General features: G+C 58.2%; 93 protein-coding genes and 1 pseudogene (1 of these 94 running past the window's edge). 47 read left to right on the top strand and 47 right to left on the bottom strand.

Features of this window, described 5'->3' with window-relative positions; all coding sequences use genetic code 11:
* From WJU23_RS11460 to WJU23_RS11435, 6 genes are all read left to right on the top strand, one after another.
* A protein-coding gene (locus WJU23_RS11460; protein WP_346332705.1) for a hypothetical protein crosses the window boundary here: on the top strand, positions 1 to 1307 show its 3' portion. The gene continues 343 nt to the left of window position 1, outside the view; only the last 1307 of its 1650 coding nucleotides appear in the window; its start codon lies beyond the left edge, outside the window; its stop codon occupies positions 1305 to 1307.
* Between the two features lie 264 nt (positions 1308 to 1571).
* The gene (locus WJU23_RS11455) at positions 1572 to 2036 is read left to right on the top strand and encodes a hypothetical protein (protein ID WP_346332704.1); all 465 of its coding nucleotides are present in this window, start codon (positions 1572 to 1574) and stop codon (positions 2034 to 2036) included.
* The gene (locus WJU23_RS11450; RefSeq protein WP_346332703.1) at positions 2026 to 2400 is read left to right on the top strand and encodes a hypothetical protein; all 375 of its coding nucleotides are present in this window, start codon (positions 2026 to 2028) and stop codon (positions 2398 to 2400) included. Before WJU23_RS11455 ends, WJU23_RS11450 begins: the two co-directional genes overlap by 11 nt.
* Before the next feature lie 627 nt (positions 2401 to 3027).
* The gene (locus WJU23_RS11445; RefSeq protein ID WP_346332702.1) at positions 3028 to 3570 is read left to right on the top strand and encodes a DUF2726 domain-containing protein; all 543 of its coding nucleotides are present in this window, start codon (positions 3028 to 3030) and stop codon (positions 3568 to 3570) included.
* 1195 nt (positions 3571 to 4765) lie between these two features.
* Entirely contained in the window at positions 4766 to 4999 is a 234-nt protein-coding gene (locus tag WJU23_RS11440) for a hypothetical protein (RefSeq protein ID WP_346332701.1), read from the top strand.
* A 333-nt stretch (positions 5000 to 5332) separates the two neighbouring features.
* Complete coding sequence (locus WJU23_RS11435; RefSeq protein ID WP_346332700.1) at positions 5333 to 5791, top strand: tRNA (cytidine(34)-2'-O)-methyltransferase; 459 nt, start codon at positions 5333 to 5335, stop codon at positions 5789 to 5791.
* 363 nt (positions 5792 to 6154) lie between these two features.
* Here the strand turns inward: WJU23_RS11435 and WJU23_RS11430 are convergent, their stop codons facing one another.
* Positions 6155 to 8446, bottom strand: a complete 2292-nt coding sequence (locus WJU23_RS11430; protein WP_346332699.1) for a hypothetical protein — start codon at positions 8444 to 8446, stop codon at positions 6155 to 6157.
* Positions 8447 to 8831: 385 nt separating this feature from the next.
* On the opposite strand from WJU23_RS11430, the gene WJU23_RS11425 reads away from it, so the two are divergent.
* From WJU23_RS11425 to WJU23_RS11400, 6 genes are all read left to right on the top strand, one after another.
* Entirely contained in the window at positions 8832 to 9437 is a 606-nt protein-coding gene (locus WJU23_RS11425; RefSeq protein ID WP_346332698.1) for a riboflavin synthase, read from the top strand.
* Positions 9438 to 9514: 77 nt separating this feature from the next.
* Complete coding sequence (locus WJU23_RS11420; protein WP_346332697.1) at positions 9515 to 11563, top strand: penicillin-binding transpeptidase domain-containing protein; 2049 nt, start codon at positions 9515 to 9517, stop codon at positions 11561 to 11563.
* Between the two features lie 20 nt (positions 11564 to 11583).
* Positions 11584 to 12009, top strand: coding sequence for a hypothetical protein (locus WJU23_RS11415; protein ID WP_346332696.1), 426 nt, complete (start codon positions 11584 to 11586; stop codon positions 12007 to 12009).
* A 29-nt stretch (positions 12010 to 12038) separates the two neighbouring features.
* Positions 12039 to 12515, top strand: coding sequence for a hypothetical protein (locus WJU23_RS11410; protein WP_346332695.1), 477 nt, complete (start codon positions 12039 to 12041; stop codon positions 12513 to 12515).
* 87 nt (positions 12516 to 12602) lie between these two features.
* On the top strand, positions 12603 to 13496 hold the full coding sequence (ilvE, locus tag WJU23_RS11405) for a branched-chain-amino-acid transaminase (RefSeq protein ID WP_346332694.1): 894 nt from the start codon (positions 12603 to 12605) through the stop codon (positions 13494 to 13496).
* A 53-nt stretch (positions 13497 to 13549) separates the two neighbouring features.
* Positions 13550 to 14347 carry a thymidylate synthase gene (locus WJU23_RS11400; RefSeq protein ID WP_346332693.1) on the top strand — a complete coding sequence of 266 codons (798 nt, stop codon included), beginning with the start codon at positions 13550 to 13552 and terminating at the stop codon, positions 14345 to 14347.
* On the opposite strand, the gene WJU23_RS11395 is transcribed toward WJU23_RS11400, so the two are convergent.
* The 5 genes from WJU23_RS11395 to WJU23_RS11375 all read right to left on the bottom strand — a co-directional run bounded on the left by WJU23_RS11395 (position 14348) and on the right by WJU23_RS11375 (position 19646).
* Positions 14348 to 15268: a dihydrodipicolinate synthase family protein gene (locus tag WJU23_RS11395; protein ID WP_346332692.1), complete on the bottom strand. Its 921-nt coding sequence runs from the start codon at positions 15266 to 15268 to the stop codon at positions 14348 to 14350.
* Between the two features lie 82 nt (positions 15269 to 15350).
* On the bottom strand, positions 15351 to 15992 hold the full coding sequence (locus tag WJU23_RS11390) for a TetR/AcrR family transcriptional regulator (protein ID WP_346332691.1): 642 nt from the start codon (positions 15990 to 15992) through the stop codon (positions 15351 to 15353).
* Between the two features lie 132 nt (positions 15993 to 16124).
* Complete coding sequence (locus WJU23_RS11385; protein WP_346332690.1) at positions 16125 to 17336, bottom strand: AGE family epimerase/isomerase; 1212 nt, start codon at positions 17334 to 17336, stop codon at positions 16125 to 16127.
* Positions 17337 to 17414: 78 nt separating this feature from the next.
* A complete protein-coding gene (locus WJU23_RS11380) occupies positions 17415 to 18794 on the bottom strand; it encodes an SLC13 family permease (RefSeq protein ID WP_346332689.1) in 1380 nt (459 codons plus the stop codon).
* 111 nt (positions 18795 to 18905) lie between these two features.
* Positions 18906 to 19646, bottom strand: a complete 741-nt coding sequence (locus WJU23_RS11375) for a DUF1080 domain-containing protein (protein ID WP_346332688.1) — start codon at positions 19644 to 19646, stop codon at positions 18906 to 18908.
* Between the two features lie 140 nt (positions 19647 to 19786).
* Between WJU23_RS11375 and trpA the strand changes: the two genes are divergently transcribed.
* The 3 genes from trpA to dapA are packed head-to-tail and all read left to right on the top strand — an operon-like array spanning position 19787 to position 22337.
* A complete protein-coding gene (gene trpA, locus WJU23_RS11370; RefSeq protein WP_346332687.1) occupies positions 19787 to 20602 on the top strand; it encodes a tryptophan synthase subunit alpha in 816 nt (271 codons plus the stop codon).
* A 22-nt stretch (positions 20603 to 20624) separates the two neighbouring features.
* The gene (gene dapF, locus WJU23_RS11365; RefSeq protein ID WP_346332686.1) at positions 20625 to 21437 is read left to right on the top strand and encodes a diaminopimelate epimerase; all 813 of its coding nucleotides are present in this window, start codon (positions 20625 to 20627) and stop codon (positions 21435 to 21437) included.
* A gap of 21 nt (positions 21438 to 21458) precedes the next feature.
* The gene (gene dapA / locus WJU23_RS11360) at positions 21459 to 22337 is read left to right on the top strand and encodes a 4-hydroxy-tetrahydrodipicolinate synthase (RefSeq protein WP_346332685.1); all 879 of its coding nucleotides are present in this window, start codon (positions 21459 to 21461) and stop codon (positions 22335 to 22337) included.
* A gap of 46 nt (positions 22338 to 22383) precedes the next feature.
* On the opposite strand, the gene WJU23_RS11355 is transcribed toward dapA, so the two are convergent.
* The gene (locus tag WJU23_RS11355; RefSeq protein ID WP_346332684.1) at positions 22384 to 23043 is read right to left on the bottom strand and encodes a DUF1080 domain-containing protein; all 660 of its coding nucleotides are present in this window, start codon (positions 23041 to 23043) and stop codon (positions 22384 to 22386) included.
* Between the two features lie 114 nt (positions 23044 to 23157).
* Here WJU23_RS11355 and WJU23_RS11350 point away from each other — a divergent pair, with 114 nt between their 5' ends.
* From WJU23_RS11350 to WJU23_RS11340, 3 genes are read left to right on the top strand one after another with little or no spacing between them, the layout of a single operon-like run.
* Positions 23158 to 23784 carry a L,D-transpeptidase gene (locus WJU23_RS11350; RefSeq protein WP_346332683.1) on the top strand — a complete coding sequence of 209 codons (627 nt, stop codon included), beginning with the start codon at positions 23158 to 23160 and terminating at the stop codon, positions 23782 to 23784.
* 52 nt (positions 23785 to 23836) lie between these two features.
* A complete protein-coding gene (locus WJU23_RS11345) occupies positions 23837 to 25087 on the top strand; it encodes a 4-hydroxy-3-methylbut-2-enyl diphosphate reductase (protein WP_346332682.1) in 1251 nt (416 codons plus the stop codon).
* Positions 25088 to 25140: 53 nt separating this feature from the next.
* On the top strand, positions 25141 to 25578 hold the full coding sequence (locus WJU23_RS11340) for a hypothetical protein (RefSeq protein ID WP_346332681.1): 438 nt from the start codon (positions 25141 to 25143) through the stop codon (positions 25576 to 25578).
* Positions 25579 to 25621: 43 nt separating this feature from the next.
* On the opposite strand, the gene WJU23_RS11335 is transcribed toward WJU23_RS11340, so the two are convergent.
* From WJU23_RS11335 to WJU23_RS11310, 6 genes are all read right to left on the bottom strand, one after another.
* Positions 25622 to 26689, bottom strand: a complete 1068-nt coding sequence (locus WJU23_RS11335; RefSeq protein WP_346332680.1) for a nucleoid-associated protein — start codon at positions 26687 to 26689, stop codon at positions 25622 to 25624.
* Positions 26690 to 26835: 146 nt separating this feature from the next.
* On the bottom strand, positions 26836 to 27279 hold the full coding sequence (locus WJU23_RS11330; protein WP_346332679.1) for a LysM peptidoglycan-binding domain-containing protein: 444 nt from the start codon (positions 27277 to 27279) through the stop codon (positions 26836 to 26838).
* A gap of 98 nt (positions 27280 to 27377) precedes the next feature.
* Positions 27378 to 27770 carry a hypothetical protein gene (locus WJU23_RS11325; RefSeq protein ID WP_346332678.1) on the bottom strand — a complete coding sequence of 131 codons (393 nt, stop codon included), beginning with the start codon at positions 27768 to 27770 and terminating at the stop codon, positions 27378 to 27380.
* Positions 27771 to 27840: 70 nt separating this feature from the next.
* Positions 27841 to 29262 (bottom strand): sulfatase, encoded by a 1422-nt coding sequence (locus WJU23_RS11320; RefSeq protein WP_346332677.1) that lies wholly within the window; start codon positions 29260 to 29262, stop codon positions 27841 to 27843.
* Positions 29263 to 29265: 3 nt separating this feature from the next.
* Complete coding sequence (locus WJU23_RS11315) at positions 29266 to 30780, bottom strand: sulfatase (protein WP_346332676.1); 1515 nt, start codon at positions 30778 to 30780, stop codon at positions 29266 to 29268.
* Between the two features lie 2 nt (positions 30781 to 30782).
* Complete coding sequence (locus WJU23_RS11310) at positions 30783 to 32525, bottom strand: arylsulfatase (RefSeq protein ID WP_346332675.1); 1743 nt, start codon at positions 32523 to 32525, stop codon at positions 30783 to 30785.
* Between the two features lie 161 nt (positions 32526 to 32686).
* On the opposite strand from WJU23_RS11310, the gene WJU23_RS11305 reads away from it, so the two are divergent.
* Positions 32687 to 34774 (top strand): CocE/NonD family hydrolase, encoded by a 2088-nt coding sequence (locus tag WJU23_RS11305; protein WP_346332674.1) that lies wholly within the window; start codon positions 32687 to 32689, stop codon positions 34772 to 34774.
* A 97-nt stretch (positions 34775 to 34871) separates the two neighbouring features.
* Here WJU23_RS11305 and WJU23_RS11300 read toward each other — a convergent pair whose 3' ends face one another.
* Positions 34872 to 37907: a DEAD/DEAH box helicase gene (locus tag WJU23_RS11300; protein WP_346332673.1), complete on the bottom strand. Its 3036-nt coding sequence runs from the start codon at positions 37905 to 37907 to the stop codon at positions 34872 to 34874.
* 102 nt (positions 37908 to 38009) lie between these two features.
* Between WJU23_RS11300 and WJU23_RS11295 the strand changes: the two genes are divergently transcribed.
* Positions 38010 to 38783 (top strand): ParA family protein, encoded by a 774-nt coding sequence (locus WJU23_RS11295; protein WP_346332672.1) that lies wholly within the window; start codon positions 38010 to 38012, stop codon positions 38781 to 38783.
* Between the two features lie 80 nt (positions 38784 to 38863).
* Positions 38864 to 38986 (top strand): hypothetical protein, encoded by a 123-nt coding sequence (locus WJU23_RS11290; RefSeq protein WP_346332671.1) that lies wholly within the window; start codon positions 38864 to 38866, stop codon positions 38984 to 38986.
* A gap of 258 nt (positions 38987 to 39244) precedes the next feature.
* Here WJU23_RS11290 and WJU23_RS11285 read toward each other — a convergent pair whose 3' ends face one another.
* Entirely contained in the window at positions 39245 to 40612 is a 1368-nt protein-coding gene (locus WJU23_RS11285; RefSeq protein WP_346332670.1) for a DUF1552 domain-containing protein, read from the bottom strand.
* A 141-nt stretch (positions 40613 to 40753) separates the two neighbouring features.
* On the opposite strand from WJU23_RS11285, the gene WJU23_RS11280 reads away from it, so the two are divergent.
* Positions 40754 to 41218, top strand: coding sequence for a plastocyanin/azurin family copper-binding protein (locus WJU23_RS11280; protein WP_346332669.1), 465 nt, complete (start codon positions 40754 to 40756; stop codon positions 41216 to 41218).
* An 82-nt stretch (positions 41219 to 41300) separates the two neighbouring features.
* Positions 41301 to 41825 (top strand): hypothetical protein, encoded by a 525-nt coding sequence (locus tag WJU23_RS11275; RefSeq protein WP_346332668.1) that lies wholly within the window; start codon positions 41301 to 41303, stop codon positions 41823 to 41825.
* A 168-nt stretch (positions 41826 to 41993) separates the two neighbouring features.
* Here the strand turns inward: WJU23_RS11275 and sucD are convergent, their stop codons facing one another.
* Positions 41994 to 42899, bottom strand: a complete 906-nt coding sequence (sucD, locus tag WJU23_RS11270; RefSeq protein ID WP_346332667.1) for a succinate--CoA ligase subunit alpha — start codon at positions 42897 to 42899, stop codon at positions 41994 to 41996.
* A gap of 141 nt (positions 42900 to 43040) precedes the next feature.
* Positions 43041 to 43313: a transposase gene (locus tag WJU23_RS11265; RefSeq protein ID WP_346332666.1), complete on the bottom strand. Its 273-nt coding sequence runs from the start codon at positions 43311 to 43313 to the stop codon at positions 43041 to 43043.
* Between the two features lie 378 nt (positions 43314 to 43691).
* Here WJU23_RS11265 and WJU23_RS11260 point away from each other — a divergent pair, with 378 nt between their 5' ends.
* Complete coding sequence (locus WJU23_RS11260; protein ID WP_346332665.1) at positions 43692 to 44120, top strand: hypothetical protein; 429 nt, start codon at positions 43692 to 43694, stop codon at positions 44118 to 44120.
* A gap of 13 nt (positions 44121 to 44133) precedes the next feature.
* On the opposite strand, the gene queD is transcribed toward WJU23_RS11260, so the two are convergent.
* Positions 44134 to 44505, bottom strand: a complete 372-nt coding sequence (queD, locus tag WJU23_RS11255; protein ID WP_346332962.1) for a 6-carboxytetrahydropterin synthase QueD — start codon at positions 44503 to 44505, stop codon at positions 44134 to 44136.
* A 38-nt stretch (positions 44506 to 44543) separates the two neighbouring features.
* Positions 44544 to 46544, bottom strand: a complete 2001-nt coding sequence (locus WJU23_RS11250; RefSeq protein ID WP_346332664.1) for a sulfatase — start codon at positions 46542 to 46544, stop codon at positions 44544 to 44546.
* Positions 46545 to 46620: 76 nt separating this feature from the next.
* Between WJU23_RS11250 and WJU23_RS11245 the strand changes: the two genes are divergently transcribed.
* Positions 46621 to 47823: a right-handed parallel beta-helix repeat-containing protein gene (locus tag WJU23_RS11245; protein ID WP_346332663.1), complete on the top strand. Its 1203-nt coding sequence runs from the start codon at positions 46621 to 46623 to the stop codon at positions 47821 to 47823.
* A 20-nt stretch (positions 47824 to 47843) separates the two neighbouring features.
* Here WJU23_RS11245 and WJU23_RS11240 read toward each other — a convergent pair whose 3' ends face one another.
* From WJU23_RS11240 to WJU23_RS11230, 3 genes are all read right to left on the bottom strand, one after another.
* Positions 47844 to 48404: a hypothetical protein gene (locus WJU23_RS11240; protein WP_346332662.1), complete on the bottom strand. Its 561-nt coding sequence runs from the start codon at positions 48402 to 48404 to the stop codon at positions 47844 to 47846.
* Positions 48405 to 48604: 200 nt separating this feature from the next.
* Positions 48605 to 49852 carry an ATP-binding protein gene (locus tag WJU23_RS11235; RefSeq protein ID WP_346332661.1) on the bottom strand — a complete coding sequence of 416 codons (1248 nt, stop codon included), beginning with the start codon at positions 49850 to 49852 and terminating at the stop codon, positions 48605 to 48607.
* A 132-nt stretch (positions 49853 to 49984) separates the two neighbouring features.
* Positions 49985 to 50695 (bottom strand): response regulator transcription factor, encoded by a 711-nt coding sequence (locus WJU23_RS11230; RefSeq protein ID WP_346332660.1) that lies wholly within the window; start codon positions 50693 to 50695, stop codon positions 49985 to 49987.
* Between the two features lie 183 nt (positions 50696 to 50878).
* Here WJU23_RS11230 and WJU23_RS11225 point away from each other — a divergent pair, with 183 nt between their 5' ends.
* The 3 genes from WJU23_RS11225 to phoU are packed head-to-tail and all read left to right on the top strand — an operon-like array spanning position 50879 to position 53657.
* Positions 50879 to 52021 carry a glycosyltransferase family 1 protein gene (locus WJU23_RS11225; protein ID WP_346332659.1) on the top strand — a complete coding sequence of 381 codons (1143 nt, stop codon included), beginning with the start codon at positions 50879 to 50881 and terminating at the stop codon, positions 52019 to 52021.
* Positions 52022 to 52052: 31 nt separating this feature from the next.
* Positions 52053 to 52943, top strand: coding sequence for a UDP-2,3-diacylglucosamine diphosphatase (locus WJU23_RS11220; protein ID WP_346332658.1), 891 nt, complete (start codon positions 52053 to 52055; stop codon positions 52941 to 52943).
* Between the two features lie 39 nt (positions 52944 to 52982).
* Complete coding sequence (gene phoU / locus WJU23_RS11215; protein WP_346332657.1) at positions 52983 to 53657, top strand: phosphate signaling complex protein PhoU; 675 nt, start codon at positions 52983 to 52985, stop codon at positions 53655 to 53657.
* Position 53658: 1 nt separating this feature from the next.
* Here the strand turns inward: phoU and WJU23_RS11210 are convergent, their stop codons facing one another.
* Positions 53659 to 55488 (bottom strand): hypothetical protein, encoded by a 1830-nt coding sequence (locus tag WJU23_RS11210; RefSeq protein WP_346332656.1) that lies wholly within the window; start codon positions 55486 to 55488, stop codon positions 53659 to 53661.
* Between the two features lie 141 nt (positions 55489 to 55629).
* On the opposite strand from WJU23_RS11210, the gene WJU23_RS11205 reads away from it, so the two are divergent.
* A complete protein-coding gene (locus WJU23_RS11205) occupies positions 55630 to 58503 on the top strand; it encodes a DUF1553 domain-containing protein (RefSeq protein WP_346332655.1) in 2874 nt (957 codons plus the stop codon).
* A gap of 15 nt (positions 58504 to 58518) precedes the next feature.
* Here WJU23_RS11205 and WJU23_RS11200 read toward each other — a convergent pair whose 3' ends face one another.
* The gene (locus WJU23_RS11200) at positions 58519 to 60918 is read right to left on the bottom strand and encodes a serine/threonine-protein kinase (RefSeq protein ID WP_346332654.1); all 2400 of its coding nucleotides are present in this window, start codon (positions 60916 to 60918) and stop codon (positions 58519 to 58521) included.
* A 95-nt stretch (positions 60919 to 61013) separates the two neighbouring features.
* On the opposite strand from WJU23_RS11200, the gene WJU23_RS11195 reads away from it, so the two are divergent.
* Positions 61014 to 61919 carry an RluA family pseudouridine synthase gene (locus WJU23_RS11195; protein ID WP_346332653.1) on the top strand — a complete coding sequence of 302 codons (906 nt, stop codon included), beginning with the start codon at positions 61014 to 61016 and terminating at the stop codon, positions 61917 to 61919.
* A gap of 22 nt (positions 61920 to 61941) precedes the next feature.
* Here the strand turns inward: WJU23_RS11195 and WJU23_RS11190 are convergent, their stop codons facing one another.
* Positions 61942 to 62832 carry a hypothetical protein gene (locus tag WJU23_RS11190; RefSeq protein WP_346332652.1) on the bottom strand — a complete coding sequence of 297 codons (891 nt, stop codon included), beginning with the start codon at positions 62830 to 62832 and terminating at the stop codon, positions 61942 to 61944.
* A 130-nt stretch (positions 62833 to 62962) separates the two neighbouring features.
* Between WJU23_RS11190 and WJU23_RS11185 the strand changes: the two genes are divergently transcribed.
* From WJU23_RS11185 to WJU23_RS11175, 3 genes are all read left to right on the top strand, one after another.
* Positions 62963 to 63832: an alpha/beta hydrolase gene (locus tag WJU23_RS11185; protein WP_346332651.1), complete on the top strand. Its 870-nt coding sequence runs from the start codon at positions 62963 to 62965 to the stop codon at positions 63830 to 63832.
* Between the two features lie 93 nt (positions 63833 to 63925).
* A complete protein-coding gene (locus tag WJU23_RS11180) occupies positions 63926 to 64918 on the top strand; it encodes a permease (RefSeq protein WP_346332650.1) in 993 nt (330 codons plus the stop codon).
* On the top strand, positions 64915 to 66150 hold the full coding sequence (locus WJU23_RS11175; protein WP_346332649.1) for a hypothetical protein: 1236 nt from the start codon (positions 64915 to 64917) through the stop codon (positions 66148 to 66150). Before WJU23_RS11180 ends, WJU23_RS11175 begins: the two co-directional genes overlap by 4 nt.
* A gap of 82 nt (positions 66151 to 66232) precedes the next feature.
* Here the strand turns inward: WJU23_RS11175 and fabV are convergent, their stop codons facing one another.
* Positions 66233 to 67435 (bottom strand): enoyl-ACP reductase FabV, encoded by a 1203-nt coding sequence (gene fabV, locus WJU23_RS11170; protein WP_346332648.1) that lies wholly within the window; start codon positions 67433 to 67435, stop codon positions 66233 to 66235.
* Positions 67436 to 67587: 152 nt separating this feature from the next.
* Here fabV and WJU23_RS11165 point away from each other — a divergent pair, with 152 nt between their 5' ends.
* Entirely contained in the window at positions 67588 to 68343 is a 756-nt protein-coding gene (locus WJU23_RS11165; RefSeq protein ID WP_346332647.1) for an ABC transporter ATP-binding protein, read from the top strand.
* 61 nt (positions 68344 to 68404) lie between these two features.
* Positions 68405 to 69202 (top strand): ABC transporter permease, encoded by a 798-nt coding sequence (locus tag WJU23_RS11160; protein ID WP_346332646.1) that lies wholly within the window; start codon positions 68405 to 68407, stop codon positions 69200 to 69202.
* A gap of 6 nt (positions 69203 to 69208) precedes the next feature.
* On the opposite strand, the gene tadA is transcribed toward WJU23_RS11160, so the two are convergent.
* Together tadA and ftsY are read right to left on the bottom strand one after the other, a co-directional pair.
* Positions 69209 to 69772 (bottom strand): tRNA adenosine(34) deaminase TadA, encoded by a 564-nt coding sequence (gene tadA, locus WJU23_RS11155; protein WP_346332645.1) that lies wholly within the window; start codon positions 69770 to 69772, stop codon positions 69209 to 69211.
* Positions 69769 to 70614, bottom strand: a complete 846-nt coding sequence (gene ftsY, locus WJU23_RS11150) for a signal recognition particle-docking protein FtsY (RefSeq protein ID WP_346332644.1) — start codon at positions 70612 to 70614, stop codon at positions 69769 to 69771. Before ftsY ends, tadA begins: the two co-directional genes overlap by 4 nt.
* A gap of 133 nt (positions 70615 to 70747) precedes the next feature.
* Between ftsY and WJU23_RS11145 the strand changes: the two genes are divergently transcribed.
* A complete protein-coding gene (locus WJU23_RS11145; protein ID WP_346332643.1) occupies positions 70748 to 71740 on the top strand; it encodes a PmoA family protein in 993 nt (330 codons plus the stop codon).
* A gap of 98 nt (positions 71741 to 71838) precedes the next feature.
* Here WJU23_RS11145 and WJU23_RS11140 read toward each other — a convergent pair whose 3' ends face one another.
* Entirely contained in the window at positions 71839 to 73548 is a 1710-nt protein-coding gene (locus WJU23_RS11140) for a hypothetical protein (RefSeq protein ID WP_346332642.1), read from the bottom strand.
* Between the two features lie 198 nt (positions 73549 to 73746).
* On the opposite strand from WJU23_RS11140, the gene WJU23_RS11135 reads away from it, so the two are divergent.
* The gene (locus WJU23_RS11135; protein WP_346332641.1) at positions 73747 to 76851 is read left to right on the top strand and encodes a PSD1 and planctomycete cytochrome C domain-containing protein; all 3105 of its coding nucleotides are present in this window, start codon (positions 73747 to 73749) and stop codon (positions 76849 to 76851) included.
* 20 nt (positions 76852 to 76871) lie between these two features.
* On the opposite strand, the gene WJU23_RS11130 is transcribed toward WJU23_RS11135, so the two are convergent.
* From WJU23_RS11130 to WJU23_RS11120, 3 genes are all read right to left on the bottom strand, one after another.
* The gene (locus WJU23_RS11130; protein ID WP_346332640.1) at positions 76872 to 83168 is read right to left on the bottom strand and encodes an autotransporter-associated beta strand repeat-containing protein; all 6297 of its coding nucleotides are present in this window, start codon (positions 83166 to 83168) and stop codon (positions 76872 to 76874) included.
* Positions 83169 to 83387: 219 nt separating this feature from the next.
* Entirely contained in the window at positions 83388 to 84125 is a 738-nt protein-coding gene (locus WJU23_RS11125) for a TlyA family RNA methyltransferase (RefSeq protein WP_346332639.1), read from the bottom strand.
* The gene (locus WJU23_RS11120; RefSeq protein ID WP_346332638.1) at positions 84125 to 84763 is read right to left on the bottom strand and encodes a hypothetical protein; all 639 of its coding nucleotides are present in this window, start codon (positions 84761 to 84763) and stop codon (positions 84125 to 84127) included. Before WJU23_RS11120 ends, WJU23_RS11125 begins: the two co-directional genes overlap by 1 nt.
* Positions 84764 to 84851: 88 nt before the next feature.
* On the opposite strand from WJU23_RS11120, the gene WJU23_RS11115 reads away from it, so the two are divergent.
* The gene (locus WJU23_RS11115) at positions 84852 to 85871 is read left to right on the top strand and encodes a chorismate-binding protein (protein WP_346332637.1); all 1020 of its coding nucleotides are present in this window, start codon (positions 84852 to 84854) and stop codon (positions 85869 to 85871) included.
* 12 nt (positions 85872 to 85883) lie between these two features.
* On the top strand, positions 85884 to 87425 hold the full coding sequence (gene menD / locus WJU23_RS11110; RefSeq protein WP_346332636.1) for a 2-succinyl-5-enolpyruvyl-6-hydroxy-3-cyclohexene-1-carboxylic-acid synthase: 1542 nt from the start codon (positions 85884 to 85886) through the stop codon (positions 87423 to 87425).
* A gap of 42 nt (positions 87426 to 87467) precedes the next feature.
* Here menD and WJU23_RS11105 read toward each other — a convergent pair whose 3' ends face one another.
* The 3 genes from WJU23_RS11105 to aat form a co-directional block, all read right to left on the bottom strand.
* On the bottom strand, positions 87468 to 88235 hold the full coding sequence (locus tag WJU23_RS11105) for a hypothetical protein (RefSeq protein WP_346332635.1): 768 nt from the start codon (positions 88233 to 88235) through the stop codon (positions 87468 to 87470).
* A gap of 77 nt (positions 88236 to 88312) precedes the next feature.
* A complete protein-coding gene (locus WJU23_RS11100; protein ID WP_346332634.1) occupies positions 88313 to 91039 on the bottom strand; it encodes a DUF1592 domain-containing protein in 2727 nt (908 codons plus the stop codon).
* A gap of 128 nt (positions 91040 to 91167) precedes the next feature.
* Complete coding sequence (aat, locus tag WJU23_RS11095) at positions 91168 to 91770, bottom strand: leucyl/phenylalanyl-tRNA--protein transferase (protein ID WP_346332633.1); 603 nt, start codon at positions 91768 to 91770, stop codon at positions 91168 to 91170.
* 131 nt (positions 91771 to 91901) lie between these two features.
* Between aat and WJU23_RS11090 the strand changes: the two genes are divergently transcribed.
* Both WJU23_RS11090 and WJU23_RS11085 read left to right on the top strand, forming a co-directional pair.
* A complete protein-coding gene (locus WJU23_RS11090; RefSeq protein WP_346332632.1) occupies positions 91902 to 92504 on the top strand; it encodes a flavin reductase family protein in 603 nt (200 codons plus the stop codon).
* Between the two features lie 17 nt (positions 92505 to 92521).
* A complete protein-coding gene (locus WJU23_RS11085) occupies positions 92522 to 92773 on the top strand; it encodes a DUF3253 domain-containing protein (RefSeq protein ID WP_346332631.1) in 252 nt (83 codons plus the stop codon).
* A 4-nt stretch (positions 92774 to 92777) separates the two neighbouring features.
* Here WJU23_RS11085 and WJU23_RS11080 read toward each other — a convergent pair whose 3' ends face one another.
* Positions 92778 to 96779, bottom strand: coding sequence for an autotransporter-associated beta strand repeat-containing protein (locus WJU23_RS11080; protein ID WP_346332630.1), 4002 nt, complete (start codon positions 96777 to 96779; stop codon positions 92778 to 92780).
* A gap of 238 nt (positions 96780 to 97017) precedes the next feature.
* A complete protein-coding gene (locus WJU23_RS11075; RefSeq protein WP_346332629.1) occupies positions 97018 to 97803 on the bottom strand; it encodes an amidohydrolase family protein in 786 nt (261 codons plus the stop codon).
* A gap of 146 nt (positions 97804 to 97949) precedes the next feature.
* On the opposite strand from WJU23_RS11075, the gene WJU23_RS11070 reads away from it, so the two are divergent.
* On the top strand, positions 97950 to 99152 hold the full coding sequence (locus tag WJU23_RS11070) for a magnesium transporter (RefSeq protein WP_346332628.1): 1203 nt from the start codon (positions 97950 to 97952) through the stop codon (positions 99150 to 99152).
* A gap of 49 nt (positions 99153 to 99201) precedes the next feature.
* On the opposite strand, the gene WJU23_RS11065 is transcribed toward WJU23_RS11070, so the two are convergent.
* From WJU23_RS11065 to WJU23_RS11055, 3 genes are all read right to left on the bottom strand, one after another.
* Complete coding sequence (locus WJU23_RS11065; protein WP_346332627.1) at positions 99202 to 99735, bottom strand: hypothetical protein; 534 nt, start codon at positions 99733 to 99735, stop codon at positions 99202 to 99204.
* Between the two features lie 90 nt (positions 99736 to 99825).
* Positions 99826 to 100758, bottom strand: a complete 933-nt coding sequence (gene fabD / locus WJU23_RS11060) for an ACP S-malonyltransferase (RefSeq protein WP_346332626.1) — start codon at positions 100756 to 100758, stop codon at positions 99826 to 99828.
* 91 nt (positions 100759 to 100849) lie between these two features.
* Positions 100850 to 102046 carry a glycerate kinase gene (locus tag WJU23_RS11055; protein WP_346332625.1) on the bottom strand — a complete coding sequence of 399 codons (1197 nt, stop codon included), beginning with the start codon at positions 102044 to 102046 and terminating at the stop codon, positions 100850 to 100852.
* A 164-nt stretch (positions 102047 to 102210) separates the two neighbouring features.
* Here WJU23_RS11055 and WJU23_RS11050 point away from each other — a divergent pair, with 164 nt between their 5' ends.
* The gene (locus tag WJU23_RS11050) at positions 102211 to 103614 is read left to right on the top strand and encodes an AI-2E family transporter (protein WP_346332624.1); all 1404 of its coding nucleotides are present in this window, start codon (positions 102211 to 102213) and stop codon (positions 103612 to 103614) included.
* A gap of 13 nt (positions 103615 to 103627) precedes the next feature.
* Here the strand turns inward: WJU23_RS11050 and WJU23_RS11045 are convergent, their stop codons facing one another.
* On the bottom strand, positions 103628 to 104890 hold the full coding sequence (locus WJU23_RS11045) for a polysaccharide pyruvyl transferase family protein (protein ID WP_346332623.1): 1263 nt from the start codon (positions 104888 to 104890) through the stop codon (positions 103628 to 103630).
* Positions 104891 to 105021: 131 nt separating this feature from the next.
* On the opposite strand from WJU23_RS11045, the gene folD reads away from it, so the two are divergent.
* Positions 105022 to 105897, top strand: a complete 876-nt coding sequence (gene folD / locus WJU23_RS11040; protein ID WP_346332622.1) for a bifunctional methylenetetrahydrofolate dehydrogenase/methenyltetrahydrofolate cyclohydrolase FolD — start codon at positions 105022 to 105024, stop codon at positions 105895 to 105897.
* Positions 105898 to 106105: 208 nt separating this feature from the next.
* Here the strand turns inward: folD and WJU23_RS11035 are convergent.
* From WJU23_RS11035 to WJU23_RS11025, 3 genes and pseudogenes are all read right to left on the bottom strand, one after another.
* Positions 106106 to 106318: pseudogene (locus tag WJU23_RS11035) on the bottom strand (VF530 family protein); the annotation flags it as partial.
* A 63-nt stretch (positions 106319 to 106381) separates the two neighbouring features.
* Positions 106382 to 106900, bottom strand: coding sequence for a YkgJ family cysteine cluster protein (locus WJU23_RS11030; RefSeq protein ID WP_346332621.1), 519 nt, complete (start codon positions 106898 to 106900; stop codon positions 106382 to 106384).
* 48 nt (positions 106901 to 106948) lie between these two features.
* On the bottom strand, positions 106949 to 107638 hold the full coding sequence (locus WJU23_RS11025; protein ID WP_346332620.1) for an SGNH/GDSL hydrolase family protein: 690 nt from the start codon (positions 107636 to 107638) through the stop codon (positions 106949 to 106951).
* Between the two features lie 125 nt (positions 107639 to 107763).
* On the opposite strand from WJU23_RS11025, the gene WJU23_RS11020 reads away from it, so the two are divergent.
* Positions 107764 to 109221, top strand: a complete 1458-nt coding sequence (locus tag WJU23_RS11020; protein ID WP_346332619.1) for a hypothetical protein — start codon at positions 107764 to 107766, stop codon at positions 109219 to 109221.
* Between the two features lie 18 nt (positions 109222 to 109239).
* Here WJU23_RS11020 and WJU23_RS11015 read toward each other — a convergent pair whose 3' ends face one another.
* On the bottom strand, positions 109240 to 110919 hold the full coding sequence (locus WJU23_RS11015; RefSeq protein WP_346332618.1) for a glycoside hydrolase family 75 protein: 1680 nt from the start codon (positions 110917 to 110919) through the stop codon (positions 109240 to 109242).
* Positions 110920 to 110945: 26 nt separating this feature from the next.
* Complete coding sequence (locus WJU23_RS11010; RefSeq protein ID WP_346332617.1) at positions 110946 to 111755, bottom strand: SDR family NAD(P)-dependent oxidoreductase; 810 nt, start codon at positions 111753 to 111755, stop codon at positions 110946 to 110948.
* 48 nt (positions 111756 to 111803) lie between these two features.
* Here WJU23_RS11010 and WJU23_RS11005 point away from each other — a divergent pair, with 48 nt between their 5' ends.
* Entirely contained in the window at positions 111804 to 112163 is a 360-nt protein-coding gene (locus WJU23_RS11005) for a cupin domain-containing protein (RefSeq protein ID WP_346332616.1), read from the top strand.
* A gap of 317 nt (positions 112164 to 112480) precedes the next feature.
* Here the strand turns inward: WJU23_RS11005 and WJU23_RS11000 are convergent, their stop codons facing one another.
* The gene (locus tag WJU23_RS11000; protein ID WP_346332615.1) at positions 112481 to 113221 is read right to left on the bottom strand and encodes an AAA family ATPase; all 741 of its coding nucleotides are present in this window, start codon (positions 113219 to 113221) and stop codon (positions 112481 to 112483) included.
* 830 nt (positions 113222 to 114051) lie between these two features.
* On the opposite strand from WJU23_RS11000, the gene WJU23_RS10995 reads away from it, so the two are divergent.
* Positions 114052 to 114498, top strand: coding sequence for a hypothetical protein (locus WJU23_RS10995; RefSeq protein ID WP_346332614.1), 447 nt, complete (start codon positions 114052 to 114054; stop codon positions 114496 to 114498).
* The last annotated feature ends 845 nt before the right edge of the window (positions 114499 to 115343 follow it).

Here is a 115343-nt window from a genome sequence, read left to right as displayed (position 1 = left end):
GCCCGGATTCCTTCGGCAATTTTGTCATGCGCGGCGGCGACCTCGTCCAGACCTTCGTGGACCGCTGCCGCGCCACCCGGCAGGCCCCCTTCATCTCCTTCCGGCTCAATGACGCCCACCACAAGGAGTTCACCCACCCCCAGCCCGGGCACAAACCCGGCGGCAGCATGGGCATGAGCGTCACCCGCCATTACGTGGACCACCCCCAGTTCATCCTGAAACCCGACTCCAAACGCGGCGCCGACCTCGTCCAAAACTGGGTCCACGACGAAGTCCGCGCCCAAAAGCTCGCCCTCATCACCGAGCTCTGTGAAAACTACGACCTCGACGGCCTCGAGCTCGACTACATGCGCTTCTACTATTTCTTCGACCAGGAAAAAACCACCCTGGACCAGCGCCGCCGCATCATGACCGGCTTTCTCACAGAAGTCCGCACCGTCCTGGACCGCACCGCTCGCGGCGGCAAAAAACGCTGGCTCTGCGCCCGCGTACCCTGCCTGGTCAGCGGGCTGGACGCCCTCGGCCTGGACCTCCCCGCCCTCACCGCCCACGGCCTGGACATGGTCAATCTCTCCGCCAGCTACTTCACCACCCAGCAGATGGACCTCGCCGCCATCCGCGCCCAGGTCCCGCCCACCACCGCCCTCTATGTGGAGATGTGCCACTCCATCGCCAATGGCAGCAAGCTCGTCCCCGGCTACGATACCTTCACTTTCCGTCGTGCCACCCGGGAGCAGTATGAAACCACCGCCCATCTCGCCTACGCACGCGGCGCGGATGGCGTCAGCCTCTTTAATTTTGCCTACTACCGCGAGCACGGCGGACCGGGCAGGGGACCCTTCTCCGAGCCCCCCTTCGCCGCCCTCCAGGACCTCGACCAGCCGGAAACTCTCGCCACCCGGCCCCAGCACTGGTTCCTCGCCACCGGCTGGAACAATCCCTACGTCCGCCCACCCATCCTCCCGCGCGGCCTCCGGGAAAAAGCCAGCACCCGTTTCGATCTCCAAATGGCCCCGCCCACCGGCGGCTGGCCACCCCACAGCCACGGCCGCCTCCGCCTCCAGGCCGATGCCCCCCTGGAAGGCCGCCTCCTCACCGCCCGCTGCAACGGCACCGCCCTGGAGCCCACCACCGACCTCAGCGAGCCCTTCGAAAATCCGTACCCATCCTCGCTCGGCCCGCCCGAAACCCTCCGCGCCTGGACCCTCCCAGCCAACCTCCTGCACGACGGCCCCAACACCTTCGAATTCACCCACCAAAGCGGCAAACCCATCACCATCGAATACCTCGACGTCCGCCTGGGCTGAATCCCGCCCACCGGATTCCACCACCGGGCCAAAACCCATCAGATGAAGGAATATGGGGCCTCAAAAGCTGGTTTCAATAACTACATACAATGTATGTAATGTGAAATGTCATACCGAGAAAGTAGGAATTAATTCTTGATTGACTCTGTGTGATCATTTATTCTGGAGGCGCTGATTCTTTGAACCTTTCAGCTCCGCTTCGGGTTGCAGCCCGTTAGCGATAACCCGCCAGAGGAAACTCTGGCGGGTTCTTCATATCCACCCATGTTCGTTTACCTTTCAAATCTGATATCACCAGAATTTCTGCGTGTAGCTCAATTTGTTGGGGTTCTTGTGACCTGCGGAAATTTTTTTTGGGCTTGGTGCATCAATTCAAAAATCAATAAATTGAAAAACGATCACAGAATGGGTGCAGGGATCGATGATTTTATTGCAGCCACTGGTAAGGCCCGAGATGAATGGAAGGCACTGCTTAATCCAAGAAAGTTTGATTGCCAAGCTGCCCTTATTTCCATTTGTGAGCTTGTCCCCCATCTGAATATTTTAAATGAGATAGGTTCTGACCAAATCAAAGGTCACTGTAAACCTCTCTTAAAGCTGATAGATTCAAAAAAATCAGGAGATCTCGAAAAAAATGATCTGCAGAAATGCAATCGCCATTTAGTTTCCTTGAATGTTTGCCTCATAACAGAAAAGAAGGAAAGAAAAGTAAGACTGTATGAACATTAAAGAAAAGTCCGAGGCCGCAATTAGTTCAATTCTTGCTGCTACCCGAAACGGTGACATAAACTGGGTGAGGGTTGATGACCCACCTGAATTAAATGATAACACTGAAGATATCGTCAAAACGGCGTACTATGGTAAACACAAATCTCAATCGCTTGCGGTTTACACTCTTCTTGCCAAGCGCTGGCTCGATGAAGATTATTATGTTTGGGATTCGACAGCTACAGTGGCTATTTGCGCAGGTAGGAAACCCGTATGGGAATTCCCATATACTATTTTTACCGAAGACTTGCACGAGGCTGTTGTTCTGAAAGGGTGTGATATTGAAGGCAAGTTGGAAGAATTGATAGATGAGGATTTTTGCTGAAATCGTTTGACAGGACCCTGCTGACCTTCTTAAAATGATTCCGCTCCTGCAAGAGCTAGGCCTGCAAGCCTAATCAGCAAACAATGAAAGGTTCAGAAGCACAGCGACGCGTGCCCAATGGGATTACGCGTATCCGGCCCCTCTTTTTTGAGTGGGTCCCCTGCCCTGGTCGGCATGATTCGACCCGTGGGCCGCTTAAAGAGGACATCCAGCTCTTGCTTCCACTTCTGAACCCTTCGCAACCGAAGGTTCAACATGGGAAAGCACAGAAGCACGGCTGAAATCCTCCTTTCCCGCCCGGTTGCCCGTCCTCAGGTGAAGCACCAGGACGTCCCTCATACCCCTGCCCCTCAGCGTTCCCCTCAAACCTCAAATCCGATGACTCGACCCACTTTCGAAGCTTCGTGGACAGAGCTTGAGTCGCGAAGCGTCCCGGAGTGCGGGTGAAAGCGCAGAGCGCATCACCGCTCTTTCTTTGAAGCCACCTACCACCCCTCCCTGCCGATCCCAACCCCCAAAGATCTCCAGTCCCACGCCCCATTTCTCTCAAAAGTCTCCCACAGACCAACGCGCCAAGTCATTCATTGACCTCTCCAATCTCACCCTTTAAACCCAGCCCCCCGCCCAATGCCTCCCTCCTTTCCCCCTGAATCCGCCCTCACCCTGTTAGTTTCCCAAGCCTGGCCCCTGCTCGTCATCGTCGCCGTCCTCATCCTCGTGAAACGGCTCCTCAGCCGCCGTCGGCCGGAGGTGGCGTATCGGCAGCAGAAAGCGCTCTTAACCCCTGCCGAGAGATCCTTTTTCGGCGTGCTCCAGCCCCTCCTTCCCCCCCATCATTACCTGGTCTTCAAAGTGCGCCTGGCCGACATCATCACCCCTGCCGGCAGACTGAGCCGTCCCGACTGGCAGCGCGCCTTCAATGGTGTCAGCGCCAAGCACATAGACTTCCTGCTCTGCCGGTCAGACGACCTCAGTCCCGTCATGGCCATCGAGCTGGACGACCGCAGCCATCAGAAAAAAGACCGGGCCGACAGAGACGGATTCGTCGAGGCCGCCTTAAAATCCGCCCATTTACCCCTCCTGAGAGTGGATGCCCAAAAAAGCTACACCCCCTCCGAATTACGTGAAAAACTAATCTCCACCATTCATAACCAACCGGTTAACAGATAACGAATGCCACCCAAGCCCCCCAAACTCGCGAAGCGTCCCGGAGTGCGGGTGAAAGCGCAAAGCGCATCACCGCTCTTTCCCTGAAGGTTCCCTCCCCCCCCTCCACCGCCGACGGACCCCACCGTCTCCTCCCCGTAAGCCTTGCACCCCAAACGCCCGTGTTCGGAGTTCGGAGTACCTTCCCGCAGGCGGGACGGAATCATAAAACTCTCGCACCGCCAAACGCCCCGCTTCATCAAGCGCCGCCGCTCCGTCCCATCCGCCCCTCCTCCTCCCCCAGCCCGTCAGGGCTACCCGTGAATAGCCGGAGCGTCAGGCGAGCCTCAGCGAGCCAGACCTCCGGTAAAGCACCCCGGTATTCCCACCTACCCCCTACTCCGAACGAGTAGCCCCATCGCCCCGACTCACCCCTGAAACGATCCATCTCAATTACTTAATAAATGTTAAATATAAAGCCAACTTGCTCATTCACAACCTTTTCCAAAAACCAAACCCCTCACATGCACCGACCATCCGTCGGCATAGCCCTCTCAAACCCCTGACTCCCCACCCCACGTCCATGGAGCGCCGACGATCCGTCGGCATAGCCCCCCGCCCCTCTATCAAACACCGCCGATCCCATCCGCCCCTCCCCCCAGCCCGTCAGGGCTGCCCATGAATAGCCGGAGCGTCAAGCGAGCCTCAGCGAGCCAGACCTCCGGTAACGCACCCCGGTATTCCCACCCACCCCCTACTCCGGAGGAGTAGCCCCATCAGCCCGACTCCCCCTCATCTCCCCCTCACCCTCCTCGCCCCTCGACTTCAATCGCCGCCACTCCTCCCCTTCCTCCGCACCCCCTGAAACAATCCACCTCAATTACTTAATAGATGTTAAATATACACCTAACTTGCTCAACCTCAACCGCTTCAAAAAAACAAACCTCACCACCCAAATTTTTAAAACGGAAGAACCCAAAACGGACAAAAGTTAAATCTCTGTGAGATCCCAACCAAAAGTTAAGCTCTCTAAAAGATCAAGCAGTAGGGCCTCCATTCAATACAAAAACGACGATTCCACCCTCCCATCAACCAAAAAACACCATTAAAAAGACCAGATTTTCCACTCTCCGGCATAGGTTAAAACACGTAAATTTCTAGTTATTCTAGTAAAAAAATTAATTGTCTAACGCCGCTTTTTCCAGTTAAATCAGCTTTCATGAGCACCACAGCCGAACTCATTGATAAACAGGTCGTACTGGAAGGATTGCGGATGCGATTTCCTGAGGCGGACCCGTATGCACTGGGCCTGGCAGGGATACGGGCACTGCGTGAGCAGCGGGAGGATGAAGGTCCGGACGAACTCCTGGAACGCGTGCAGCAGCATCTGCACCTCCTGGAAGCTCACCCGAACACGAAAGTTTTCAGGTCCCCGCAACCGGCCATGGCTTGAGCTCAAGGAGTAGGGGCGTCTCGCCCCTGCCTGAGGGCATAATGCCCTCACTCCATGAATGTCGGCGGAACCCAAATCAACGCCCCACGGCTGCCATTCCACCAGGCGATCATACCAAATCCTGGCAGTTGCAGATGGGTAAGCTTGAGAGAACCTGGATTCATGTTTCTCAATAGTTAATACATGCTTATTATCAATCTATTGTTACCATTTTTAACGTGTGGAACGTGGATGACCTCAAAGGGTTGTTGAAGTCTATTTCAGGCGCTTGGCACACTCGTGAAAGTGCGGTCGCAGTTGCTTTTGGGGTGAGGCCACGGCAAACATGAGGCTATGCTGCATGTGGTGCTTTATGAGCCGGAGATCCCGCACAACACTGGGGCCGTGGGCCGCCTCTGCCTGGCCACCGGCGCGCGGCTGCACCTGATTCAGCCCCTCGGATTCAGCCTTGAGGACAAATACCTGAAACGCAGCGGCCTCGACTACTGGGCCGAGGTGGATGTACGCGTCTGGCCCGACTGGGCCGCCATGCGCTCCGAGGTCGCCTCCGACGCCCGCTTTTACTACGTCGAAGTCCAGGGCACCCGCCCCCACTGGGAAGCCGATCTCGCCACCGAGGCCGAGATCTACCTCGTCTTCGGCCCCGAGACCCGCGGCATCCCCCCTGCCCTGATGGCCGAAAAACCGGACTCCGTCCTCAAAATCCCCATGCTCGGAACCCGCAGCCTCAACCTCGCCACCGCCGTCGCCATCACCCTCTACGAAGCCGTCCGCCAGCGCGGCGGCGTGTGACGACGAAGTCGTTGAGCTGAGTGAGCAACGCAGGCCGGGCCAGCCCATGGAGCGCCGACGACCCGTCGGCTTCCCATTCTTAAAAAGCCTGGATCTCCACTCCACCCACCTGCTGGGAGCGCCAAAAACACCCACCCGCAATTCTCCGCCTTACAACGTAGCTTGTGTGCCGGAATCTTCCCCCCCCGCCCCCCCTCCAGGGCTTACGCATGAAAAAACAGGGCACCCAATTCTACAGGATTAACAAGATGAACATGATTGACAGGATCTGAAAAAAATCCTGTTCATCCTGTTAATCATGTAAATCCTGTAACTTAAGGCACTGCTAAAAATGGTGATCTCATTTCACGCGTAAGCCCCCCCTCACTTCTTCGGCACCCACTCCGCAATCGGCTTCACCGGCACCGCAGGCGCAGGCTCCCCGAGTGAAAACGCGATCGTAATCGTCTGCGGACCCTTCACAGGGCCGAGGTTGACCTTCAGCACCTTGATGCCCGTGAGCTTCTTGCTCGTCTCGCTCGGCGGCTCCGGCGGGTCTTCGGTAATGAACGTGGCCCCGGCAGGAGACAGGATCGTGGCGTGCAGCGTCTCCTTCTTATCCGTCAGGGTGGCTTTGCCTCCATCCACGGCGACCTCCGCCCGGGTGTGCATGGCCCAGCCCAGGGGCGTGGTGTTTTTGATGGTCATTTCATCCTGGAGGACGAGGTACGGCTTGGCCCCACGGACCATCATGGCCCCGCGAAAAACATCCTTGGCGGATTTGGAATACCCTTTGGTCAGATCCACCGCCGTGATGCCCAGCTCAGGACTGGAGTGGCTGATCATGACAGCCGCTTTGCCGTCAAGCTCCTGGTTGCCGCCCATCTGCACGGTGTTCTGGCCGGGCGTGCCTTCGATGTAAAGGGCGTAGCGTTTGCTGCGGTCGGCGGCGGGTTTAAAACCGGGGGCACGATCGCTTTCCGCCCCGAGTTCAATGCCCCAGCGGGTGCCGCCCGCCTCCAGGACGAAGCTGCCCAGGTCGAGCTGGGCCGTGGGGATGGCATTGTCACCGCCTTTGACGGCCAGATAAAAGGCGCTCTTGTCCCAGGCGCTGCGCAGCGTGGCCACGGAGCCGCCGGGAACGCCATAATCCAGACGGTCGGCCATGCCGTCGCCTGCGGCGTGGGCATTGTAATACATGAAGTGACCGGCCGTGCCGAGCAGGGCGGCGTCGGCGGAGGGAACCGCCCCGGCGGCAAGGGCCGGAGTGCCCATATTACCGTGCGCTCCGGCCAGCCACGTGGCCACCCACGGACGGGTGAGCGTGGTGCCGAGGGAATCCCCATAATTAAAGAGCTGGTTGCTGGGACCGATGAGGTGCAGCCGGGCCAGCCCGGCCTGCGGCAGGCCCTCGACAAGACTGAAACCGAAATCGCTGCCGCCATTGGCCCGCAGCGTCTGCATGACCATGATCGCGTAATCCAGCACGTGCTCCCCGGCTTCCATGCCCTCCGGCCAGATGCCGGCGGGGGCAAAATGCAGCATGCCTTTGCCAAAGACCTTGGCCGCCGCATCCACCGCCTGTTTCGCGGCGCTGGGGTCTTCATCGTGCAGGCAGATGGCGGCGAGGATCAGCGCGGCGGCGGCGGACATATGCTCGGCATCAGGCTCTTCCTCGGTGTCTTTGCCGCCTTTGGGGGCGGCCTTGGCGGGCGCTTTGCCCTTGTCACTGGTGCCGGCAGCCTTGCCCTTGGCGGATTCAGGCACGGGCTCTCCCTTCAGAAAGGCCGCCAGGGCGCCGATGCCTTTCTCGATCATGTAGGTGCGGGCGTCCGTGGCCTGCTTGTCATTCAGGCCGTCGCGGAAGTAATCATAACCCAGGGAGGCGGCGATGAGGAAATCGGCGGTCACCGCAGGCTCATCCACATACCAGTTTTGGAAGGTCGCCGGATCCGTGATGGCAATGAGCTCCCGGACCCCGCGTTCCTTCCAGCGCGGGTCGCCATCCACAAAGTTCAGCACGCCCAGCGAGGCCATCCGGAACATGGCCTTGGAGGCCGGAGTGACGGGCCCGTCCTGCTCGCCAAAAATGCGCACCAGTTCCGGAGCCTCCAGGAGCTTTTCACCCCCGGCTTTGAGATTCTCAATCATTTTGGCCGCCACAGGATCGGCAGCCGGAAGCGCTTTAAGCTGGGCCCAGCCTGGAGCCGCGTGAATGAGCCGGGGCCGGGTGCGCAGAGCTCCTTTAAGATAGTCGGCCGTGGCGGGAACCTTGAATTTATTGGCGGGTGTGATGGTCAGGACCGGGCGCGGCGGTGCTGGCCGGGCGGAGGCCTTGGCGGCGGCGGCCGGTTTCGCCGGAGCCGGAGTGCCCGTGGGAGCTGGAGCGGTTGCGCCAGGCGCGGGGGCTGCGGCGGGTGCCCCCTGCATTTTTTTCCACTGCTCCGCCGCAAAGGCTTTGTCCTCGTCGCTCAGCGTTTCAATCGGGATGGTGAAAGTCTGGCCGTCAGCGCGCTTGATCGTGATGGTCCGCGCCGTGACATCCACGGCGATCATCTCGGCCTCGATGGAGGCTCCCGCCTTGTTTTTCCAGGCGCGCATCTCGGCGGTGGCCGGCAAGGAGAGGCTCAGGGAGAGCACAAGTGCAGCAAGGGGACGGTGGACAGCAGCGTTCATGGGGCGTCAGAGGAAAAAGAGTACGGTGAGTTTGGGGATTCCCGGTCAGGGCGACAAGCAAAAATGGGAAAAAGCTCCAGAAATTCAGGGCTTGCGCATGAAATGTCCTCTGTGAGTCAATCACCATCATAACCCACTCCCGGCATACGCATCACCCTCCATAGCAGGCATTTCTTAAACCACTAATGGCAACTAATCCCGCCCTGCGGAACTAATCCTCAGAAACTGTTTGGATCATTAGTGTTTATTAGTGACCATTAGTGGTTTTCAAAACTTGAATTTTGATGAATCAAGCCCTGCCAGAAACTCAACACGGCGGAGGCTAAAAAACTCAGCCCGGTGATTTGAAATTTGAGCTTCTCCTTTTCCTGCGTAGCAAACGGGGATGTTTACCGGACTTATCGAATGTATAGGCTCTGTCCTGGCCCTGGAACCCAGGGGAGACAGCGCGCGGCTGATCCTCCGCGTGGGTCCGCTGGCCGCTGAACTGACGGAAGGCGAAAGCGTGGCCGTGAACGGTTGCTGCCTGACAGTCACCGAATGGGATGTGGCGGCGGAGACAGCCAGCTTCGACCTGCTCATGCAGACCCTCAAGGTCACCTCCCTCGGGGATCTCCAACCCGGCAGCCTGGTCAACCTGGAGCGGGCCATGAGCATGAACGCTCGTTTCGGCGGGCACTTTGTCCAAGGGCATGTGGATGCCACCGTGAAAATCCTCGACTGGAGCCAGCATGGCCAGGACCACCGGCTGGAGGTAGAACTGCCTGCCGAGCACGCGGGCCTGGTGATCCCCAAAGGCTCCATCTGCCTGGATGGCATCTCCCTCACCGCCGCCGAGGTGTCCGGCAGCAGCGTGGTCTGCTGGATCATTCCGCACACTCTGGCAGTCACCAGCCTCCGGGACAAAGCGGCAGGACAGCGGATGAATGTGGAGTTTGACCTGCTGGGCAAATACGTGCGAAATCTGATGCAGGCCCATACGGGAAAATGACGTGTACCTTGACGAAAGAGGGGGACCCGGCATCTTGGGGGGCGTCCCGCCTGTGTGCCAGACGTAAGCCCCTTATCATGCAGACTGTGATTCATCGTCCCTGGCCGTTGCTGGCAATCAGCTTCTGCCTGCTTTCATCTGGCGCCGCTGTCCTGGCCCAGGATGCCTTCATCCCCAGGGCGCTGCCTGTGGAAAACATGGCTGCAAAGTCCGCTCCCGAAGACAAAAACAAGGGTGACCTCTCCGCGACGCTGCTCACGCAAAAAGAGGCGCGCACCATGCGCCTGAGCATTCCCGCTCCGCGCGGACAGATCGTGGACCGCAACGGCATCGCCTTTGCCAGCAACCGGGTCGTCAGCTACCTCGCTCTCAACTACCCCTTCATGGAAAACGCAACGCCGGAGAAAATCCTCGCGTTTGCCAAAGGCAAGATCGAAGCGGCCAACCGCCTGCTTGGGAAAAACTGGTCCCTGCCCGATGACCGGCTGCTCAGCCACTATGAACACCGCCGCTGGCTGCCCCTCGTCTTTTCCATCGAGGAAGGCTTGAATGTGGAGATCACCAGCGACCAGCAAAAGCTGCTGGGACCGCTGCTGGATGACGGGCTGCTGCTCCAGCCGGCCTACATCCGCGAGTATCCGAAGGACGACAGCGCCTGCCACATCATTGGTTATACCGGCAAGACCCGCCCCCTGCCCCTCGGACCCATTGCAGACGGTGACCAGCTTTTCGAAGAGCTGGAAGGGCGTGAGGGCCTGGAAGTGACTTTTGACAGCTGGCTGAAAGGCATCCCCGGTGAGATCAACCTCCTCTTTGATCCCGATGGCAAGCTTCTCGCCGATGAGGTCCTTCGCCGTCCTTCACCCGGACGCACCGTGGTGACCACACTGGATTACAATCTTCAAAAGTATGCCGAGAATGCGCTGAAGAAATCTGCCCGCAACGGCGGTGCCATGGTCATCATGGACATCCGCAATGGCGACATCCTGGCCATGGCTTCCAACCCCGGGTTTGATCTCAATGACTTTGTCCCCGGAGTCCGCCAGGCTCGCTGGGAGGAACTCACCAGTGATCCCAGACAGCCGACTCTGGCTCGGGCCTTCCGTGGAGAGTATCCTCCCGCCTCGACCTTTAAAATCGTCACCGCCCTCGGTGCCCTGGAGAGTGGCCGGGTGACCGCGGCCACCGCCTTCCATTGTGGCATTTCCTACCTCGTGGGGGACCGGTATTTCCATAACTGGAACACGAAGACGAGCGAGGGGAACATGAACGTCATCACGGCCATCAAGCGGTCCTGCAACACCTGGTTTTACCAGGCGGCGCTGGCGGCGGGAGCCGATCCGGTGACCAACATGGCGCTGCGAATGGGTTTTGGAGAGCGCACCGGGATCCCCATCAAGGCCGAATCCAAAGGCAACGTGCCGACCAATGCCGACCACCGGATTCTCGGCGGAGAACTGGCCAACATCGCCATCGGCCAGGGTGCCGTCCTGGTGACTCCCCTCCAGGCATGCCAGGCCATGGCAGCCCTCGGCGACGGAGTGAACATGCCCCAGCCCCGGCTCGTAAAGCAGGTGCAGACCATCGGCGGCATCGTGGTGGATGCAGCCGAAGCCCGGCCCCGCAGAGCGGTCAATCTTGACCCCCTTCACCGCGATACCGTGATCAAAGGCATGGTGGCGGTCGTCTCTGGCAGCGGCGGCACCGGCCGGGCCGCAGGAATCAAGAAAGCCCAGATCGCCGGCAAGACTGGGACCGCCCAGTGGCGCATCGCCAAGGACCAGAACCTCGCCTGGTTCACCGGTTTCCTGCCTGCCAGCCAGCCCGTGCTTGCCTTTGCCGTCGTGTATGAAGGCCGTCCCGGAGAAACCGTCAGCGGCGGTGCCGTCGCCGCCCCGATCGTGAACGAAGTTTTCACCAAGTACTTTGAAGGCGCCCCCACCGATGACCCCCTGGTCGCTGCGATGAAGGATGTCCCCCAGGCTCTCGCTGTGGATGAAGGCGAGATGGAAGGCGGGGCAAGCGCCCCCCAGTCCCGGAGAGCCGTCTCCGAGGAGCCTCCGCCAGTTCAGGAACAACGGACTCTGGGCGGTTTCTTCCGCAAACTGTTCAAGCGCGGAAACTGAGTCTTTTCGATATAATCCTGATGACGGTCCAACTCGCCACTCTTTGTGATTCAGCGTCGGATTACTCCGGCAAACTCTGCATTTTAGGAGCCTTTGACACGCTCTGCGCCCGGGAGTTTCCCGTCGTCCACCCGCATTGCTCCCTGGTCATCCGCCTCCTTTTTGAACCCATGGATGCCGGCCGCCACCAGTTCATGATCCGCTGCCTGGATCCCGGTGGCCAGGAGTGCCTCCCCCCCTTTGACCCCGCCGTGGATGTCTCCTTCCCCTCCAATTTTGTCCCCTTCGTCACCCGCAACATCGTCCTCAATCTCCAGCGCCTCCGCATTGAAAAACAGGGCGTTTACCGCTGGGTCCTGGAACTGGCCGGAAACGTGCTCTTCACCATTCCCCTAAGAGTAACCCTCTTTGATGAGACCCGCTCCGCCATCGGCCCTGCCGGCTAATTCCCCTCCCTCAACATTTCCTCAACATTATGGAGTCAAACACGCTTCAAGAAATCCCCCCCGCCACCGCCAAAAGCGCTCCCATCCGGCAGATTTCTGTCTTTTTGCAGAACCGTGTCGGTTCTCTGATGGCGCTCATCAAGCTGGTGCAGGAGCACTCCATTGAGGTGCTGGGCATCTCCATGCAGGACACAACCGAAATGACGCTCGTACGGCTGATCTTGAGCGATCCGGACGGCGCGGCGATGCTGTTCATCGAGAAAGGGATTCCGCATGCCGACTGCTTCATCATCGTGGTGGAGCTGAGCGAATCCGACCGTCGGCTGACGGAGTGCCTGTCCGCTCTTTTGGCGGCAGAGCTGAACATCGAATTTTGCTATCCTTTGCTGGTGCGCCCAGGGTTGTTTCCGCTGTTCGCGTTGCATTGTGATGATGTGGACATGGGGGCGGACGTGCTGAGCCGGTCCGGCTTTAAAGTGCTGTGCCAGGGAGACCTGAGCCGCTGAACCAGGTTCTGATGCCAGGAAGCTGCAAGCAGGGACTTGCAAATGGCCGGGCGACTGGCATTCTCACGGCCCTCCCATCCACTCATCATGGCATCCAATCCCCTGCTTATTTATCTCGACGGCAAACTCGTACCTGAATCCGAGGCCAAGGTTTCAGTCTTCGACCATGGTCTGCTTTATGGGGATGGCTGCTTTGAAGGCATCCGCATTTACAGCGGGCGTGTTTTCCGTCTGACGGAGCATCTGGTGCGCCTGTATGAAAGCGCGCGGTCCATCTGCCTGACGATCCCGATCACCATCGAGGAGATGGAAAAGGCGACAGTGGAAACAGTGGCGGCTAACAATCTGCAGGATGGCTACATCCGCCTGGTCATCACACGCGGTGTGGGCTCTCTGGGACTGAACCCTTATCAATGCCCGAAGCCTGGCATTATCATCATTGCCAGTGGCATCACGCTTTATCCAAAGGAGAAGTATGAGACCGGTTTGAACCTGATCACCTGTGCGACACGGCGGCCGCCGCCGGCAGCGCTGAGCCCGCAGGTGAAGAGCCTGAACTACCTGAACAACATCATGGCCAAGATCGAATGCATCCAGGCCGGATGTGAGGAAGGCATCATGCTGAATGAGCAGGGTTATGTGGCCGAGTGTACCGGCGACAACGTGTTCGTGATTAAAAACGGCCAGGTCTATACCCCGACCATCGCCAGCGGCGCCCTCAACGGCATCACCCGCCAGGCGGTGATGGAAGTCATGCGCGACATGGGTCTGACGGTGCATGAAGTGACCATGAGCCGGCACGAAATCTACACGGCGGACGAATGCTTCCTGACAGGCACGGCCGCCGAAGTGATCCCGGCGGTGCAGTATGACCGCCGCCTCATCGGGGATGGCAAGCCGGGCAAAGTGACTGCGGAGGTCATCAAGAACTTCAAGGTGCTGGCCAACTCCACCGGCACGCCGGTTCCCTACAACTCGTAATAATGAATGCAGGAGCGTGGCTCTTTGCGTCCGGCAGTCTGTTTCGACATCCCATGAACGAGTATCACCGTCTTCTTCAGAAAGTCCTCGACCACGGTTCCTACCGTGAAGACCGGACAGGCACGGGGGCGTATTCGGTTTTTGGGGAGCAGAGCCGGTATGACTTGAGCACCGGATTTCCGGTGGTGACGACCAAGAAGCTGCACCTGCGCAGCATCATCCATGAGCTTTTGTGGTTCCTGAAGGGTGATACCAATGTTGGTTATCTGCGGGATAACAAGGTGACCATCTGGGATGAGTGGGCGGATGAAAACGGTGACCTGGGGCCGGTGTATGGAGCCCAGTGGCGCCGCTGGCAGGGAGCGCCAGGGGCGGAGCCGGTGGACCAGATTGTGAAGCTGGTGGAAGGCATCCGGAAGAATCCGTACAGCCGTCGGCACATCGTCAGCGCATGGAACGTGGCGGTGGTGGACCAGATGGCCCTGCCGCCCTGCCACTGCCTGTTCCAGTTCTTTGTGGACCGGGGCAAGCTAAGCTGCCAGCTCTACCAGAGGAGCGCGGATTTGTTTTTGGGCGTGCCGTTTAACATCGCCAGCTATGCCCTGCTGCTGATGATGGTGGCTCAGGTCTGCGATCTGGAACCGGGGGAGTTTGTCCACACGTTTGGTGACCTGCATCTTTATTCCAATCATCTTGAGCAAGCCAGGCTGCAGCTCACCCGCGAGCCGCGACCACTGCCGGTGATGAAGCTGAATCCAGAAGTGAAGGACCTTTTCGCGTTTCGCTACGAGGATTTCACTCTGGAAGGTTATGATCCGCATCCGGCCATCAAGGCGGAGATTGCGGTGTAGTTAGAGACGGAACTCGGAGCTCAGCAGGCCCATGGACTCCAGATCAGCAGCCAGGGCTTTTTCCTGAGCGGCATCCAGGTTGGTGTGAGGAAGGCGGGCCGGGCCGACATCCACGCCGAGAATCTTCATCACGCATTTGGCGGCGCCCATGTAACCGACGGAGGCGAGGCGGGCGACGAGTTCCACGGAGCGTTTCTGTTCGGCACGGGCGGTGGTGAAATCATTTTTGGCAAAGGCGCGGAGGATGCGCTGATAGATGGGGGCGGCAAAGTTGTAAGTGCTGCCGACGGCACCCGTGGCACCGAGGGCGAGGCCGGCCAGGAGGCATTCATCGGTACCCCAAAGAATCGAAAAGGCACTGTCGCTGTGATACAGACATTGCTGGAACATCATGCCATCAGGGTTGGTGAACTTGATGCCAGCCAGGGTGGGCAGTTTTTCTGCGCCCAGAGTCAGGAACTCAGGCATGGAAAGGGAGATGCCGGTAAAGGAAGGGATGTCGTACAGGAAGAAAGGCAGCTCAGGTGCCGCAGCGGTGATCTGAATGCAGCAATCCACGAGAGCGGAAACGGAGCGCGGCTTGAAGTAGCTGGGGGACAGGGCGCTAATGGCATCGGCACCAAGCTGTTGCGCCTGGGCCGCAAGGGCAGCCACATCCCCGAGGCAGTTGGCGCCCACATGGACGATGACCTTCAAAGGGCTGCCAGCGGTCACTTCCATCCAGCGCTGTGTCAGTGCGTGGCGCTCTGCCAGGCTCAAGGAATGGCTCTCACCGGTCGTTCCGCCGATGAATGCGGTGCCGATACCGGTGTGCTGCAGATGGGCGGCCTGCTTTTCAACCACGCTGAGGTTGAGGGAGCCGTCGGCATGAAAGGGGGTGTGAGTGGCGGCAACAAGACCGGTGATGGGATGAGAGAGCATGATTGGTTATTCCTTATATAACACGCGAGACACCCCCGGTACGTCAAATGATCACCTGTTCTTTTTGGGGACAGGTTTTGAATCAGATTCCGAGGCCCGGCAGGAAAAGCTGTGCCTGAGTCTCCTCTTCAGGGCCGGCTTTTCGCATCTGCCGGGGCAGCTTTTTGAGGAAGACCTGGCAGGAGTCAACTGCGGAGGCATCTGCCGTCATGTGGTAGCGGATGATGGCACCGTCAATGAGGAGCAAAACGGCGGAGGCAGTTTGGCGGGGAGCGATGTATTCGAGCCGGCTGGCCAGATCAGCGATCCATTGCTCCAGGTCCGTCTTGTGATTCAGGATCACCCGGCGGATCTCCGGATCCGGTGACGGGTTTTCAGCCAGGGCATTGATGAAAGGACAGCCTCTGAAACCTGGCTCGGCAAACCATTGGCGGAGAGGTTCGGCGATGACCTCCAGCCCGCTGCCGGCCTGCTGCAGTTTCTTGTCCACGGTGGACTTGAACCACGCCAGCCAGGTCTCGCTGCGGCTGCGGAGGTATTCGGCGATGAGGTCGTTCTTGGAGGGAAAGTGCCGGTAGAAGGACATCTTGGCCACGCCGGATTCTGCGATGATTTTATCAATCCCCGTGGCGCGTACGCCGTCCAGGTAAAACAGCCGCAAAGCAGTTTCCAGGATGCGATCACGGGCACCGGTGCGGGGGCGTTTTGATTTAGATTTCTCCATGAGACTGTGGCTGCAAGTATCAAATCAGATCAAACAGACCTGTCTATCTCTTTTGATTGAGGTAAACAGACAGATCTGTCTATATTAATCCCCTGTCCTGCTATCGTTTTGTCAGTGCTTGCGCCGCTTCAGTTAAAGCAGCGTGTCTTTCGGAGATTCCAGGAGCTGAGAGCAATACCAAAGCATCCTGGGGAGATGGAAGGGGCCTTTGAACATGTTGCCTTTGGCGTGCTGGGAGACACTTCCGTCGCGGTGCAGATAGCCATACCATTCTCCGTGTGCGGGGTCAGGAAAATGGGCAAAGCTCCAGTCATGCACCTGCTGATGCATGGCGGCATACCGGGCATCACTGCTGACTTCGTAGGCCAGCAAGGTGGCGATGATGGCCTCGTTATGCGGCCACCAGAATTTCATGTCGTGCCAGTATTCCTGGACGGGTTTGCCATGAACATCGCGATAGTAAAACAACCCGCCATGCTCCTGGTCCCACCCGCGTTTCCACATGAAGTCGAGGATGTGCAGGCCTAACAGGATGTAGCTTTTTTCTCCACGCATGCGGCCCTCATGCATGATGAACCAGGCGCACTCGATGGCGTGGCCGGGATTGAGCATGCGGCCTTCCAGGTGGTCGAGAATGCTACCGTCCGGAGCGACGGTTTCCATGAGGACCTCCAGGTCGGGTTTGAAGAACAGGCGCTGAATGTCGAGGATGAAGAGGTCTATCCACTCGGTGGCGCTGCGGCCGGCCACGTCCACATGGCCGAGGTTGGCCCGAAGCTCCTGGGCGGTGACGATGCCGATCATAAGGGCACCGATGCCGACCATCGGGCGGGTGGTCGAATCCACCTTGGGCATCATGTAGCCGGGCTCAAAGGAGTGGCGGAGGTAAAAGGAAAAATCCCGGATGGCCGCTTCTTCATAATGATGGTCGCCGGAGGCCTTGGCATAGGCGGCGTGGGCGATGGAGGCAAAGGCCTCGCTGTAGGCATAACGGCGCATGCGCAGGGGTTTGCCTTCGCGGGTGACGGTGAAGAAGAGTTTGCCGTCGGTGGCATAGCCATGTTTTTCCAGGAAGGCCAGGCAGGAGCCGGCGGCATCGAAGTGCGCCCGGTCCTGGGTGAGCGTGTTGAACACCGTGGAAAACATCCAGCCTGCCCTGCCCTGGAACCAGATGCTTTTGTCGGTGTCCAGGATGCTGCCATCGCGATCCAGCGTGGTGATGATGCCGTCGTGCTCAGCATCCATACCGTGCTTTAGCCAAAAAGGCATCACGTCCTGCAACAGGGTGTCCTTATAAAAGGCGGCGAGCTTGAGGCGATCCTGCGGGGTGGTGATGAGACTCATTGGATAATCATCGAAAATGAACCGCCGGATGCATGGAGGGAAAACGCCTGCTGCTGTTTATGCGGGAGTGAAGTTGGCTCAACGCATTGGGAAAAGCCAGGCTCCGATCATGACAATGGGCAGGCCGACAAGACCCATGAGGGACATCATTGGAGTGACGATTTTCAGTGTTTCGGTTTCCTTCATGCCGGTCATGCGGGTGATGATCCAGAAGCCGCTGTCATTCAGCCAGGGGATGGGCTTGGATCCACAGCCGACGGCAAGTGCCAGGTAAACGGGATGAAAGGACATTTCTCCGGCCTCCAGGAAAGCGCGGGCCAGTGGTGCGGCTGTGATCATGGCAACGGTGGCAGATCCCTGTGCGGTGCGGACCAGGGCGGTGATGCAGAAGCAGATGGGGATGGCCCAGGTCTGCGCGGCATCTGCACCGAGGCTTTGAATGACGGTGGCCACACCCGTCTGGCGCAAGGTGCTGCCAAAGGCCCCTCCTGCGGCGGTGATGAGAAGGACGGTGGCCCCAGACATGATGGCGGCCTGGACTGCATCATTGACTGAGGGAGAATCTTTGCGGCGCTGGCTGGCTAGAAGCCAGAGACTGACGATGGCACCCATGGAGAGGGCGACATTGCTGTCCGCATACCAGGGCATGGATGTCTGAAACGATCCGTAGGTGATGAGGGCGACAGGGAGAACGATGGGCAGCAGGGAAAAGCCGAGCGATGGAAGCGAGGTGTGTTCTGTTTGCTGGACGGACTGGGCATCGTCTTCGGGCACTTCAATCTTCCAACGTTTGTTAGCCCAAACGGCGTAGAGCAGGCCAAAGGAGGCGGTGAAAAGGCCGACAATCAAACCGCCGATCATCATGGTGCCAACATCTACACCCAACTCCCTCGCAGCAAAGAGCGGGCCGGGTGTGGGTGGAACCAGGGAGTGTGCCATCGTGGCCCCGGCGACGATGGTGAGGATGTAGAGAAGATAGTTCCCGCCGGTCACCCGAGCCATGGCCTTGCCAATGGGCATGAGAAGGTAGAACACCGCATCAAAGTAAACCGGGATGGCCAGTCCAAAGCCGGTGAAAACAAAGGCGATGTGGGCTTTGCCCTTGCCAAACAGGGCCAGCAACGCCTGGACGATGCGCATGGCGGCCCCAGAATCCAGAAGGCACTTGCCCATGATGGAGGCCATGCAGATGAGAAGCCCCATGCTGGCACAGGTCTCGCCAAAGGCCTTGAGCACCCGGTCAGGGGGTGTGGAGGCGGCAAACTTGGCAACTTCTCCCGCGCTCATTTTGCCCAGGCTTTGCTGATGCTCGGCATAGCCGATGAGTGAATCTGCGGGCGTGACCAAAGCGACGACAAAAGCCGCCAGCATCATGGCCAGAAAGGCATGCAGGCGCAGCCCTAGCAGGGCCAGCACCACGACAACGAGACCGAAGGCGACAAGGCTGAGAGAAATCATGAAAAAGGTCGGACCCGCAGTCAACGAGAGTCCGACCCCTGACGTCAACCCTGAATGTGATCAAGGTGGCGTGTAAATGATGAATCAGATAAGACTGGAGCCATGCAGCGATTACTTTTTCTCAGCGAGGATTTTGGCGGCTTCCTCGGCCCCGATTTCGCGGACGAAGAGGTTGCGCCAGCGAATCTCGCCGCCGTGGGTCTGCAGCATGATGGGGCCTTTGGCCGGCAGCGGTTGGGTCTTGTCCCAGAAGGCTTCCATTTTGGCAGCGTCCACGACGAGCTTGTCATTCAGCCACACCCAGGTGATGTCGCCGATCTGGCGGATGCGGAAGCTGTTCCACTCACCGAAAGGTTTGTCGGCGACAACGAGAGGGTCACGACCGGGGGTTTTCGGCGTGTTGTTAAAAAGGCCGCCGGAACCGAGGTTGGGGTGGCGGTCGGGTTTCTTGGGATCGTCCGGCTGATTGATGTCCCAGATTTGCACCTGGGGTGCGCCCCGGAGGTAGATGCCGCTGTCGGCCTTGGCGACGGTTTTGTATTCGATGAGGAATTCGATGTCGCCAAACTCCTCGTCAGTGGTGGCATAAGGGCCGGTGCCGATATTGACCAGCTCGCCATTTTCCACACTCCAGTGGTCGGCAAATTCCTCGCGCATCTGCTTCAGCGCGGCGTCTTTTTTCTCGTCCTTGAGCTTGACGACGGAGTGGGGATTCAGGCCGTACCAGCCGGTGAGGTCGCGGCCATTGAAGATGGCACGAAAGCCGGGAGGCGGAGTGACGTCTGCAGCCGGAGCGCTGGTGGAAAGGATGCCCAAAAGGCTGAGGGCGAATGCGGCGGGAATGAATTTCATGGGTTTGTGGCTGGTGGTAACGGAGGGCCAGAGCGGCTTCATGCGTCCGGTAGTGGCGAGGATTCAGCTTATTGTGACTGGCAGAAGTTGCGCGGTTTGGTTGCACTGATGCACGGGACGCGCTAAATACGCAGCCCTCCATGTCTGCCCCTACCAACCGTATTGACCGTCATTTCGCCGAACTGCGCAAGTCCGGCAAGCGCGCCTTCGTGGCCTATGTATGTGCGGGAGATCCAACGCTGGATCTCACGATTGACATTGTACTGGCGCTGGAAAAGGCCGGGGTGGACATCGTGGAACTGGGCGTGCCGTTTTCGGATCCCCTGGCGGACGGTGTGGTGAACCAGATGGCGGCCGACCGAGCGCTGAAGGCGGGTGCGTCCTTCCCGAAGGTTCTGGAGATGGTGCGCAAACTGCGTGAGAAGTCACAGATCCCGCTGGTATTCTTCACGTATCTGAACCCGGTCTATACCTATGGGTATGAGCGCTTCCACAAGGATGCGGCGGCGGCCGGGGTGGACGGAGTTTTGGTGCTGGACCTGCCGCCTGAAGAGGCACTACAGAACGCGGAGCTGAAGCCGACGGAAGAACTGCGCCACATCCAACTGATCGCGCCGACCTCCCCGCCGGAGCGCATTGATATCATTGCCAAAACAGCGGAAGGTTTTGTCTATTATGTCTCCCGCCTTGGGGTGACGGGGGCGCAGGTGGAGATCGCCTCTGGCATTGCCGAGCAGGTGGCGGTGATCAAAAAAGCCACGGATGTGCCTGTCTGCGTGGGCTTTGGTGTGTCCAATCCTGAACAGGCGGCAACAGTCGCCAGCATGGCGGATGGTGTCGTCGTGGGCAGTGCCATTGTGAAGCTGATTGAAAAGAACGGCGGCTCGGCTGATCTGGCTGAAAAAGTGGAAGCCTTCGTGAAACCGCTGGTGGCGGCCGTGAAAGCTTTGGCGTAAACCTTTTTAGAACTCTCCCCACATGACCCTGAACTTTTGGAAAATGAATGGTGCCGGCAATGACTTTGTCATGCTGGACAACCGCGACCTGTCCCTGAAACTGAGCACGGAAGAGATCGCCAAACTGTGTGACCGGCATCGTGGCATCGGTGCGGATGGATTGCTTTGCGTGGAGCCCGCGACCGAAGGCGGCGACTTCAAGATGCGCTATTACAATGCGGACGGCGGTGAGGCGGAAATGTGCGGCAACGGTGCGCGCTGCTTTGGCCGTTTCGTCAACAAGCTACATGAGGACACGCTGACGCTGGTGCGCTTCGAGACGCTGGCCGGCATGATTTCCGCCGAGTTTGAAGGTGACCAGGTGCGCATCAACATGAGCGCCCCGCATGGTCTGCAGCTGGCCACCGACCTGCCTGTGGCGGGAGAGGTGCTGACGGTCCACAGTGTGAATACCGGTGTGCCGCATGCGGTGGTCTTTGTGGATGATCTGGATACTGTGCCGGTCAAAGCCTGGGGTGCCGGACTGCGCTATCACGATGCTTTTAAGCCCAAGGGCACGAACGCGAATTTTGCGAAAGTCATCGCTCCAGGCAGCATCTCCATCCGCACGTATGAGCGCGGTGTGGAGGATGAAACGCTGGCCTGCGGCACCGGCATGGTGGCCTGCGCGCTGATCCATCATGAACTCACCGGAGCCGCCAGCCCCGTTTCCGTCCTGGTCCAGGGCGGGGATACGCTGAAAGTCGGCTTCACTGAAACCGCCCCGCATGAATACACTGACGTGACGCTTTTCGGCCCGGCGGATTTTGTTTTCCAAGGCACCGTTACGCTCTAATCTCTTTTCTCTCCCTTTACCATGTTCGCAGGAACCCACACCGCCATTGTCACCCCTTTCCGAAACGGCCAGCTCGATGAGGAAGCACTGAAAAAGATCGTTGATTTCCAATTCGACAACGGCGTGTCCGGCGTGGTCCCGTGCGGAACCACGGGCGAATCGCCGACGCTGGACTATGATGAGCATGAGCAGGTGGTGAAGCTGACGGTGGAATTTGCCAAAGGGCGCGGCATCGTGATGGCGGGCACGGGGTCCAACAGCACCCGTGAGGCCATCGAGCTGACGCAGGAAGCCGAGGCCGCCGGAGCGAATGCATCCCTTCAAGTGGCCCCCTATTATAACAAGCCGACGCCGGAAGGACTATACCAGCATTTCAAGGCTATCGCCGACAATACGAAGCTGCCGATCATGCTGTATAGCATCCCGGGGCGTTGCGGCATCGAGATCGGCCTGGATGTCCTGGTGCGGCTGGCAGAAAGCTGCCCGAACATCCGCGCCATCAAAGAGGCTGGCGGCAACCCTGAGCGGGTGAGCCAGATGAAGCAGGTGCTGCCTGCGGATTTTGAGATCCTTTCCGGGGATGACGGCCTGACCCTGCCCTTCATGTCCGTGGGCGGTGTGGGCATCGTCAGCGTGGCGGCCAACCTGATTCCAAAGCAGATCAGCGACATGGTGAACCTGGCGCTGAAGGGCGACTATGCCGGCGCGCTGGGCATTCATCAGCAGTATTATCCGCTGTTTGCCGCCTTCCTGAAACTGGCCACCAATCCGATTCCGATCAAAACGGCGATGTCCCTGGCGGGTCATTGCACGGATGAGCTGCGACTGCCGATGGTGCCGATGGAGGCAGCCAAGGTAGAGGAACTGCGGGCCACGCTGGTGAAGCTGGGCTTGGTTTGACCGGACTTATATAAATGGCCCCGTGGTGATAAGCCATGGGGCTTTTTTATGGCTTCGCGAGCAGGGCTTTCATCCGCACGTTTTTGATGGCGGCCATCGTGTTATACGTGGTGATGGAGAGCGGTGCGTAGGCATCCATGGGGCCTTCGCGGAGGCTGACTTTGCGGTCCTTGATGTCCTGGTCCACGATCTGTTTGTCATCCAGCCAGGCGCTGATGTTCGCCGCAGTGACGCGCAGGCGGAAGCTGTACCATTTGTCGTCCTCATACCGCTGGTAAGTGCCGGTGGCGTTGTTGGCGGCATCCATGTCATCAATGCTGCTGATGCCGGTAACACTGCCGCCCCAGCCGCCGCAAACGAGGGTGGCGCATTTTTTCAAGTCACCGACGGGAAAGGTCAGTCCGCAAAAGAAGTCCACGCCTTGGAGACGCTTGGCCTGGAGGGTGATCTCATAATTGATGAGAGGCAACTCCTCCACCTTCTTGTAAACGGCCCCGCTGAGACTGTCGCCCTGGTTGATGATGAGCTGGCCGCCTTCCAGTGTCACATCCCCGCTGCCGCCCATGTCCACCATTTCCCAGTCCTTGAGGGATTTGCCGTCGAAGAGGATCCACTCGGTTTTGGCCGCAGGTTCCTGTTCCGGGGTCTGGGCGATGACCGGAAGGCTGATGGCGGCAAGAGTGAGGGCAGTAAGCAGGATTTTCATGAATCAGACGGTGTGAGGCTATGTAACGCAAACTTTCGCCAAGAATACCGACAATTTTATCAACAATAAAAACGTGTGGAGAGCTTTCCGGGGCGTGCTAACAGTGACGCCTGCATGAAAGCTTCTTTTATCCGTCGTTTCCTCAAAACCTCTGCGCTCGTCCTGGTTGCCGCTGCCCTGAGCAGTTGCGCCACCAAAAAATTCGGGACCAACTACTCCACCAGCTTTGATCCGCCAGCCAAGCCGGTGACCAATCCCTCTGCCGTGAAGCTGAAATTGAGCACGGGCGCCCAGCGCGTCTATGTGATGCAGGGGAATGAAGTTTTGCTGGCCACACCTTGCTCGGTCGGAACTGCCAGCACTCCAACGCCTCACGGCACCTTCCCGATCACCAGCAAGGTGGCCACCCGCCGCCGCGTGAGCAGCCCCGGGGCCGGTTATCCGATGACTTACTGGATGTCCTTTTATTCTCCTGCTTATGGGATGCACTGGGGCTGGGTGAAGCCTTATCCATGCACCCATGGTTGCGTGCGCCTGCCCATCAAGTCGGCCCAGAAGATCTTCAACATGGTGAAGGTGGGAACACCGATCCACATCGCGGCCAGCCATCCGGAAGACGCCACCATCGGCAAAACCCTGCCTGTGCTGGATGACTCCACCCTGGCCGACCCGCCAATGAGCTACATGCTCAGCGCCCAGGTGTTTGAAGATGCTCAAAAAGGCAAGATTTACAACTACTGACCCAACCGGTAAACGTACCCATTCCCCTGCCCTGTTAGCTTAGTCTCCACCAATGTCTGCCACTGCTCCAGCCCCAGCCTCACGTCGCGTCAACGTCCGCACACCGGAAGTCATGGAGCGGGTGCAGCAGGAGGTGGAGACTCACTATCGCAGCACGCTGGTGGAGGCCATCCGCAAACAGGGGAGCCTGATCCAGATCGGCAACACCACGGTGAGGCTGGCGCGTGACTTTGGGTTTTGCTACGGGGTGGAGCGGGCGATTGATCTGGCCTATGCGGCACGCCGTGTCTTTGCCGACCGGCGTGTCTATCTTTTGGGGGAGATCATTCATAACCCTGAGGTGAACCGCCAGCTCACGGAGATGGGCATTGTGAGCATTCCCGTCAGCGAGCACGAAACGGAAATCGCGAAGCTGAACAATGATGACGTGGTGATCGTGCCCGCTTTTGGCGCGGAAACCAAGCTGATGAAGCTGATCTCCGAACGCGGCTGCATGGTGGTGGATACCACTTGTGGCGACGTGATGAGCGTCTGGAAACGGGTGCGCAATTATGCCAAGAACGGCTTTACTTCCATCATTCATGGCAAGGCCAGCCATGAGGAAACCCGGGCGACATCGTCCCGCGCTTTAGGTGACCAGGGGAACGGCCATTATCTGGTAGTGCTGACGCTGGCGGATGTGGACTTTGTTTGTGATTACATCCGCAACGGTGGGGACAAGGCGGCGTTTTTGGAGCGGTTCAAAGGTGCCAGTGCGCTTTCGGAGGGCTTTGATCCTGACATTCATCTTAAGCGGGTGGGGGTGGCGAACCAGACCACCATGCTGAAATCGGAGACGGAAGAGATTCAGCGCCGTTTGCAAAAGGCCATCGAAGATCGCGATGGTCCCACGGTGACGGAACCGAACTTCCAAGTCTTTGATACCATCTGCGGGGCCACGCAGGAGCGCCAGGATTCCCTGTTTCTGCTGCTGCGGCAGCCGCTGGATGTGCTGCTGGTGGTCGGTGGTTACAACAGTTCCAATACGACGCATCTGGTGGAGATCGGCGAGCAGCAACTGCCGACGTTTTTTATCCGTACGGCGGAGTGCCTGACCTCGCTGGAGCAGATCGTTCACTTTGACCTGCATCTGAAGGCGGAAAAAACCAGCTACTCCAACAAACTGGCGGAAGAGGGACCGGTGATCATTGGCATCACTGCGGGTGCCTCCTGCCCGAACAACCTCATTGAGGACACGCTGCTGCGAGTTTTCCAGCTTCGGGGTATTTCGGCGGCGCAGGTGCGGGAAGTGGCGGGTGTTTGAGCTGTGAAAAAATCGCTGCTGAAAAACCGGGGTTTGAGACGTTCCTGTGGGATATGATCCGGTTGTTTTTCTTTCTTTGCCTCACGGTCCTGCTCAGCTCCTGCTCGCACTCCTTCAACAGGGAATGGAAGAGCGCATTGAAAGCCGGGCCGAAGACCGGCGTGGAAGGAGCCTGGGAAGGGACCTGGAAAAGTGATGTCAATGGCCACAACGGCCGGCTGCGGAGCGTGGTGGGTCCGGTCAAGAATGCGGAGGGCGACCACTCCTTTCATTACCACGCCACCTGGGCGAAGATCCTCAGCGGTGCTTACCGCGTGGACCACCGGGTGCAGACGGCCAAAGACGGAGCCATCTTCAAAGGCCAGCACAAACTGCCTGGCTGGGCAGGAGGACTTTATACCTATGATGGCACCGTCAAAGGCGACGACTTTGAGGCCCGGTATGAATGTGACCTGGATAAGGGCACGTTCCGAATGAAGCGGGTCAAGTAACAGACAGGGAGGCCGGACTGCTGCCGGCCTCCCGCACAGTTGGTTAGGCAGACATGTCTTTGTTGAAGAAGACCTTGATGAACTTCATGCCCTTCTTGTCGTCATACCCACGCTCCAGCACGGGATCATGCTCGGTGGAGAGGGTGGACTTGACGTGGATCTCCACGCCGGTGTCCAGTTTGAGGACCGCATTGATGCGCTTCTTGGCCTTGGTGACGTCTTTCTTGGAGATCTCAAAAGAGGTCTCCAAGGGTTGTCCTTGTTCTTCTTCAAGCCGCGCGCGCTGCTCCTGAAATTTGGTCTTGGCTTCCGGGGTCTTGAGGACTTCCTGCTCGAACTCTTCCAGGTCAAATTTCTCGCGCTCCTCGAAGTATTCGAGTGCGCCACGGGCGGCATTGCAAGTCTCCCAAGGCGGCGTGTCGTCCTCAGGTTTGGCTTCTTCCTCAAGGAATTCCACGGCCATCTTGGCATAGGCATTGGTGAGGAAGGCAGCATCAGGCACGGCTTCGACGCCCAGGAAATCCCGCACCCAGAAGCGTGAATCGGTGCCGGTTCTGTCAAATGTGAGGACGTAGTAACCCTTCTTGGACCAGTAATCCAGAATGAGGCAGCCTTTGTCTATTTTGTCAGGATTGATGCCCTGCTCGGTGGAAATCTGCAGGTCACCGTTCTTCGTGGAGATGCTGAGGAAAGGCACGACGCTTTCGGATTTCAAGATGCAGAGGCCTTGGACAAATTCACCCTCCACCTGGGCCTCCTTGATGTGGGCGATGCACAGGTCACCGGCCTTGATATTGGGATGATTGGATTTGGAATAAAGGCGCTTGGCGATCTCCACGCCGCGCTCGAAAAGCCCGTCCTTGGTTTCAAAGATGGCCTTCACGCAGGTGTTCATTTCATGCTGGTCCAGCGATGAATGATGGGTGAAGCGATGGGCCATCAGATTCTTGAAAGGCTTTAAAAAGATGGCCGTCAGGGCGGGCTGGTCTTCTTCAGAGATGGGAAAGACTTCTTTGGACGTTTGCAGAGGTTCATCGCGCTGGGGATTGCCGACTTTGGCAAGGACGACGTGGGTGGCAGAGGCGGTGTTGAGGCGGATCTTAACGGACATGAAGGGGCGGAGAGTAGAAAGGAATCAGAGTTGGCAAAGGGAATTCAGGCTGGTTTAAAGCAAAATGCCTGGGGATAATGACAGTCCTGCCGGGAGCTGCAAAAGCAGTCCTGACGTGTGCCCGGAGAGGACAAAATAATAATGGCTCAGCGCGGGATTTTGAGCGTTTTCCCGGCCCGAATCAGATCCGACTTCAAGCCGTTGGCGGCTTTGATCTTGGCGACCGTGGTGCTGTGCTTGCGGGCAATGCCACTGAGAGTATCCCCAGATTTGATGGTGTAGGTCGTCGTGCGGCTGGTCGTTTTCTTTGAGGATGAAGAGACTTTTCTAACTGGGGACGGCTGCTTGCGGGAGACGCTGCCACCGTGGGATGCCTGCCAGCGTGCCAGATCCGAAGCGGAGGCTGCGGATTCACCTTCTGCTGCCCAGGCGATGACGTAATTGCCGTTGTTGGGATCAAAAGGGTAGTCCTTGCGCGGCATCGAATGCGGCGGTGTCTGTGGAGAGCCCTGAAGGTTGATCACAGGCAGTTTGCGGGGCAGGCCTCTGGGTGTGGACGAACTGCATGAGGCCAGAAGTACAGGCAGCATCAAAACACCCAGGTAGAAAGAGGCACGGAGAAAGGGCAACATCACGGGGCAGATTGGATGCGAAGAAGCCAAATGGCAACAGAGACGTGCGAGCTGAATCACTCTCCGGGAACATGGAAACGCTTCACCAGTTCCTTGACCCGGGGGATGTTCTGGTTGTCACGCTCCATGATGATGATGCGTTCGTGGTAAGCCTTTGCCCCGGGCTTGGGGAGAGAATACACCCAGCGGGTGTCGTTATCGTGCCGTTCAGAGGGCTGTTTGCGCATGGTTTCATAGACCGTACGGCCATCCATGCCGGGCTTCAGACGGTTGAAATTCAGCTCGTCATAGTCCATGGCATACCGGGTGCCGGAGACCACAAAATACTTGGTCGCATTCACGGCATCCTTGCTGTCGTACCCCATGCTGAAGGCATAATAGCAATAGATCGCCACGGGAATGGCGATGATGAGCATGGGGGTGAAGAGGTACCAGTTTTTCTTGAACATAGGAGAAAGGTTGGAGGCGCGGATGCTGGGGCGTGGACCAGCATCCGGCAAGACAAAACGGCCAGACCGCTCAAGGCTTGGGAAAATAAAGATGCTCGCCCCGTTTCGCGGCCTGGTGTGCCTCATGAGTATCCTGTTTGGCACCTGGATCCCCCTGTTCTGCCAGCCAGCGGTCCAGTTCCTTGGTCAGCCGTTCATGGGTGGCGGCGTGCTTGGGATCGGCAGCCAGGTTGCTCATTTCATAAGGGTCTGAGGCGGTGTGGTAAAGTTCCTCCGCCGGCCGGCTCATGTAGCGCTTCACCAGGCGGTAGGTTTCAGGATTGTCCCAGGTGTTGGCCATCCAGGTGGGCCAGTAGGGATTGTTCAATGCACCTTTGTTTTGGATGCCCATGACGTGTTTCTCGATGTAAATTTCATCAGGCGTCAGGTTGCGGATGTAGCGGTATTCGCCATCGCTGACAGTGCGGATGGGATAGGCGGAGCCTTCTGGAATGTTATTGTGAACGCCATAGGCATACTGGCGATGGCTGTCCTTTTCTCCCCGCAGGACAGGAGCAAAGCTGCTGCCGTCAAAAGCAGCGGCGGGATCTTTGGGATTGCCGCCTGCCAGCTCAATGAAGGTGGGCACCACATCGGCAAACTGCACGATGGCGTCAGTACGCTTACCCACCGCCACTTTTCCTGGCCAGCGGGCAATGAAGGCTGTGTGCAGACCCGTATCCCAGTTGGTCCATTTGTTCCCAGGGAACTGAGAACCCTGCTCGGAACTGAAAATGACCAGCGTCTCTTCTTCCAGACCGGATTCTTTGAGCACATCCAAAATTTGCCCCACCTGTCCGTCCATGTAGGTGATCTCGGCCAGATAGCGGCCAAAGTCCTCACGGGTCTTGGGCGTGTCTGCGATGTTCGGCGGAAGCTGAATTTTACGCGGCGGATACTGGCTGGCATCGCCCATCACCCAGGGCACATGGGGCTCCACCAGGGCCACCACCAGGCAGAAAGGCTGATCTTTTTTGCGGCTGATGAATTCCTTGGTACCTTCCAGATCATGGGCCTGGGTGGGATTGCGCACGCAGTTGGGGTCAAAACCGGGGACGTTTTCAAAGGGGTAGGAGGTTTCGGGCAGGACATGTGACTTCCCGGCGAGACCTACCCGGTAGCCCAAAGCACCCAGGTGCTGAGGCAGGCTGGTGGTGCCGGGGCGGCTGGCGCTGTGGTTCCAGGCACAGCCATTGCGCATGGGAAACTGGCCGGTGTAAAGCTCCGCCCGGCAGGGCTGGCACATGGCCTCGCTGACATAGGCGCGGTTAAAGGTCAGCCCCTGGGAAGCCAGGGTGTCAATGTTCGGCGTCTTGGCATTTTTGCCGCCATAGACAGGCAGGTCGTTGTGCGTGCAGTCATCGGCCAGGATGAAAAGAATGTTCGGCTGAGAGGAGGCCAGCGCGCTGCCGAGAAGGGCCACTTGGGCCAGGAGAATGAGAAAAGGTTTCACAGGTCAGTTTTTAGATTTTTTCTTCTTTTTGTTAGGCGCGAACGATGCCGCCGCTTCGGGATGCTTTTTCAGAATGGCACGAAGCCTGGCCACCACCTCAGGCTGGGCGGCGGCCAGATTCCGTGTTTCAAGCGGGTCTTCCTGATAATCGTAAAGCTCCAAGTCAGCGGTTTCATCCGGCGCGCCAGGCTTCTTCCATTCCACCAAACGATAGCGTTCAGTGCGGATGGCACGGCCCATGACGGGCTGGCCCTGCCGCTGACGCGGGAAGGCGTGGGTGGCGTGATCTCGTACGCGGGCGGCGGGGTCTTTGAGCACCGGCACAAGGCTGATGCCGTCCATGGATTGAGGGCCTTTCAAAGGTGGCAGACCCGCCAGCTCCACCAGGGTGGGCAGCACGTCCACGGTCTCCGCAGGCTGGAGGGTGCTAGATCCGCCTTTGGCGACCCCTGGGGCCACGAAGATGAGCGGTATGCGGTTGGCCTGCTCATAGTTGGTGTGTTTGGTCCACATGCCATGGTCGCCCAAATGCCAGCCATGATCTCCCCAAAGCACGATCAGCGTCTGCTCAGCCAAACCGAGAGCGTCCAGTTCATCCAGCACGCGGCCAAGCTGCGCATCCATGAAACTGACGGAGGCATAATAACCGTGCATCAGCGTGCGCTGCATCTCTTCCGTCAAAGGCGGCTCCTGGGGCACAGGGTCGTAGTTGTTCAACTCGCCCAGGGTCTTGCCGGCGTATGCAGGTGCATCATCGGGCGGCATGGTCCTTTTGGGCAGCGGAAAGGCGGCGCGATCATGCCTATCCCAGTATTTCTTCGGCGCGGTGAAGGGCAGGTGCGGTTTCACAAAACCGAGCGCCAGGAACAATGGCTCGCCGGGCTTTTCCTTGGCCGCACGCAGCCGCAGGATGCCTGCATCGGCGATGCGGCCATCCGCATAGGCGTTGTCCGCCACGTCGGTGTTTTCCCAGGCGGCACCGCGAGGCAGTTCACGAATGCGCCCCAGCTCCTGGTTGGTGAAAAAGGCTTCTTCGCGGGTGAGCTGCCCGTTGGCCGAATTGGCCGGGTCCAGATACTCCACCACTTTTTCCTTGATGGCCGGAACGCTCCATGAGGCATCGTCATCATTGTTGCCGTGGCCGGTGTGCAGAATCTTGCCGATGGCCTCTGTCCGCCAACCATGCTTCTGAAAGTACTGCGGCATCGTCACCGCATTGGGCACGGCTTTGCGGAAGTTGTCTGACAGATTATAGATGCCCAGCGAGGTGGAGCGCGAGCCTAACAAAAGGTTGTTTCTTGACGGTGCGCATACCGCCTGGTTGCAATAGGCCAGGTCAAAACGCATCCCCCTTGCAGCCAGGCGATCCAGATTGGGTGTCTTCGCCAGGGGATCACCGTAACAGCCGATGGCCGGTTTCAAGTCATCCACGCAGATGAGCAGCACATGCGGGCGCTCTGGCAGAGCAGCCTGGAGAGACAAGGCTGCGACAAGCAGGGGAAAAAGGCAGCGCAGCATGATCAATTCTTCTTTTTGGCATTCTTGCCCTTTTTACCCTGTTTATTGGGCAGCGGATCGCCATGCGGCAGGCCCCAGATCCAGGGGATAACCTGGGCACGTTTGGCCCAGGTTTGCCACTGGGCGGACATGGATTTGACGCGCTCAGGCTGGCTGGCGGCGAGGTCGTTCTGCTCCGTGCGGTCGGCGGTCATGTCGTAAAGTTCCCAGGCTCCCTGTGCGCCTTTGGCCACCAGCTTCCACTGGCCGTCACGCACCGCGCGGTTGCCTTCATGCTCAAAGAAGATGGGTTCTTTGCGGCCCATCCCCTGCCCTGCCAGGGCAGGCTTCAGGCTCACACCTTCCATGGGTGTGATCTTCTGCCCGGCGTGCTCAGCCGGATAGGTGGCTCCGGCCAGGTCCAAGCAGGTGGCCATGAGATCAATCAAATGGGAGGGCTGCGATTCCAGCATGTTATGGCGCGCCGTCGGGATGCCTTTCGGCCAATGGGCCACCAGCGGTGTGCTGATGCCGCCTTCATGCACCCAGTGTTTGTATTCGCGGAAGGGGGTGTTGCTCACGTTGGCCCAGGCTTCGCCATAGCCGATGTAGGTGTCCGCTGGTCCGGGAAGCACACCGTAACCCTGGCGCATGGGGTAGCCATCGCGGGTCTGTTTGGGAATCATGTCCGGCTGCAGGTCCGTGGCCGCCATGGCCGGCCGGGTGGGTTTGTCAGCGCGAGGGATAAAAGGGCCTTTGCGACCCATCGGCTCCGCACAGCCGCCATTGTCTTGGAAGAAAAGGATGAGCGTGTTGTCGTATTGCCCCTGCTCTTTCAGTTCGGCCACCAGTCGCCCGATGGCCTGGTCCATGGAATCCACCATCGCGGCATACACTTCCATGCAGCGGATCTCGAACTCCCGGTTTTCCACCTCGCTCCAGGCACCGCCTTTCTGGGCCGCCACCTGCCAGTTGTCCGGCAGCAGGCCCAGCTTCTTCATCTTCTCCACACGGGCAGCGCGGATGGCATCATAACCGGCATCATACTTGCCTTTGTATTTGGCAATGTCCGCAGGCTTGGCGTGCATGGGCCAGTGGGCGGCAGTCATAGCCACGTACATAAAGAAAGGCTTGTCCTGATGGTCCTTGGCGTGGTCAGCCACAAAGCGCGAAGCATTGTCCGCGATGGCATCAGTATAATAATACTCCTTTGGCTGATACTCCGCATCGGCATAGGCGGAGATGAGCTCATTGTCGCGGGTCAGGCTGTTCGGATCATAAAAACTCCCTGCGCCGTGAATGGTGCCATAGAACCGGTCGAAGCCGCGCTGCAAAGGCCAGTTGGTTTTGTCCTGCGCCCCTTGGGGATGGACTTTTTGGGTCACGTGCCATTTTCCGGCCATGTAGGTGCGATAGCCGGCAGGTTTCAGAGCCTCGGCAATCGTCACGGAATCCCGGCTCAGCTCTCCCCGGTATCCGTCCAGCCCCTTATCATCCATCATGTGACCGATGCCGGCCTGATGCGGATACAGACCCGTGAGCAAAGACGCCCGCGTGGGACAGCATCGGGCCGTGTTATAAAACTGGGAGAAGCGTACGCCTCCCTGGGCCAGGGCATCCAGGTTGGGCGTATTGATCTCGCTGCCGTAGCAGCCGATGTCCGAATAGCCCATGTCATCCCCCATGATGAGAATGATGTTCGGCTTCTCCGCGGCGTGGACGGCAGCACAGATAAAAAGGAAGGTAAGCAGCAATAACGGTCGCATCCCCTTATGACGAACCATCCGCCGCTGTCTTGCCAGCCAAAAAGGCACCGCCGCCTATCTGGAATCCAAGTGATGAAATCGCAGGAGGCCAGTGGAGCATCAGGCCAGTACCAACTGAGGCCACAAGATCACCACTCCTGGCGGAGTAATAAAGGCACGCCATGAAGTCCCTCCTCTTCCTCCTGCTGCCGCTTTCAGTGTATGCCGCCCGTTTTCCTGAAAAGACTCCGGATTCACCCGGCGCACGGATGCTGGACCGGTACATGCAGCAGCAGACGGCGGACATTGAGGAAAATGGCGGGCTGAGAGACATCCAGACCGCAGAAGACTGGCAGGCCAAGGCGCCTGAATACCGCCGCCAACTGGCCGAAATGCTGGGCCTGGACCCGATGCCCGAAAAGACCCCGCTGCTGCCCACCAAAACGGGCGAGGTGAAAGGCGACGGTTACGTCATCGAGAACATGCATTACCAGGCCGTGCCCGGTCTGTATGTGACGGCCAATTTATACCTGCCCACGAAAGTGGAGAAGCCGCTGCCGACCATTTTATACGTCTGCGGTCACGCCAATGTGGTGAAGGACGGAGTCAGCTTTGGCAACAAGACGGGCTATCACCATCACGGCATCTGGTTTGCCCGTCATGGGTATGCCTGCCTGATCATTGATACGGTGCAGCTTGGGGAGATTCGCGGAGAACATCATGGCACGTATAGCAAAGGCCGCTGGTGGTGGTTTTCACGCGGCTATACCCCGGCGGGTCTGGAAGCCTGGGCCGGTATCCGCGCTCTGGATTATCTGGAAACCCGGCCAGAGGTGGACAAAACTCGCTTTGGCATCACTGGCCGCAGCGGAGGAGGGGCGTATTCCTGGTGGGTAGCGGCGCTGGATGACCGTATCAAGGCGGCGGCCCCCACCGCCGGCATCACCAGCATGAGGAATCATGTGGTGGATGGCTGCGTTGAGGGTCATTGCGACTGCATGTTTCAGGTGAACACCTATCGCTGGGACTATGACCGCCTGGCCGCCCTGGTCGCCCCGCGGCCGCTGCTGATCTGCAATACGGACAAAGACTCTATTTTCCCCATTGATGGCGTGTTTAATGTCTATCAAAACGTGCGCCGAATTTATACCCTGCTGGATAAAGAGTCCAACATTGGCCTCCAAGTGGCCGAAGGACCGCATAAGGATCTGCAACCGCTGAACAATGGCGCCTTTCACTGGTTCGAGCGTCATTTGAAGGGGGCAGATTCGATGGCAGTGCTGGATGAAGGTGCCAAAAAGTCACTCGACCCCGCCGTGCTGAAGGTCTTCAAAGAACTGCCGAAGGATGAGAAGAACACGACCATTGATGAGTCCTTTGTCCCCATGGCCGAAAGTCCGCCCGCGCCGACTGCCAAGGCGGACTGGGAAAAGCAACGGGATGGCTGGATGAAAGCGCTGAATGAGAAGGTCTTCGTCAATTGGCCGAAGGAGACCCCTGCCCTGACCATGGGCAAAGAAGGCAGCATCGAGCAGGACGGCATCCGCATGACCGCCTATGATTTTGAAACCGATCGGGCTTTCCGGCTACGGCTCTACATCACCCATAAGGAAGGCTTGCGGCCTGAGGACCTGGATCTGGTGGCCATGAATGTGCTGGATGACCAGGGGTGGAAGGATTTCAACAGCACCTATGGCTCGCGTTTTGGCAAACTCATCGAGCTGCCGGTGGCTGGCGAGGCGGATGAAAAGGCCTTCGAGAGCGAGAAAAAGATGTTCGGCACTTTCAAATGGGGCATGGCGTATCTGTGCCCGCGTGGCATCGGCCCGACGGAGTGGACTGGCAGCGTCAAAGCGCAGATCCAAAGGCAGCGCCGGTTTTACCTGGCCGGGCAGACGCTGGATTCCATGCGGGTCTGGGACATCCGCCAGGCGGTGCAGGGATTTAAAAAGATCCCTGGGCTTGAAAAGACCCCTCTTTGGCTTCAGGCGCACCGGGACATGGCGGCGAATGCCCTTTATGCCTCCCTTTATGAAGAAGGCATCACCCGGCTGGACTTGCATGATCTGCCCACCAGCCACCAGCAGGGGCCGGCGTATCTGAATGTGATGAAGTTCCTGGACCTGCCACAGGCGGCGGCCATGGCGGCGGAGAAAACCCGTGTCATCCTTTATACCAGCGACTCCGACGCCTGGGACTTTCCCACGACGACGGCCAAGAACCTGGAGTGGTCCGAGAAGCAGTGGAGCATCCGCAAGCCTGTGCAGTAATCCTCACTCTCCGAGTGAGGCGATCCAGAATAAAAGCTGCCTTTTCCGCAAACCACGAAATCCCCATCCCCTCACTCAGAGAGTGAGAAATACTGTACTAGCCCGCAATCAGGTCTTCGAGGTCACTCTCAAGCAGCCCTGCCATGAGTGGCGATTGATCATCAATCGCCGCTTCCACCAGACCGCGCTTTTTGGCCTGGAGGGCCAGAATCCGTTCCTCAACGGTTCCCCTCAGGGCCAGGCGGTAGGCGGTGACCACACGCTGCTGGCCGATACGGTGGGCCCGGTCAATGGCCTGGGATTCGACCGCCGGATTCCACCAGGGGTCCAGGAGGATGACGTGGTCGGCAGCGGTGAGGTTGAGACCATAACCACCCGCTTTGAGGCTGATGAGGAAGACGCGGCAGTTCGGGTCGGTCTGGAAGGTTTTGACCTGCGCATCCCGGTCCTGGCTGCTGCCATCCAGGTAGGCAAAGGTCATCTTTTGTTCTCCCAGGTAATCACGCACCAGGTGTAAATACTGGACGAACTGGCTGAAAATGAGCACTTTTCCACCGGCATCTAAAATCGATTCCAGGCGCTCCTGGAGCATCGGCCATTTTCCCGAGAGATCTTCCCGTTCCAGCTTGCCGAGGGTTTCCTTTTGCAGGCCGGTGAGCCGGAGGTCGCAACAAACTTGCCGCAGGCGCAGCAGGACGGTGAACATGGTCATCTTGGCCCCGCCCTGGCCGGAGCGCTTGCGAGCGGCTTTGATTTCCTCGCGTCCCTCTTCCAGGACTCGGCGATAAACCTCTCCCTGGGACGGGCTTGGGTCGCACCAGAGCACCTGCTCAATCTTATCCGGGAGGTCTCGCAAGACTTCGCGTTTGGTCCGGCGCAGAAAGTAGGGCCGGATAAGCTTTTTGAGCCGCTCGCTGGCCGCCTGCCCGGCGGGCGTACCAAGGGCAGTCTGGATGGGCTGGTCGAAACGTTCTTTGAAATTCTCCCGGCTGCCCAGGTAACCCGGAAGGAGAAACTGGTAAATGGACCACAAATCCCGGGTGCTGTTCTCCACCGGGGTACCGGTCAGGGCGATGCGGGAGTGAGCACGAAGGCTGCGCAGGGCTTTCGCGGCATCGGTGTCCGGGTTTCGGATGTAGCTAGCCTCGTCGAGAAGAAGGATACCCCAGGCATGTTGGTTAATTACTTCTATATCTCTAACTATCAACTGATAGGTAGTAATTATCACGTCGTGTGCGTGAATCCGATCAAGAACTTCCTCGCGCTTACTGCCCTGCGAAATGGCTACTTTTAGCTGGGGGGCAAAACGCTCGAACTCGGCTTTCCAGTTTCCGCAAAGTGACTTGGGGCAGACGATGAGACAGGTCTGTCTTGTTTGTGAGGTTGCTTTGAAATGAGAGACGAAAGCGATGCTCTGCACAGTCTTGCCCAGACCCATTTCATCCCCAAGGAGCCCTCCACGGCCAGCTTGGGCCAAGGCGGACATCCAGCGGACGCCAAGAAGCTGGTAAGGGCGCAGACGGGTGCCCAGTTCTCCAAGGATGGCAAGAGTCTCCTTTTCGCCTGGGAGGGGGGCGGCAGATTCAGAATCATCCAGGAAATACCCGGCATGGAGGGAGCTGATGCGGGCTCCATCGGGAGTCAGCTGCAGAGGGACGTCTTTGAGCGTTTCCTCGAATTCCTCGACCTCTTGAAGGTCCAGGAGATACTTTTTCCCATTCTTGCCCTGGACTGAACGCTGGCCGGAACGGACCAGACGCAGGACCTCGGACCGGGGCAGGCGGAAGCCATCGGGGGATTCGTAGCCGAACTCCATGGCCAGCCAGTCGGAGCCGCCAGTGCGTCCGCCATCTGTCGGCACTTGGCGGATTTGCGGCTGGATGCGGGCTACGCCACGAGTGGCAGCGCGCCATTTATCCCCTTCTACCACCCGCAGTTCCTGGCGCAGCCTGGGGAGGTCAGACGCAAAAAACCGCATCACATTCTCCGGCCCCATGAGGCGGAAAACTTCCATGTCCGCGGTGCCGATTTTTACCCCCGCTGATTTAAATCCGAGGTGGTGAAGACGGGCTAAAAGCCGAGATTGCGCATTTCTATTAAAGACGTAAAAAGTGCCTTCAGAAGATTCATCCTGAATAGGAAAAAGCTTTTCAATGTTCGCAGATGAACCAGCGGATGTGACATTCCACCGATAGCTCTGAAACTCCGCACTTAAGGTCACATCCGCCGCCTGGAGGGAGCCATCCAGATGCAGCACGAAGGTGCAAGGCACGGGGGCTACATGGAAGCGCTCCAGAGCCGCCCCTCGAGTCTCGACTTGGAAGATATCCGCCAGAGCTTCCCGCTGGGCGACCAACCATTTCAGGGGGCGGCGTGCTGGGAGTTCGGTCAAAATTCTGGCCGCCTCACCTTCTGACTGTGGCAGCGGAAACAGGCTGGCCGTTTGAGGACAGGCCCACCAGCCAGAGGGCTGATTTTTAAAAACAGGTCCCTGTCCCGTGCTTTCCAGAGAGAGCTTTACCTCTTCCCCCTGCGCCTCAATGAGCAACGGCAGGCGCACCGGATCGGCAGCAATGCCCAGGGGCGTGCCGCCGCCGGAGGGCTTGCCAGCGATGACCCGGGGATGATTGGCCAGGACCGGAAGGAGATCCGCCAGGGCTCTGGCATTCAGGGAGATGGGCACGCTTTTCCCCACGACCCCCTGCTCTGCCAGCCAGGCGGCCAGCAGGGATTCCTCACCGTCACCTCCTGGCTCAAATTTCACATAAGCACCGAAGGGCTCGCGGAGGGCACCTTGCAGGATCGTTTCCGGAAGGAACAGGGTATAGCGCCCCCCCACACGACGCGGCTGACGGGTCGCTTGAACAAGTTTCTGCGCGGATGGAGCCGGGGAAGATGGCTTGGCAGCTGCGGGCCGGAGACGCATCAGGGCCACGGCCAGGGAGTGTTCGCAGATCAGTCCCCGGCGCGCCGAGGGACAGGTGCAGAGGTTGTCCACATCTCGGTGGCTTTTGATGCGCAGACCGCAGGAAAACTTCATTTTCCCGCTGCCGGCAAGGCCACGTACAAGCCCGGCCTCTGCTGTCTGCAGTTCCACAAGACCGGCATCCACGAGGCCGCGCGCGGCCTTCATGGCTTGCCAGCCACCGATTTCTCCCAACCATTTCTCCGTGAATTCCATTTCTTTCTGGCGCGGGGCATGGTTCCCGTTCAATGTCGCCCGTCAAGGCAACTTATGCGGATAGTCGCGATCACCAATCAAAAGGGCGGGGTGGGAAAAACAACCACTGCTGTCAATCTCTCGGCATGTCTCGCCCAACTGGGACAGCGCTGTCTCCTCATTGACCTCGACTCCCAGGGCAATGCGACCAGCGGCCTCGGTCTGGCCAAGGAAGAAGGCGGCAGCATCTATTCCGCCCTGGTGGAAGGAACGGATCCGCATGACGTCATCCGCAGCACCCGGCTGCCGAATCTATCCATCATCCGCAGCCATCAGGAGCTGGCAGGGTGTGAGATCGAACTGGCCCAGCGTGGCAATCACCTGACAAGACTGCGTGAAGTCCTGGACCAGCTTCGGGCGACGAACCATTTCGACTACGTCTTTCTGGACTGCCCGCCTTCCCTGGGAGTCCTGATGACATCCGCCCTGGCTGCTGCTGATGAAATGCTGGTGCCGATCCAGTGCGAATACTTTGGCCTGGAAGGGCTGTCCAGCATCGTGCAAGTGGTGCAGCAGATCCGCGATTGCGGGGTGAATCCCAATCTGCTGCTTGAGGGCATAGTCATGACGATGTTCGACCAGCGGGCCAACCTTTCCAACCAGGTGGTCAATGACGTGAAGAACTACTTCGCAGAAGTCATCTATGATGCCATCATCCCGCGCACCGTCCGTTTGGGCGAGGCTCCAAGCTATGGTAAATCCATCATCGAGTATGAGCCCTCTGGAAAGGGTGCTCAGGCGTACCGAGCATTGGCATTAGAATTTCTTGCGCGTCGCGCGGCCAAGTAATTCAGCTATCAGAGCTGCCTTCAGGTTCATCTGAGAAATTAGTGCATTTGTCAGGAACCCGTGAATAGGGTTTTTGACTCATGATGCGCGTAGATGCGCAGCTGAAGGAAGTCCACGTCGCGATAGCCGTAGGCCATGCGTCCGTCTCGCGAGCGGACCGCCAGGGTGATGCGACCCTCCGCACCAGTGAGGTCAAACCGTGACAAATGATGCTCCGCGGGAAATACCCGACCACCCGCAAAAATGATTCAGCCAGGAGCTGGTGTCACGCCGCGGAATGAAAACACCTTCCCTCTCCTCCCCTGAAGTTTCATCCCAGACCACGGCGACGCGGTGGGCGGCGTTCTCACTGGGCAGACCGCAAAAACGCGGAAGCCAGCCGGGACGGATCTGCTCCAGCCGGATGAGGCAAATCCCGGCGATCGCGTAGCCCCGGTGCAAACGCCCCACCGAGCAAGCACTCAGCTAACCTCCAGCACACCTGTGCTATCACCCACTTTTTCCGCGCGAACGCCGAGGCGGTCGAGCATGGAAAGATAGAGGTTGGTCATGGGTGTTTCACCAGGAAGTACGATGCGCTTTCCGGGCGTCCAGGTGCCGCCGGCTCGGCCTGCCAGGAGGATTGGCAGGTTGTCGTGGTTGTGGCGGTTACCATCGCCGATGCCGCCGCCGAAGACGATCATGCTGCTGTCCAGCAGGTTGCCATCGCCTTCTTTGGTGGCTTTCAGCTTGTCCAGGAAATAGCCAAACTGGCGCATGTAGAAGGCATCAATTTTGGCGATTTTCGCCAGCTTTTGCTCATCGCTTTCGTGATGGGAAAGGTAGTGGTGAGCATCCGGCACGCCGATCTGAGGGAAGCTGCGGTTGCTGCCGTCATGGGCCAGCATGAAGGTGCTGAGGCGGGTGGTATCCGTCTGGAAAGCCAGGGTCAGGAGGTCAAACATCATGTGGATGTGCTCCTCATAAGAATCCGGGATACCTTCCGGCACCGGATAGTCTTTGGGCAGCGTCGCCGTGAATTTCTCGGCGCGCTCGATGCGCATCTCGATGTCGCGTACGCTGCTGTAGTATTCGTCCAGCTTGCGTTTGTCATTGCCACTGACCTTGTTTTGGAGGGACTTGGCCTCCCCCAGGACAGTATCCAGGATGCTCTTTTGCAGGCGCTGGCGGCGTGCGCCCTCAGCCCCTTTGGCGCTGGAGGCCCCATAACCAAAAAGACGTTCAAAGACCAGGCGCGGGTCCATTTCAGGAGCCATCGGCATGGTTTCATTTTTCCAGGCCAGGTTAAACTGGTAGGCGCAGGAATAACCGCTGTCGCAGCGGCCGGAGCTGCGCTGCCCGTCGGTGCTCAGTTCCAACGATGGCAGGCGGGTCAGATGGCCGATCTTCTGCGCGGCAATCTGATCCACAGAAACGCCCAGCTGGATGTCCGAGCCGGCCGTCTTTTTCGGCATGCAGCCGGTGAGGAAGGTGGAGGTGGCGCGGGCATGATCCCCACCGCCATTGCCATGAGAGCGGGCCAGGTCCTGGGCCAAACCGGAGACCACCATGAATTCATTGCGATGCCGCTCGATCTCTTTGAGCGTGGGGCTCAGCTCGTAGCTGCTGCCTTCGCCTGTTGGGAACCACTGTTTCACGTTCACTCCATTGGGAATGTAAAGCCAGGCGGCGCGCATGGGTGCCTTCGCCGGAGCCTTGGCAGCCGCCGCAAAAGCCCGGCCACCCAGGGATTCCAGGAAGGGCAGAGACATCATCGTGCCCAGTCCGCGGAGGACATGGCGGCGGCTCATCTGATGCGCGGCGGCGGCGGTTTCGTGGAAAGGATTCATGCGTGTTAGGACTGTACGGAGATACGTCGCTTAAACTTTCCTTGACGCAAATGGCAAACTTCGCGCCAAGTTGACGAAATTGGTTGAAAATTACCGCCTTCCACTGCCGATTAGCGTATTACCCCCGCGAACATACATTCCATGAAGAAATTAGCTGCCCTTACCGCCATCGCCCTGCTTTCCATCAACGTCGCCGCCCAGGAGGCCGACGTCGCCATCATTGAACTCAAGCCCCATGCCAGCAATCCGCTCGGCTATGACAAAACCGACCTCACCGTCAAAGCCGGCCAGCAGGTAAAACTGACCTTCAACAACACTGGCAGCGTGGCCCCCCAGCCGCATAACTTCCTGCTCATCAAAACCGGCAAGGAGATGGCCGTAGGTGCCCAGGCCAACCAGATGATGACCGACCCTCAGGCCATGGCCAAGGGTTACATCCCGGATGCCTCCAAAGATGACATCCTGGCTCATACCAAGCTGATCATGCCCAACGGCACGGAAACCATCGAATTCACGGCCCCTGCGGAAGCTGGTGACTATCCCTACATGTGCACCTTCCCCGGCCACTGGCTGCTCATGAAAGGCGTGATGCACGTTACGAAATAAGCCTGTCTTTTTTGACTCCGAGGGCGGACCCATAAGTCCGCCCTTTTCCATATCTGAAACCCAACCTGTTCCGCTCATCACCATGAAAATTCTTTTCACCACTCTCGCCCTCATCGGCCTCTCCACCCTTGGCCTCCAGGCCGAAGAGGCCAAAGTCGCCGCCGGCAATCTTAACTTCACACTGCCTGCCAGCGGCTGGACATCCGTCCCCACCAGCAGCCCCATGCGCGCCGCCACCCTCAAAATCGAGGTGGAAGGTGCCGAGCCTCTGGAAGCCATCTTCTATTACTTCGGCCCCGGCCAGGGCGGTGACACGAAAGCGAACATTGACCGCTGGCTCGGCCAGTTTGCAAGCCCGCCTGAATCCAAGACAGAAGAACTGGATGCCAATGGAACCAAGATCAGTCTGGTAACCGCCACCGGCACTTACAATGATGGAGCCATGTTTGGCCCCAAAACCCCCAAGGCTGACTACACCCTCCTCGGTGCCATCATTCCCGGCCCCGATGCCCCGGTCTTCATCAAGCTCACCGGCCCGAAAGACGCAGTCGCCAAGATCACAGAAGATTTCAAAAAGCTCTCCCTCAGCCCTTTCGCCGCCAAATGAGTGTTTAAACGCTAACTGCATTTCTAGTTTCAGGGAGCCAGCTCGAATGAGCTGGCTCTTTTTTTTGGGTGAGCCTGCCATACACGCTATCAAAAAAAACGCATCCCGTTTTCACAGGATGCGCCAGAAACAGAGCAGGCAGGAGCGCCCGCTTCACACTTGAGGTGCTTACTTGCCCCAGACCTTCAGCAGGGCGGCGGCCATGTCTGCGGGGGAGTCGGCGACGGAGATGCCGCATTCGGAAAGGATGCGCTTCTTGGCTTCGGCCGTGTCATCTGCACCGCCGATGATGGCGCCAGCGTGGCCCATGCGTCGTCCTGGAGGAGCTGTGGCACCGGCGATGAAGGCGGCGATGGGTTTCTTGCAGTTGTCCTTGGCCCAGCGTCCGGCTTCCACTTCGGCATTGCCGCCGATTTCGCCTATCATAATGATGGCTTCGGTTTCCGGGTCCTCGTTGAACATTTTGAGGATGTCCAGATGGTTGGTGCCGTTGACCGGATCTCCACCGATTCCGACGCAGGTACTCTGACCGTAACCACGGGTGGTGAGCTGCCAGACAGCCTCGTAGGTGAGGGTGCCGGAGCGGCTGACGACGCCGACATTGCCGCGCTTGTGAATGTAACCGGGGGCGATGCCGATGCGGCAGCCGCCGTGGGATTTTTCGCCCAGGCCAGGAGTGACCAGACCGGGGCAGTTCGGCCCGATGAGGCGGGTCTTGCTGCCTTTCATGGCGGCCTTCACGCGGATCATGTCATTGACCGGGATGCCTTCCGTGATGGCGACGACGAGGTCCATACCGGCATCTACGCCTTCCAGGATGGCATCGGCAGCAAAGGGGGGCGGCACAAAGATGACGCTGACGGTCGCGCCGGTTTCTTTGGCGGCTTGAGAGACGGAGTCAAACACCGGCACCTTATGGCTGCCATGGTCAAAGGTCTGGCCACCTTTGCCAGGGGTCACACCGGCCACAAGCTGGGTGCCATAATCAAGGGAGGCTTTGGCGTGACGGGAACCGAAGTCCCCCGTGATGCCTTGGACGAGAATGCGAGTGTTTGTGTCAACGAGGATGGCCATGATAGAGAGGGGCGTAAAAATCTGTGCAGCCCGGCGCTCGGGCACGGCATCATAGAAAGGCACTGCGTAGCGTCAAGGAAGCGCCGGAATAAAATCCAATTGGCAACGCATTTCGTTTCATCCGGGAAGTTTGTGCATTGGTCAGAAGCCCGTGAATATGATTTCTGACTCATGGCTCCGCGTAGAGATGCACAGGTGAAGGAAGTCCACGTCACGGCAGCCGTAGGCCATGCGTAAGAGGCGTCTGATTTTGTTGTTGATGTCCTCCATAATCCCGGAGCTGATCGGGTGGTCATAATAGCTGAGGATCTGCCTGTCGGGAGGCAATTCGTTGGGCAGCTTGATGATATGGAAGTGGTTGAAGACCAGCGCGGCCTCAGGCCAGTGCTCGTTGATCGCTCCAATACGGGGCACAGGATGGAGTCCTCTTTAACCACGAGATGGAACTCCACCCGGCTCAACCTACTTCGTGCTGCATTATTCCTAGCCCTCGCGCAGCATGCCAAACGCATGATATAACAAACTTTGGCTCATTCCTCACCATTGCCATCCGCTTTTCCTTCTGCACTAACTTCCCGGCTAAACCTGCTTTCAACTAAGCCGCGAAAGCTATCAGAATCAATAAGTTGTTCTAACGAACAGTTTAGAATAAAAATATCAACAAGTGTAAATATTTAGTTGGCACTTACCGTATGATGTTTATTATCGGCTCTAATTATTATGATTCGTCCAGCTCTCCCGATCATGCACCTGGCTGAGCCTGCTGCCCGCCAGAAGACCACCCAGACATCCGTGTCTGGTTTTGATGTCGCTTTCGTTCTTACTTCCGCCCTGGTTATTGTGGGCGGTTGTTTCTTCATGCTTGATGTCGCTTCCGCACGCAGTCTGGGGCATGACAGTACTGCTTTAAGCATGGTGGCTGAAACTACCACTCTGCTGCCCAGTCTGGCTCAGATGGCTGGCAAGTATGCTCTCCTGTTTCTGGCCAGCATCGTGAATTCTGCTCTGATTGTTCTTCTAGTTCAGAGCCTGCGCTCCCTTGATTTCAAGATGAGCCGGTTCAAGCCTAAAATGGCCATGGGAGGTCTGCAGACTTCTAAAAAAGCTCAGAACGTCCGTGGCAAGCGCGCTCACCTTGAAGGCCAGCGCGCAGGCAAACGCCGCGAGGCATCTGCCGCTCGCAGTTCCAGTCCGTTTCTGCTCTCGCCGGTATTTCGCTAGCAGTATCGGCCCCTTAAAACTCCCCACGAAATACACAGCGTGCCGTCGGGGTTTCGTAGATGACGATTTCGCACAGGCCTGGAAGCTGGGGTGACAGCTTTTTCCAAAGCCAGGCGGCCATGTTTTCGATGGTGGGGTTTTCCAGGCCTTCGATCTCATTGAGGTAGGCGTGGTCCATGCGGTCGAGCAGGGGTTTCATGGCTTTGCTGATTTCGGCGTGGTCATAGACCCAGCCGATGTGCGGGTCCACCTCGCCCTCAATGGCGATCTCCACTTTGAAACTATGACCGTGCATCTGGGTGCACTTGTGGTCGCCAGGGAGGTTAGGCAGCGTTTGGGCGGCCTCGAAACGGAAGTCTTTAATGATGCGGCAGCGCATGAGAATTTTGGGAGTGACGGCAATAACCCGGTTATGACCACAGGTCAATTGCCCGGCTTGGCGATGGTTTCCTTCGGTGGAGTGATGGTGACACGCAGGCGCTGTATGCTGCCATCCCAAGGGGTGCTGTTGGGATAGGCTTTTGCACCTAGCGGGCCGAAGCTCTGGCCTGCACTCAGCCCTTGTTTGGGCTGAGTGGGGAAGCCGTGTGGGAATGGCGTGGGGCCCAGGACCTCGCTGCGACCTGGTACGGCCAGAGACATGAGCCCGTCGGCATCAATCATCGCGCGGACATTGCACGGACCCGCCGTCAGCCCGTCACCCGTGATGGAGGTGGCTTTGCCATCCATCAAGATGCTGAGGGTGGGCTTGCCCGCGACGAGATGCAGCGACCAGCCCATTTGCTCTCCTCCTTGGGAAACCAAGGTGCTGTCGGAATCCACACGCGGATTGTATTCAAAGGCGGCATCTATAAACAGCCCGCTGCCGAGGATATTGGGGGATTCTTCAGCGTTGAGTTCATCACCAATCTGGAGTTTCAGGTGGACTCCGCCATCAGCACTGGGGGTCACACCCACCTCGGCGGCGGGACGGGAGGCGCGTTTGAACTCTTTGGGAAAGTATGCCGCCAGTTCCTGCTTCACGCTCTCGTGGGCAGGGTCACCGGCGAGGTTGTTCCACTCATGCGGGTCGTTTTGATGATCGTAGAATTCTTCACTGCCATCGGCATAACGGATGTAACGCCAGCGATCGCTGCGGGCCGCATAGCTGGCACGGTCCCCTCCCCCCATGGTGGTGATGGCCGGGCCGGTCGTTTTTGCGGAGGGATCGCGCAGCAAGGGCAGGAGGCTGTGGCCATCCAGGTGCTCAGGTTTGGCCACCTTCACCAGATCACAGAAAGTGGGGAACAGGTCTATCAGAGATACAGGCTGATCACTGACGCTGTCTTCCTGGGTGATGCCTGGAGCATAGATGCTGAGAGGGACGCGGGTGGTCTCCTCCCACAGCCTTCCCTTGTGCCACATCTTCTTTTCTCCCAGATACCAACCGTGGTCAGAAGTGAAGACGACGATGGTGTTTTTGGCATTGGGGCCAGAGGCCAGGGCATCCAGCAGGCGGCCGAGCATGGCATCACAAAAGGCGATATTGGCCAGATAGGCCTGCACAGCTTCCTTCCATTTGTCCTTTTGCGTGATGAGATCATGATGGCTGCCGGGCTTGTCGTGGCCTTTGGCAAAAGCGGGGACATCGGCCAAGTCATCCTCCTTCACCTCAGGCAACTGGATGCTCTCCAGTGGAAACTGGTCGAAATACTTTTGCGGCACGTACCATGGGGAGTGTGGCCGGTAAAGACCGACGGAGAGGAAGAAGGGTTTGCGGGGTTTCTTTTTGAGGTAATCAGACGCCCAGGTGACCACCGCTCCATCATCGGTGAGTTCATCCGGCAGATTAAGCTGGCCCCAGTCCCAATGCCACATGTCCAGGCCATTGAAATTCTGACCGGTATGAACGGGCAGATCCGGGATCTGCACGCCGGGCTCAGGAAAACGTGTTTCCCAGACAGCATCCTGCTCAAACCCGCGCCGCCCGCCATGCCAGCCGGTGAGCCGTCCATCAGGACCGCCATGGTTGGCATGAAAAATTTTGCCCCCAGCAGCGGTGGCAAATCCCATGTTCTTGAAATGCTCAGGCAGGGTCGGCTTGCCGGCCACCTGAACACTGCGACGCCAGTCCTGCTCATTGCCAAAGACGCCGCTGGAGGAGGGTAGCATGCCAGTCAGCAGGCTGGTGCGGGATGGATTGCAGAGGGCGTAGTTGCAGTGGGCGTTGGTGAAACGCATGCCCATTTTGGCCAGGCGGTCCATGTTCGGCGTCCGGGCCTGCGGATGGCCGCCCATCCAACCGACATAATCCTTCAAATCATCGGCTATGACAAACAGCACATTGGGCTTGCCATAGGCGCTACGAGTTTTCGGCGTGGCAGCCTGGAGGGGGAAGGCTCCGAAACAAAGGAGAAGGAGGAAAAGTCGACCGGAGGAAAGCATTGGCCATACTGGAGCATTATCAGGATAGCTTGCAACTCATGCGCACAATTCGGTTTATTTGAAACGTAGGTCTGCCATGCGCTTCGCTCCCCTGCTCTGCTTCCTGTTCACCACCGCCGTTACTGCTGCCGATAATGACCCCGTAACCGTGGATGCGACCAAGTATCCCACGCTCCAGGCGGCCTTCGATGCCGTACCGGTCACGGGAGGACTGGTGATCCTGCCCCCTGGGAAATTTGAGATCACCGAGCCCCTGCGCATCCAAACGGAGGATACGCGGGTGGTAGGAGCGGGTGCGGCGACGTGCATCGTCAATAAAAACGAAGACGGGCAGCCTGCGCTGATTTTGCGCCCCCCTAATCTGGACAAAGACAAAAAGGCCAAACTCTGGCGCGTCCAACTGGCTGATTTCCGCATCCAGGGCCAGGAGAAAAGCGGCGACGGGATCTTCGCCCACGGTATCCAGGAAATTTACCTCAACGGCATGTCAGTGGACCACAACGGCGCTCATGGCATCCATTTGCTGGACTGTTATGAAGACCCGCGCATCACCGGCTGCATCCTCACGTATAACAAAAAGTGCGGCATCGAGATCATCAACTGCCACGATATCGTCGTGAATGCGAACCACTTTGAAGAAAATGAAGATGCCCTGCACTGCACGGACTCCTTCAATCTGTGCATGAACGGCAACAACATTGACGACCACCTCCGGCACGGTGTGATCATTGAGAACACCTACGGCTCGGTGGTCAGCGGCAACATGATCGAGGAATGCAACGGCACCGCTGTCATCCTGGACCGTGACTGTTACGGCATCACCCTCAGCGCTAACGTCATTGCCCATCATCTTGAAGGCGGCATTGATCTCAGGGATGCCCATGGATGCGCCGTCAGTGCCAATACCTTCACCATCGCCCACAAATTCTCCGTGCGTGTCAGCAAAGATTCCGGCCGCATCACCCTTTCAGCGAACAATTTCTGCAACACCTACATCGGTTCAGGCCAGGACAAGCGTCCGGCGGAAGGCAAAACGCCGATGAGCATTGACGAAGGCACCGGCATTCTTTTGGAAGGCGCCTCCCATTGCACCATCAGCGCCAATACATTCAGCGGACTCTCCACGGCCGCCATCTGGAGCACTTCCGCCTGCAAAGGTATGCTTATTTCCCAAAACCTGGCTGCGGACTGCGGTCGTAAACTGGCAGCAGGCAGCGCATGGTTCGCGGTGGAATCAGACACTCCAGGTTTTATCACGAACAACCTGGAAGCGAGGTGAAAAAACCACGCACTGATTCCTCAAGGTTTTCTCAGCCAGGCCAGAAAGCCCCGCTCTTTCTTGGCCGGAAGTGGAGGCTGCATTGCAGGTCGGGAAACAGGAATTTCAGCCGGCTCTTTTGAGATTGGAGTCGCAGGGGGCGCTTTGGAGCCGCCCTGGGGAACAGAGGCGGGGGACCCGTTTTGATCGGATTCCGAACTGGGGGAATTCGACCATAGATCCGGGGCCGTCTCCTGTGTGATGGGAATAACGATGGTATCCGGCAAGACCGAATTGATATTGGCTGATGCTGAGGTGGAAGGCAGGTCTTCTTCTATTTCAACATAAACGGGAGCAGACTTGAGCAGCGAAGATTCTGGCAGTTCCGGGGCTGGCTTAGAGGCTGGCGGAGTGAACAAGGAAGGTGGAGGAAGTAAAGCAGCGCGCAGATCCTCCAACGACATTTCCTCCACCGGGTCGTCATCCATGAAGGGGCTTGAGGGCGGACAGAACTCCGCCGAATCCGTTGCCTCGGGCATCACAATGACCGGCGTTTCCGTTTTCGGCAATGTCTTCTGGCCCTGTTTCTGGCGGCGGCGCATGGCGAGCCAGGCCAGACCTGCCATGACGAGCGCTCCGCCCATTTTAGCGCGCGTACCAATTACCGTGCCAGCAGCGACAAAGACAGCCACCTGGCCCAGGTGGCCGGGGCTGACAGGATCGGAGGGTTGGACCGTGGTATTCCTCTGGAACATTGTAATTCCACAGGCTACGCGATGTCGTGCCCAGAGCAACTCTGCTTTCAGCCTGCGTTTTGCACAGCCAGAGGCACTCGGATTTTAAATGCAGTCTCGACTCCTGGAGTACTGGTCAGTTCGATCGTTCCGCCGTGTGCTTCCACGGTACGCCGGACGATGCTAAGGCCCAGGCCCGTGCCTTTGATTTCCGGGGAGTGATGCTTGTGGCCTCGGAAGAATCTTTTGAAAACAAACGGCAGATCGTGGGCCGGAATGCCGATGCCATTGTCACGGATGGTGATCAGGCAATGGTCAGCAAACCACTGGCCTTTGACATGGATGACAAGTCCGGGATTGGGGTTTTCTTTGAGTGAGTTTTCCAGAAGGTTGGTGAAGACCTGGTCCCAGTAAAAGCGGTCACCTATCATGAGACCGCCGTCGGAGGGGAAATCCAGTTCCAGGCGGGTGTCCCGTCCTTCCAGCATGGGTGCCAGGTGATCCAGCGCGTCCTGAACACAGGCACGGGCGGTGAAAGACTCCAAATTCAACGCAGAGGTACCATTTTCCAGCCGGGAGATGGTCAGCATGTCCTCAATGATGCGAATGATGCGCTTGCCATGCTTTTCCATGACACTGAGGCAGTGTTTCATGCCGGCATCATCCTTGATCACACCGCTTTGCAGGGTCTCGATGTATCCGTTGATAAGGGTCAGCGGGGTGCGCAGCTCATGGGAGGCGTTCGCCACAAAATCCTTCCTGACCTGCTCGGCCAGGGTCTGCTCGGTGATGTCATAGACCATGAGCCAGGCTCCAGCCTCCGCTTTCGCGGGAAGGGGTGCGGCCTCGATGAGATAATGACGCGTATTCACCGCTCCCGAGGCGAGGGAGGTGCTCAGTTCGATTTCTTTCACCGTGCGCCGCTGGTTTTGCAAAGCTGTATGGACGGTATCGCTGACCTGGTGATCGGCAAACTCCTCCAGAAGCGTCCTCCCCCGATGCACGGAGGCACGATGAAAAAGATGGCCCATGGTCCGGTTGCAAAACTTGATCCGCTGCTGGTTGTCCACGATCACCACACCCTGGCGGATTTCGTTCAGCAGGGATTCAAAAAGCCGCCGCAGATACTCTTCTTTGTTGAGGCTGCTTTCCGCCTCCATCAGGCCTTGGAAGCGCGCCGCCAGCTTGTCCGCCTCAAAGATCTTCAACCCTGCCGAGCGGGTGATCTGCTCCACGCTCCGCCGCCAGTATTGCTCACGCCTCCACGCCCACGCTGCGAGCAGAATGAAGGCAAGACTGAGCAAGGTAAGGGTCATGAATGAGGAAGAATACGAAACATCAGAGGCAGGAACGTCCGGTCAGTCCAGGAACTACGGCGTAAAAAGGAAAACCCGGGAGAATGGCGCAACCGGCAGCTGCGCAGTCCAAGGTTTTTCCTGCAGGCTTGTTCATTCCACTGATGCGTTGGCAGCCACGGCAGAGGCATCCGGAATGAACTGATACCCCGTGCCCCGGACCGTGATGATATGGCGCCCGGCCTCACCGAGCTTTTCACGGAGGCGTTTGATATGGGTATCCAGAGTGCGCGTCGCGACATCGTCTGAATAGCCCCAGACTTCTCGCAGGAGTTCCGCACGGGTGTGAACGGCAGCCACGTTTTCCAAAAGCACAGCCAGCAGTTTGAACTCAGTAGTGGTCAAATCAATGGACTGGCCGTTGTGGAAGAACTTCATGTTTTTGCGGTCCAGCAAAAAGGCGCCCATCTTGACTTCCGAGACATGGGTCACCTTTTTAGTGCGCCGGAGAATGGCTGAAATGCGCAAGGAAAGCTCACGGGGAGAGAAGGGTTTGGTGAGATAATCATCCGCCCCCAGCTCCAGCCCGTTGATTTTATCCGTCACCTGGGCCCGTGCGGTGAGCATGATGACCGGCACGCTGCGGGTGCGGCTGTCGGCACGGATACGTTTAAAAACCGTCACCCCGTCCTGCCCTGGCAGCATGATGTCCAGCACGACGAGATCCGGCTCCTGTTCGATGATGGCATTCATGACCTGCAGCCCATTGGTGATGCAGACACATTCGTGTCCCTCACGCATAAGATGCAGGGTGATCAGTTCCGAAATATCCGGCTCGTCATCAACTACCAAGATTTTGCTCATATAATAGCAGCCGTTTACACAAGGGTCAGGGCAGCCACCAAACTGTTCTTGGTGACGTGTCCGTCACAAAGTGACATGGGGCGCTCTTAAATTTCAACTTATACCGTGACGCATTCGTCACAATGCAGCACTTTGTGAGACGGACAATCTGCTCTCTGTAACACCGGTATCGCCTATTGTGACATGAGGTTCCTGCTCATCACTGACACATTCCCACCCGACATCAACGGGGTGGCCAGGACTCTTGCGACCCTGGCGGAGGGACTGAAAACGAGGGGCCATGAGGTGGAAGTCGTCACGACATTGGAAGCGGATCGTGACCAGAAGGACGAATCCTGCAAACGCCACACCGTCATGGCCATGCCCCTGCCTGGGTATCCCGGCTTGCGCATGGGGTTCACGACCACCTGGCAGATGCTGGCGCTATATGAGGAATTCAAACCGGATGCGCTTTATGTCGCCACGGAGACACCGCTGGGCATCGCAGGCATCCGCGCGGCCAGCAAGATGGGCATTCCCGTCGTCTCGGGATTCCATACGAATTTTCAAACTTATCTGGAGGATTACGCATTGCCTGGTCTGGAGAACGTAGCCCAGGGCCTGCTCCGCAGCATTCATAACCAGACCGCCCGCACGTTGACCCCGAGCGCCGATACAGCGGCCATGCTAGAAAAATGGGGCATTCACAATGTCGGCGTTTTGGGGCGCGGAGTGAATACTGAGTTATTTGACCCGGCACGTCGTGATGCCGCCCTGAGGAAAAGCTGGGGTGCGGATGAACAGACTCCAGTGGCCATTTATGTGGGCCGGGTGGCGGCGGAAAAGAACCTGGAACTTCTGGCCAAGGCCTTTGCCACCTTCCGCGAGGCGCACCCTGATTCACCCTGCGTGGTCGTTGGGGACGGTCCCAAGCTGAAGAGCCTGCAGGCAGACCATCCTGAATTTCACTATGCTGGATCCCGCACCGGGGAGGAGCTGGCGGCTCACTATGCCAGCGGAGATGTCTTTGTCTTTCCAAGCATCACAGAGACGTTTGGCAACGTCGTCCTCGAGGCGATGTCCAGTGCCTTGATGACCGTGGCTTTTGATTATGCCGCTCCGCGCCAGCTTATTCAAAATGGCAAAAATGGACTGCTGGCCCCGTTTAATGATGAAGCAGCGTTTCTGAACCAGGTGCGCGCTGCTTCTGTCACCTGGAATGACCAGCCCCAGCGGCAGGCTGCCCGGCAGGCTGCGCATCGCCTGGGCTGGCAGCGGGTAATCGAGCAATTTGAAACTGAACTTACCCAGGTCATAGCGGAAAAAACCGCCAAAGACCTGGCTTGACCGCCCGCCATTTAACCGCGTTCTCTGCCCCATGCCTGAAGACCCTGAAGAACCCTCCGATGCCCCGGCCATTCCAGGGAAAAACAAAACGAAGCTGCGAGCGCGCACTGTTTTCATTTCAGACGTCCACCTGGGCATGCCCGACTGCAAAGCTGCGCAGGCCTCTCACTTCATCCGCAACATCCACTGTGACAAGCTGGTCCTGAACGGAGATATCATTGATGTCTGGCATCTGAAACGCCTGGGCGGCTGGAGCAAAGCGCACACACACTTCATCCGCACCGTCCTGAAAAAGATGGAAAAGGAGAACACACAGATCATCTACCTGCGTGGCAACCACGATGACATTCTGGACCGGTTCATTCCTATCCAGCTGGACAATTTCCTCATCACTGATGAGCACATCCATAAAACCCGGCGGGGGGATTATCTGGTGGTGCACGGAGATGGCTTTGATCACGTCACCACCAACCATCCTTGGATCGCCAAGCTGGGCGGCATCGGCTACAACTTGCTGCTGCGGATCAACCGCGCCTATAACTGGTACCGGAGGGTGCGCGGTAAAGAAAGCTTTTCACTCAGCCGCTGGGTGAAGTTGAAAGTGAAGTCCGCCGTCAGCTTTGTGGGCAAATATGAGGAGCAGCTCCAGGAGCTGGCCAAGGCGAAAGGCTGCAAGGGCATCATCTGCGGCCACATCCACAGTCCTGCCAACAAGCTTGTTGGGGAGACACATTATCTAAATTCCGGCGACTGGGTGGAGTCCCTCACCGCCATCATGGAATACGACAACGGAGAATTTGAAGTCATCACCTATGACCAGTTTTGTGAGCGCACCAACCGCGAACCCAAAGGGGATGCAGTGGTGGCGGAAGTTTCAAACGAGAACATTTTAGGTGTCGAAAATGTCACCGTGCCCATGTAGTCTCAGCCCGAGCCCCCGCCAATGATGCAAGAGCATATTTTGTCCACCTTTGATCAAGCCCTCAACCGCCTGCGTGAGCAGGTGCTCACCATGGCCAGCATTGCCCGGCGCAATCTCGCCAGTTCCATGCGCGGCCTGCTGGAGCGGAACACCGACCTTTGCAATGCAGCCATTGCCGCCGATCAGGACGTCAATGAACTCGAAAAGGAAATTGACCACCTGGGGATGCAGATCCTGCTGAAATTTCAGCCGACGGCGCACGATCTCCGCCAGGTGATGGGGACCATCCGCGTGGCCAACAACCTGGAGCGGATTTCCGACCAGGCCAGCAGCATCGCCAAACGGGCCCGCGCCATCAACCTGCTGCCGGAAATCCCCGAGCTGAATCTGATCCAGCCGGTTTATCATCTCTGCGCCCGCAATCTGGAGGCAAGCATTCAGGCCTTCACCGATGCAGATCCGGAGTCCGCTGCCGCCAGCCGGCTGCTGGACAAGGAGCTGGATGCCGCCGAAAAGTCTGTGGACCAGTCCCTGCTCCGAGTGATGGAAGCCCGCCAGGCCCCGCTGGAAGGTTATCTGCACCTGATTTTTGTAGCCCGTTTTCTCGAACGGGTCGGCGACCATGCCAAGAATATTTGTGAAGACACCATTTTCATCGAGCGGGCAGAAGATGTGCGGTTTATCAAAAACAAGCGTCCGGAACCGCAGCCCTGAATCAACCCTCCGTTCCCGGCACTTTCAATTCGGCTGATTGTAGGGGAGGCCGCTCGGACGGATAAAACAGCCCAATGGCGCGTCGCAGCTCAGGTGACTTCCGGCTGGCCTCATAGATGACATTGGGGATGCCACGGTTTTTGGCAAACAAATGATAGGCTCCCAGGCTTTCAAAGGAGGCATTCAAAGAACCCGTCATCGGCAGATAGGTGTGGCCCGTGATGCTGACGGTTTCCACCATACCCCACGGCGTGAACCAGCCGGCCTTCTCCAACCGCTCCAGGAGACCATACGTCTCTTGGGGATCGGTAAGCGCGGCTGACATGAGAATGTAGTGCGGATGGATCATGGACTGGTCAGGCAGGTCCACCCCGCCGACCTGATAGCGGTCCCCATGCTCCCCCTCCCCAGCGGACAGGCCATAAATGCCGGTGCGGGCGGCCAGGCTGTCCGGCCAGGTACGCTGGATGTATTCACGCTGGGCCGTGAGCATCCGTCTGCGGGCGCTGAGCCATTTCACGCCATCCAGCGCATCGGGTTCGTCGCTGTCAAAGTCGGGGTAAAACAGGCTCTGGATTTCAGTGATGAAACCAGTGCCCTGCCAGGCCTGCCCAGGACGCTCCATTTTGATCTTGGGTGCATTCTCATTGACGATGTGCTCCAGCATCATGACCAGGGCCGTCTCGCCGCCCCAGTCATGCCAGCCATGGGGCAGCAGGGTGCTGCCGTCATCTTTCAAGCCGTGGCTGAGAGTGCCATCCGGCAGACGCAGGGCTTTGAAGTCTATCTGGTCCACGGCGGAGGCCATTTCCTGTTTCAGATCTTCATCATTCAAAGCTTCAGCCGCCAATAGCAGACTGTGGTAAAAGATGGCTGTATCCACCGTGCTGTATTCGGTGCCCGGGTGGATGATGTAACCTGTGGCGCTGCGCCGGACAAAGTGAGGAAGGAGCCCCATCGGGCGGTCCAAGGCCCGCGAGGCGCGGTGGATGTTGCGGACGATGCGGGCGGCATCACCAGGGCTCACCATCTCCAGCGGAGGCAGGGAGGCCGCAACCGTCGCCAGGGCAAACATGCCGGTGGAGGCCATGGATTCAAAGGCACCGTCTTCTGTATGTGCACGGTCTTTGACCAGGCCGGAGGCGGAGTCATAACAGCGGGCCAGCTTGGCATAGGAAGTGGCGAAGACGTATTCATCAAACGGCACCGCCGGCAGTTCCATCCCCAGGTTTAAACTGGCCACACAGATTTCGCTTCCAGGCTCAGCCGTCCAGTTGATGAGTTTGGCGTTGGGAAGGGCCAATGTGGGGACAGGCAGCACATAAGTCTCGCAAGTGGTCGCAGCAATATCCACGCTCTGCTCCCAAAGAGTCTTTTGCTCAGGCGATTTGATCTCCAGTTTGATCCTGCCGCTGCCTTTCGCGCGGAGCATGACGCTGCTTACTTTTGGCTGAAAACGGTGGCGGATGAATTCCGGCCAGGGGGCAGCAAAATTCAGCGTCTTTCCAGTTTCCCGCGCCAGGCCGGAAAGGCTGTGCCAGAGACCTGCCCAGGAGTCAGGGTCCTGGCCAAGATGGACGCAAATTTCGTCACTTTCCCATTGGATCGTATGCTGGGCAGGCCCGTGAAAACCAAAGTCCGTGCCCAGATGGGTATAAGCCACAAAGGAGTTTAACCGGCGGGTTCCTTCGATGGGGGTTGGGTTCTTCCCTGGCTGGATGCGGATGAAGTATTCCTGCACAGGCTGCCAGACCTGCCGGGAAACAGGCCCGGTCGCAGAAGCGGCGGTGGTGATCCAGAGGCAGGCTGCGCAGAGCGGAAGGAAACGCATGGGGCAAAATGAACAGTTAATGGAATTACGTGCCCGAAGGCAACGCTGTTTATCATAGTCTTCGCAGTACCGGCTGAAAACAGCCGCATCGCCGCCTCATTGAAAGAGGGCGCAAGCCTCCTCCGTTTGCTTAAATTGATCATGCCGAAAGCCGCCTCACGCCTCGTCTTCTGGATTTTGCCGTTTATGCCTGCCACGGGCATGGCTGCCGTGGCAGAGCAGGCGGAATTTTTTGAAAAACGCATCCGCCCTTTGCTGATCGAGCACTGCACGGAATGCCATGGCATGGACAAACAAAAAGGCAGCCTGCGCCTGGACCATCGCGCAGGATGGCAGACCGGCGGCGATTCAGGGCCAAGCATTGTCCCGGGTAAAATCGAGGAAAGCCTGCTTTGGAAGGTGGTCAGTTATGAAGACCGGGATCTAAAGATGCCGCCGAAAAAGAAACTCCCGGCAGCCGCGCTGGAAGATTTAAAGACCTGGATCGCCTCCGGCGCGCATGATCCCCGTGCCGATGCGCCAGAGGCACGCAACAGTGATCGCAGTCCCAAGGCAGACGGAAGTTTCTGGTCGTTTCAGCCTCCTGTCATCAAGCTCCCCGGGCCTGTTCAGCAGAAGGACTGGGCATACAATAAAATTGATCATTTTATCCTTTCCGCACTGGAGTCCGCCAGCGCACTGCCGGCACCGGACGCAGATGTCCAGACACTGGCCAGGAGACTCTCCTTTGACCTGACCGGCCTGCCCCCAGGAGAAGCAGGAACTGACCTGCCACCACTTCAAGGGACGACGGCCATGCTTCAATACGAAGCCCTGGTGGACGCACTTCTGGCCACTCCGGCGTTTGCTGAGCGCTGGGCTTCGCATTTCATGGACATCACCCGCTTTGCCGAGTCCTCTGGCGGTGGCCGTTCCCTGCCCTTCAAAGATGCCTGGCGTTTTCGGGATTATCTGCTGGAGGCGCTCCGGACCGATGTGCCCGTGGACCACATGATCACCCAGATGATCGCCGGTGATCTGATGCCTGCAAAAAATGCCGAGGAACGGCGGCAGAATCTCACGGCCACAGGTTTTCTGGCCCTGGGCCCTACCAATTATGAAGAGCAGGACAAGCAGATGCTGCGCATGGACATTGTGGATGAGCAACTGGACACCATCGGCAAGTCGTTCATGGGCATGACCATCGGCTGTGCGCGCTGCCATGACCACAAATTTGATCCCATCTCCACCCGCGACTATTACGCGTTGGCCGGCATTATGCGCAGCACCCGCACGCTGAAAAACTACACCGACAACGTCGCTCATTGGATAGACACTCCCCTGCCCTTTGAGGGTGAGGAGGAACAGAAAATGCAGGCCAAAGAAAAACAGATCGCCAAGCTGACGGAGGAAATCGCCACCCTGAAGAATGAACTGGGAGATGTAGGTGGGGCGGCCTTGCGCAAGAAAGCCACCCTCAGTCCAAGTGATCTTCCTGGAGTGGTCGTGGATGACAGCGAGGCCCAGAAGGTGGGTTTCTGGAAGGAAAGCAAGATGTATCCGCCTTTCATTGGAGGCGGTTACTCCCATGATCATGACGAGGGCAAAGGTGAAAAAACCATCACTTTTACTCCCAAGCTGCCAGTCGCCGGAAGATATGAAGTGCGGCTGGCTTTCAGTGCCGGGCCAGGGCGCGCCCTGCGCATCCCGGCCACCATCTTTCATGCCGATGGTGAAGAGCTGGTTTACTTCAAACAATCCAACGAAAGTCTCAAAGGGCTTCAGTTTGTCTCACTGGGCACATTCCGTTTTGAAAAGACCGGGCAAAATTTTGTCATGATCTCCAATGCCGGCGCGGAAGGTTACGTGACCGTGGACGCCATGCAGTTTCTGCCGGCGGATGCTGAGATGCCTGACATGCCCACCCTTGTCGCCAGCGAGGAAGAGTCCAAGATCAAAGACCGCGTGGACATCCTGTCCAGGGAACTCCGTATCCTCCAAAAACAAGGTCCTGTCCGCCTGGAAGCCATGGCCGTGGCGGAGGATGAAAAGCCAGAAGATGCCCGCATTCATGTGCGCGGAAACATCCGCAACCTGGGTGCACCTGTACCCCGTGGCTTTATCCAGGTGGCTGTGAAAGGCCAGGCCCCGGCGATCCCCGCAGACCAGAGCGGCCGTCTGCAAATGGCCCAGTGGATGACCTCCCGCGAGCATCCGCTGACTTCCCGTGTCTTCGTCAACCGCGTCTGGCACTGGCTCTTTGGTGCCGGTATTGTGCGCAGCACAGATAACTTTGGCATCACTGGCGAACTGCCTTCGCACCCCGAACTGCTGGATTATCTGGCGGTAAAATTCATGGAGGATGGCTGGAGCCTGAAACGCCTGATCAAGGAAATGGTCATGAGCCGCACCTACCGGATGAGTTCTGAAGGTGCCACGATTGAATCAGATCCCGACAACCGGCTGCTGGCCAGGATGAACCGTAAGCGTCTGGATGCCGAGTGCATTCGTGACGCCATGCTGGTGGCCGCCGGTACGGTGGACGCCCGCTGGGCCGGACCGAACATTGGCGATGCCAAGGCGGTGGATTCCAACGATACCAAGGTGCAGAACATGGAGTACTCCTATCCCTTCAATGACTCCCGTCGCAGCGTCTATACGGCGGCGTTCCGCAATGTACGGCATCCGCTCTTTGAAGTATTCGATTTTGCGGACATCAACCAGCCCATCGCTCAGCGCACCGCCAGCACTGTGGCTCCCCAGGCGCTTTATTTGATGAACCATCCGGAAGTTATCGAACTGGCGCGCGCCACCGCTTCCCGTATGCTTCAGGCCACCACGTCCGCAGAAGACCGTGTCCATGAAGCCTATCGTTTGTGCCTGAGCCGGAGTGCCACCGATAAGGAACTGGACATCGCCACCGATTATCTTGAGGCCTCAATCTCCGGCAATACGACGGAAGAAGAAAGCCGGGATGCCTGGGCCCGGCTCGTCCAGGCTCTCTGGGCCACGCCTGAATTCCGCTTTGTGAAATAAGCAGGAGAAATTCTTTTACTGAACCACTTTCATCCAGCGGGAGCGGAAGCTGCGGTTCTCTTCCATGAGCTGGGCCGCCACCGTTGCCGAGAGGCTGTGAAGGCCCGTCACGCGGGCAAAGACCGCAATGCGCTCCTGCCTCTGATAATAGTCGGTGCTGTCGGTGACCTGCTCTGCAAAATGCTGCGCCGCAGCCAGAAGTGATTCAGGGGAAATGCTGTCCAGCGGGACAGTCAGCGCACCCCGCTCCAGAGTGACTGTCACCTGGCGAATATCGGCTGCCGTGACCCGGCCTTCCAAAGTGCTGGCCCCCACGCGCTGCAGCCGGCCCTGATAACCCTGCACGGAGATGTCCATAAAAAGCTGGCTCAGAAATGCCTGCCCCTGCTCATACAGATAGCGCCGTCCCTCCAGTGCGGACTGGACCTCAGGAGACTGGAAACGGACATCTTTCAGCAACTCCACCACGCGTGAGTAATCGTACCCCTGCACCAGGGACGGCAGCACGCTGGTGATCTCCGCCAGTTGCGCCAGCTCCCGCTCACGAAGAACGCGGTCTTCAGCCAGTTGCTGGCGGTGCAGGTCCATGCGCAGCCTGACAAACTCGCCGTTGATTTTTGCTTCCAGCTTGATGAGGGACTGCTTGAATGCACCGCCTGTGCGCAGTTTTTCCCGAGCCTTTTTGACGGCGGCGAGAGACTCCCGGTATCCTTTCAAATCTTTCGGCGAAGCCAGGTTTTGCACGCTTTTGGCCACGGCCAGATCTGTTTTATACAGATCATAGACGGATGCATAACCTTGCACCCAGTCGAGCGCGGCAGCGTTGGGTCCTGTTTTCACATCGCCCAGATGTGCGGCAAAGAACTCCAGTTCGGAAAGGCCAAGCATGGCATCGCCAAAATGCCACTCGGCCAGACCATGAAGCAGATACCCCAATACAGTTTCCTGGGTGGTGTCATATCCCAGGCTTTCCAGCGGCGTTCCTAAGGCCAGATTACTTCCCATGCGGGTTCCGATGGATTTGAAAAAACCAGCCAGTTCCGCAGACACCAGGGTGCTTCCTTCTCCGGTATCCTCGGCCATCTTTTTCAGGTGCTTCATGGCATCCGTGCGGTTGCTGATCATGATGCTGCACAGGGCGGCATTGAACCGCGCCCAGTTTAGAGTCGGCTGACGGGCCTCTCCTGAATCAATCAGCTTTTCAAACTGCTGCCTCGACTGGGCGAAGCCCTTCTTCACCAGCATCGTCTCGCGGGCTTTGAGGAATTTTTCAGCCACCGTCTCACGACCGGCCTGCAGTGTCACCCCTTCGCCGCTAAGATCATCCTGGTAGGCATCCTCCGTATCGGTGATGGCCACAGCCGCCCGGTCACCTGTGCTGCGGAACAGCCATCCGACAATGAAAGCCATCACCAGTGCCGCTGCGGCGATGCCCAACCAGCGCAGCTTGCGGCTGCTGAAGCGGGTTTTATATCCCTGCCCCACCAGACCTTCGGCCAGGCGCAGCTCCTCCACCGTTTCATCGTAGTTGGCGCAGCGCTCCTGTGGCCGGAAGGCCACCATGCGGTTGATGACGTGGATGGTGCGGGGGGCAAAGCGCAGTCCGCTGTCCTCCAAGGCCACTCGGCGGCATTTGATCATCCGCAGTTCCTGGATGTTGTTCGATTCTGCCTTGTGCGGCGGACGCCCTGTAAGAGCATGGAATAGCGACGCGCCAAGGCTGAAGATGTCACTCCGGTAGTCTTCGCGATTATCAATGATCTTTTCCGGGGCCACGTAATACGGAGTGGCCCAGATTTCACTGGATGAATCCGGTCCGCGCTCCACAAAAAGGGCCAGACCGAAGTCCACTACCTTCGAGGTGCCGGTTTCAGTGAAAAGAATGTTGGCCGGTTTAACATCCCGGTGGATCAGCCCCAGCTGCTGCGCCGCACGCAGGCCCTCGGCCACCTCGCGTCCGATGCGCAGCGCCTCCTCCTCTTTGATGGTCCCTTCCCGGCGGATCCGCTGCTCCAGGCTGCCGCCATTCACCAGCTCCATGGCGATGTAAAAGTAACCCTGGTCATAGCCGACTGAATACAGCTTGATGACGTTGGGGTGGTTTACATTGGCGGTGATGAGCGCCTCCTGGCGGAACTGCTCCACACGTGAGGCATCCCGGCTGTATTGCCGGTTCAGAATTTTCAATGCCACCCGGCGGCCCAGGGTTTCATCTTCAGCCTCAAACACCCGGCTCATCCCGCCTTCACCGATCTGGCGGACTATGATGAAGTGGTCGAACTTCCTGCGCACCCGCACCATCTGCCCGCAAAATGGGCACTTGAGTTTGGTAAACGGCTCCAGCGATGTCACATCAATCTGGTTTTGACAGACGGGACAGGTGCTGAGGTAAGTTTGTTCGGGGGTAGGGGTCACTGAAAGGGGCTTTGTCAGAAGCTCAATACTTCCATCGCACATGAAATGCCAGAAATTACAGATTGCCTAATTTATTCGAATCATGACAATGTGATGTGGACTGGATTATTACAGAGCAGAGCGATATTGGGCAACGATTGGACAAGCATCTTACAGGACGATTTACTGATCTGTCCCGCTCCCGGTTGCAAGATTTGATTCGAGACGGACATGTCACCCTCAATGGCCGTCCGGCCAAAGCCAGCATCTCATTAAAGCCTGGGGACGCCATTTCCCTGGTCATCCCGGAGGCCACAGCCGTGGAGGTCGTCGCCCAGGACATACCGTTGGAGATTCTGTTTGAGGACAAGGACATCCTCGTCCTCAACAAGCCGCCGGGGCTTGTTGTGCACCCTGCGGCGGGGAACCCGGATGGCACCCTGGTCAATGCCCTCCTTCATCACTGTGATGATCTCAGCGGCATCGGCGGAGAAATGCGCCCGGGCATTGTCCACCGGCTGGATAAGGACACCAGCGGCTGCATGGTCGTGGCCAAAAACGACATCGCCCACCGGCGGCTTTCTGAAGCCTTCGCCGAACGCCGGATGAGCAAAATTTACCTGGCGGCCATCAACGGCGTGCCGAAGGAGAAAAGCGGCCGCATCCAGAACCTCATCGGCCGCCATCCGGTGGACCGGAAACGCATGGCCATTCTGTATGATGGTGCGGGCAAGGAAGCCATCACCGAGTGGGAGCAGCTTTCCGTATATAAAGACACCGCCCTCATCCGCTGCAAGCTCCTCACCGGCCGTACCCATCAGATCCGTGTGCACATGAAAGAGGGGCTTGGATTTCCCATCCTGGGAGATCCAATTTACGGCCATCCCAGCCGCCAGAAGATCCCTAGCACACGGCTCATGCTCCATGCCTGGAAGCTGAGCCTCCATCATCCCATCCATGACCAGCCCATGAGTTTTGAGGCAACCGTACCGGCAGAATACGGCCCCTGGATGTGCCGGTGAACAAGATGCTTGCCGCTTTTGATCAGCGCCCTTTTTCCAGCACATCTGCCGTGATCACCACAGGCAGCTTCAGCGGACTGGTCAGAGCGGCATCCTTGGATTCGTAATGGAAAACGCGAACCGGGGGTTTGCCGTTTTTGCCAGTGAGAACAAAGAAGTCCAACTGCAAAAGACGCTCTTCACCGGCAGGGATGTCAGTGGGTTTGACGGTCAGAGTCACATCATTTGGCCCGTTTTTCAGGCCTCCAATGACGAAAATCTTTTCGGCATGATCCGACATCACCGGATAGTCGAAACCATTGATCCTCATAGTCGTCGAAAAGCCATAGGACTGGAGCGTACAGCCGGCCACATTTTCAGGGACATCGCAGAGCGGCGGCACCGCAGGCGCCTTGCCGGGCGGCGTGAATTCGGGGTAATCCAGAAAGTCCAGTTTGCCGCCGGACTGGATCTGCTGGACGACCTCCGGCCGGTCCGCCAGCTTCAGCACCTTGGTGCTGTCGAAGCGCCAGCCACCCCGTTCATTGAAGAACTTGATCATGAGTACACTGTTGGGAATCTGGCTGGGATCTCCGCCCAGGTTCACCTTGCCAAAGTAAAGCAGATGAGCTGTCTCCCCCACCGCCTGGGCTTCCAACAATTGCAGGCCGGTGATGTCCGGTGGGTCCAAAGGCACGGCAAACACCGCGCTGGGGAACGACTGCCGCTGGCTGACAATGAGGTTCCGCGTGACCACCTGGCGGTACTGGGTGATGGCGGCAGCCCAGGCACGCGGGTCCTGGGCCTGGATGGCCGCCCGCCACTGCTGGTAGGCGCGGTCCAGATTCACCCTCAAGGCGGGATCCTGGCCGGATGCCTGAGAGGAAAGGATAAACAGCAGAAAAAGAAAGATAGAACGCGCAAAAGTCTTCACGGACGGTATTGTGGGCGGCTGAAATCTGTTGGAGCAACAAAAATTCATCCTGAATGGTACTGTTCAGCCTGGAAAAGAGGTTGCCGGATCAAGGTTTTTCGCAAGAGTCACAATTCTGCCACACGCACACATGGAATCTCTCGGCGAAGGTCATCAACGCACACTCCCACTCGACCGAAATCGGGAACTTCTCAAGACGGCTCGTGAAGAGATTTATAAGACCGTCGGTGATATCAGCCTTCCTGTTTACATCTGGGAGCCGGAGGCGGATAAAGCACCGCAATATCCCAAATCCGTCGCCGCCTTCTTTTTCAGCAGCGGCTGGGACAATGGCCAGATTGCCCAGTTTGCACCTCACTGCGTTTATTTTGCCTCACGCGGCATGATGACGATGGCCTTTGATTATCGAATTACCAACCGCAACCGGGGTGGCCCGCTGGAGGCTATCGCGGATGCGCGCTCGGCCATGCGCTGGATCCGCCTCAATGCGGTTGAGCTTGGCATCAATCCTGGCAAGATCGTCGGCATCGGCGGCAGTGGCGGCGGCCATGCCATCACTTCAGCGGCCATGCTCAATGGCTTTGATGATCCTGCGGACATTCTGGACAGCAGCCCTGCGCCGAATGCCATCGTGCTATTTAATCCAGTACTGGACACCTCGAAGAAAGGCTTCGGCCTGGAGCGTTTTCCAGATGCGGGCGTGGCCAAGGATGCCAACCTCATCCGTGCCATCCGTCCCGGCCTGCCCCCCATGCTGATCATGCACGGCACGGCGGACCGCGTGGTGCCCTTTGCTGGCACGTATGAGTTTGCCAAAAAATCCTCCAAAAAGAAGAATTTCTGCCGCCTCATCGAGTTTGAAGGCCAGGGCCACGGCTTCTTCAATTTCAATCTCTCCTTTGAGATGTATGAGGCCACCCTGATGGCCATGGACGAGTTCTTTGTCGAACTCGGCTTTCTGGAGCCGGATCCTGAGGCCGGACTCGGTAAAGTGGACTGACGCGCTTCGGTTGTCTTTTCCCTCACTGGAATTGTTCAGGATGAATGTTTCCCGCTTGAACCGGGTGGCCAGCCACGTTTAAAGGCTTCACCAATGATTTTAGCCGCCCTGCCCGAACCCAGCCCCTTTGGCGATGTCCTGATGGCATTCCTGAGCATCCTTTTTGAAGGGGCTCCATACATCATGATCGGCACCCTGCTGTCCGGTCTCATCGATGCCTTCCTCCCAGCCAAGCTGCTGGAGCGCGTACTGCCCAGGAACAAGGTCCTGTCCACCCTCGTGGCGGGCTTTCTCGGTCTTATTTTTCCCGTCTGTGAATGTGCCGTTGTGCCGGTGATCCGGCGGCTGGTGAAAAAGGGCCTCCCGCTTTCCTGTGCGCTCTCTTACATGCTTTCCGCCCCCATCATGAATCCCATCGTGGCGGTGAGCACCCTGACGGCCTTCAAGGAATTCGAGAACATCACCGGCTGGTCCACCCTGGGCAATGCCAGCATGACGATTGCGCGTCTTTCCTTGGGCTATCTGGTGGCGGTCACCGTGGGTCTCATCGTGCTGCGCTTCAGACCGGCGCAGCTTTTGAAAAAGAGCGTCGCCGACAGCATTGAGCACTCCGCCGCCGAAGCCGCCCACGGTCACGCCCCCAAGACCACCTTCAACGCCAAGCTCGTCCATGCCTTCCGCACTGCCATGGGGGACTTCCTGGATACGGGGATGTATTTCACCATCGGCGTCATCATCACCTCCGTCTTCAATACCCAGGTGGACCAGAGCCTGCTGGATTCGGTGGCCGGGAACAGCATGCTGGCCATCCCGTCCATCATGGGCCTGGCGTTCGTATTGTCCCTATGCAGCACGTCGGATGCCTTCATTGCCGCCCCCATGGCGTCCTTCTCCATGGCGGCCAAGCTCGCCTTCCTGGTCTTCGGACCCATGATGGACATCAAGCTCATGTTCATGTATGCTGCCGTGTTCAAGCGTCGTATGGTCATCGCCATGCTGCTGGGCACTTTCCTTTTGATTGCCCTGCTGGCTAACCCCTGGATGGACCTCATTCAACTTCTGCAAACCCCGTTGCCAAAACCATGAGCGGAACTCGCACTGTCATTCAACTCATCAGCATCGCACTCCTTTTCGTCTGGAGTGCCGTGCTGTTGTACTTCCATTACACGGGTCGGGTGAATGAATACCTCCCGGGTGACGGCATCTTCCGTCCCATGGTACTCGTCACCGGCATCGGCCTGGCCATCATGGGCCTCTTTAATCTGCTGACCATGGGTGTGGAAGATGCCGCTTGCGAAGGGCATGACCATGGCCAGGGCGGCTGTGGCCATGGCCATGGTCATGCCGCCAAAACGGGATGCGGGCACGACCATTCTCATGAGCACGGACATACTCATGCACATAGCGAAGACTGCGGGCATGATCACGGCCATGTGCACGAACATACTCATGTACACAGTAAAGGCTGCGGGCATGATCACCCCCATGACCACGAACATGCTCATGTACACAGCGAAGGCTGCGGACACGATCATTCCCATGACCACGCAAAACCGGCTGCTCATACCCATGACCATGGGCATGGCATCTTGGCGGAGAGCGGCTGGGTGGGCAGAGGCATCGCCATCCTGATCCTCTTCGCCCCCATCACCTGGGCGGCCATCTATACACCGGACCGATTCAGCGCTGCGGCGGTGATGAACAAAGGCGTTTACGATCAAAATTATAATTCCACGGCCCGTGCAGATGAGTTTACCCTGCGGGGCAATGCGTCCAAACCTGCCCGCGCCATGCCGGTTGTGACCCCTATGCCGGACACCCCGCTTCCGCCACCGGAGCAGTTTAATGATCCCGCAGCCGTGGCCAAAGCCGCATCTGCGGCTCCGGCCAAAGAAGCCCAGAGCTATGGCAGCTTCACTTTGGAAGATCTGAAGCAGCAGGTGCCCCAAAACAGCAAAGGTGAGTTCGTTCTGGAAGTGCCGGAGATTTATTACACCGGCGGTGACATCGAAGTTCAGCGCGTCATTACCGGTCAGGCCATCGAGACCACCGCCCAGGTCCTGCCGGAGAAGGTCAACAATGAAAACGGCCACCGCCTGCGCATCTTCCGCATGCTGGTCCAATGCTGTGCCGCCGATGCCCGTCCTTATTCCATACCGGTCGATTTTGGCGAGAAGGCCCCCGATTTCAAAGAGATGACCTGGGTGAAAATTTCTGGCATCATGAGTTATGAGAAAGAGGGCGACCAGACCGTCCCCGTCATCAAGGTCACCAACTCTGAAGAGACCACGGCACCGGACAATACGATGATTTATTGAGGCTGTTCACCATCTGCGGTGAAAGCAAAACAGCGTGGCTTTTGGCCACGCTGTTTTTTTTGAAATGCAGACTCCGCAGAAGTTATGCCGCCGCTGCCCCGATGGAAGGCACCGGCACATTCGGATTCGTATCCGCCGAATAGTCCACGCCTTCGAGACCAAAACCAAAGAGGCGGAGGAAGCTGGACTGGTATCCGGCGAAGTCGCCGTATTCCGCCAGGTTGTCCGTATTCACCTCGGTCCAGCGCTTGCCCACCAGCTCCTGGACGGCAGGCTTCATTTCCCAGTCGTCCACACGGATGCGTCCGGCTTCGTCGGGCTGCGGATTGCCGCTATACAGGCGATCCCGGAACAGACGGTCCATTTGCTCAATGGTGTCCTCATGCGTCCCCTCTGCCTTCATGACCTTATACAGGAGGGAGATGTATAAAGGCACCACCGGGATGGCGGAGCTGGCCTGCGTGACCAGGGCTTTGTTCACGGATACCCAGGCCTTGCCGTTCAGCGGGGCCAGTTTTTCATCCAGCTTCCGCTGCACCATTTCAAGATCTTCCTTGGCTTTGCCAATGGTGCCGTTTTTATAGATCGGCCAGGTCACTTCCGGCCCGATGTAGGAATAGGACACCGTCTGCACGCCCGGGGCCAGCGCATCGGCGGCCAGCAGGGCGTCCATCCACATTTCCCAGTCTTCCCCGCCCATCACCGCCACTGTCTGGGCGATGTCATCCCCCTGGGCAGGTTCGATGGAGATTTCATTCACCACGCCAGTGGTGGTATTCAGATTCTTGTTCGTATAGATTTCGCCAATCGGCTTCAGGACCGACTTGAAGACTTCACCTGACGTCGGATGCGTGCGGCGCGGAGAGGCCAGGCTGTAGATGACCAGGTCCACTTGCTCAAGGTCGGCCTTGATGGCTGCGATGACCTCTGTTTTAACCGCGTCAGAATACGCATCACCATTGAATGAGCGCGCATACAGACCGGCCTCCTTGGCCTCTTTTTCAAAAGCGGCGGTATTATACCACCCGGCGGTCGCCGTGCGGTCATCCTCACCGGGGCGCTCGAAAAACACACCTATGGTGGAGGCATTGGCACCAAACGCAGCCGCAATGCGGGAGGAAAGGCCGTATCCGGTGGAGGAGCCGATCACCAGAACCCTCTTGGGCCCGTTTTCCATGAGGCCGCCCTTTTTGACGACAGCTATTTGTTCCGCCACGTGTTTGGCGCAGCCCTCAGGGTGGGCGGTGGTACAGATGAAACCTCGGATCTTGGGTGCAACGATCATAATCAGCCCATCGGGTAATGTGCCCAGGGCCGCTGGCAACTGATTTTATTTCCCGGCTTCCCCGGAACTGCCCTGCCTCCGTTGCATTTCGCCGCAGCAGAAAATGTGCATCGTCTTGCATTTCCTTCCATTCCAGCGAATCTGCGCACCCCATGTCCACCCCCGACACGCGTGAAGTAATTTTGGAAGCCCGTGATCTCACCCGCGATTTTGACGGAGTGAAGGCTCTCGACCGCTTTTCGTTCAAGCTCCATCGCGGGGAAATCCTTGGCCTGCTGGGAGCCAATGGCGCAGGCAAGACCACCGCCATGAATTGCATGCTGGGGCTGACCTTGCCCACCTCCGGGGATCTTTTTGCCTTTGGCAAAGAGCTCCAGGCCAACCGTATCGAGATCCTGAAAAAGACCAATTTTTCCTCCGCCTACGTCAGCCTGCCGGGAAACCTGAAGGTGTGGCAAAACCTCACAGTGTTCGCCCAGATTTATGGTGTCCCTAACCACAAGAAAAAGATCGATGAGCTGCTCGAACTCCTCGAAGTGGCTGATCTTCGGAACCGCGTCACCGGCCAGCTTTCCGCCGGAGAATCCACCCGGGTGAACCTCTGCAAAGCCTTTCTCAACGAGCCGGAGCTCCTCATGCTGGATGAGCCTACCGCCAGCCTGGATCCCGACATCGCCGACAAGGTCCGCAAAGTTGTCCGCCGCGTCCAGAGCGAGCGCAACATCGGCATCCTCTACACCAGCCACAACATGCGCGACATTGAGGAAGTGTGTGACCGCGTCATCTTCCTGCACAAAGGTAAAATTGTGGCCGAAGGCACACCCGATCAGATCGTGCAAAAATTCTCCGAAAACTCACTTGAGGACGTCTTCATCAAGATCGCCCGCAGCGGTGATCTTGAGGCCTGAGAACAGCTCACAAAAGAGATTCGTTAACAAAACATACAAGCTTTTCAGGATACACCGGATTATGAATTTGAGGATCATTTGGGCCTTGGTGCTGCGCTACATTTTTCTCTACACCCGCAATCCCATCCGCCTCGTGGAGATGGTTTTCTGGCCGGTGGTGGACCTGCTCGTCTGGGGAAACCTGACCCTCTTCCTGCAGAACAACACCACGCATGAATTCGGCAACTACATCCTCTTCCTCCTGGGGGCGATGATCCTTTGGGACATCCTGTTCCGCGCCCAGCAGGGCGTGGCCATCTCCTTTCTTGAGGACGTGTGGACCCGCAACCTGTTGAACATCTTTGTCGCCCCGGTGCGCACATCTGAATACCTCGGTGCGACCTTTGCCGTCGGTGTGCTGCGCATCATCATCACCGGTGTCGTCCTCGGCTCCATTGCCTGGTTTGGTTATGCGTTTAACGTCTTTGTCCTGGAGTGGTGGCTGGTGCCCTTCTTCCTGAATTTGATGCTGTTTGGCTGGTCGCTTGGCATGATCTCCACGGCCCTCATTCTGCGCTGGGGCCAGGCCGCCGAATCCCTTGCTTGGGCAGTTCCCTTTTTCATCCAGCCCGCCGTGGCCGTGTTTTATCCGGTGGAGGTCATGCCTGGCTGGGCCCAGCCCATCGCCTGGTCCTTTCCGGCCACCTACATCTTCGAAGGCATGCGGGAAGTGATGCGCACCGGCAGCATGAACCTCACCCTGCTGGTTCAGGCCTTCACATTGAACCTCGTCTATCTGGCAGCCGCCGGCGGACTGTTCCTGTGGATTCTGCGCGTGACCCGCAAGCGCGGCCTTCTGACGAAGTTTGCCACGCAGTAATCCCGGCTAAGGGCCGTCAAAAACAGTGCCATCGCTGGCGGTGGCCTGGCCGCTCAGGCCTTTCACATGCACCTGGCCCAGGGACTTGCGTTTGCGTGCCTCGGCGAAGAAGGCTTTCAACAAGGACACGCTTTCATCCGCCAGCACGCCAGGCGTGATCTCGCTTCGGTGGTTCAGATTCGGCGCTTGCAGCAGATTCCAGAATCCACCTGCCGCACCTCCTTTGGGATCGCCACAGCCAAAGATGACGCGGCGGATGCGGCAGTGCATGATGGCTCCGGCGCACATCGGGCAGGGCTCTTTGGTAACGTAGAGATCACAATCCGCCAGCCGCCAGTCTTCCATAGCGCTTTCCGCCTGGGTCAGCGCGAGCATCTCCGCGTGAGCGGTGGCATCTTTAAGCGTCTCCACCTGGTTCCAGGCCCGGCCGATAATCTGGCCCTGGTGCACGATGACCGCACCTATGGGCACCTCGTCCTGACGAGCGGCCTTTTGCGCCATGCGCAGAGCTTCCCGCATGTAATGCTCATCTGAAACCACATCAATGAGCGGCGGCAGTTCGATGCTCACAGCAGTTCCTCCACAAAACGTTTGGAATCGAACGCCTGGAATTCCTCCACTTTTTCCCCCAGGCCGATGTAACGGGTGGGCACGCCCAGCTCCTGCTGGATATTGACCAGGATGCCGCCCTTGCCGCTGCCATCCAGCTTGGTCACAATGACGCCGGTGACCTTGATGATCTTGTTAAACTCGCGGGCCTGCTGAAGCGCATTCGCCCCTGTCGTCGCATCCACGACCAGCAGCACCTCATGTGGCGAAGTGCTGTCCTTGCGGCCCAGGATACGATGGATCTTTTTCAGCTCCTCCATCAGGTTGTGCTTGTTGTGAAGGCGGCCTGCAGTGTCGCACAGCAGAAAGTCCGCCCCTGTTTTTACCGCCAGGTCATAGGCTTCAAAACAGACCGAGGCGGGATCGCCATTTGGCGGCCCTTTGACCATCGGGATGTTCAGCCGCTGGGACCAGACTTCCAACTGCTCCACCGCCGCCGCGCGAAAAGTGTCCGCTGCCGCCAGCACCACCTTGTGCCCGCCTTTGTGCAGGAGATGCGCGAGTTTGGCCGTCGAGGTGGTCTTGCCCGTGCCATTGACACCGATCACCAGCACCACCTTCGGCTTGCCGTCCAGGCGGGTCAGCGGCTGCGCGGTTTCCGGCAGGATCTTACGGATATGCTCACGGGTCACCTGCACAATGTCCGCGCCGTGGAGCGTTCGCGCTTTGTCCTTCAGTTCATCTACGATCTGCAAACTCAATCTCGGCCCCAGATCACCGGCGATGAGCGCCGCCTCCAGGTCATCCCAGTCAATGTCGGGTTTGGTAAAGCGTTGAATCAGGGATTTGAAAAAGCCGGCCATAGGGGGTCAAAGAAATGAAAGGGCAGTCTGCTTACTCAGAAATGAGCCGTCCGCCATCACGGAATGATGAATGGATGCCGGAAGAATATGCATTGCACAGACGTTGGTTTATGTCCTTGTGCCACATTCACTCATGAAGTTCACGCCCCTCTTATCCGCCCTTCTGCTTGGCTCTTTCAGCCTCAGTTCCACCGCAGCCACTTTCACCGTGGAAAAAACCTCTCCCGGTGGAGCCATTGTGAAAATTGACGGTCAATTTTTCACAGAACACGTCGTCGATCAGGCCAATAAGCCCTATCTCTGGCCCATCATCGGCCCTGGCGGCCAGACCATGACCCGCGCTTATCCCATGAAGGAGATCGAAGGCGAGCAGCATGACCATCCCCATCATCGCGGCCTGTGCTTCGGTCACGAAAACATTGGCGGCTATGACACCTGGGCAGAAGCCTCCACCTTTGGCGAAAGCAAAAACCCAAAGTACGCAGAACGCGTCAAGCATCTCGGTGCCATCAAGCACCGCGAGTTGAAGGACATCAAGGAAGGCGAAACAGCCTCCTTCACCACCGTCTCCGACTATGTGGACCCAACCGGCAAAAAGACCCTCGAAGAAGTCCGCCGTCACACCTTCAAGGTCGTGGGTGACACCCGCATCATTGATGTGGACATTGACCTCATCGCCACCGAAGGCGACACCCTCATCGGTGACAAAAAAGACTCCGGCATCAGCATCCGTGTCCCGACCGAGATGGCGGTCGAAAAGGCCAAAAACACCCCAGGCAGCGGCAAGATCATCAACAGCGAAGGCCAGACCGATGCTGACGCCTGGGCCAAGCGCGCCACCTGGTGCGATTATCACGGCATAGTGGACGGCAAGCACGTCGGCGTCGCCATGCTGAACCACCCCAGCAGCTTCCGCCACCCAACTCCCTGGCATGTCCGCACCTACGGCCTCTTCACCGCCAATGCCTTTGGCCTTCAGTCGCTGGACCCGAAATCTGAGACCGGTGAGTTCACCTTGAAGAAGGGTGAGAAAATCACCCTTCGCCACCGCTTCATCTTCCATCTGGGCGATGAAAAAGCGGCCAAGATTGCGGAAGCCTTTGCCGACTACGCCAAGGAGCCCTGAGCAATGACAATAAAACAGGGCACCCGAATGAATCCAGATGCCCTGTTAAAGAAACGATGGGAAGGAGTGAGGCCCTCAGGTCTCACTCCTTTGTTTTATCAGGCCAGGTCTTCAATGCTGGAAACCCAGGGTGCGGGGCCATTGAAGCCGTTGTTGTAAACAGGATCAATGAAGTAGGCGATGTCGTAGCCAGTTCCGCCATAGACATCCACATACCAGTTGAAGTCATTGCCGACGTTTTCCACGGCAGGATTGCTGCCGGCGTAGAAGATGTCATCTCCAGCTCCCATGTTGATACGGACATAGCCGTCAAACCAGCTATAGATGCCCGGAACTGTCGTATCCGTATCGAACCTGATTTCGTCAAAGCCACGGCCTGTGCTGACGGTCACATTACGGTCGAAGATGCCATTGCGCACTTCTACATAACTGTCCGCACTGCCACTCATGTTCACATTCACATTGCCGCGGAAGTCACTTTCGAAAAGCCGGACCTCATCAACAAATCCAAAAGCGGCATTGGTGGTGATGGTCAGATTTCCAAAAATATCTGCGTGCAGAATCTGTACATCAGCGTCTCCAGCCCCCAGTCTTAGTGACACAGGGCCATAGATGCTGATCAGGTCAGACCCTCCTTCAAACTCTCCAACGTCCACCAAGTCATAACCTGCACCCCCGGTGTAGCGCAGGCTGCCAAAATCCCCTTCCACCGCGTTGATTCCCATGAAATTGGATCCGCTGGATCCAGCCATGCTCACCGTTCCGGTCACGACGGCTGTGGGACCGTCCACGATGAAGGTGTCATCGCCAGTTCCACCTTTGTAGGTCAGATTTTTCGTGATGCCGAGGTATTCAGAGGTGAACAGATCCAGGGTGTTAGTCCCGGCACCGCCGGTGAATGCAAAATGACCATCCACAACGACATCCCGCGCTTCCAGAAGGAAATAATCCACCCCTGAGCCGCCTTTGTAGGTGAGCCCGCTGGCACCCAGTTCATCCAGGTCTGTGGTCACGACTGAATTGTTGCCATTGCCCAGCCGCATGGAGAAGACCCCTTCTACAAACAGGTCCCCCCGCAGGGTGACGATGTCTTCGCCAGCTGCCGACTGCAGAGTCATGGCCTTGGTGACGACCAGGGAATCGGAACCAAAATCACCAACGATAAAGTCCGTGAAGCTGGCCGTGGTGGTACGCATCGTCAGGCTGCCGTTCACTTCTCCAATCCCTGTGCTAAAGGCAAACAACTGCCCCTCGAAGGCGGTGCCGCCGGCTGTAGCCAAAATGTTTCCATCGGAAAGCAGGGTGTCGGCACTCACATCAAATGTATTGGCCCCCTTCCCAAGATTCACATTCATCCCCTTGGCAAAGTAAAGTTCACCGCCTGCGGTGAAAAGATCATTGCCGTTGCCCATCACCACCTTGGTCGTTCCAAAAATGCTGGCGGAGGCCAGCTCGACAATATCATCTCCGTCCCCCGTATTGATATTCAGTGTCTTCGGGATCAAAACCCCGTCGAGCACCATTTCATCATTTCCGCCTCCCAGAGTGGCTTTCACGGAATCGGGGGCATCAAAGGTCAGAACGGATTGCGCAGCACCACCGTTAAGGCTGAATTCGGTCGTTCCTCCCGGCAGTGAGGAAATGGTCCACTGGTCACCGGACTCCGTGATAATGAAGTCGTTGTTTTGCGCATCTCCGGTGATGGAGAGCGCACCCGCAGCGGTGAGGTTTAATGAGACCAGACCTGCAGGTGCAAAACGCGCCTCCAGGACTTCAAGAACAGAAAAGGGTAAATCGGCAGTTTTCATGGGGGGAAAAGCAGTTGTTCAGGAATAGACCACCCCAGAGATTGAAATATTCATTGATCGTTAAAAATCATGACTTTCATGGACATCTGCACGGTGGGCTGCCTGCAATAGCCATGTTGTAAAGCAGCGGACACCATGCTGGCCCGAAAACAGGACTCGCCCGGCGACGTATAAACAGAGAGACTATTTTCTCATTCCATGACACTTCGCCTGCTTATTTTTCTGCCTTTGTTTGCCTCTGCCGCCCAGGCAGCGGACAGGGGAAAGCTGAGATACAACCGGGACATCCGTCCCATCCTTTCCGATAACTGTTTTGCCTGCCACGGGCCGGATAAAAATCATCGCGAGGCGGACCTCCGCCTGGATGTCCGTGAAGCTGCCCTGGAAATGTCAGCCATCGCGCCCGGCCAGCCGGAAAAAAGCAGCCTCATGGAGCGCATCCATAGCCATGATGAAGACGATGTGATGCCGCCCCCGGAATCAAAAAAGACCATCACCGCCACCCAAAAAGAAACATTGGCGGAATGGATCCGGCAAGGGGCCGAATACGAGCCCCACTGGGCCTATACCCCGCTGCAAAAGCCGGAACTGCCTGCCAGCAAAACTGCAAATCCGCTGGATGGTTATGTTGAGGACGCCCTAAAGGCCAAAAAGATCACCCCTTCTCCGCTGGCCGATGCCCGCACGGTCATCCGTCGCCTCAGCCTGGATCTCATCGGCCTGCCACCAACCCCGAAGGATTCAGCCGCTTTCGAAAAAGCCTTCGCCAGCAATCCGCAACAGGCCGTTCAAGCGGCGACGGACCGCCTCTTAAAATCACCTCATTTTGGTGAGCGCTGGGCCACCTGGTGGCTGGATGTGGCCCGCTTTGCGGACACGGTGGGATTTCATGGCGACCAGAACCAGCGTAACTTCCCTTATCGGGATTATGTCATCGCCGCATTTAATTCTAACAAGAAGTTTGACCAGTTCACCCGTGAGCAGCTAGCTGGCGACCTGCTGCCCAATCCCACCCAGGAGCAGCTTGTGGCCACGGGTTTTAACCGGCTTAACATGATGACCCGCGAGGGCGGCGGCCAGGCCATGGAATACCTGGCCAAATACCAGGCTGACCGCGTGCGCACTGTTGGCGGAACCTGGATGGGTGCCACCCTGGGCTGTGCCGAGTGCCATGACCATAAGTTTGACCCCTATACGGCCCGCGACTTCTATTCCATGTCTGCCTACTTTGCGGATGTGAAGCAGTTTGGCATCTATGCCAGCTACCGTTATACCCCCGTGGAAGAGCTGACGGGCTGGAGCAATGAGCACCCCTTCCCGCCTGAGATCCAGGTGGACAGCCCTTATCTGAAAGCCCGTCTAAAAAAGCTGAATGCTGAAATGCACCGCACGGCGATGAAGTCCCTGCGCGCCGCTCCGCCTGAGCAGGTGGAAGCCTGGAAAAAAGAAACCCTGGCCGCACTGGAAACACGCCCGGACCCCTGGTTCACCCTCCCTGCCCAGGCCACCACCGCCATTGCCCCACCCGCCCGCAAGGGTCCTGCCCCCAAGCCTAAACCCAACGCTCCCAAACCGGTGGATGAATCCACCATCACGTCTGGGGAAAATGGCAGCTTCCTCATCAGCGGCAAAGCTGCCCAGAAAACCACCCTCAGTTTCACAGCCACAGAGCCAGTCAGCATCGCAGCAGTCCGGCTTGAACTTTTGCCACATGTCTCGCATCAGGACAGCATTGAGATCAATGGCGGCAGCAGCGGTATGACGCTAGTGCCCGCCTTTGCCATGCGTGCAGCCGGGAACAAGAAGGATGCCACCATAGCGGTTCTTCACGCTGATGCCCCGCTCAAGGAGCCCCGTTATTCGGGTACTGCTGAGATCCCCGGCATTTCCACCGGCTGGAAAACCTCTGGTAAAATGGCCAAATCCCTGCACTCCTCCATCTGGCTCATGGATCAACCCGTCCGCTTGAAAGCGGGTGAGAGTTTCATTGTCAACCTGCCTAACCATAGCGCTGGAAATTTGCGCATCGGCCTGTCCTCCATCGCCCCGCCTGCGCCGTTGGCCAAAGATTGGGTTCAGCCCCTGGCTGCCGCTTTAAAGAAAGACTCCCCCTCTCCGCTCATGGCCCGCGCCTGGATGCAGCAATCCGGGCTCGCCTCTCCCGGCGCGCGAGCGGCCTGGAAATCCATCCATGCCCAGGCCTTGGAGTGCAATGATGGCAAAGCCTGGACCCAGGTCACTGTCGCGGTCAAAGAGCCCCTCACCATCCGCCGCCTGCCGCGTGGCAACTGGATGGATGAAAGCGGAGAAATCTGCCCTCCTTCGCCACCTCAATTCCTCACCGGGAAAACAGCCGTGGACGGCCCCCGGCAGACCCGCCTGGACCTTGCCAACTGGCTCACTTCTTCGGAAAATCCGCTAACGGCGCGCACCTTTGTCAACCGCCTCTGGAAGCAGTTCTTCGGCAACGGTCTCTCTCAGGCGGTGGATGACCTCGGCGCCCAGGGGGAGACGCCCACACATCCCGAACTGCTCGACTGGCTGGCCGTGGAGTTCCGCGACAGCGGCTGGGACATCCAGCACGTCATGCGCCTCATCGTCACCAGCCAGACTTATCTTCAGGACAGTCGCACCCGGCCTGAGCTGCAGGACCTGGATCCCGGAAACCGCCTCCTGGCTTTCCAAAATCCGCGCCGTCTGGATGCTGAATTTGTGCGCGACAACGCCCTCTTCGCCGCCGGTCTGCTGAATCCGGACATCGGCGGCCCCAGCGTGAAGCCCTACCAGCCCGGCGGTTATTATGAGAACCTCCAGTTTCCCAGCCGCGACTACATCGCCAGCACCGATGACCGCCAGTGGCGGCGCGGCGTTTACATGCACTGGCAGCGCACCTTCCTGCACCCCATGCTGGCTAATTTTGATGCGCCTGCCCGTGACGAATGCACCGCCACCCGGAATGTCTCCAACACCCCGCAACAGGCCCTCACCCTGCTCAACGACCCCACCTTCGTCGAAGCTGCCCGCACGCTGGCAGAAAAGCTGCCTGCGGGAAGTGATGAAATCCGTTTAGAGGAAATCTTCCTCCGCACCCTCGGCCGCAAACCCAAATCCGCCGAAACGCAAAGTTTGTTAGGCTTTCTCAAGAGCCAGCGCCAGGTTTACCATACCGCCCCTGAGGACGCTCAAAAGCTGCTCACCACCGGATTGCGCCCCGCCCCCACCGGCGACCTGCCTGAACTCGCCGCCTGGACCAGCGTCTGCCGTGTCGTCCTCAACTTGCATGAGACGATCACCCGTTATTGATGAGGTCAAAAGGGCTTGGATTAACGTCTGCGCCTTCCCAGCAATACCATCACTCCCATAGCCATAAACAGAGCCCGCGACGGCTCCGGGATGATATTAATCAGGGCGATGCTGCCATGGTTTGTCAGGTTGGTGATGTCCCAGGCATAGCCGCTGCCGAAAATGTTCGGCAGATTTAAGCCTGGTGCCTCATCGCCATTGCCGAACAGAGGCCCGCTATAGCTGTAATGATTGGCAAAGATGGGGGCAGAGACAAGTCCCGACCAGTCGAACAGATTGAAAATCTCCTCCTGGACAGGAACAAAGGAGTCCGCAGCAACGGTCAAATTTCCGGCAAAAGTCAACGTGGTGCTGCCGGTGCCAACAAAATTGAGCAGGTCCGAAGTGCCGCCAGCCTGGATATCCAGAATAATGGTGCTGCCCGCTTCAAATGCCAGCGCACCGCTTCCGGCCGAGGGTTGGAAAGTCAGTGTTCCGTAGTTGCCTGAGGCAATGCCATCACCGGCATTGATCACGGCACCCGACCCTGCGGTGAATGAAGAACCTTGAACAATACCTGTCCCGGATAGCATGCCACCATCGGCCACTGTGACGGCCCCGGTTCCTGTCCGCCCCTGTCCACTGACACCCACTTGCAGGACACCCTCGCTCACAAGAGTGGTACCCGTATAAGAATTGAGACCGGCCAGAACCTGGGTGCCAGCTCCCGTTTTAAAGAAGGACAATGTGCCATCTATGTCCAAGCCGTTGCCATCCCGGAGGATACCGCCAAAGCTCTGGCTCCCGGCGCTCACGTTCACCGTCAGCGTGCTCACCCCTTCAATGCCAGACTCATTTTGCACAAACCCTTCCCCCGCGGTGCTGCTCAGGCCCCCGATGGTTTCACTGCGGTTGTTGAGCGAAAAGACACCCGCCACACTGCCGCTGCCACTCAGGGTAATGATGCTCGAATCTGCGATCTGGTTGTTGTTCAACAACCTCAGTTCTGCCGCCGTGCTGCCGCCCCCCAGATTGATGTTACCCGGAACTGCCGTCACGCCCGCCGTCTTGTTCAGATGCATGCTTCCGGCCAGAACGGAGGTGATACCACCATAGGTGTTCGCCCCCGTTCCTGAGAGCAGCAATAGTGTAGATGCAGTGTTTTGAGTGACCGTGGTCACATTGCTTCCAATCACGGCGCTGATCGTCGTGGCACCAATGGAAGTGCTTGTGTGAGTGATGGATCCCACAGGATTGATCGCCGCCACAGAGAAGGTCATAAGCCCCTGGTTGGTGGTGTTCCTCAGCAGCAGATTACCGGTGCCGGAGATCCCGCCACGCAGCGTGGCCGTTGAGGCGGTGCCACCCGTTCTGCCAATCGTCAGGTCATGGTTGTCCAAGGTGATGGCACTGTCCCAAAAAGTGGTGGATGACCCCACGCTTAGAAGCAGCGTGGCAATCCCCGTATTGCCGCCCTGGACGAGAATAGGCTGCTTGATGGATGAACTGCCGCTGTTGTGGGTGATTCCCAGCGTCACATCTTGATTACCTGTGCTATCCCCAAGGATGATCTGGTTGGTATCTGCACCGAAGGTGTTGTTATTGGAACCTCCTGTCACGGTGCCTGCTTTGATGACCAGCGTTCCCTGCCAGGTATGGGCTGTTCCACTGTTCTGAATGATCGAACCCAGAATCAAGCGTGTCATCGGGCTGTCTTGCACCACACTGGTCACATTTGGCCCAATGACGGCGGTAATTGTCGTCGCACCTGTCGAAGTCCCTGTGTGCACCAGGGTGCCTGCATGATTGATGATGCTGCCAGAGATGTTGATGGGACCTGTGGAGGCAGTGTTGTTCAGCGTCACATTGCCTGTTCCTGTAATGCCGCCGGTCAGGGTGCTGGTGGTGGAGGTGCTGCCTGTTTTTTCAATCGTGAGATCATGGTTGTTCAGCGTGATCGCTCCCTCCCAGGTCGTGCCGGATATCCCCACACCCAGCAAGAGGGTGGACACCCCCGTATTGCCACCCCTGACCACCACCGGCTGCCGGATCGTCCCCCCGTCATGAGTGATGCCAACCGTGGCATCTGCATTGCCACTCGTAGCCCCCAGTGTGATCACATTCGTGTCCAGGCCGAAGGTGTTGTTATTCGCACCGCCCATGAGCAGACCCTCATTGACAAAGATGCCGCCGTTGAGGGTGTTGGCCACGGCCCCAAAAGTCAGCGTTCCACCATTCACCACAGTAGCTCCGCCGTAGCTGTTGATCCCGTTCAGGGTCAGGATCCCATTGCCGGTCTTGGTGAGTCCGCCTGAGACATTGTCAGCCGTGCTTACCGCCCCCGTGGTGGCACCCGTGCCGCTGCCGCCAATCAATGTCACCGTTGGCGCAGAGGTATAATCCACGCCGGGATTTGTGATGAAGATGCTTACCACCTGCCCGTAGGTCGGGCTCAGCGGATCCAGGTCCACCACGGCGGATGCCGTCGCCCCGCGCCCTCCGCCTCCACTGATTTCCACAAAAGGCGCTCCAATGTAACCACTGCCGCCACTGGTGAGAGGAATGCTGGTCACCCCCTGGCCGCTTGGGGCATTCAGGTCCACCACCACGGTGGAGTTAAAACCGTTTGTATCAAACACCGCACCTCCGGCATATCCTCCAAAAGGCCCGTTAAGATACGCGGTCAAAGTGCCCGCCCCTCCCGTGCCCGAATACCCGATAAAATTGGCATTGTTGACTGCCGCCCTGAGAACTCCGCCGTTAAAATTCACATAAGAAGTGGTATTGGAGTCAGCCGACCTGAAATGCAAAATGCTGTTAGTCAGCACCGTGCCTCCATTCAAATTAAGGATTCCGGTCGCCTGGGCCGCAGCCGTATTGTTCTGGCCAAAGGCGATGCTGCGGCCAGCAGCATTTACCTCTCCTCCAGCGATGGTCATCGCACCCAACCCCTCGCTCAGCCCCTGGAAAGCCAGGGAAATATTGGCCGTGGCAGGGCTATGATTCCAGGCTCCGCCCGTCATGGTCATTTCCCAGCGGCGGCTGCGCATGATGACGTACTCCCGGCTTGTCAAAGTCCCGCCCGTCATTTGCACTACCCCCACCGAGGTGGGGAGTGTGCCATTGCCCGCTTCCAGACGGTTGAGTAAAATCGAGCCCTCTGAAAGAAAGATGCCACCGTAACCAGAAGTTCCAAAAGCTATTCCCGCACTTGTGGTGGCGGTCGTCAGCGTGAGATCAGCTCCTTGAACCACCAAAGAACCCGCATAGGCAGCCGTCGTGCCTATGGCCATTGTCGCCGTCGAATACCCGGCACCAGATGACAGGCGCAGCATCCCTGGCGTGGCCGAGCCGACCGTGGAGGCGGCTGTACCGGTATCCACTACGCCCCGGATATCCAGCACACCTGCTGCTGCGGTCAATGTCCCGCCCAAAGTCACGTTGCCAGTCAGCAGCAAAGTGCCATTCAGCGTCTTGGTCATCCCAAACGCACCACTTGCCGTGATGTCCGACGTAATGGTCAGATCAGCCGCCGCATTGATGCTGTCCCCGATCGCGAAAGTCCGAGTGGCAGACAGTTGGAGCGTGCCGCCCGTCACAAAGGCAGGCTGGGCACCGCTGACGAGTATGGAATTCGGCGTCAATGCCAATGTGCCCCCAAGCGTCAGCACGCCCCCTTCTCCAATATTCAGGCTGGCCTGGGTGGCTGCACCGCTGGAAGTTCCATAAAAAGTAATGCCACCGGACGTCCAGTTATGTCCGTTCAAATCCAAAAACGCCACCGCCGGACCGGCAAAATTCCCCAGCGACACATTTCCCCCAGGGAGGGCATTGTCCATTCCAGCAATGATCCCGCCATTCGCGATGGAAGTCGTCCCGGTATAGGTGGCCACCGTGTTCAGAGTGAGCGTGCCGCTGCCATTTTTGCTGATGCTCAGCGCCCCCGTCAAAGTCCCCGAAAAGACAGTATTCAATGCCGTCGTGGCCGTGACCGAACTGCTGCCAATGGTCAGAGACGTGTTTGTCCCCCCCGAATTGGTAATGGTGCCTGTGCCGGAAATGCCTCCGGTGACAGCGGAGAAATTGTTCAAGTCCAGGGTTCCGCCCGTAGCGACAATCACTCCCCCGCCCGCACTGGAATTTAAAAACAGAGCCACCCCGCCCCGCAGGGTTGCTCCTGCGCCGATGATTGTCGGTCCGCTGTGCGTGGTCGTATTGTTCAGCACCAGGGTGCCCGTATTGCTAAGAGTCAGGCCACCTGCGCCCGAAAGCATGCCCGTCGTGGCACTATTGATTGTCAGGGTCGTGGATGGAGCGATGTCAAAGGTGGCGTTCCCTCCTGGAAAACTGAAAGTATGCTGGCCATTTCCGCTGGCGGGGATGGTCAGGTCAGCCGTCGTGCGGAAGGTGGCTCCGTCATTGATGGTGATCACTGTTGGTGCTGCAGCAGCTCCCAGTTGGTCAAGGGCACTTACGCTCAAGACGCCTCCATTGATCCAGATGCCGCCGGAAAAGCTGTTCGCCGCTCCCAAGACCAGCGTTCCTGGACCTGCTTTGGTCAATGTGGAAGCTCCAACTCCATTCATAATCGTGGTATTCAACGACAGCGTCCCCGTTCCGTATTGATGGATGACCAGATCAGAATTCGTTGCCGTGGTGCTGGCAAGAGAACCACCCGTCAGCGAGTAATCCACCGTCCCGGTAAAGAGCAGCCCGCCGCCACTCAATGATAACTGATGCCCATTGAGATCCAGCGATTGACCGGCCCCGCTTGTGATCAGTTTCAAAGTTCCCGTGCTGCGGCTCCCTGCCAGCACCGCACTGCCGGTCAATGCCGAATTGGCCGTATCCGTCCCTGCCGATACATCCAGCGGAACATAACCCGTGTAGCCAATCAGTGGCGTTCCTGCACCAGTATTCGTCGCCCAGTCAAAACCACTGCCATTGGTGAAAATGAACCGTCCGCCAAAAATGCCAGATCCCCCGTTGCCAGCGGTCGTAGTGGTCACCTGGGTATTGGCGGGTGCTTGGACTAGCAAGGAAGCCCCGGCTGTAGTCGGATGGGCGAGCGTGCCCAGGGTCAATACCGTGCTGCCCCCGCCGCCACCGTCCACCAACACGATCTGCCCTCCACGGGCTCCCAAGGTCACATTTCCCAGCGCCTGGCTGACGGCCGCCCCGCTGCGCCCGGTGATCATCAAAGTCCCCCCGGTGAAACTCATGGAACGAGAGGTCAAAATATTGGCCGTCGAAGTCCTATTGGTGGCAAAATCCACATTGACCGTCCCTGCCCCCAGCGTCCAGGCACCCGAGGCTGTCCCCGGCGTGGCAGAGGTAATGCTCAACATACCGCCACCTGTTTTTACCAGTGTTGCAGTCCCATTAAAGCTGCCTGAAAACGTCGTATTCTGAACCCCCAGCACATTGCCCAAAGTCAGGGCTGCGCTGGCTCCAGTATTCGTTATCATCCCCTCGCCGCTGAGTGAAGCTACGGTGGTGGCAAAGCCGTTCAGGTTCAATGTTGCGCCGGCCGCTACAGTAAGTTGCGTCGTCGCTGGCAAAAAGGAAGCCACCCCGCCACTCAGGGTTCCCTGCAGAATGTTTGTCGTGCCGAGGTAAGTGGAGGCAATGCTGATGAGAAGGGTTCCATCACCCGTTTTGGTCAGCCCGCCATGCCCGCGAATGAATGCGGTGGAGACACCCAGAGTCTGATTTTCAGAAACCCGGAAGGTGCCGCCCGCGCCGCCTAAATTAATCCCGTTGGTGATCATTGTGCTTGCGGTGCCCTCCAGAATGCCACCGTTTAGAGTCAGCCTTGCGCTGCCCAAGCTGACACCGTCCTGGATGCTCAAGGTACCCTGGGTGACTGTCATGGCGATGGCAGCAGCGCTGTTATTTCCCTCCAGCGTCAGCGTCCCTGCACCCGTTTTTGTCAGATTCACGATGCCCACCAATCCAGGTGCAACGGAAAGCGTGCCGTCCAGTGTCAAATCACCCGCACCGCTAAACAACACATCACCGCCCAGGATCACATTGGCATTCAGTGCTGCGGACTCACTGGCATTGGTCACTGCAACCGTCGGCATCCTGCCAAAAAGGGTCAGCGCCTGACCACCGCCTGAAATCGTATAACCAGAGGTATTGAAAACAAGACCGCCAGCACTGATCGCTGCCCCCAGGCTGACCGTCCCGGCCTGCCCGTCAAACACAGCGATATCAGACAGCCTGTTGTCCCAGGCTTTCATCACCCCGCCCTCATTCCACCGCAGGAGGGTCGCATCCCACACGCCAGTCCCTCCAGACCGCTCGCCAGGACTTCCGTCAGCCTCCCAGGACAAGTTCGCGGCACTTACGGAAATGCTGACTGAACCAAGCACTACACTGGCAGCCAAAGAAGAAGAAATATGCCTTTTGAAGGCACTCAGAAGGTTGATCATGACGCGGGGGCGTAGGGCTTTCATTCCCTCTCAGCAGTATAAAGGCCACCCAGGCCTCCAACCTCGCTCGCAGATGTGCCTTCAATCAGGCTTTTTGTGTTCGAATCCTGCAATCTGCACTTAAACACGCCTAACAAACCACGCCAGATACTCCCGATTTCCATCCGTGCCCTGAATGGAGGATTCCACCAGACCGCGCCATTCCAGCTCAGGGCGGTTCTCGACGAATGCCTGGATGCGCAGACAGGCTTTCGTATGAAGTTCCGGCTCACGCACAATGCCGCCCTTGCCGATTTCCTCCCGGCTAAGTTCGAACTGAGGTTTGACCAATACCAGCGCCTGTCCGCCAGGCTTTAGGACGGACAGGGCTCCGGGCAGTACCAGGGTCAGTGAAATGAAAGAGACATCGGCGACTATCAAGTCCACCGCCTCAGGAATGTCAGTCGCAACCAAATGGCGCACATTAAAATTCTCCCGGCAAATCACCCGTGGATCGTTGCGGAGCTTCCAGACCATCTGGTTGGTGCCCACGTCAAAAGCATAGACCTTTACGGCCCCTTTCTGGAGCAGGCAGTCTGTAAAACCGCCGGTGGAAGCCCCCACATCCATGGCGGTGAATCCTGCCACCTGGATACCAAAGTGGTCGAGAGCTCCTTCCAGTTTGAAACCGCCACGGCTGACGAAGCGCTGCTGCTCCCTGACCCGCAGGACAGCATCCTGCCGGATGAGCCAGCCCGGTTTGCTGATGACGGTTTCATCCAGCAGCACCTCCCCGGCCATGATGAGGCGCTTGGCCTGCTCACGGGAGGGCACCAGCCCTCGTTGGACCAGGGCAAGATCAAGTCGGATGCGGGCCATCAGCGTGCCACCGGGGCAATGAGTTCATCACCAGGCTCAAGATTCACTCCGGCGGGAATGGATGAAAAATCCAGATCAGCCACCGCCTCATTTTCCTCGATGGCGTCGGTCAGGGTCACTCTGGCCAGGATGGCATTGGCGCGGCGCACCTCGAACTTCTGGCCCTTGACCAGTCCTTTGGCCGACCCTGCATCAATAATGATAAAACCCTGCTCACGGACCACTGTTTTTACCGTGGCCACCGCAGGGGCAGCCAGCACCTGTTTCTGCAGCGGAGTCAGCGTATTTGTGGAGATGCCCTTGCTTTCAGCCTCAATGACAGATCTTGGGACAGTCAGCCCCCCCCCGGGAAGAGAGCCTGCCCCGGCCATGATTTCTTCTGCCTCAGTTTCCAATGCGGGGGCTGCGGCGATGGTGCCAGGAGTAGGCGGCGGGGTGATGGAGGATGCCGGGATGGTCGGCAGCGGCACCATGGACTCCTGGCTTGGATTGGCCGTTTCGTTCGCCTGCCTCTGTTTGCGCTCAAAATCCATCTCCTTTTTCAGCCCTTTGATCTCCTGCTGCCCTTCCCAGGCCAGGTAGCCGGTGATGGCAAGAAGGATGATGGTAAGGGCCAGGGCAAAGTGTGTCAGTCGCATATCTCCATGTAAACGCGGTTTCAGAAATCCGAAAAGCGAAATCCTCGCCCCTTGCACCTTGGTCCATGCGTTTCACTATAAGATGAACATGACGGATATTGCACTTTTCAGGTTGCCCGACGGACGGGCGTGGATCGGCCAGGGACCCTTCGAAGCATTTGCGGAGGCCCCGGCAGATGGTGGCGTTTTTTATATCAACGACTTTGACCTTACAGATCCCCTTCCCTGGAAGAAGCCCGCCAGGCTTCTTGAGGTGGCTGCTGATTCCCTTGCCCAGGGTGCCGGGTGGAACGGGGCGCAGCTTCCGCACATCCAGTGGGCCAAGCCTGCCACCGAATGGTTCAAGATGGCCTTCCGCCGCATCCGCCGGGAAGTTTTGTCCAAGCGATTGGAAAAAATGGTCCCGGTGCTGACAGAACGGGGCACCATCACTGACGGCGATCCCGTGCGCCTCTTGGAGCGCGTCATGTCCGCCCCGGCCAATACCTGGGGTTACGGCTGGGTGCAACAAGGACAGGGCTATTTGGGGGCCAGCCCTGAGCTGCTCTTCCGCAGCCAGGGAACGAAGGTGGAAACCATGGCCCTGGCCGGCACCGCCAAACCTGGGGACCAAGCCTCTTTCTTGAGCGATGTGAAAGAAATTGACGAGCACGAAATCGTCGTTCGCTATCTGACGGAACGCCTGAGCAGCCTCGGCCAGGTAAAAAGGGACGCACGGGGCCTTTGCCACGCCTCAAGCCTGCTGCATTTTCAAACCAATTTACAGGTGACCCTCAACCAGCCCATTGAACCGGGTGCCCTGGTCCGCGAGATCCATCCGACCCCGGCCGTGGGGTGCCTGCCGCGTGAGGAACACTGGCTGGCACGCCTGCGGGAATACCGCAACCAGCTAAATGTACCCGGGTTCTTCGGTGCCCCTTTCGGGTTCATCGAGCCTGGACCGGCATCTGTTTGCCACATGGTCGTGGCCATCCGCGGCCTGAGCTGGAAAGGTTCAGAAGCCCAACTGCCCTCCGGCTGCGGCATCGTTGGTGGCAGCGCCTTTGATCATGAATGGCGGGAATTGCGGCTCAAGCGCGAATCCGTGGTCACGATGCTGGGTTTATAGGTCCTGCACGCCATGAATACACTGATCATCCGTTCTCTGCTGACCGCCCTGGCACGTATGGGCGTCTCGGAGGTCTGTGTAGCTGCAGGCGCCCGCAATGCCCCCATCATTTCGGCACTGATCGAGAGTGAAGGCGTCAAAATCTGGAACTTTTTTGAGGAACGCAGTGCCGCCTTCTTCGCTCTGGGCCGTATTCAGGCAGATCGCGCCCCGGTCGCGGTACTGACCACTTCCGGCACTGCCGCTGCGGAACTGCTGCCTGCCACCATTGAGGCCCATTATCAGGGGCTGCCGCTTGTCCTCATCACGGCAGACCGTCCCCGCCGTTTTCGCGGTACCGGCGCCCCCCAGGCCATTGAGCAAAAAGACCTTTTTGGCCCTTACGTCAGCGCCTGCCTGGATGTTGAGGTCGGCATCAGCCTTTCCTGGCCCACCCGCATCGGCCCACGTCCTTTCCACATCAACATCTGTCTGGATGAACCGTTGGAAACCAACCTCACCGGCATTGATTTTCTGGCTCACCACGGCCCGCCCCCGCCTAAACCGCCTGCACCGCCCAGCTTCAACTTGATCGGTGAGCCCACAGCCGTCCTTGCCTCCGGCATGAGCCAGCAGGAAGCGAATGCCGCCGCGCCTGTCCTTGCCAAGATGGGCCTGCCCGTTTTGGCGGAGGCCACTTCAAACCTTTGGGGAAAATGGCCTGACCGGCCCAAGCTGGAACATCTGCTTCACATCGCCGCTGAATCCCACTTCAATGCGCTCAATGCGCGGCAGATCATCCGCATCGGCGGAGTGCCCACCGCACGCTGGTGGCGGGATTTGGAATCAAAACCGGATATCCATATCCTGAATATTTCACGGCTCCCTTTTCCAGGTCTCGCCAGAACTGAAAATGTTCAGACCATCCCTTGGTCCGCTCTGACCAATCTGGGCAAATACCAGCTCCCGCCTGCCAGCGTGGCAACCGGAGCACCGGATATTCAGGCCCTCCTTAGCGATTATGCCTTTTCCGAGCCTGGATGGATGCGGGAGCTGGCCATGCACATCCCCGCCAGTGCCAGGGTGTTTCTGGGTAACAGCCTGCCCATCCGTGAATTCAATCTTGGTGTCAGCTTCATCCAGCCCGGCGTTGAGTTCTTTGCCAACCGCGGAGCCAATGGCATTGACGGCATCATCTCTACCTGGCTAGGCATCAGTGCCATCGTGCGTGAGACCTGGCTCATCGTCGGGGATCTGAGCGCGCTGTATGATCTCTCCGCCCCTTGGATCATGCCCCAGCTACCTCAAGGCAACCGGCGTCTGGTCATCATTAACAACGGTGGTGGCAAGATCTTTTCACGGGTTGCCTCCTTGCGCCACCTTTCCCGCCACGCACGCCACGTCATCGAAAATCATCACCGGGTCACCTTTGCCCCCTGGGCAGAAATGTGGGGGCTTAACTATCTCAAAATCACGCATCCCGATGAGCTGGAAGATCTGCCGGACGGCCCGGTTCTCATTGAGGTCGTTCCGCATGAAGGCCAGACGGAATCATTCTACTCTGCCATCAAATAAGGAGCAGGCGCAGTCTGTCAAAGGAACGGAAGGAGCCCCGGCTCACTCCACTGCTTTCAACAGACGGGCCTTCAAAGCCTGCGCTGAGGACAAAGTCGTCTGCGTGTCCACGGTGTCAGGAAGAGACGTGAGCACCGTGCCGGTTTCCGCCACGCGAAAACCCTTTTTCAGTGCAGCCAGAGTCTCCTCAGAAACTCCACCGCCGACAAGCACCTGCATGAACCGCTCTTCCCGACCGCGTGCGGCAGCCATCAGCCGGGCGAGACTTTCAGGATCATGTCCATAGGGTACCACCGCCATGCGGAGTGTGGCGGTCCCGGTCTCTCCGGTGATGGCATGGGCAAGTGACACCAGCATGGAGATCGCACGTCCTTCCGCCTCCACTCGGGCAGGGTCACCATACGGCACCAGCAGCAGCACGACTTCCCGCGGACGTTTTTTCCCAGTCAGTTCAACGTCCACATTGGCCATCTCGATATCGTCCTTTTGAAATCGTACCCGGCGCACCACATAGCCCATGTTTTCCGCACCCATGCTGGATTCCAGATAGGCGGCCACCGCCGGGATTTTCTGGGCATCCGGCTGGTTCATGACATCCCGCAGGATATCCATGTGACGCTGCAGTCCGGCTTCATTCAGGTCACGACGCAGTGCCAGGGCATACTTGTAGCCACGTTCCTCCACCTTGACCTTTTTTACCCACCAGAATCCGAAGGAAGCGATACCCAGAACAACCGTGCCTGCCGGGAAGATGACCAGGGCGGCACGGATCCAACGGCCTTGATTTGATGATGGTGCAGTATCTGACATGAGGGGGGATTGGCTCAGGGAGAAGACAGACCCCTGGGCGGCGGCAGGTTAGCGGTGGTCATCGCTGCGTGCAATGGTCACTCAGCTTCAGCGCCCACACGCATCTTCTGGAAGGGAACGCTCTCAATCACCGCCAGGATCATGTCCTGAAACCGAAATTCCGCCTCTTTTGTGCGCCGCACCACTTCCTTCACTGCGGGCTTGTCACTGTGCTCCAGGCCGCGCCCCAGGGCAAAGGTCAGGAGATTTTCAGCCAGGTTCCGGGTAAAATCCTCGGTCATGTCACGGGCCAGGATCTTTCTCAGCTCCGTCATGTCCTTGAAGGCCTGTCCTCGCACGAGGGTGCCTGCGGCATCAATCGGCAGGCCCTTTTCCGTCTCACGATAGCGGCCGATGGCGTCGTAATGCTCAAAGGCAAAACCCATCGGGTCTAGAAAGGCGTGGCAGCCTGCACAGGAGGTGTGCTCACGGTGTTGAGCGAACTGCTCCCGCAGCGTCATCTTGGACTTCCTCACCTTGCTTTCATCCAAAGGCGGCACCCCGCCCGGCGCGGGGGGCGGGGGCGTGCCCAGGATGTTTTCCAGCAGATACTGCCCCCGCTTCACCGGCGAGGTCCGCGTCTGGCCGGAGGTGATGGCCAGCACACTTCCCTGCGTAAGTATTCCGCCACGGGGTGTCCCTTTCAGCGACACCTTTTGAAAATTGGAGCCCTTGAAATTCGGGATGCCATACCAGTCAGCCAGTTTCTTGTCGGCAAAGGTATAGTCCGAGTCCAAAAACTCGATCACACTGCGGTTCTCCTTCAGGATGTGGGCAAAGAACATCTGGCTTTCCCTTTTCATGCTGAAGCTGATGCCGCTCTTCCATTCCGGAAACATCCGTGTATCCCGGGAGATGATGTCCATGTCACGAAGTTGCAGCCACTGGCCTGCAAAATCATCCGTCATCGCCGAGGCCTTGCCATCGGCGATCATCCGTTTCATTTCCGCCGCCAGATTCTTGCGCAGTTCCCCTTTGGAGGCGAGCCCAAGCAACTGCTCATCCGGCGGTGCCGACCAGAGGAAATAGGACAGGCGGCTGGCCAGGCTGTACTCGTCAATCAAAGCACTGCCGTCTGCCACCTCGCCCACCGGCTGTGGATCACCCCGGAACAGGAAAGCCGGGGAGACAAGCATGCCTTCAAGCACAAAGCGCAATGCCCCTAACGGCTTTTCTCCTTCCTTCATGGCAAGCTCCGCAAAGCCCTGCCACTTGGCCTTTTCATCCGCCGTGACAGGACGGCGGAAAAGCCGGGTGCCCATTCTTTCCACCATCCCCGGCACCGCACTCGCATGAACCGCCCCCCCTTTGTCTGTCGGCCCTTCCAGCTTCACCTGATGCACCCACAGATTGCGGTCCGCCTTTGTCTCCGGCTCATAATAATCATTCAGAAACCAGATCTGCATTTCATGGCTGCCTGCAGGAAGCTGCGCATCCAGGGTAAACGACTGCGGTGTCTGGTTCTTAGCCGTCACCGAGAAAGCTCCCACCGTATTGCCCGCGATGCGCACATCAAACTTGGCAGGTTCATCCCCGGCCTGCTGGGCACCTGCCTTCACCGTGATACGGTACTTGCCTGCCGTTGTGATCTGCACCGGATGTTTCACATACCCTTTGCTGGCCAGCAGGATTCCGCCTGTGTCCTTGCTGGCATTGCCCTGACCACTTTCCAGGTCTTCGCCCGTCCACTGGATCGCCGGCAGTCCTGCCGGCTTGTTGTCCAGCAGCCAGCGTAAAAAACGGCTCCCCTTGGGTGCCAGCAGGCTGTGCGGCCCCTTCACCACCACCTTTTCCAGCACCACATTGCGGTCGCCCTTGGATGCATCCGGAGTTTTCTCATCACTCAGATCATTCAGGAAGCCTACTGTCAGTTTCGTCTCGCCCGTTTTTAGCTTTAGCGTGTGCGTAATCGCCTGGAACTCAGGCTTCTCCGCCTTCCATTTCTCGGTCACCTCAAACGTGGACTCGTCCTTGCCGTTTATCTTCACGCCGACCTTCGCCGGTTCTCCGCCTGCCTGCGTGGCCGCCACATGTAGCGTCACCGTATAGGTGCCATCCGCAGGTGCATAGAATTTCTGGGAGACCTCGGCATTCGCGAAGAACCAGCGCCGGTTGCCGTCATCCTTGGTCTCGCCTTTCTGCTTGTAAAATTTGCGCCCGGTAATTTCCACATCCGCATGTCCGGGGGTGGCCGTGTCCATCGCCGTATCCGCCACCGCGCGGGAGGCCCGCAGATACTTTTCCATCAGCATGGGAGACAGGCTCAGCACATCGCCAATGTTGTCATAGCCATACCCGGTGTCATCCGGCGGAAATTCCCGCGCCGGGCGGCTGTCCACCCACAGCAGATCACGCACCGTGTTGTTATACTCTGTGCGGTTCAAGCGCCGGTAGGTCACATGACCAGGATCCGGCTTGTTCGGGTCGAACCAGAAGATCGCATCATCAATCCAGGCCACCATTTCATCCCGCTGCTCCAGGCTTGGTTTGTCCTTCTTTTCCGGCGGCATCACATGCGTCACGATCTGCTGCCGCACATGGTCCCAGAATTTCATATCTCTGCGCAGGAGCTTGTAATCCGTATGCTTGTCAAAGGTGAAGTCCCCCTTGTCCATGCCGTCTGCATGACAGTCAAAGCAGTATTGCTCCAGCATCGGCCGGATTTTTTTCTCATACGTATCCTGTCCACGAGTGGCCAGGGCCTCAGCAGCCGGAGCGGTCGCAGGCAAAAGGGAAATCAGAGCGATGGAGCGGAGTATGGACATGGAATAGCCAGGGGATGCCGGAGGGGGGATGAAACACCACCCATACTCCATACGCTCGTCCCGGCCAGGAGATTTCCCTCCCTGTCAATTGTCCTCAAATCAGCCCATTTTGCGCCGTCCCCGCCACACTACCTAAACATCATCTGCGCTCCCCTTTGGCGGTCATCAAAGGTCACTGGCAGCCGGATCGCCCGGTGCAACAACTCCAGATACTGAATCGACGGGATCTCATGTCCGCCAAACATCGCCAGATGCGGCGTCGTCCACTGGGTGTCATGGACAATGAACCCGCGCTCTTTCAGCCGCCATTGCAAATGTGTCAGCGCCACCTTCGAGGCCTGCGTCTCCCGGCTGAACATGCTCTCCCCAAAAAACGCTCCTCCGATCGCCACCCCATAGACCCCGCCCACCAGCCGCCCCTCCCGCCACACCTCCGCACTGTGCGCAAAGCCCAGACGGTGCAGCTCCTGGTAGCTGTCCAAAATCACATCTGTAATCCACGTCTGCTCACGGTCCGCGCAGCCCCTCATCACATCCCCAAACGCCGTGTTCCAGCGCACCTCAAATGGGTGCTCCCGCAGATAGCGCTCAAAGCGCGCCGGCAGATGAAACTCCTGGATCGGCAAAATCCCCCGGTAAGGCGGCCTGAACCAGGAGATGCAGCCCCCCTCCTCCCCCATCGGGAAGGCACCGTCGCAATACGCGCTCAGAAGTTGTACAGGATCCAGCATCAATCAGTCAATTACCTTTACCGCTGGCCACAGCGTTATGAAGCGACGGCAAAAAAGCAACTTCGCATCCGTCCGCAACCGCAAGCTTCTTGTGCCCGCCGGCAGAAGCGCCATCCTGTGCCAAACTCATTATGGAACTCGACCTCACCGGCCCCCTCCGCGACGATGCCTACATCATCCTCAGCGGTCTCGTCACGCCCCGCCCCATCGCCCTCACCACCACGCTGGACCCTGATGGCCGCGTCAACGCCGCCCCCTTCAGCTTCTTCAACGTCCTCGGCGACAGCCCGCCCATCGTCGGTCTCTGCCCGGGCGACCGCTCCCCCGGCATCCCCAAAGACACCGCCCGCAACATCCGTCTCACCCATGAATTCGTCATCAATCTTGTGGACGAAGCCATTGCGGAAAAAATGAACCTCTGCGCCGCCTCATTGCCCCCAGGAGAAAACGAACTTCTTCACGCCGGTCTGACCCCCCTGCCCTCTACCAGCGTCAAACCACCGCGTATCGCCGAATCTCCCGCCAGCCTGGAGTGCCGCAGCCACAGCATCATCGAAATAGGCGACAACCGTCTCATCATTGGTGAAGTGCTCCGTATCCACGTCCGCGACGGCATCTTCGATCCTGAAACCTGGCTCGTCAAACCCGGCAACTACGCCCCCATCGGCCGCATGCAAGCCCCCGGCTGGTACTGCCGCACCACCGCCATGTTCGAGATGAAACGGCCCAAATAAAATTCTCCATCCCTTTGATGCACTCTGGAGCAGACATCGCCCAGGCTATCATGACACTCATCTCTGCCCGGGGTATGGGCAAAACGATCTGTCCATCGGAAGTGGCACGCCACATGTCCCCATCTGACTGGCGGCCACTCATGCCTCAAATTCGCGAAGCCGCCCGCAGCCTTCAGGTACAGGGCAGGATTCGAGTTACCCAGGCGGGGCAGGATGTAAATCCCATGCACGTTCATGGACCCATCCGCCTGGGGCTGCCCCCATCCTGATCTCTCACCGCCTGCGCCTCATCCCCACCAGTCCCATACCCAACAGCAGCAGGACCGCCCGTCCTGGCTCAGGCACCACCACCAGCACCCCGTGGTCGCCGAACAGGGACAAGTCCCAAAAGAACCCCGTGCCCGTCAGCGATGGCAGCGTCAGGTAATCATTCACCACCCCGCCATCACTGGACAGGGAGGAAAAGCTTGGTCCGCCGCCCAGCAGCCCCGTCCAGTCCAGCAGATTAAAGACCTGTCCATACTCATAGGCCACCCCCTCATCCTCCACGACCAAACGAGTGCCTTCATTCCAGGTCAGAGTGCCCTGCACCCGCAGCAGATCGTGATCTCCCAAGTTGTGTGTCTCCATATTGTAAGACGTGAAATCATAGACACTGGGAATCTGCGACACCTCATACACACTTAGGTCAGCGATGCCCGTTGCTCCGGTGATGCCCAGTAGCAAAATGGAGCCGCTGCCCGGTATGGCGTTCAGCGTCAGGTCATTGGCAAAGGTCAGCATGCCATTGCCCAGCCCCGCGTTCTCACCGGGGCGGATGCTGCCCAGCGTCAGCAGCGCGTTTGCGGAGACAGTACCCTCACCCGCCAGCACGGCCCCTGCCCCGTTCACCGTGGTATTGCCCAGACCTGTCCTGGAACTGGCCAGGACTTCAAGCGTGCCACCATTGATCACGGTGCCTCCAGTATAACTGTTCAGACCTCCTAGCGTCAGCAGCCCCTCCGTCGTCTTCACCAAAGGTGCTCCGCCATTGTATTCCGCCAGCCCACGCAGCCCGCCTGAATAAACATTGAAAGCCACCAGTGCATCCGCTGCACCGATGCTGCCGTCCGTCATGTCCAGCGTGCCACCGTCCAGGTTCACCGTCGCCGTATTACGAGCCAGCGCATCCACCGACGTGGTGAGGTTGCCATTGATGGTAAAAGTCCCGCCCGTCAGGTTCAGCGTGCCCTCGCTGCTTAGATTGGCATTCGTCACCGCACCGCTCGACAACGTCATCTTGGCCAGTTCCACATTGCCCCCCACCGTGAAGCTGCCTCCGCCGAGAGTCAGCGTCCCCCGGCCAAAAGACGTGATGGGCGAAGCCTGGGTCCCGCCCAGATTTCCCACCACCACATTGCCGGACACGTCCACCGCATTGTCGGCACTGCTGCCCAGGATCAGACTCCCCGTCGAGGAACCCGCCGCGCTGGATCCGCTGCTCTTCCAGCCGATCGTCACACTGTTGAGCTGCGCAATGAAGGTCCCTTCGCTTAGATCCAGCCTGCTCGTCGTCGCACCGGAGGTATTTACGGCATTGTAGCCCACATACAGCGTGGTCCGGGCACCCTCCGCCACGCCTTGCAGTGTCAGTGTTCCGCCTTCGCGGATCGTCCCGGTGCCGCTGCCCTTGCGCCAGCCGATATACATCAGCGGCGTCTTGAGCAGGGTTTCCCCTTCGCCGAATTCCACCCGGTGGGCGTCTGCCCCCGTGCCTACGCTTGCCGAGGCCGCGTCCCCCACTACAAAATGCGTGCTGGCGGTGATCTGGCTATTGGTGGGCAGATACAATGCATTCAAGTTGGGAGTCATTCCTGAAGGTGAAGCCAGCCCGTTCAGTGACGGATCCGCAGGTACACTAAAAACGGCACCCGAGGCTGACGTATGCACCCCCACCCGCACCCTGCCTACATTCACCGTCAGCGATTCTGAGCCCCGCAGGTCCAGCGTGCCCGATGGTGTGGCATAAGCATAAGTTTGCGTATTGATTGTCACGCCCACATCCAATGTGTCTGCACTTCCGCTGCCCACAAAAAGCTCCCCGCCCTCTGTCGCATAATACGCAGTGCTGTTGTTGTTAAAACCCACCTGCAAACTGGTGCGGATCACATTCATCGCCCCGCCAAAGTCCAGCCTGCCTGTATTCACCCGCACCCCGTCCACCGCCAGGCCTCCGTTCAGCGCCAGCGTGCCATTTCCCCCTTTCGTCAGCAGGCTCCCCGCTCCCCCAATAACCATGGAGGTGACCGTCAGCTCAGGTTCCGCATTGCTGCTGTTGTTCACCACGAAGAACCGCTCCACATCGCCGATGTTCAGCGTTCCGCCTGTGATGTTGGCTCCCTGGTTGTTGCCCGTCGCCGTATAGGCCACATGGCTGCCTAAGATCAGGCTCCGCCCGGCGGCCATGTTCACCGTCCCTGCGGACCCCGCACTGCCGCCACCGAAAAACAGGCCATAGGAGATCAGTTCCGCCGCTGCGATCTTCAGTTCAGGATCTCCCGTCAAAGTCAGGTCCAGATCCCCGGCGATGTCAAAAGTCCCGTTCTGCACAATCAGTGCCTCCTGCGGGATGCTGCCCGCCCCGGTCAGGCGTAGAGTGCCGCCATTCACCGTCGTGCTTCCCGTATAAGTATTCACCCCACCCAGCGCCCACACACCATCCCCCGTTTTCAGCAGGCTCGTCACCCCGCCCGCCGTGGCATCCGTAATGCCGCCCAGAAGAGTATTCGCATCCATGTTCGTACCCGTCAGGATCAGCGTCTTGTCCCCGGCCTCGCTCACATCCAGCGCGCTCTGAAACACCACCGCACCGGTGCCGGAGGCATTCAGCGTCACATTGCCCGTCGTGCCCGTCAGCCGCAGCACCTTGTCCGTCGTCTCCCCCGTACCCGCATAAATCAACCCCACGTTCGCCATCTCCGAGCCCAGATGAATCACCGCCTGCGTCCCCACATTCGTACCCGTCAGGCTGCCTGCCATGCCCAGCATCTGAACTTCCAGGCTGCCGTTTAAAACCGAGGTCAGCCCTGCATAGGCATTGCTCCCGCTCAGCGTCAGCACACCAGTTCCCAATTTGCTCACGGCCCCCGTTCCGCTGATGTCCCCCGCAAAAGCATGCGCATTGGACCGGTTAAATGCCAGCAACGCATTGTTCACCACGTCCCCAATGATGGAGCCCGTGTTCCCGCCGATGCCGAGCTGCAAAGTGCCCTCGCTGATCGTCGTGCCACCTTCATAAATGTTCGTCCCCAGCAGCATCAGCTTCTGGGCCCCTGCCTTGATGATCCCACCATTGCGAATGGTCGTCTCAATTGTCGCGTCATCGTCGCCATAAAGCGTCGCCGCCTCGCTTTGGACAGTGATGGTTCTTACCGCGTTCCCCAAGTCCAGGATGCCGCTGTCCGGCTGTACTGAAGATCGCGTACCCGTGCCGGTGATGAGTACATCCCGGACATTGTTGCCGGTGGATCCGCCCCGGTTATTACGCAAAAAAATGTCTCCTTCCACCGTCAGCACGCCCCCTGCGCCAGTCTTCACCCCGACGTTGTTGGTGCCAGTCCTTCCCACCACGGTCAAGCCACCGATTGTCTCCTGAAATCCGTTCAGATCAAACAAAGCCGCCCGGTACTGCTGGCTCAGAACCGTGACATGTGCCGTGTCTGAGATCTGGTCCGCCGCCATCAGCCTCAGCGTCACCGGATTCACATTGTTGGATGCCCCTGCTGTGGATTCGACCAGGATGTCTCCCGTCCCCAAAGCAGCACCACCCATCGTGGCCAGCTCCACCATGCCGCTGCCCAGGCGGAAGTTTCCCGCAAGGCTGCTGGTTGCCGCTCCTGTCAGTCTTAGCGTTCCCTTGCCTTCTTTGGTCAGGGCAAAATTTCCCGTCAGGCTCATCCCATCCAGAGTCGCTGACAATGTCTCTGCCACGTTGATGGTGGTGGCTCCTGTGAGATTCAAAACGCCTCCTTGCAGGGTCACCGTGCCCTCCTGAAATGTCAGGCCCCGTATATCCTGGGTGCCGGTCACAGCGACCGTGTATTCGCCCGTCGCATCTGCACCTGCGCTGAAAATGGCAATGTTACCAGCCGTCCATTCGGCCAGTGTACCGGCCTCACCGTCAGCATTGGTGTTCCAAAAGGGATTGGTGGCATTCCACTCTCCAGCAAGTACAGTGCCTCCCGCTCCAGCCGAGACGCCATTGATGTCCCAGTAAACCGAAGTCTGGGCAGACAAGGAAGTTGTGAGAATGAGGCTGGTCCACAAAAGGGACAGGCATGGAATGGCAGTACGGATACAGTTTGTTCGATTCATCAGCCACGGGGGAAGGCGGTGTATGGCCAAATCCGAAAATCAGGTTTGGCACCCAGTTATAAATCAGCATCCATGCCAATAATGACATACATATGCATCCTCTTGTGATACTGAGCCGCCTTGGACCTGGCATTACTCCCGTTGCAAAAGGCACAGACGCTCAAGCCTGTATGCCTTTAAGCTTCAAGATCGGCAGCATGAGTTCCCGCAGATTGTCGCAAAAGATCCGCTGTTTGTCCGCCTCACTGATCTGCGCTCCATGCACCTTTCCCAACTGGCTGGCGAAGCTGCGCCCCCCGGCATCGCTGCCATAGATCACCCGCTCCACGCCCAGTTCACGCACTGCCATCTCGGTCATGCCGGCGGTGGGATCGCTGCCAGCCAAATCCGCATAAAGGTTTTTATGTTCGCGTATCGCACGCACTCCCAGCTCCCAGGTTCCGCCAGTATGGCCGCAGATGATGGGAACATTCGGAAAACGGCGTGCCAGGGCCACGATGTCATCCGGCGTGGACTCTCCTGGATAATTGCCGCCCGTCTTGAACCAGGTGTGCTGAAAGATCACGGCCTGCAGTTCAGCCGCCCGCTCGATCACGGGATCAATCTCCGGAGTATCACACCTTCCCGCCACCCACAGTTTGATGCCCACCATCGGTCCGTTGGCCACGCATCGCTCCAGTTCTTCAAGGCTGCGCTGGATATGCTTCGCGCTCAGATAGACAAATCCAAAAGTGCGGTCCGGGTACTTGGCCAGCGCCCGCAGCACCTCGTCATTCTGTTTGACCAGGTCATCCGGTGACGGGTCTTGGGACCACTTCAGGCCCATGTAAACGCAGAGACGCTCAATGCCCACACGGTCAGCATAACCCAGGAGCTGACCCATGCGCTCTTCCGGCGTGAGGCCGGCGACCCCGCTAAGGTGACAATGAAGATCCCAGATACGCATGTTAAAATGAAGTGTGTGCAAATAACCCGCACTGCCAGCCGGTTCTATAACGCTCGCGGCTCCGACTGTGATATTTAAATGCGATTTTCACCATTCCATTCATGCAGCGAATGGACAGAGCATCATCCTGAGCTTAATGCCCTGGCATGAGCCTGGAAGACGATGCCAACCTCCTCGAAGATGTGCGTGAGCGCGCCCCGTACGATGCCGCCGATCTGCTGGAAACCATGCCTGCTGAGGATGGAGTGCGGGTGCTGGAATCGCTCAATCCGATGGTCGCTCAGCAGGTGCTTCACGAAATGACGGATGAGCACCGCTGCGCCATCATCGCCGCCGCCCCGATTGAGAAAGCCCGGCAGTGGATGCGCAACCGTGAGTATCCGGAGGACTCCGTTGGATGGCTCATGGAACCGCCGGTGGCCGTCTTCCGCCCCTCCATGACCGTGGGCGGCACCATCGAGGCCCTGCGCAAGCTGACCAAACGCGCCTTCATCACTTATGGATATGTGACGGACGACTCCAACCGGCTCATTGGCGTGCTGGTTTTTCGTGACCTCATGCTAGGAAAACCTGAGGCCCTGCTCTCCGAGGTCATGTACTCTAACATTTTCGCCCTGCGGCCGGAGATGGAACTGACGGAGGCCATGAAGCAGACCGTCAACCGCCATCTGCCAGTTTACCCTGTGTGTGATGAGGAAGGTCATCTCATCGGCCTTGTGCGCGGCCAGAACCTCTTTGAAGCCCGGGCCATCGAGATCAGCGCCCAGGCGGGAACGATGATGGGTGTCAATGATGAAGAACGCCTCAGCACCCCCGTCCTGCACAGTCTGCGATTCCGCCATCCATGGCTGCAGGTCAATCTCGTCACGGCCTTCCTGGCTGCGGGCGTCGTCGGTTACTTTGAGCACACCCTGGAGCGGATCGTCATTCTGGCCGCCTTCCTGCCCGTGCTGGCAGGCCAGTCGGGAAACACTGGCTGTCAGGCCCTGGCCGTCGCCCTGCGGGGCATGACGCTGGGTGACCTGAAGGATGGTGATGAACGCCGGCTGGTTCTCAAGGAAGGCACTCTGGGGCTGCTGAATGGTCTGCTGGTCGGAATCACCGCCGGCCTCGGCATGTTTCTCTATGCCCACATGCAGGGAAATCCTGCAGCCATCATGCTGGGCACGGTGGTCCTGCTATCCATGGTCATGAGCTGTGTGGTTAGCGGCATCTGCGGAGCCTTGATCCCCCTGGCACTGCGGAAGCTTGGGGCCGACCCGGCCACCGCCTCCAGCATTTTCCTGACCACCGCCACCGATGTGGTCAGCATGGGCGTTTTCCTGGGACTCGCTACCGCGCTCGTATAAAAAAAGCCCGTTGCGAAACAACGGGCTTTTTCAAAATCGTCCAGAAGAATCAGGCTGCCGTCGTCGTCGTGGCAGTCTCGGAGGAACCGGATTTGCCATTGTTGCTCATCGAGTGTTCCGGCAAGGTGGAGCTGACATTGCTGCCGTTACCACCTGGGCCGATGAGCTTGCGGAACATCTTTTGTGGGAAGGACATGCCTTTTTCCTCAGTCTCCATTTGGGACAGGGCCTGGGATTTGGCCATCTCCCAGGCGGGGGCAAAGCCGGGCGCATTGATCAGCATATGCTTCTCTGCGCGGGCCATCACTTCCAGCTCACGCTGCAGCTTGTTTTCAGGCTTTTCATTCAGGCGGTTCACCTGGATCCGCAGATGCTCATTCTCCTGGGCCAGCCGCGCACGCTCCTTGTTCGTATCCTGGAGCTGCTTGGCGTCCAGTTCCAGCTTGTCACTCAGGTGGGATTTGTAGCGTTTGAACTCCGTTTTGGTCTTCCAATGGTTAAAATAAGCCATGACCAAGAAGACGACACCCAGGGCGAAGCCCATGAGAAAGGTGTTGAAGGGATTCTCAAAAATTTCAAGCATATCAGGATGGGGTTAGAGAACGATAGACGAAACTGGCCGTTTGTCGTTCAGATTATTATTCGTCTGTGTGGTGCCTTCCACGTGCAAAATTTACCCCAGCAGTTCTGCCACTGCGGCATCCAGCGTGGCGATGTCCTTGATGGAGATGACCTTGACACTGCGGTCAATTTTTCCCATCAGCCCCGCCAGGGTGGCGTCCGGCCCGAGTTCAATGAACAGCGTATGCCCCTCAGCAATCAGGTGCTGCATGGACTCCACCCAGCGCACGCTGCCAGTGACCTGGGCGGTCAGCGTTGTACGGATTTCTTCAGGCCGGTTCACTGTCCGCGCCTCAAAATTGCAGACCACGGGTATGCCAGGACTCACAATCGTCGCCGCTTCCAGCACATTGGCCAGCCTGTCCTGCGCGCTTTTCATCAGGCGGCTGTGATAGGCCCCTGCCACGGGCAGCGGAATGGCCCGCTTGATGCCTTTGTCCTTCGATTTGGCCGCTGCCGCCTCAATGCCCTCGACGCTGCCGCTCAGCACGATCTGGCCCGGCGCGTTTAAATTCGCCACGTCCACATCACATTCTGCCGCCAGCTCGCGGATGGCCGCTTCCTCTCCGCCAATCATTGCCAGCATGGCCCCACGGGTGCTGTTGCAGGCTTCTTCCATGAAGCTGCCACGTTGGAAAACCAGGTTCAGTCCGGTGGCAAAATCAAACGTCCCCGCTGCAGCATGGGCGGTGAATTCTCCCAAAGAAAGCCCGGCGGCGGCCGTGAACTCCAGGTCCGGCACTTTCAGTTTCAGGACCTCCAGCAACGCCAGGCCATGGGCATACAGGGCAGGCTGGCAGCGGCTCGTTTTGGTCAGTTCCTCCATCGGTCCTTCAAACATCACCTGCGTCAGCGAATAACCCAGGGCGGCATCGGCCTGTTCCAGCAGTTCGCGCACCACCGGATAGGCTTCGGCAAGATCTTTTCCCATGCCCACTTTCTGGGCTCCCTGACCGGCGAAGAGGAGGACGGCTTGTTTTGGCATCGTGATATCGGTTTTCAGTATTCGGTTTTCAGTATTTAGAAGCGGGAGGTGACAGTGGCTGAAAACTGAAAACTGAAAACCGAAAACTGCACTATCTGCCCAGCAAGCGGACGATGTCCCCGGTGCTTTCAAGGACCGCAACGGCCAGCAGTTCCTCCGCCCGTGCAATGGCCTCCGCCAGCGGCAGCTCAGCCGGTTTGATCGCGCGGGTGAAATCGAAATGTGCCTTCAGCGCCGGACTTTCATCAATGGCACCCGCAAAAGCGGCCACCTTTTTCCCCAGCCTGCGCGCCATTTGCGCTATGCCCACCGGCCCCTTCCCATGCAGCGTCTGCGCATCCAGCCGCCCCTCGCCGGTGATGACCAAATCCGCCCTTGCCACCCGTGCTTCAAGGCCTATCTGCTCTGCGATGAGGTCAAAGCCATTGGTCAGCCGGGCCCCGCAAAAAGCCATCAGCCCCCATCCCAGGCCGCCCGCAGCCCCTGCACCGGGCACATCGCGCGGGTCAGCTCCCAAATCTCTTGCTACCAGATCCGCCAGATGTTCCAGGCGCTCTTCGAACCAAGCCGCATCCGTCACCCCTTTCTGCGGTCCATAAACACGGGTGGCACCTTTTTCACCTAACAAAGGATTGTCCACATCACAGGCGACGAGAACAGGACAAGAAATGGAGTGCTCAGTGCTGAGGTCACAGTCCTCATTTTTTTCACTGGGAGATACCTCTTCTTTCTGCGCACTGAGAACCGAGGACTGAGCACTTTTCCCCCTCTCCACCCTGACCATCCTCATCACCTGCCCCATCTCCGCCGGCACTTCCTTCCCTTCTGCATCCAGAAACCGGTATCCTAAGGCCGCCGCCATGCCCAGCCCCCCGTCGTTGGTAGCGCTGCCGCCGATGCCGATGACGATTCGTTGTGCGCCTTGCGCCATCGCCTGCTTCAGCATCACACCTGTGCCGTAGGTGCTGGCCGTTGCCGGAATCAATGGCAGGTCATTGACCAGAGCCAGACCGCTCGCAGCACTCATCTCCATCACTGCCTGTTGGCCGCACCAGCCATAAGCCGCCTCCAGCGACCGCCCTTGAGCATCCTGGGTCATGACCGTTTGCCATTCCCCGCTGAGCGCTGTCACCATCGCTTCCACAGTGCCTTCTCCACCATCGGCGATGGGGCACATGTCACACTCCACCTCCGGCAGGGCCTCTTTTAAAACACCTGCAATCGTCTGGGCCACCTGTGTGGCAGTGAGGGAACCTTTGTATTTGTCGCTGGCAATAAGGATGCGCATCCCTTTACGGTATAGCCCTGACTGGCATCAGGGCAACCGCGCTGTCATCTTTGCCTGGATGACAAAATTTCCTCCTTTTTCCACTGTCCTTATCCACCTTCGGTGACTTCATCATCGCCAAGCGCCAAACTCCCTCTATCTTACGCCACTTCTGCCGCTCCCACATGAAGAATATCCCCACTGCTTTCCAGCGCAGCTCCCTTTGGACAGCCATCACGGCGCTCTCCATCACGGTCGTAGGTGCTCTCGGCATCGGCTTTATCTACCTGGCCACCCAGGTCATCGGTTTTCTACAGCCCATCCTGATGCCCTTCGCTGTGGCCGGGGTGCTGGCCTATCTTCTGGATCCTGGCGTCGCCTGGCTGGAAAAACGCGGCCTCAAAAGGCAGCCGGCCGTCCTCATCATCTTTGGCGTCTTTGTCCTGGCACTCACCGGCTTGGGCTGGTGGCTCATTCCCAAGCTGGTTGAGCAGACTTCTAACCTGGCCAAAAAAGTCCCCGGCTACACCGTCAAGGCCCGTGCTGCCACGCTGGATTTCGCCACCCGCCTGGAGCAGGAATACGGCATCCCCCTGCCGGAACCCATTGCGGAAATCATGCGCGACTCCGTGAGATCAGCCGCAGTCAAACGCGATGCCCAAACCTCCCAGGAACTGCCCGCCGGGGTGGAACCCACCATTCGCTCCGGTGCAGCCATCGCTACTGGCAGAGATCTCGAAACGGCCGTGGGAACCGTTCCGGACGATGATCTTACCGAGACAGCCCCTGAAACGGAGCTGGGCATTGACCTCAAAGCCCTGCTTACCGGTGAATGGGTCAAAACCAGCCTGCCATCCTTCCTGGGTAATGGCTGGAGATTCTTCAAAGCCACCTTTGGCGGTTTCCTGGGCATGTTCGGCTTCCTGCTGTCGCTCATCATTGTGCCGCTCTACCTCTATTACTTCCTGATTGAGAGCGTCAAAATCAAAGCCCAATGGTCCGACTACCTGCCCCTTAGGGCCAGTTCATTCAAAGACGAAGTGGTCTCCTGCCTCAATGAGATCAACCGTTACCTCATCGCCTTCTTTCGCGGCCAGCTCTTCGTCAGTGTGATCAATGGCATCGCCACTGGCGCGGGGCTCATGATCATTGGCCTGGACTTTGGGCTGCTTATCGGCCTGGCCCTCTGCGTGGCCGGTATCATTCCGTATCTGGGCATCGCTTTATGCTGGATTCCGGCGGTGATCATCGGGGCGGTGCAAGGCGGCAGTGCCCTTATCCCGGCGGATCCCTGGTGGGCCATGCCGCTGGCGGTATCGGCCATCTTCATTGTCGTCCAGCAGGTGGATGGTTTTTTCATCACACCACGCATCGTCGGAGAGGCAGTCGGGCTGCATCCGATGACGGTCATCGCCAGTGTGCTGGTCTGGGCCTTGCTTCTCGGCGGGCTGCTCGGGGCGATCCTGGCCGTCCCCCTGACTGCCAGTCTGAAGGTGCTTTTCCAGCGCTACATCTGGCGGGCACGCATCGCGCCCCAGACTGTGGGAGGGGCGCGACATGGACCCGTCATCGTTGTTCCTTCGCAGTAAAAATCGCCCCGGTTTAACCGAGCACTTTTTTCACCACTCCCATGCCATCCGCCTGCCGCTGGTGCACAAAGTCCATGGCCTTCTTCACCTTCGCCAAAGCGGCCGGATAGTCCTCGTGAATCTCCATAACGGTCTGGAAAAGCTTATCCGCCGGAGTCGCATCAAACTCCAGCAGCCATTCCTTCAGGCCGATGTCTTCAAACATCCAGCACTTCAAACCGTGGAACTCGGAGAAGGCGTGGATGATCGGTGTACCATTGGCAAGGGCAATGATGGGCGAATGCGGCTCATGGCAGACGACGGTGTGAGCGCGGGCAAAGACTGAGGCGGCTTCATCCGCATTCCAAAAGTATTCCAGGTTGACGACGTGCTTCTGGATCTCCGGTGGCAGCGGATCGAAAATGAGGCGCTTATTGTGGCCCATTTCCTTATAGGTCTCCGGTGCAATCAGCACTTTGTGCCCCGTCGCCTTCACCCATTGGGTGATGAGTTCACGAAACACTCCGGCTCGCCGTTCATCATCCGCCACCTGTTCTGGCGTGGGATACAGCGGATTCAGCTTCTGCGGACGCGAATCATCCACTCCGGGTGCTTTCGGGGTATTCGTGCGCAGGAGAACGGTGATGAATTTGCGATCCTCCAAACCGAGCTTCTTCATCGTGGCGAGTCCGCGTTCTTCATCACGCACATCTATGCCAAAGCAGCCGTCTGGGCCAAACTCCAGCACCGGTGTCTTGACTCCTGCCTTCTGCAGCATCTTAAGCGTGCGGCTTTCGCGGGTATAAATAAAGGACGCCGCATTTAGCAGCTCCATGTTTTCAGCACCGGTTTTCCCGGTTACCATGGTCTCGAAGTAAGATTGCCCATAGACGCCGTAGGGTTTGCCCAGGTTGCGGCAGTGTTTCATCCAGGCCGTGTCCTGGCCCATGCCGGAATTGCGGATAAAAAGGTCACTTTCGGCAATAGCCGCCCGCAGTTTCTCATCCTGCGGTTCCTTGCCAGTGAGATCGCCCCGGTAAATCTTCACTTTCGGGAAACGCGCTTTCAGCATGGCGATCACACGTTCATCCACCTTTCTCGCCCACACGTTCACATTCACCTCAGGCAGATGCTGCTCCAGCACCCGCAGCGTACCTGGCGTATGACCGATGTCCCCGATATTTACAGTATCCCAGGCGGACATCAGCAGCACGGTTTTGGCTTTGCCATCTGCGGCAAAAACGCTGCCCCCAAGAGCAGCAGTGACGGCGGAAATAAAAGTGCGGCGAGTGGTCATGGTTAAGGCAAAGAGGTCAGGAGGAACACTGTTTGGACATAAATGCGGGCCAGAACAATAAAGAAATCACGATCCTGCATCGGACACTGGATCGTCATTGACTCGGAGCCGGGCCTGATTCACCAAAAGAGATGCAACTGATCTCTGGAACCGCCGTCGCTGAAAAAGTCCTCGAAGAATGCCGCCGTGACATTGCTGCGCTGGCGTCCGAGGGAAAAAAGCCGGGGCTGGCCGTGGTGCTTGTGGGAGATGATCCGGCCTCACGGGCCTATGTGCGGTCCAAGGATAAAAAATGCCGCGACCTGGGCCTGCACTCCATCAAGCTGGAACTGCCTGCCGAGACCACGCAGGAAGAGCTTCTGGCGCATGTGCAGACGCTCAACAATGACCCGGCCATCCACGGCATCCTGGTGCAGAGCCCGCCGCCGCCGCACATTGATGAAGCCGCCATCGTCCGCGCCATTGACCCCGCCAAGGATGTGGACGGTTTTCACCCGATCAACGTCGCCAAACTGACTTTGGAAGACCCGTCTGGTTTCGTCCCCTGCACGCCGCTAGGCTGCCAGCGCCTGCTCATGGATGCGGGCATTGAAACGAAAGGGGCCAATGTGGTTGTATTGGGCCGCAGCATGATCGTGGGCAAGCCCATGGCCCTCCTGCTCATGGCGAAAGGCCCCGGCGGAGACGCCACCGTCACCGTTGCCCACTCTCGTACGAAAGACCTCCCCGCCATCACCCGCCAGGCGGATATCATCATCGCCGCCATTGGCCGGCCTGAGTTTCTCAAAGCTGAGCATGTCCGTGAAGGGGCCGTAGTCATTGATGTGGGCATTAACCGGGTCGAAGCCCCGGAGACGCCGAAGGGTTACAAGCTCGTCGGCGATGTCGCCTTTGATGAAGTGGCCCCCAAATGCCAGGCCATTACGCCTGTTCCTGGCGGAGTGGGTCCCATGACCATCGCCATGCTCATCGCGAATACGATCAAGGCCTGCAAGCAGCTTGCGTAGCCGCGCTCGCCAGAGCGTGGTATGTCCACCCTTACTCACCTTCCTTCGGCGTCTCGCAGCTCTCCACTGCTTCATCTGGCTCAGGCTCATTGCTCACCGCTTCATCCTTCAGCGGCTCATTCGTCACAGCCTCACCTGTCACAGCTTCATCTTGCATCTCATCCGCCAGGGGGGCCATCCGGCCTTCGGCCACGGCTTTCAGATCGGGCAGGGTATCAATGTAAAGCTCCTCCACCTTCTGGCGGGCCCAGGGTGTCTTGCGCAGGAAAACCAGACTGGACTTGACGCTCGGCTGCCAGTTGAAGCAGTTCACCTTGATTATCCGCCCCAGCATCTCCCATCCATAAAAGGCCTGGAGATCGGTCACCATCTTTTCGAGGGTGATCCCGTGGAGCGGATTCTTGGGGCCTGCGGCGTACATCCATGACAGGTGGATCATTTGACGCGTCTGTCCAGTCTCTTGAGCGATCCCGCACGACTCAGATCACATATTCAGGGCCACCGGCTCGGGGCGGAAATGAAGGTTCAAAAGGTCATTCAGCCCCTGCATGGCATGACGCAAAGGGTACATCTGGGTCTCCCCGCCTTGCTGCAATAGCTGCGTACATCGCTCCAAAAGGGGCCTTTGATTTTCCATGTTTCCATGAGCCTCTAACAAGGCCTCCACCTGCCTGACCAGAGCACGCACTTCTGCAATCCTGCCCTCCGCTTCGCTTTCCGCAATGTCCCCGGCTTGCAGCCCCAGGATCTGCCGGCATTCAAACAGTCGGCAGCGTTGCGGTCTGGACTCATAAATGGTGCAGGTGCAATCGTTGAGGAATCGGCAGGGCTGGTTGAAATACGGCTCGCGTTTTTTCCGGCTCAGCTTCATGCCCAGGGCCTCCAGCGCCTTCACGGAATCCACCGGCTGAAGCCGGACAATGTGAAACAGCACCCCGTTGCAGCACATGCCACAGGCCGTGCAGAGACGGGAGGCAGCAGCAGTGGAATCGGGATCGGACATGGCGGGCAGCGCATCATGAGCTGAGTTTGCCGCCCGGCAAGCCTGGCTTTACTTGCCCAGGGCAGCCCTGATTTCCTGGGCGACTTTTTGCGCCAGGTAATCGGACCCGTCATCGTGATAATGCACATCCTGAGGTTTCTGCATCTCCGCCAGCTTCGGGGTGATCCAGGCATTCAGGTCATTGATAGCCACGCCGTTTTCCTTCATCACTTTTTCAGCGATGGCATTGTATTCCGCTTCTTCGCCGAACTTGCGATCTGGAACGAGCGGGCCTTTCGGGATGGGCGTCGTCGTGGCCCAGATCAGCTTGGCACCGGTCTTCTTCATGCGTGCAACGAGGGAGCGCAGATTGGCTTCATAGTCCGCCGTCTCCACCTGCCGCTTGCCATCCGGCATGAACTTCAGGTCATGGATGCCCCAGTTAAAATGAATCACGTCCCACTTGCCGCTGCCCAGCCATTTCTCGATGTTGGCCACACCGTTCTTCGTCGGGCCGCCATTCTGCGGAATGCGGTGCACATTGGCCACACTCTCCAGCAGCTTACGGGTCGGCACGGTATAGCCCATGGAAATGGAATCCCCGATGAGCAGCACACGCGGCAGACCTTCCACATCCTGCACCGGGATGAGTGACGGATTGGGTGCCCGTTTTTTCGGCTCTGCCTTCTTTTCCTCCGCAAGAGACGGAACCAGAAAGGAAACGGAAAGGAGCGAAAGCAGGAACGGGCGGAGTTTCATGATGGGAGTGTGGAAAAACGAACCGGGGCTGACAAGGATAAACACGCCTATTGAGTGTGGATAATTTTCATCACTGGCTACGAAAGCACGTGAAACATGAACGCGGCTGCCGTTCCCTGTCCTTCATGCAGTTCCAGATTCACGACATCCGCTTTCACGTGCTGCCCATGCGCACGCGCTTTCCTTTTAAATACGGCATTGCCAGCATGAGCGCGCTGCCGCATCTCTTTGTCACGGCGGACCTGAGCGTGGATGGCAAACCAGCCCGTGGCCTGGCGAGCGAAGGTCTGCCGCCGAAATGGTTTACCAAAAATCTGGACACCGATTTTGAAACGGATCTGGCGGAGATGCTCGCCGTCATCCAGAACGCCTCCCGGCTCGCCCGGCTGGCTGCCTCCAAACCCATCCGTTTCTTCCCCTGGTGGCAGGAGCTTTATCAGGAGCAGGCGGCCTGGGCCAGCGTCAAACAAGCCCCATCCCTGCTGGCCAATCTCGGCGTCAGCCTCATGGAGCGCACGATCCTGGACGGCCTTTGCAAAGCATCCGGCATTCCCCTTCATCGTTTGTTAGGCAGCGAAGCTCTTGGCATTCGCCTTGGGGAAGTGCGCCCTGAACTTGAAGGCATCACCGTCGCACAGACCCTTGCCCCGCAGCCTCTGTCGCGCATTGCCGTGCGCCACACTGTGGGCCTTGGGGATCCCCTCCGCACCCAGGACATCCCGGAGCAGGAAAGGCTGCACGACGGACTTCCTCACGCCCTGGATGAATCTATCCGCGCTTACGGCCTGAGTTACTTCAAGATCAAAGTCTGCGGGCAGGCCGAAACCGACCTGCCGCGCCTGCGACTGATCACCAGCATCCTCACCCAGGAATGCCCCCAGGAATTCCATGTCACGCTGGATGGCAATGAGCAGTTCCAGGACCTAGCCAGCTTCCGCGATTTCTACGAGACCCTTCGTGCCGATCCTGCCCTGGCGCCCCTCTTCCAAAATCTCCTCCTCATCGAACAACCGCTGCACCGGGCACACGCCCTCACAGACGATGTTGCACCCGCCATCGCGGGCTGGAGTGACGGCCCCGGCCTCATCATTGATGAGGCGGATGGAGCGCTGGCCGACCTCCCCCGTGCCCTGGATCTCGGCTATTGCGGCACCAGCCACAAGAACTGCAAAGGCATCGTCAAAGGCCTGGCAAATGCCGCCTTGCTGAAAGTGCGTCAAAAAGCCTCCAGCCGGCCTCTCATTCTCAGCGGCGAAGATCTCGCCAACGTCGGACCCGTCGCCATGCTCCAGGACCTGGCGATGATGTCAGCCCTCGGCATCACGCATGTGGAGCGCAACGGGCATCATTATTTCCGTGGCCTGTCCATGCATACAGACGCGGTGCAAAGCGACACCCTAAAACATCATCCAGATCTTTACCGTCTGCACGAAGCCGGTTTCCCGACCCTGGACATCCGCCAGGGCCATGTGGCGCTGGACAGTGTCAATGCAGCCCCATTCGGGTGCGGACTGATCCTGGATGCAGAAGCCGGCACACCTCTGAATGACTGGATCAAACAAGGAGGCATGGCCACCCTGTAGAGCGCCGATTTCAATCCTTCATTTCGGATTGCTGCTGGCTGCCGGAGGATTCGTTGGGTTTGGTGTGCTCTCAGAGCCCGTAGTCCCAGATTCCGCCGGAGTTGCCGCTGGTGTGCTGGCAGGCGCAGTCGTATTTGGAGCAGTCTCTGGTGTTCCTGCTGCGGGCCCAGACGGAGTGGTTGTAGTGTTGGTTGGTGGAGGGGGTGTCACTGCATCTGCTGGCAGCGGTGTACCATCCGCTGCCAGACCGCCGACTACGGCAGGTTCCGGCACTGGTTCAGGTTTCTTGAACGGATCTTCCCACCGGTGAAGCACTTCATCCGCATTTTGTGTCCCGATTTCCTTGAGATATTCCGCACACTTCGCATGCCAGTGCTCCAGGTTGGGCGGGCTGTTTGGCTTTTCTGCCGTGCCGGGAAAGACCACATAGGTCACCTTCAAATCACTCTCCGGCCTCCGATAAGGAGAGGCTTTTTCATTGATGGTTTTGGCCATCATGAGAGAGGCCTCACCCATTTTCTGGCTCGGCCCATAATCCCCGCAAATGGCCGGATACATCTTATCACCATAAATGACCACCGCATAGTCACCCATGTTCGGCGTGTGTTTGTTTGTGGGGTGACCGCGAAACAGCAGCGACAGCACAATGAACGGATCCTTCTCCGCAATCAGGCTGCTGCGAGACTTCATCTCACTGATCTCCAGCTCAAGCTGCCGGATCAGCGCCTGCAGCTCCCGGTTACGTTCCGCCGTCAGGCCCTTCACCGCATAGTCCGCCTGCGCCTTTTTCAGCCGCGCCTCCCAGCGGGCCAGCAGCGGATTTGGCGTCTTGGTTTTCTTCGCCCAAGCATAGCTGGTGAAGGGCTGATAATAGTCCGACATGAAGATGTATTCATCCAGCGTCGCCATGCGGTCGCCGTCGGATCCATCCGCCACCACATCCATCTCGGACTGGATCAGCAGCGACTTGCGTTTGGTCGTCGGATGCTCCATTTCCAGGATCGTCTCGCAGTCGAAAAAATTGTGCCGGTCCAGGATCTTGTTCAGCCGGGTGATGTCCCGCTGGATGCCGTTGGTCTTGTTTTCATACAGCTTATGGTAAAAGCCCGAGACCTTTGAGGCAGGCAGCATGGCCGCCAGGTCAGGCAGCAGCGTCGGGAGTGCCGGATTGATGCGCGACAGCTCCGCGAGGCTCTGGTTGGCCTTCGGCACCCTCACAGACAGCTTGAACTCCGCCCGGTAGGCATCGGGGTCCAGCCGCTCCAGGTTGGCATAAGTCCCCTGTTCTTTCAGAAGCTCCGTCTTGATGGTGATGCCGTTATAAAAGGTGGAAACATCCACATCCCGGCGCGGAATGAAGGCCTCCGGCAGCGGCGGCGGCGGTGCTGGCACCTCTTTGATGACCTCTTTCACCACTTCCTTCACCACCTCTCGCGGCACCTCCACCCGCTTCTCCACTTCCTGCGTCACGATGCGCGTGCGCTCCTCCTGGGCCTCAGCGATAATCTCCTTCAGTCCGCGTTTGATCTTGCCCGCAAACGGCGTAAACGGCAGCACCAGCAGGATGGCAATGATGATAAGCACCATCAGCCGGATCAGCCTGCCCAGCACACTGCCGCTCTGCGGCTTCTGCGAATTCCAGGGGCTGGGACCGCGCTGGTCCATGGGGGTCAAAGAAGGGTCGGGGCGCTTGAACATGCCGGGGGGGGAAGGTGTTAAGTTTTTTAGACTGTGCCTTTGGCAAACCGTCTCCGCAACAGGGGACGCAAAAGGATACGTGGAAGGTGGCGAAAAAGCCGGAAGGCGATTTTCACTCCCAGCCCTGGATACACGCAGGTATGCCCGCTGCGCAAGGCCGCGAGACCTTCCGCCACCACCTGCTGCGGCGGGATGCGTAAAAGATCCTGACCGTCCCGGTCCGTATCCTCACCGTCTGGACGCTGGGCGGTCTTGCCAAAACCCGTCGGCGTCGGTCCTGGGCACACGCAAGTCACCGCGATCCCCTCCCGCTCCACCTCAACGGCCAATGCTTCGGAAAAACTCGTCACAAAAGCTTTGCTCGCAGCATAGACTGCCATCGCCGGCAGCGGCAGCGCACTGGCCAGCGAGCTGATGTTGATGATCCCTCCTGGCCTCTTCAGCAGCGGCAGGCAGGCATGCGTCAGCAGCACCAGGGCCGTCACATTCAGATCCATCTGCGCCTTCAACTTCTCCGCCGCCGCCGTGGCCACCGTTCCATAATCCCCCATCCCGGCATTATTGATCAGCAAATTCGGCTGGAAACCGGAGGCCACGACCTCCTTCAGCAGAGCTCCCCTGCCCTCCTCCGTAGCGATGTCACAGGCATGCAGATGCACTTTCAGCGCCCCGTTCAGCACCAGGCACTCCGTTTTCACCGCCTCCAGCGCCTCCATCCGCCGTCCCGTCAGAAACAACGCCCCCGCCTCCGGCGCAAGCTGCCGGGCAAACTCCGCCCCCAGCCCCGAGGACGCACCGGTGATAAGAGCATTGCAATGTTGGGTATCAAAGTTCATGCGGAAACTTGCACACGGCGTGCACCCGCAGACCATGCGTGCATCCGCATGACCATCAACCCACTTTCTAAACAAGTTCCCTTCACCACCAAGGACGGCAGCACCATCCGCAGCATCCTGGACCGGACCAATGCCCCCGTGCAAAACCAGTCCCTCGCCGAGGCCACCGTCCCAGTCGGCCGCCCCACCGAGCGCCACTATCACAAACTCAGCGAGGAGTTCTACTACATCCTCGAAGGCGAAGGCACCATGGAAATAGACGGCGAGGAACGCCCCGTCTCCCCTGGCGATGCCATCCTCATTCCCCCCGGTGCCTGGCACCAGATCACCGCCACCCAGACCCTCCGCTTTCTCTGCTGCTGCGCCCCGCCATATTCTCACGACGATACCTATTTTGCCACTTTGTGATTTCTTGATAGGAGGGAAGCTGACGCGAAGGACAGGCTTCCCTGGTCATGCACCTTTGCCCTAGTCCAAGACTCCGGTGGCTCGCCCATCGCTGGCTGGCCATTGGTCGCGATGCGCGCACGGGTCCCCGCTGGGTCAACGGCGAAGACAGTCCTCATGGATACACTTTCGAAGCTCAATGCCACGGCTTTGGTGCCCGCTGTCAACGCTTCGTGCCAGCCTCGCGGCTGACGACACATGACGGGCCTCCGGCTGCCTGGCTCCAGGCTCTGCCGCGCGAGGTTTCCATGTTCTCACTCTCGACAGCCAGCGGGAGGTTACGGGGCCTTGACCTTGGTTTTGCTCCTGGCCTTGCGCACGGGTTTTTCGGGGGCGAGGGTCATCTCGGGAGTGACTTTGATGCCCATGCGCTTGTAGTAGTCCAGCATCTTCTCAGTGGCGACGCGACCAGCTTCGAGGCCGATCTTGGACATCTCCGACATTTCACGCAGCGGTGCTTCCTGGAGGGTGTTGGAGGTGAACATGGCTTGGACTTGGTCGAGGGTGTGCGTCTTATTATCGGCGACCTGACGCGGCGGTGGCACTTGATTATCCCACAAGACCCACTCATCGGCAAGGGGGAGGTAGTCGTGGGTCCAGTGGCGGCGGCTGCGGTCGAAGCGGCGGCGGATGTCGGCCTCGGGCACGTGGTGGCCGCCGAGGCGGACGCGGAGGTCCACGCGGGAGACGGCCTGGGTGGCGGAGCCGATGATGAGGTAATGAAGGTGGAACCGGTAGCCCCGCGCTTTGGCTTCGCGGATCAGGGCGAGGTAGGTTTTGCCGCTGAGGGTGGACTCAATGGCAAAGCTGGTCCCGGCCTGGATGAGGGCGCGGGCTTCTTCCAGCAGGAGGCGTCCGGCGCGGAAGGCGCAGAGGGAGGGATCCAGCGGCGAGAGGCCGCGAGCGATCTCATCGGCATTGAGAAAGCGCCTCAACCCAAGCCGGGGCAACAGCTCCCGCGCGAGCGTGGTCTTGCCTGCGCCATTGCAGCCGCCGATGATGCAGAGGACGGGGTTCATGAGGGACTTGTAGCCAGGAGGAAGGAAGATGCAAAAGGGAACGGCGCACCTCGGCGATAGCGGTTGCTGGCCGTTGATTGTGTTTGTTTGCAGTGGTTCGGGCTGAGGCCGGAGATCTTGGCTTCAGGGTGTTCTGTCAAGAGTCGCACCCTGACTCGAATGGCACTGAATGAAGGCCGCTTTGAGGTCAGATTCGCAGAGATTTCTCATCCAAAAATCAGCCTCATTCAGCACCATTTCACCCTCACCCCGTTTTCCTCCACTCCCTTTTCCAATGAGCCAGGACATGACCCGTTCACTCCGCCAGCACTCCGGCTAACTGCGGGTGGCCCACTGCCACACCACGAACGAAAACTACGAAAAGCACGAAAACTCCCCCTCTCCACAAGAGGACTTTTCGTGCTTTTCGTGCTTTTCGTATCCCGCGCAGCAGCACCCGCCGCCTGCCCTTGCTCTCCACAAGAGGACTTTTCGTGCTTTTCGTGCTTTTCGTATCCCGCGCAGCAGCACCCGCCGCCTGCCCCCCTCTCCACAGGGGGGGCAATTCGTTAAATTCGTTAAATTCGTTAAATTCGTATCTCCCGCAGCAGCGCCCGCCGCCTGCCCCTGCTCTCCACGGGAGGAGTTTTCGTGCTTTTCGTGCTTTTCGTATCCCGCGCAGCAGCACCCGCCGCCTGCCCCCCCTCTCCACAGGGGGGCAATTCGTTAAATTCGTTAAATTCGTATCTCCCGCAGCAGCGCCCGCAGCCTGCCCCTGCGGCCCTTGATGGCCCTGCCGGGGACATCATCCGCCACCTGGCCCATGCAGAAACTCTCCACTCCCTTTTCCAATGACTTCCACTCCCCTCGAACACAGCGATTCCATCCACCAAAATGCCTCGCCTGGTCAAAACAAGGTGGGTTCCAATGGCCCAAACATCAGACTCACTAGCGAGGCTGATGAAGTGCGCCAAAGCAAGCCGCATATGTCAAGCTGCCACACGGCGACAGACCAGGCAGATCCAGCGTCTTTCTCACCTGCCACATTGGAGAACATCACCTCCACACTCCGCCAGCGCCCCGGCTACCTGCGGGCGGCCCAATGCCATACGAAGAACGAATTTAACGAATTTAACGAAAACTCCCCCTCTCCCCAGGAGGACTTTTCGTTCAATTCGTGCTTTTCGTCCCCCGCGCAGCAGCGCCCGCAGCTTTCCCCAGCCGCCCTTTACGGCCCTGCCGGGGAGATCATCCGCCGCCTGGCCCCCGGAAAAATCTCCACTCCCTTTTTCCAATGAACCAGATCATGACCGGTTCACTCCGCCAGCGCCCCGGCTAACTGCGGGTGGCCCAATGCCACACGACGAACGAAAAGCACGAAAAGCACGAAAACTCCCCCGCTGGAGATGCAGACCCAGGCAGCGCTGGGAGACCCAATGCAGGCTCAACCTTCCAACCGATTGCAGTTCGCGTCTCGTGAATGACCTAACGACGGATTTGCTGGCTGACGTTGATGGCGCTGCTCATTCATGGAATGGCCAATCTGTCAATTGTCGCAGACGGATCCCGTTTCCCCAATAATGACATGATGAGTCCAGAGCCAATCCAAGCCTGGTGGTTTTCGGGCTCTCCTCGGCGCGGGAAATTTTTACCAACCGGCTACCTTCCATCGTCCTTCCAGGACGGGTTTTGGCTTTTCCCCTCTGTTTCGGCCCTTTTAATGGTTCCCGACTATTAGTGCTTATTAGTGAGCATTAGTGGTTTAGAAAATCATCTTCTTTGGCCATTCGCTGGTGAGGGTGATGGGGGGAATTCAGGGACGATTTAGGCGGCTGCGCCGCAGGGAAATGAATGCGGGCAAGAGTGCCCACGCTCCTCTCGCGCGGCTTGGCGTGAAGAAGGTGTTTGGCAAAGATTTCGGGAGCGGGAGCAGGCAGGTGCGAAGCCGCGAAGCGAATGCCCGCTTCACTTGGGGGGCTTTTGCGGGAACCTCAGTTGGGGACCAACTGAGCTACTTGCTGGCGCAGCTCCTCTTGGCGGACTTTGCCAAGGTCGGTGCGGGGGATGGAGGTTATTTGGACGGTGCGGGTGATTTTGAGCCAGGGGGGGCTGGCCTCATGGAAGGCGGTGAGGAGGGGGGCGG

Source organism: Prosthecobacter sp. SYSU 5D2 (genome assembly GCF_039655865.1).
Taxonomy (GTDB): Bacteria; Verrucomicrobiota; Verrucomicrobiia; order Verrucomicrobiales; family Verrucomicrobiaceae; genus Prosthecobacter.
This window is presented reverse-complemented; position numbering and strand designations above follow the sequence as displayed.

What these genes read in the sequence shown, in the direction of transcription:
- WJU23_RS11455 (WP_346332704.1), top strand. Translation starts at nt 1,572, where the DNA reads ATGTTCGTTTACCTTTCAAATCTGATATCACCAGAATTTCTGCGTGTA.
- WJU23_RS11450 (WP_346332703.1), top strand. Translation starts at nt 2,026, where the DNA reads ATGAACATTAAAGAAAAGTCCGAGGCCGCAATTAGTTCAATTCTTGCT.
- WJU23_RS11445 (WP_346332702.1), top strand. Translation starts at nt 3,028, where the DNA reads ATGCCTCCCTCCTTTCCCCCTGAATCCGCCCTCACCCTGTTAGTTTCC.
- WJU23_RS11440 (WP_346332701.1), top strand. Translation starts at nt 4,766, where the DNA reads ATGAGCACCACAGCCGAACTCATTGATAAACAGGTCGTACTGGAAGGA.
- WJU23_RS11435 (WP_346332700.1), top strand. Translation starts at nt 5,333, where the DNA reads ATGCTGCATGTGGTGCTTTATGAGCCGGAGATCCCGCACAACACTGGG.
- WJU23_RS11430 (WP_346332699.1), bottom strand. Translation starts at nt 8,446, where the DNA reads ATGAACGCTGCTGTCCACCGTCCCCTTGCTGCACTTGTGCTCTCCCTG.
- WJU23_RS11425 (WP_346332698.1), top strand. Translation starts at nt 8,832, where the DNA reads ATGTTTACCGGACTTATCGAATGTATAGGCTCTGTCCTGGCCCTGGAA.
- WJU23_RS11420 (WP_346332697.1), top strand. Translation starts at nt 9,515, where the DNA reads ATGCAGACTGTGATTCATCGTCCCTGGCCGTTGCTGGCAATCAGCTTC.
- WJU23_RS11415 (WP_346332696.1), top strand. Translation starts at nt 11,584, where the DNA reads ATGACGGTCCAACTCGCCACTCTTTGTGATTCAGCGTCGGATTACTCC.
- WJU23_RS11410 (WP_346332695.1), top strand. Translation starts at nt 12,039, where the DNA reads ATGGAGTCAAACACGCTTCAAGAAATCCCCCCCGCCACCGCCAAAAGC.
- ilvE (WP_346332694.1), top strand. Translation starts at nt 12,603, where the DNA reads ATGGCATCCAATCCCCTGCTTATTTATCTCGACGGCAAACTCGTACCT.
- WJU23_RS11400 (WP_346332693.1), top strand. Translation starts at nt 13,550, where the DNA reads ATGAACGAGTATCACCGTCTTCTTCAGAAAGTCCTCGACCACGGTTCC.
- WJU23_RS11395 (WP_346332692.1), bottom strand. Translation starts at nt 15,268, where the DNA reads ATGCTCTCTCATCCCATCACCGGTCTTGTTGCCGCCACTCACACCCCC.
- WJU23_RS11390 (WP_346332691.1), bottom strand. Translation starts at nt 15,992, where the DNA reads ATGGAGAAATCTAAATCAAAACGCCCCCGCACCGGTGCCCGTGATCGC.
- WJU23_RS11385 (WP_346332690.1), bottom strand. Translation starts at nt 17,336, where the DNA reads ATGAGTCTCATCACCACCCCGCAGGATCGCCTCAAGCTCGCCGCCTTT.
- WJU23_RS11380 (WP_346332689.1), bottom strand. Translation starts at nt 18,794, where the DNA reads ATGATTTCTCTCAGCCTTGTCGCCTTCGGTCTCGTTGTCGTGGTGCTG.
- WJU23_RS11375 (WP_346332688.1), bottom strand. Translation starts at nt 19,646, where the DNA reads ATGAAATTCATTCCCGCCGCATTCGCCCTCAGCCTTTTGGGCATCCTT.
- trpA (WP_346332687.1), top strand. Translation starts at nt 19,787, where the DNA reads ATGTCTGCCCCTACCAACCGTATTGACCGTCATTTCGCCGAACTGCGC.
- dapF (WP_346332686.1), top strand. Translation starts at nt 20,625, where the DNA reads ATGACCCTGAACTTTTGGAAAATGAATGGTGCCGGCAATGACTTTGTC.
- dapA (WP_346332685.1), top strand. Translation starts at nt 21,459, where the DNA reads ATGTTCGCAGGAACCCACACCGCCATTGTCACCCCTTTCCGAAACGGC.
- WJU23_RS11355 (WP_346332684.1), bottom strand. Translation starts at nt 23,043, where the DNA reads ATGAAAATCCTGCTTACTGCCCTCACTCTTGCCGCCATCAGCCTTCCG.
- WJU23_RS11350 (WP_346332683.1), top strand. Translation starts at nt 23,158, where the DNA reads ATGAAAGCTTCTTTTATCCGTCGTTTCCTCAAAACCTCTGCGCTCGTC.
- WJU23_RS11345 (WP_346332682.1), top strand. Translation starts at nt 23,837, where the DNA reads ATGTCTGCCACTGCTCCAGCCCCAGCCTCACGTCGCGTCAACGTCCGC.
- WJU23_RS11340 (WP_346332681.1), top strand. Translation starts at nt 25,141, where the DNA reads ATGATCCGGTTGTTTTTCTTTCTTTGCCTCACGGTCCTGCTCAGCTCC.
- WJU23_RS11335 (WP_346332680.1), bottom strand. Translation starts at nt 26,689, where the DNA reads ATGTCCGTTAAGATCCGCCTCAACACCGCCTCTGCCACCCACGTCGTC.
- WJU23_RS11330 (WP_346332679.1), bottom strand. Translation starts at nt 27,279, where the DNA reads ATGCTGCCTGTACTTCTGGCCTCATGCAGTTCGTCCACACCCAGAGGC.
- WJU23_RS11325 (WP_346332678.1), bottom strand. Translation starts at nt 27,770, where the DNA reads ATGTTCAAGAAAAACTGGTACCTCTTCACCCCCATGCTCATCATCGCC.
- WJU23_RS11315 (WP_346332676.1), bottom strand. Translation starts at nt 30,780, where the DNA reads ATGCTGCGCTGCCTTTTTCCCCTGCTTGTCGCAGCCTTGTCTCTCCAG.
- WJU23_RS11310 (WP_346332675.1), bottom strand. Translation starts at nt 32,525, where the DNA reads ATGCGACCGTTATTGCTGCTTACCTTCCTTTTTATCTGTGCTGCCGTC.
- WJU23_RS11305 (WP_346332674.1), top strand. Translation starts at nt 32,687, where the DNA reads ATGAAGTCCCTCCTCTTCCTCCTGCTGCCGCTTTCAGTGTATGCCGCC.
- WJU23_RS11300 (WP_346332673.1), bottom strand. Translation starts at nt 37,907, where the DNA reads ATGAAGGCCGCGCGCGGCCTCGTGGATGCCGGTCTTGTGGAACTGCAG.
- WJU23_RS11295 (WP_346332672.1), top strand. Translation starts at nt 38,010, where the DNA reads ATGCGGATAGTCGCGATCACCAATCAAAAGGGCGGGGTGGGAAAAACA.
- WJU23_RS11290 (WP_346332671.1), top strand. Translation starts at nt 38,864, where the DNA reads ATGATGCGCGTAGATGCGCAGCTGAAGGAAGTCCACGTCGCGATAGCC.
- WJU23_RS11285 (WP_346332670.1), bottom strand. Translation starts at nt 40,612, where the DNA reads ATGAATCCTTTCCACGAAACCGCCGCCGCCGCGCATCAGATGAGCCGC.
- WJU23_RS11280 (WP_346332669.1), top strand. Translation starts at nt 40,754, where the DNA reads ATGAAGAAATTAGCTGCCCTTACCGCCATCGCCCTGCTTTCCATCAAC.
- WJU23_RS11275 (WP_346332668.1), top strand. Translation starts at nt 41,301, where the DNA reads ATGAAAATTCTTTTCACCACTCTCGCCCTCATCGGCCTCTCCACCCTT.
- sucD (WP_346332667.1), bottom strand. Translation starts at nt 42,899, where the DNA reads ATGGCCATCCTCGTTGACACAAACACTCGCATTCTCGTCCAAGGCATC.
- WJU23_RS11250 (WP_346332664.1), bottom strand. Translation starts at nt 46,544, where the DNA reads ATGCTTTCCTCCGGTCGACTTTTCCTCCTTCTCCTTTGTTTCGGAGCC.
- WJU23_RS11245 (WP_346332663.1), top strand. Translation starts at nt 46,621, where the DNA reads ATGCGCTTCGCTCCCCTGCTCTGCTTCCTGTTCACCACCGCCGTTACT.
- WJU23_RS11240 (WP_346332662.1), bottom strand. Translation starts at nt 48,404, where the DNA reads ATGCGCCGCCGCCAGAAACAGGGCCAGAAGACATTGCCGAAAACGGAA.
- WJU23_RS11235 (WP_346332661.1), bottom strand. Translation starts at nt 49,852, where the DNA reads ATGACCCTTACCTTGCTCAGTCTTGCCTTCATTCTGCTCGCAGCGTGG.
- WJU23_RS11230 (WP_346332660.1), bottom strand. Translation starts at nt 50,695, where the DNA reads ATGAGCAAAATCTTGGTAGTTGATGACGAGCCGGATATTTCGGAACTG.
- WJU23_RS11225 (WP_346332659.1), top strand. Translation starts at nt 50,879, where the DNA reads ATGAGGTTCCTGCTCATCACTGACACATTCCCACCCGACATCAACGGG.
- WJU23_RS11220 (WP_346332658.1), top strand. Translation starts at nt 52,053, where the DNA reads ATGCCTGAAGACCCTGAAGAACCCTCCGATGCCCCGGCCATTCCAGGG.
- WJU23_RS11210 (WP_346332656.1), bottom strand. Translation starts at nt 55,488, where the DNA reads ATGCGTTTCCTTCCGCTCTGCGCAGCCTGCCTCTGGATCACCACCGCC.
- WJU23_RS11205 (WP_346332655.1), top strand. Translation starts at nt 55,630, where the DNA reads ATGCCGAAAGCCGCCTCACGCCTCGTCTTCTGGATTTTGCCGTTTATG.
- WJU23_RS11185 (WP_346332651.1), top strand. Translation starts at nt 62,963, where the DNA reads ATGGAATCTCTCGGCGAAGGTCATCAACGCACACTCCCACTCGACCGA.
- WJU23_RS11180 (WP_346332650.1), top strand. Translation starts at nt 63,926, where the DNA reads ATGATTTTAGCCGCCCTGCCCGAACCCAGCCCCTTTGGCGATGTCCTG.
- WJU23_RS11175 (WP_346332649.1), top strand. Translation starts at nt 64,915, where the DNA reads ATGAGCGGAACTCGCACTGTCATTCAACTCATCAGCATCGCACTCCTT.
- fabV (WP_346332648.1), bottom strand. Translation starts at nt 67,435, where the DNA reads ATGATCGTTGCACCCAAGATCCGAGGTTTCATCTGTACCACCGCCCAC.
- WJU23_RS11165 (WP_346332647.1), top strand. Translation starts at nt 67,588, where the DNA reads ATGTCCACCCCCGACACGCGTGAAGTAATTTTGGAAGCCCGTGATCTC.
- WJU23_RS11160 (WP_346332646.1), top strand. Translation starts at nt 68,405, where the DNA reads ATGAATTTGAGGATCATTTGGGCCTTGGTGCTGCGCTACATTTTTCTC.
- ftsY (WP_346332644.1), bottom strand. Translation starts at nt 70,614, where the DNA reads ATGGCCGGCTTTTTCAAATCCCTGATTCAACGCTTTACCAAACCCGAC.
- WJU23_RS11145 (WP_346332643.1), top strand. Translation starts at nt 70,748, where the DNA reads ATGAAGTTCACGCCCCTCTTATCCGCCCTTCTGCTTGGCTCTTTCAGC.
- WJU23_RS11140 (WP_346332642.1), bottom strand. Translation starts at nt 73,548, where the DNA reads ATGAAAACTGCCGATTTACCCTTTTCTGTTCTTGAAGTCCTGGAGGCG.
- WJU23_RS11135 (WP_346332641.1), top strand. Translation starts at nt 73,747, where the DNA reads ATGACACTTCGCCTGCTTATTTTTCTGCCTTTGTTTGCCTCTGCCGCC.
- WJU23_RS11125 (WP_346332639.1), bottom strand. Translation starts at nt 84,125, where the DNA reads ATGGCCCGCATCCGACTTGATCTTGCCCTGGTCCAACGAGGGCTGGTG.
- WJU23_RS11120 (WP_346332638.1), bottom strand. Translation starts at nt 84,763, where the DNA reads ATGCGACTGACACACTTTGCCCTGGCCCTTACCATCATCCTTCTTGCC.
- WJU23_RS11115 (WP_346332637.1), top strand. Translation starts at nt 84,852, where the DNA reads ATGACGGATATTGCACTTTTCAGGTTGCCCGACGGACGGGCGTGGATC.
- menD (WP_346332636.1), top strand. Translation starts at nt 85,884, where the DNA reads ATGAATACACTGATCATCCGTTCTCTGCTGACCGCCCTGGCACGTATG.
- WJU23_RS11105 (WP_346332635.1), bottom strand. Translation starts at nt 88,235, where the DNA reads ATGTCAGATACTGCACCATCATCAAATCAAGGCCGTTGGATCCGTGCC.
- WJU23_RS11100 (WP_346332634.1), bottom strand. Translation starts at nt 91,039, where the DNA reads ATGTCCATACTCCGCTCCATCGCTCTGATTTCCCTTTTGCCTGCGACC.
- aat (WP_346332633.1), bottom strand. Translation starts at nt 91,770, where the DNA reads ATGCTGGATCCTGTACAACTTCTGAGCGCGTATTGCGACGGTGCCTTC.
- WJU23_RS11090 (WP_346332632.1), top strand. Translation starts at nt 91,902, where the DNA reads ATGGAACTCGACCTCACCGGCCCCCTCCGCGACGATGCCTACATCATC.
- WJU23_RS11085 (WP_346332631.1), top strand. Translation starts at nt 92,522, where the DNA reads ATGCACTCTGGAGCAGACATCGCCCAGGCTATCATGACACTCATCTCT.
- WJU23_RS11075 (WP_346332629.1), bottom strand. Translation starts at nt 97,803, where the DNA reads ATGCGTATCTGGGATCTTCATTGTCACCTTAGCGGGGTCGCCGGCCTC.
- WJU23_RS11070 (WP_346332628.1), top strand. Translation starts at nt 97,950, where the DNA reads ATGAGCCTGGAAGACGATGCCAACCTCCTCGAAGATGTGCGTGAGCGC.
- WJU23_RS11065 (WP_346332627.1), bottom strand. Translation starts at nt 99,735, where the DNA reads ATGCTTGAAATTTTTGAGAATCCCTTCAACACCTTTCTCATGGGCTTC.
- fabD (WP_346332626.1), bottom strand. Translation starts at nt 100,758, where the DNA reads ATGCCAAAACAAGCCGTCCTCCTCTTCGCCGGTCAGGGAGCCCAGAAA.
- WJU23_RS11055 (WP_346332625.1), bottom strand. Translation starts at nt 102,046, where the DNA reads ATGCGCATCCTTATTGCCAGCGACAAATACAAAGGTTCCCTCACTGCC.
- WJU23_RS11050 (WP_346332624.1), top strand. Translation starts at nt 102,211, where the DNA reads ATGAAGAATATCCCCACTGCTTTCCAGCGCAGCTCCCTTTGGACAGCC.
- WJU23_RS11045 (WP_346332623.1), bottom strand. Translation starts at nt 104,890, where the DNA reads ATGACCACTCGCCGCACTTTTATTTCCGCCGTCACTGCTGCTCTTGGG.
- folD (WP_346332622.1), top strand. Translation starts at nt 105,022, where the DNA reads ATGCAACTGATCTCTGGAACCGCCGTCGCTGAAAAAGTCCTCGAAGAA.
- WJU23_RS11030 (WP_346332621.1), bottom strand. Translation starts at nt 106,900, where the DNA reads ATGTCCGATCCCGATTCCACTGCTGCTGCCTCCCGTCTCTGCACGGCC.
- WJU23_RS11025 (WP_346332620.1), bottom strand. Translation starts at nt 107,638, where the DNA reads ATGAAACTCCGCCCGTTCCTGCTTTCGCTCCTTTCCGTTTCCTTTCTG.
- WJU23_RS11020 (WP_346332619.1), top strand. Translation starts at nt 107,764, where the DNA reads ATGCAGTTCCAGATTCACGACATCCGCTTTCACGTGCTGCCCATGCGC.
- WJU23_RS11015 (WP_346332618.1), bottom strand. Translation starts at nt 110,919, where the DNA reads ATGTTCAAGCGCCCCGACCCTTCTTTGACCCCCATGGACCAGCGCGGT.
- WJU23_RS11010 (WP_346332617.1), bottom strand. Translation starts at nt 111,755, where the DNA reads ATGAACTTTGATACCCAACATTGCAATGCTCTTATCACCGGTGCGTCC.
- WJU23_RS11005 (WP_346332616.1), top strand. Translation starts at nt 111,804, where the DNA reads ATGACCATCAACCCACTTTCTAAACAAGTTCCCTTCACCACCAAGGAC.
- WJU23_RS11000 (WP_346332615.1), bottom strand. Translation starts at nt 113,221, where the DNA reads ATGAACCCCGTCCTCTGCATCATCGGCGGCTGCAATGGCGCAGGCAAG.
- WJU23_RS10995 (WP_346332614.1), top strand. Translation starts at nt 114,052, where the DNA reads ATGACTTCCACTCCCCTCGAACACAGCGATTCCATCCACCAAAATGCC.